Source organism: Ensifer sp. (assembly GCF_031989085.1).
Taxonomy (GTDB): domain Bacteria; phylum Pseudomonadota; class Alphaproteobacteria; order Rhizobiales; family Rhizobiaceae; genus Ensifer.
On the sequence record NZ_DALZXU010000001.1, the window covers coordinates 2,476,488 to 2,591,830 of the forward strand.

97 protein-coding genes, 1 other RNA gene and 1 riboswitch (2 of these 99 cut by a window edge) are annotated in these 115,343 nt (G+C 64.0%); of the genes, 34 read left to right on the plus strand and 64 right to left on the minus strand.

Annotated features, from left to right (window positions below):
* The 4 genes from ftsA to aqpZ form a co-directional block, all read right to left on the minus strand.
* Window positions 1-125 carry the 5' end (the start) of a cell division protein FtsA gene (gene ftsA, locus RTP54_RS12135; protein ID WP_112810266.1) on the minus strand. 1,207 nt of this gene lie to the left of the window's left edge, so only the first 125 of its 1,332 coding nucleotides appear in the window; its start codon is at window positions 123-125; its stop codon lies beyond the left edge, outside the window.
* Window positions 122-1,027, minus strand: coding sequence for a cell division protein FtsQ (ftsQ, locus tag RTP54_RS12140; RefSeq protein WP_312363256.1), 906 nt, complete (start codon window positions 1,025-1,027; stop codon window positions 122-124). The genes ftsA and ftsQ overlap by 4 nt, the downstream gene beginning before the upstream one ends.
* 32 nt (window positions 1,028-1,059) lie before the next feature.
* Window positions 1,060-1,986, minus strand: a complete 927-nt coding sequence (locus tag RTP54_RS12145) for a D-alanine--D-alanine ligase (RefSeq protein WP_112810268.1) — start codon at window positions 1,984-1,986, stop codon at window positions 1,060-1,062.
* A gap of 332 nt (window positions 1,987-2,318) precedes the next feature.
* Window positions 2,319-3,005, minus strand: a complete 687-nt coding sequence (aqpZ, locus tag RTP54_RS12150) for an aquaporin Z (RefSeq protein WP_112810269.1) — start codon at window positions 3,003-3,005, stop codon at window positions 2,319-2,321.
* Between the two features lie 580 nt (window positions 3,006-3,585).
* Between aqpZ and RTP54_RS12155 the strand changes: the two genes are divergently transcribed.
* A complete protein-coding gene (locus RTP54_RS12155) occupies window positions 3,586-4,896 on the plus strand; it encodes an MFS transporter (protein ID WP_112810270.1) in 1,311 nt (436 codons plus the stop codon).
* Window positions 4,897-5,204: 308 nt separating this feature from the next.
* Here RTP54_RS12155 and murB read toward each other — a convergent pair whose 3' ends face one another.
* The 17 genes from murB to RTP54_RS12240 all read right to left on the minus strand — a co-directional run bounded on the left by murB (window position 5,205) and on the right by RTP54_RS12240 (window position 24,078).
* On the minus strand, window positions 5,205-6,179 hold the full coding sequence (gene murB / locus RTP54_RS12160; protein ID WP_112810271.1) for a UDP-N-acetylmuramate dehydrogenase: 975 nt from the start codon (window positions 6,177-6,179) through the stop codon (window positions 5,205-5,207).
* Window positions 6,176-7,591 (minus strand): UDP-N-acetylmuramate--L-alanine ligase, encoded by a 1,416-nt coding sequence (murC, locus tag RTP54_RS12165; RefSeq protein ID WP_312362879.1) that lies wholly within the window; start codon window positions 7,589-7,591, stop codon window positions 6,176-6,178. The genes murB and murC overlap by 4 nt, the downstream gene beginning before the upstream one ends.
* Window positions 7,588-8,712: an undecaprenyldiphospho-muramoylpentapeptide beta-N-acetylglucosaminyltransferase gene (murG, locus tag RTP54_RS12170; RefSeq protein ID WP_312362881.1), complete on the minus strand. Its 1,125-nt coding sequence runs from the start codon at window positions 8,710-8,712 to the stop codon at window positions 7,588-7,590. The genes murC and murG overlap by 4 nt, the downstream gene beginning before the upstream one ends.
* A 3-nt stretch (window positions 8,713-8,715) precedes the next feature.
* On the minus strand, window positions 8,716-9,870 hold the full coding sequence (ftsW, locus tag RTP54_RS12175) for a putative lipid II flippase FtsW (RefSeq protein WP_112810274.1): 1,155 nt from the start codon (window positions 9,868-9,870) through the stop codon (window positions 8,716-8,718).
* Between the two features lie 99 nt (window positions 9,871-9,969).
* Window positions 9,970-11,361, minus strand: a complete 1,392-nt coding sequence (gene murD / locus RTP54_RS12180; RefSeq protein WP_112810275.1) for a UDP-N-acetylmuramoyl-L-alanine--D-glutamate ligase — start codon at window positions 11,359-11,361, stop codon at window positions 9,970-9,972.
* Between the two features lie 7 nt (window positions 11,362-11,368).
* A complete protein-coding gene (gene mraY / locus RTP54_RS12185) occupies window positions 11,369-12,469 on the minus strand; it encodes a phospho-N-acetylmuramoyl-pentapeptide-transferase (RefSeq protein WP_025427730.1) in 1,101 nt (366 codons plus the stop codon).
* A 230-nt stretch (window positions 12,470-12,699) separates the two neighbouring features.
* Window positions 12,700-14,139, minus strand: coding sequence for a UDP-N-acetylmuramoylalanyl-D-glutamyl-2,6-diaminopimelate--D-alanyl-D-alanine ligase (locus RTP54_RS12190; protein WP_112810276.1), 1,440 nt, complete (start codon window positions 14,137-14,139; stop codon window positions 12,700-12,702).
* Window position 14,140: 1 nt separating this feature from the next.
* Window positions 14,141-15,604: a UDP-N-acetylmuramoyl-L-alanyl-D-glutamate--2,6-diaminopimelate ligase gene (locus RTP54_RS12195; RefSeq protein ID WP_112810277.1), complete on the minus strand. Its 1,464-nt coding sequence runs from the start codon at window positions 15,602-15,604 to the stop codon at window positions 14,141-14,143.
* Between the two features lie 67 nt (window positions 15,605-15,671).
* Window positions 15,672-17,420, minus strand: a complete 1,749-nt coding sequence (locus RTP54_RS12200) for a peptidoglycan D,D-transpeptidase FtsI family protein (protein ID WP_112810278.1) — start codon at window positions 17,418-17,420, stop codon at window positions 15,672-15,674.
* The gene (locus RTP54_RS12205) at window positions 17,420-17,803 is read right to left on the minus strand and encodes a hypothetical protein (RefSeq protein WP_112810279.1); all 384 of its coding nucleotides are present in this window, start codon (window positions 17,801-17,803) and stop codon (window positions 17,420-17,422) included. Before RTP54_RS12205 ends, RTP54_RS12200 begins: the two co-directional genes overlap by 1 nt.
* Window positions 17,804-17,810: 7 nt before the next feature.
* Window positions 17,811-18,836 carry a 16S rRNA (cytosine(1402)-N(4))-methyltransferase RsmH gene (gene rsmH / locus RTP54_RS12210; protein ID WP_312362890.1) on the minus strand — a complete coding sequence of 342 codons (1,026 nt, stop codon included), beginning with the start codon at window positions 18,834-18,836 and terminating at the stop codon, window positions 17,811-17,813.
* Window positions 18,837-18,850: 14 nt separating this feature from the next.
* Complete coding sequence (gene mraZ / locus RTP54_RS12215) at window positions 18,851-19,291, minus strand: division/cell wall cluster transcriptional repressor MraZ (protein WP_112810281.1); 441 nt, start codon at window positions 19,289-19,291, stop codon at window positions 18,851-18,853.
* Window positions 19,292-19,782: 491 nt separating this feature from the next.
* Window positions 19,783-20,182: RNase P RNA component class A (gene rnpB / locus RTP54_RS12220), an RNA gene on the minus strand.
* 90 nt (window positions 20,183-20,272) lie between these two features.
* Entirely contained in the window at window positions 20,273-21,463 is a 1,191-nt protein-coding gene (locus RTP54_RS12225; protein WP_312362893.1) for an FAD-binding oxidoreductase, read from the minus strand.
* A 392-nt stretch (window positions 21,464-21,855) separates the two neighbouring features.
* The gene (locus RTP54_RS12230; RefSeq protein WP_112810283.1) at window positions 21,856-22,383 is read right to left on the minus strand and encodes a lytic transglycosylase domain-containing protein; all 528 of its coding nucleotides are present in this window, start codon (window positions 22,381-22,383) and stop codon (window positions 21,856-21,858) included.
* Between the two features lie 226 nt (window positions 22,384-22,609).
* Window positions 22,610-23,374, minus strand: coding sequence for an N-acetylmuramoyl-L-alanine amidase (locus RTP54_RS12235; RefSeq protein WP_112816132.1), 765 nt, complete (start codon window positions 23,372-23,374; stop codon window positions 22,610-22,612).
* Entirely contained in the window at window positions 23,371-24,078 is a 708-nt protein-coding gene (locus tag RTP54_RS12240; protein ID WP_312362897.1) for a DnaJ family molecular chaperone, read from the minus strand. Before RTP54_RS12240 ends, RTP54_RS12235 begins: the two co-directional genes overlap by 4 nt.
* Before the next feature lie 406 nt (window positions 24,079-24,484).
* On the opposite strand from RTP54_RS12240, the gene RTP54_RS12245 reads away from it, so the two are divergent.
* From RTP54_RS12245 to RTP54_RS12255, 3 genes are all read left to right on the plus strand, one after another.
* Entirely contained in the window at window positions 24,485-25,699 is a 1,215-nt protein-coding gene (locus RTP54_RS12245; RefSeq protein WP_312362899.1) for a pyrophosphate--fructose-6-phosphate 1-phosphotransferase, read from the plus strand.
* A 140-nt stretch (window positions 25,700-25,839) separates the two neighbouring features.
* Window positions 25,840-26,475: a LysE family translocator gene (locus tag RTP54_RS12250; RefSeq protein WP_312362901.1), complete on the plus strand. Its 636-nt coding sequence runs from the start codon at window positions 25,840-25,842 to the stop codon at window positions 26,473-26,475.
* Window positions 26,476-26,591: 116 nt separating this feature from the next.
* Window positions 26,592-27,584 carry a lytic transglycosylase domain-containing protein gene (locus RTP54_RS12255; protein ID WP_312362903.1) on the plus strand — a complete coding sequence of 331 codons (993 nt, stop codon included), beginning with the start codon at window positions 26,592-26,594 and terminating at the stop codon, window positions 27,582-27,584.
* A 68-nt stretch (window positions 27,585-27,652) separates the two neighbouring features.
* On the opposite strand, the gene RTP54_RS12260 is transcribed toward RTP54_RS12255, so the two are convergent.
* Together RTP54_RS12260 and RTP54_RS12265 are read right to left on the minus strand one after the other, a co-directional pair.
* Complete coding sequence (locus tag RTP54_RS12260; protein WP_312362905.1) at window positions 27,653-29,014, minus strand: serine hydrolase; 1,362 nt, start codon at window positions 29,012-29,014, stop codon at window positions 27,653-27,655.
* Window positions 29,015-29,202: 188 nt separating this feature from the next.
* Window positions 29,203-30,783 (minus strand): putative bifunctional diguanylate cyclase/phosphodiesterase, encoded by a 1,581-nt coding sequence (locus tag RTP54_RS12265; RefSeq protein WP_312362907.1) that lies wholly within the window; start codon window positions 30,781-30,783, stop codon window positions 29,203-29,205.
* A gap of 177 nt (window positions 30,784-30,960) precedes the next feature.
* Between RTP54_RS12265 and RTP54_RS12270 the strand changes: the two genes are divergently transcribed.
* The 5 genes from RTP54_RS12270 (at window position 30,961) to RTP54_RS12290 (ending at window position 36,466) form a co-directional block, all read left to right on the plus strand.
* A complete protein-coding gene (locus RTP54_RS12270) occupies window positions 30,961-32,211 on the plus strand; it encodes a DUF3419 family protein (RefSeq protein ID WP_312362908.1) in 1,251 nt (416 codons plus the stop codon).
* Window positions 32,208-32,942 carry a class I SAM-dependent methyltransferase gene (locus tag RTP54_RS12275; RefSeq protein ID WP_409517104.1) on the plus strand — a complete coding sequence of 245 codons (735 nt, stop codon included), beginning with the start codon at window positions 32,208-32,210 and terminating at the stop codon, window positions 32,940-32,942. The genes RTP54_RS12270 and RTP54_RS12275 overlap by 4 nt, the downstream gene beginning before the upstream one ends.
* Window positions 32,943-33,061: 119 nt before the next feature.
* Window positions 33,062-33,847: a GH25 family lysozyme gene (locus RTP54_RS12280; RefSeq protein WP_112810293.1), complete on the plus strand. Its 786-nt coding sequence runs from the start codon at window positions 33,062-33,064 to the stop codon at window positions 33,845-33,847.
* 153 nt (window positions 33,848-34,000) lie between these two features.
* Entirely contained in the window at window positions 34,001-35,197 is a 1,197-nt protein-coding gene (locus tag RTP54_RS12285) for a lytic murein transglycosylase (RefSeq protein ID WP_112816126.1), read from the plus strand.
* A gap of 333 nt (window positions 35,198-35,530) precedes the next feature.
* Window positions 35,531-36,466 carry a DMT family transporter gene (locus tag RTP54_RS12290; protein WP_312362910.1) on the plus strand — a complete coding sequence of 312 codons (936 nt, stop codon included), beginning with the start codon at window positions 35,531-35,533 and terminating at the stop codon, window positions 36,464-36,466.
* A 522-nt stretch (window positions 36,467-36,988) separates the two neighbouring features.
* Here the strand turns inward: RTP54_RS12290 and metF are convergent.
* Together metF and RTP54_RS12300 are read right to left on the minus strand one after the other, a co-directional pair.
* Window positions 36,989-37,918 carry a methylenetetrahydrofolate reductase [NAD(P)H] gene (gene metF / locus RTP54_RS12295; protein ID WP_112810297.1) on the minus strand — a complete coding sequence of 310 codons (930 nt, stop codon included), beginning with the start codon at window positions 37,916-37,918 and terminating at the stop codon, window positions 36,989-36,991.
* A 2-nt stretch (window positions 37,919-37,920) separates the two neighbouring features.
* A complete protein-coding gene (locus tag RTP54_RS12300) occupies window positions 37,921-38,940 on the minus strand; it encodes a metalloregulator ArsR/SmtB family transcription factor (protein ID WP_312362912.1) in 1,020 nt (339 codons plus the stop codon).
* 471 nt (window positions 38,941-39,411) lie between these two features.
* Here RTP54_RS12300 and RTP54_RS12305 point away from each other — a divergent pair, with 471 nt between their 5' ends.
* Window positions 39,412-40,344 (plus strand): ribose-phosphate pyrophosphokinase, encoded by a 933-nt coding sequence (locus tag RTP54_RS12305; RefSeq protein WP_312362914.1) that lies wholly within the window; start codon window positions 39,412-39,414, stop codon window positions 40,342-40,344.
* Window positions 40,345-40,445: 101 nt separating this feature from the next.
* On the plus strand, window positions 40,446-40,718 hold the full coding sequence (locus RTP54_RS12310) for a hypothetical protein (protein ID WP_312362916.1): 273 nt from the start codon (window positions 40,446-40,448) through the stop codon (window positions 40,716-40,718).
* 486 nt (window positions 40,719-41,204) lie between these two features.
* Here RTP54_RS12310 and ettA read toward each other — a convergent pair whose 3' ends face one another.
* Entirely contained in the window at window positions 41,205-42,854 is a 1,650-nt protein-coding gene (gene ettA, locus RTP54_RS12315) for an energy-dependent translational throttle protein EttA (RefSeq protein ID WP_312362918.1), read from the minus strand.
* A 118-nt stretch (window positions 42,855-42,972) separates the two neighbouring features.
* Complete coding sequence (locus RTP54_RS12320) at window positions 42,973-43,752, minus strand: ribonuclease T2 family protein (RefSeq protein WP_312362920.1); 780 nt, start codon at window positions 43,750-43,752, stop codon at window positions 42,973-42,975.
* A 182-nt stretch (window positions 43,753-43,934) separates the two neighbouring features.
* Here RTP54_RS12320 and RTP54_RS12325 point away from each other — a divergent pair, with 182 nt between their 5' ends.
* The 3 genes from RTP54_RS12325 to RTP54_RS12335 all read left to right on the plus strand — a co-directional run bounded on the left by RTP54_RS12325 (window position 43,935) and on the right by RTP54_RS12335 (window position 47,589).
* Complete coding sequence (locus RTP54_RS12325; protein ID WP_312362922.1) at window positions 43,935-44,915, plus strand: alpha/beta hydrolase; 981 nt, start codon at window positions 43,935-43,937, stop codon at window positions 44,913-44,915.
* Window positions 44,916-44,927: 12 nt separating this feature from the next.
* Window positions 44,928-45,881, plus strand: coding sequence for a DMT family transporter (locus RTP54_RS12330; protein WP_312362923.1), 954 nt, complete (start codon window positions 44,928-44,930; stop codon window positions 45,879-45,881).
* A gap of 61 nt (window positions 45,882-45,942) precedes the next feature.
* Window positions 45,943-47,589: a thiamine pyrophosphate-binding protein gene (locus RTP54_RS12335; RefSeq protein WP_312362925.1), complete on the plus strand. Its 1,647-nt coding sequence runs from the start codon at window positions 45,943-45,945 to the stop codon at window positions 47,587-47,589.
* A 262-nt stretch (window positions 47,590-47,851) separates the two neighbouring features.
* On the opposite strand, the gene RTP54_RS12340 is transcribed toward RTP54_RS12335, so the two are convergent.
* The 3 genes from RTP54_RS12340 to RTP54_RS12350 form a co-directional block, all read right to left on the minus strand.
* The gene (locus RTP54_RS12340; protein ID WP_112810304.1) at window positions 47,852-48,208 is read right to left on the minus strand and encodes a cupin domain-containing protein; all 357 of its coding nucleotides are present in this window, start codon (window positions 48,206-48,208) and stop codon (window positions 47,852-47,854) included.
* Between the two features lie 120 nt (window positions 48,209-48,328).
* Complete coding sequence (locus RTP54_RS12345) at window positions 48,329-48,667, minus strand: TIGR01244 family sulfur transferase (protein ID WP_025427758.1); 339 nt, start codon at window positions 48,665-48,667, stop codon at window positions 48,329-48,331.
* 79 nt (window positions 48,668-48,746) lie between these two features.
* Window positions 48,747-49,592: a DUF4432 family protein gene (locus RTP54_RS12350; protein WP_312362928.1), complete on the minus strand. Its 846-nt coding sequence runs from the start codon at window positions 49,590-49,592 to the stop codon at window positions 48,747-48,749.
* A 182-nt stretch (window positions 49,593-49,774) separates the two neighbouring features.
* Here RTP54_RS12350 and RTP54_RS12355 point away from each other — a divergent pair, with 182 nt between their 5' ends.
* The 3 genes from RTP54_RS12355 (at window position 49,775) to RTP54_RS12365 (ending at window position 54,049) form a co-directional block, all read left to right on the plus strand.
* Window positions 49,775-51,202 carry a L,D-transpeptidase gene (locus RTP54_RS12355; protein WP_112810306.1) on the plus strand — a complete coding sequence of 476 codons (1,428 nt, stop codon included), beginning with the start codon at window positions 49,775-49,777 and terminating at the stop codon, window positions 51,200-51,202.
* A 737-nt stretch (window positions 51,203-51,939) separates the two neighbouring features.
* Window positions 51,940-53,229: an FAD-binding oxidoreductase gene (locus RTP54_RS12360; RefSeq protein ID WP_312362931.1), complete on the plus strand. Its 1,290-nt coding sequence runs from the start codon at window positions 51,940-51,942 to the stop codon at window positions 53,227-53,229.
* Window positions 53,230-53,686: 457 nt separating this feature from the next.
* A complete protein-coding gene (locus RTP54_RS12365) occupies window positions 53,687-54,049 on the plus strand; it encodes a hypothetical protein (RefSeq protein WP_112816119.1) in 363 nt (120 codons plus the stop codon).
* Between the two features lie 379 nt (window positions 54,050-54,428).
* On the opposite strand, the gene RTP54_RS12370 is transcribed toward RTP54_RS12365, so the two are convergent.
* The 7 genes from RTP54_RS12370 to RTP54_RS12400 form a co-directional block, all read right to left on the minus strand.
* On the minus strand, window positions 54,429-55,949 hold the full coding sequence (locus RTP54_RS12370) for a methyl-accepting chemotaxis protein (protein WP_312362934.1): 1,521 nt from the start codon (window positions 55,947-55,949) through the stop codon (window positions 54,429-54,431).
* A 273-nt stretch (window positions 55,950-56,222) separates the two neighbouring features.
* A complete protein-coding gene (locus RTP54_RS12375) occupies window positions 56,223-56,939 on the minus strand; it encodes a ParA family protein (RefSeq protein ID WP_112810310.1) in 717 nt (238 codons plus the stop codon).
* A gap of 237 nt (window positions 56,940-57,176) precedes the next feature.
* Window positions 57,177-58,322: an iron-containing alcohol dehydrogenase gene (locus RTP54_RS12380; RefSeq protein ID WP_312362937.1), complete on the minus strand. Its 1,146-nt coding sequence runs from the start codon at window positions 58,320-58,322 to the stop codon at window positions 57,177-57,179.
* The gene (locus RTP54_RS12385) at window positions 58,319-59,704 is read right to left on the minus strand and encodes an aldehyde dehydrogenase family protein (protein ID WP_312362938.1); all 1,386 of its coding nucleotides are present in this window, start codon (window positions 59,702-59,704) and stop codon (window positions 58,319-58,321) included. Before RTP54_RS12385 ends, RTP54_RS12380 begins: the two co-directional genes overlap by 4 nt.
* Before the next feature lie 85 nt (window positions 59,705-59,789).
* Entirely contained in the window at window positions 59,790-61,154 is a 1,365-nt protein-coding gene (locus RTP54_RS12390; protein WP_112810313.1) for a glutamine synthetase family protein, read from the minus strand.
* 95 nt (window positions 61,155-61,249) lie between these two features.
* The gene (locus RTP54_RS12395) at window positions 61,250-62,797 is read right to left on the minus strand and encodes an amino acid permease (RefSeq protein ID WP_112816114.1); all 1,548 of its coding nucleotides are present in this window, start codon (window positions 62,795-62,797) and stop codon (window positions 61,250-61,252) included.
* A 111-nt stretch (window positions 62,798-62,908) separates the two neighbouring features.
* Window positions 62,909-63,682 carry an N-formylglutamate amidohydrolase gene (locus RTP54_RS12400; RefSeq protein WP_312362941.1) on the minus strand — a complete coding sequence of 258 codons (774 nt, stop codon included), beginning with the start codon at window positions 63,680-63,682 and terminating at the stop codon, window positions 62,909-62,911.
* Between the two features lie 175 nt (window positions 63,683-63,857).
* On the opposite strand from RTP54_RS12400, the gene RTP54_RS12405 reads away from it, so the two are divergent.
* The 6 genes from RTP54_RS12405 (at window position 63,858) to RTP54_RS12430 (ending at window position 69,934) form a co-directional block, all read left to right on the plus strand.
* The gene (locus RTP54_RS12405) at window positions 63,858-64,736 is read left to right on the plus strand and encodes a MurR/RpiR family transcriptional regulator (RefSeq protein ID WP_112810315.1); all 879 of its coding nucleotides are present in this window, start codon (window positions 63,858-63,860) and stop codon (window positions 64,734-64,736) included.
* Between the two features lie 187 nt (window positions 64,737-64,923).
* Window positions 64,924-66,030, plus strand: a complete 1,107-nt coding sequence (locus RTP54_RS12410; RefSeq protein WP_112810316.1) for an ABC transporter substrate-binding protein — start codon at window positions 64,924-64,926, stop codon at window positions 66,028-66,030.
* A gap of 215 nt (window positions 66,031-66,245) precedes the next feature.
* Entirely contained in the window at window positions 66,246-67,127 is an 882-nt protein-coding gene (locus RTP54_RS12415) for an ABC transporter permease (RefSeq protein WP_112810317.1), read from the plus strand.
* Window positions 67,124-67,906 (plus strand): ABC transporter permease, encoded by a 783-nt coding sequence (locus tag RTP54_RS12420; protein WP_112810318.1) that lies wholly within the window; start codon window positions 67,124-67,126, stop codon window positions 67,904-67,906. The genes RTP54_RS12415 and RTP54_RS12420 overlap by 4 nt, the downstream gene beginning before the upstream one ends.
* 12 nt (window positions 67,907-67,918) lie before the next feature.
* Window positions 67,919-68,980, plus strand: coding sequence for an ABC transporter ATP-binding protein (locus RTP54_RS12425; protein WP_112816112.1), 1,062 nt, complete (start codon window positions 67,919-67,921; stop codon window positions 68,978-68,980).
* Between the two features lie 136 nt (window positions 68,981-69,116).
* A riboswitch (FMN riboswitch) is annotated at window positions 69,117-69,369 on the plus strand.
* Between the two features lie 91 nt (window positions 69,370-69,460).
* The gene (locus tag RTP54_RS12430) at window positions 69,461-69,934 is read left to right on the plus strand and encodes a 6,7-dimethyl-8-ribityllumazine synthase (RefSeq protein ID WP_312362948.1); all 474 of its coding nucleotides are present in this window, start codon (window positions 69,461-69,463) and stop codon (window positions 69,932-69,934) included.
* 364 nt (window positions 69,935-70,298) lie between these two features.
* Here RTP54_RS12430 and RTP54_RS12435 read toward each other — a convergent pair whose 3' ends face one another.
* The 24 genes from RTP54_RS12435 to RTP54_RS12550 all read right to left on the minus strand — a co-directional run bounded on the left by RTP54_RS12435 (window position 70,299) and on the right by RTP54_RS12550 (window position 98,181).
* A complete protein-coding gene (locus RTP54_RS12435; RefSeq protein ID WP_112810321.1) occupies window positions 70,299-71,576 on the minus strand; it encodes a low temperature requirement protein A in 1,278 nt (425 codons plus the stop codon).
* Between the two features lie 283 nt (window positions 71,577-71,859).
* Window positions 71,860-72,297, minus strand: coding sequence for an RpiB/LacA/LacB family sugar-phosphate isomerase (locus RTP54_RS12440; RefSeq protein ID WP_312362951.1), 438 nt, complete (start codon window positions 72,295-72,297; stop codon window positions 71,860-71,862).
* 40 nt (window positions 72,298-72,337) lie between these two features.
* Entirely contained in the window at window positions 72,338-73,105 is a 768-nt protein-coding gene (locus RTP54_RS12445; RefSeq protein WP_312362953.1) for a triose-phosphate isomerase, read from the minus strand.
* The gene (locus tag RTP54_RS12450; RefSeq protein ID WP_312363257.1) at window positions 73,102-73,887 is read right to left on the minus strand and encodes a DeoR/GlpR family DNA-binding transcription regulator; all 786 of its coding nucleotides are present in this window, start codon (window positions 73,885-73,887) and stop codon (window positions 73,102-73,104) included. The genes RTP54_RS12445 and RTP54_RS12450 overlap by 4 nt, the downstream gene beginning before the upstream one ends.
* Window positions 73,888-73,990: 103 nt before the next feature.
* Window positions 73,991-74,929: a sugar phosphate isomerase/epimerase family protein gene (locus tag RTP54_RS12455; protein WP_312362954.1), complete on the minus strand. Its 939-nt coding sequence runs from the start codon at window positions 74,927-74,929 to the stop codon at window positions 73,991-73,993.
* A 14-nt stretch (window positions 74,930-74,943) separates the two neighbouring features.
* Complete coding sequence (locus RTP54_RS12460; RefSeq protein WP_312362956.1) at window positions 74,944-75,783, minus strand: TIGR01459 family HAD-type hydrolase; 840 nt, start codon at window positions 75,781-75,783, stop codon at window positions 74,944-74,946.
* Window positions 75,780-77,066, minus strand: a complete 1,287-nt coding sequence (locus RTP54_RS12465; RefSeq protein WP_312362958.1) for an FGGY-family carbohydrate kinase — start codon at window positions 77,064-77,066, stop codon at window positions 75,780-75,782. The genes RTP54_RS12460 and RTP54_RS12465 overlap by 4 nt, the downstream gene beginning before the upstream one ends.
* On the minus strand, window positions 77,063-78,118 hold the full coding sequence (locus RTP54_RS12470; RefSeq protein ID WP_312362960.1) for a class II aldolase/adducin family protein: 1,056 nt from the start codon (window positions 78,116-78,118) through the stop codon (window positions 77,063-77,065). Before RTP54_RS12470 ends, RTP54_RS12465 begins: the two co-directional genes overlap by 4 nt.
* Before the next feature lie 10 nt (window positions 78,119-78,128).
* Complete coding sequence (locus RTP54_RS12475; RefSeq protein WP_312363259.1) at window positions 78,129-79,661, minus strand: glycerol-3-phosphate dehydrogenase; 1,533 nt, start codon at window positions 79,659-79,661, stop codon at window positions 78,129-78,131.
* Window positions 79,661-80,698: a 2-hydroxyacid dehydrogenase gene (locus RTP54_RS12480; RefSeq protein WP_312362962.1), complete on the minus strand. Its 1,038-nt coding sequence runs from the start codon at window positions 80,696-80,698 to the stop codon at window positions 79,661-79,663. The genes RTP54_RS12475 and RTP54_RS12480 overlap by 1 nt, the downstream gene beginning before the upstream one ends.
* Entirely contained in the window at window positions 80,695-82,272 is a 1,578-nt protein-coding gene (locus tag RTP54_RS12485) for an FGGY-family carbohydrate kinase (RefSeq protein WP_312362964.1), read from the minus strand. Before RTP54_RS12485 ends, RTP54_RS12480 begins: the two co-directional genes overlap by 4 nt.
* Entirely contained in the window at window positions 82,272-83,396 is a 1,125-nt protein-coding gene (locus tag RTP54_RS12490) for an ABC transporter ATP-binding protein (RefSeq protein ID WP_312362966.1), read from the minus strand. Before RTP54_RS12490 ends, RTP54_RS12485 begins: the two co-directional genes overlap by 1 nt.
* Window positions 83,393-84,511 carry an ABC transporter ATP-binding protein gene (locus tag RTP54_RS12495; RefSeq protein WP_312362968.1) on the minus strand — a complete coding sequence of 373 codons (1,119 nt, stop codon included), beginning with the start codon at window positions 84,509-84,511 and terminating at the stop codon, window positions 83,393-83,395. The genes RTP54_RS12490 and RTP54_RS12495 overlap by 4 nt, the downstream gene beginning before the upstream one ends.
* 3 nt (window positions 84,512-84,514) lie before the next feature.
* Entirely contained in the window at window positions 84,515-85,372 is an 858-nt protein-coding gene (locus RTP54_RS12500) for a carbohydrate ABC transporter permease (protein WP_112810333.1), read from the minus strand.
* Between the two features lie 10 nt (window positions 85,373-85,382).
* On the minus strand, window positions 85,383-86,306 hold the full coding sequence (locus tag RTP54_RS12505) for a carbohydrate ABC transporter permease (protein ID WP_112810334.1): 924 nt from the start codon (window positions 86,304-86,306) through the stop codon (window positions 85,383-85,385).
* 194 nt (window positions 86,307-86,500) lie between these two features.
* Window positions 86,501-87,943 (minus strand): extracellular solute-binding protein, encoded by a 1,443-nt coding sequence (locus tag RTP54_RS12510; protein WP_112810335.1) that lies wholly within the window; start codon window positions 87,941-87,943, stop codon window positions 86,501-86,503.
* Between the two features lie 136 nt (window positions 87,944-88,079).
* A complete protein-coding gene (locus RTP54_RS12515; protein WP_112810336.1) occupies window positions 88,080-89,048 on the minus strand; it encodes a sugar-binding transcriptional regulator in 969 nt (322 codons plus the stop codon).
* A gap of 347 nt (window positions 89,049-89,395) precedes the next feature.
* Window positions 89,396-90,202, minus strand: coding sequence for a class I SAM-dependent methyltransferase (locus RTP54_RS12520; protein WP_312362973.1), 807 nt, complete (start codon window positions 90,200-90,202; stop codon window positions 89,396-89,398).
* Window positions 90,203-90,475: 273 nt separating this feature from the next.
* Window positions 90,476-92,134: a urocanate hydratase gene (locus RTP54_RS12525; protein ID WP_312362974.1), complete on the minus strand. Its 1,659-nt coding sequence runs from the start codon at window positions 92,132-92,134 to the stop codon at window positions 90,476-90,478.
* 377 nt (window positions 92,135-92,511) lie between these two features.
* Complete coding sequence (locus RTP54_RS12530; protein ID WP_312362976.1) at window positions 92,512-92,841, minus strand: TfoX/Sxy family protein; 330 nt, start codon at window positions 92,839-92,841, stop codon at window positions 92,512-92,514.
* A gap of 15 nt (window positions 92,842-92,856) precedes the next feature.
* Window positions 92,857-93,951, minus strand: coding sequence for a DUF917 domain-containing protein (locus RTP54_RS12535; protein ID WP_312362977.1), 1,095 nt, complete (start codon window positions 93,949-93,951; stop codon window positions 92,857-92,859).
* Between the two features lies 1 nt (window position 93,952).
* A complete protein-coding gene (locus tag RTP54_RS12540) occupies window positions 93,953-95,224 on the minus strand; it encodes a Zn-dependent hydrolase (protein ID WP_312362978.1) in 1,272 nt (423 codons plus the stop codon).
* Entirely contained in the window at window positions 95,221-96,600 is a 1,380-nt protein-coding gene (locus tag RTP54_RS12545; protein ID WP_312362980.1) for a dihydroorotase, read from the minus strand. The genes RTP54_RS12540 and RTP54_RS12545 overlap by 4 nt, the downstream gene beginning before the upstream one ends.
* Window positions 96,601-96,642: 42 nt before the next feature.
* Entirely contained in the window at window positions 96,643-98,181 is a 1,539-nt protein-coding gene (locus RTP54_RS12550) for an aromatic amino acid lyase (protein ID WP_112810343.1), read from the minus strand.
* A 209-nt stretch (window positions 98,182-98,390) separates the two neighbouring features.
* Here RTP54_RS12550 and RTP54_RS12555 point away from each other — a divergent pair, with 209 nt between their 5' ends.
* Window positions 98,391-99,569 carry a LysR family transcriptional regulator gene (locus RTP54_RS12555; protein ID WP_312362982.1) on the plus strand — a complete coding sequence of 393 codons (1,179 nt, stop codon included), beginning with the start codon at window positions 98,391-98,393 and terminating at the stop codon, window positions 99,567-99,569.
* 317 nt (window positions 99,570-99,886) lie between these two features.
* On the opposite strand, the gene RTP54_RS12560 is transcribed toward RTP54_RS12555, so the two are convergent.
* Window positions 99,887-100,858, minus strand: coding sequence for a GlxA family transcriptional regulator (locus RTP54_RS12560; RefSeq protein WP_312362984.1), 972 nt, complete (start codon window positions 100,856-100,858; stop codon window positions 99,887-99,889).
* A 108-nt stretch (window positions 100,859-100,966) separates the two neighbouring features.
* Here RTP54_RS12560 and RTP54_RS12565 point away from each other — a divergent pair, with 108 nt between their 5' ends.
* The 9 genes from RTP54_RS12565 to RTP54_RS12605 all read left to right on the plus strand — a co-directional run bounded on the left by RTP54_RS12565 (window position 100,967) and on the right by RTP54_RS12605 (window position 113,527).
* Window positions 100,967-101,869, plus strand: coding sequence for a 3-keto-5-aminohexanoate cleavage protein (locus RTP54_RS12565; RefSeq protein ID WP_112833184.1), 903 nt, complete (start codon window positions 100,967-100,969; stop codon window positions 101,867-101,869).
* A gap of 129 nt (window positions 101,870-101,998) precedes the next feature.
* Entirely contained in the window at window positions 101,999-103,489 is a 1,491-nt protein-coding gene (locus RTP54_RS12570) for a carnitine 3-dehydrogenase (protein ID WP_312362985.1), read from the plus strand.
* 287 nt (window positions 103,490-103,776) lie between these two features.
* Window positions 103,777-104,937, plus strand: a complete 1,161-nt coding sequence (locus RTP54_RS12575) for an acyl-CoA dehydrogenase family protein (protein ID WP_312362986.1) — start codon at window positions 103,777-103,779, stop codon at window positions 104,935-104,937.
* A 222-nt stretch (window positions 104,938-105,159) separates the two neighbouring features.
* Window positions 105,160-107,229, plus strand: a complete 2,070-nt coding sequence (locus tag RTP54_RS12580; RefSeq protein ID WP_312362988.1) for an acetate--CoA ligase family protein — start codon at window positions 105,160-105,162, stop codon at window positions 107,227-107,229.
* Window positions 107,230-107,233: 4 nt separating this feature from the next.
* Window positions 107,234-108,016, plus strand: a complete 783-nt coding sequence (locus RTP54_RS12585; RefSeq protein ID WP_112810351.1) for a carnitinyl-CoA dehydratase — start codon at window positions 107,234-107,236, stop codon at window positions 108,014-108,016.
* A gap of 337 nt (window positions 108,017-108,353) precedes the next feature.
* Entirely contained in the window at window positions 108,354-109,943 is a 1,590-nt protein-coding gene (locus RTP54_RS12590; RefSeq protein ID WP_312362990.1) for an ABC transporter substrate-binding protein, read from the plus strand.
* Window positions 109,943-111,058, plus strand: coding sequence for an ABC transporter permease (locus tag RTP54_RS12595; protein WP_112818084.1), 1,116 nt, complete (start codon window positions 109,943-109,945; stop codon window positions 111,056-111,058). Before RTP54_RS12590 ends, RTP54_RS12595 begins: the two co-directional genes overlap by 1 nt.
* On the plus strand, window positions 111,055-111,882 hold the full coding sequence (locus RTP54_RS12600; RefSeq protein WP_112810354.1) for an ABC transporter permease: 828 nt from the start codon (window positions 111,055-111,057) through the stop codon (window positions 111,880-111,882). The genes RTP54_RS12595 and RTP54_RS12600 overlap by 4 nt, the downstream gene beginning before the upstream one ends.
* 19 nt (window positions 111,883-111,901) lie before the next feature.
* Window positions 111,902-113,527 (plus strand): ABC transporter ATP-binding protein, encoded by a 1,626-nt coding sequence (locus RTP54_RS12605; RefSeq protein WP_112810355.1) that lies wholly within the window; start codon window positions 111,902-111,904, stop codon window positions 113,525-113,527.
* Between the two features lie 51 nt (window positions 113,528-113,578).
* Here RTP54_RS12605 and RTP54_RS12610 read toward each other — a convergent pair whose 3' ends face one another.
* Both RTP54_RS12610 and RTP54_RS12615 read right to left on the minus strand, forming a co-directional pair.
* Window positions 113,579-113,920 carry a PAAR domain-containing protein gene (locus RTP54_RS12610; RefSeq protein WP_312362993.1) on the minus strand — a complete coding sequence of 114 codons (342 nt, stop codon included), beginning with the start codon at window positions 113,918-113,920 and terminating at the stop codon, window positions 113,579-113,581.
* Between the two features lie 61 nt (window positions 113,921-113,981).
* Window positions 113,982-114,776, minus strand: a complete 795-nt coding sequence (locus RTP54_RS12615) for a helix-turn-helix domain-containing protein (RefSeq protein ID WP_112810357.1) — start codon at window positions 114,774-114,776, stop codon at window positions 113,982-113,984.
* Between the two features lie 128 nt (window positions 114,777-114,904).
* On the opposite strand from RTP54_RS12615, the gene RTP54_RS12620 reads away from it, so the two are divergent.
* A protein-coding gene (locus tag RTP54_RS12620) for an ABC transporter substrate-binding protein (protein WP_312362995.1) crosses the window boundary here: on the plus strand, window positions 114,905-115,343 show its beginning. It continues 1,154 nt past the right edge of the window; only the first 439 of its 1,593 coding nucleotides appear in the window; its start codon is at window positions 114,905-114,907; its stop codon lies off the right edge, out of view.

Genomic DNA, 115,343 nt, shown 5'->3' on the forward strand with positions numbered 1-115,343 from the left:
AGCCGGCCGATCATGCATACGATCTTGGTCGAGCCGATATCCAGCACCGAGACGACATGAGACCGCTTCGAAGAAAGCGGCTTCAGGCGCGGCAGGCCAAAGCTGGAGGAACCGAACAAACTCATATCCGCCCCTCTTTCTTCTTCTCCGTCTCCTGCGCCTTCAACATCTTGTCCCTCGCCTTCAAGGCAACTTCGCGCCGGCTGACCGCACCCGGCGTCAATTGAACTGTGGTTCGATCTTCCAGCCTGAGATCGACGGCTGCGATGTCGCGCTCGAGCAGCTGGTGCTGGCTTTCCATGTCGGAGAGCACCTGCATCGCGCGGGCAACATCGTGTTCCGGCAGCTTGACGACGATGCCGTTGTCGAGGCGCAGGTCCCAGCGGCGGCCGGCAACGCGCACGAAGGCCTTCACCCGCGAGCGGATCTCCGGCCAGCGGGAAAACTCGTCGTAGAAATCGGCGGCCGCCGTCTCGGCATCACGGCCGACGAACAGCGGAAGGGCCGCAAACTTGTTGTCGCGAAGCGGCGCGATCGCGCTGCCGCTGCGCTCGATCAGCGACAGGTCGGAACCGTGCTGCCAGATGCCGAAGGCCTTGCGCTCGGTCAGCGTCACCTCGATCGTGCTCGGATAGACCTTGCGCACTGTGACGCCCTGCACCCAGGGCAGCTCGGCGATGAGCTTGCGCGCCTCGACGATATCGAGCGCCACCAGCGACGTCGTGCCGTCAAGGCCAAGCTGCTGCAGGATATCGATCTCGGAGGTCTGCTCGTTGCCGGAGACGCGCACGTCCTCGATGGCAAAACCGGCTGCCGTCGTCGACGCCTGCGCGACGTTCTGCGTGTGGCCGCCGAGCGACATGCCGTAAAAGCCGGTGGCGGCGAAAAACGCGATGGCAGCGATCGTGCCGGTGTGGGCCGGGAAGCGGACACGTCCGCTGCCCAGGCTCACCAGAAACCGTACGGCCTTGCGAAGAGGGCGCGGCAGAACGCGCGCGCCATCCGCCTCGGCGGCAACGGCGCCCAGCGGATCACGAACCCTTTTGCCCCTTTTGCCCCTTACCGCAAGCACGAAGCGTCCTCCACCATCCAAGTCAGAAACTCGCCAAAACCAAGGCCCGCATGCTGGGCCATTTCGGGCACCAGGGAGGTCGGGGTCATGCCGGGCTGGGTGTTGATTTCCAGCCAGATCAGTTCGCCTTCACCGGAGGTACGGTCGTCGAAGCGAAAGTCGGATCGGCTGACGCCACGGCAACCGATTGCCTGATGCGCCTTCAGAGCGAGTGTTTGAATTTTTTGGTAAATATTTGGTGAAACCTGTGCCGGAATGACGTGTTGCGAGCCACCTTTTACGTATTTGGAATCATAATCGTAGAAGGCGTGGCCCTGCGGGATGATTTCGGTGACGCCAAGCACCCGGTCGCCCATGACGCCGCAGGTGAGCTCGCGGCCCGCGACATAGCGCTCGACCATGATTCGGTCGCCGTAGCGCCATTCGCCGGAGGTTACGACCTGGGGCGGATGCGACTGATCTTCCTTGACGATAACGACGCCGAAGCTCGAGCCTTCGCAGACCGGCTTGACGACATAGGGCGTCTTCATCGGATGCGCCGGCCCGAAAGCGTGGCGATCCATCACGAGCGCCTCGGCAACCGGGATGCCGGAGGCGGCCGCCACATGCTTTGCCTGCGCCTTGTCCATGGCGAGCGCCGAGGCCAGCACGCCGGAATGGGTGTAGGGAATTTCCAGATATTCGAGAATGCCCTGGATCGTGCCGTCTTCACCGAAGGGGCCATGCAGGGCGTTGAAGGCGACGTCGGGACGCAGCTCGGAAAGTACCGTAGCAACGTCGCGCGCGACATCGACGCGCGTTACGCGAAAGCCTTCCGCTTCCAGGGCATCGGCGCACGCAGCCCCGGACGACAGGCTCACCGGTCGCTCCGAAGAAAATCCGCCCATCAGGACAGCTACATGCCTGCCGTTCATTCCTACCCCCGAAAATACGCCACTATCGCAGCGCTTGCTTGCGTCTGGCTGGTTCCGGCATCGCGAGTCGCCGGTGGCCATCGGGGGCACTAGAGCGTCATTATAGTTAATGAACCGTTTACTTTTATTAACCTTAGTCGGAAAACGATCGCGCCCGGCACGGAATATCGCAGCGATTACAACGCTTTCTCGCGTAAAATCAGGGCGTTGCCAGAGCTCGTTTACGCAAAACACAAACTGCTAAAAAATGAAGACCCCGCACCAATCTGGTGCGGGGCCGCAACGAGGCGCATCCGCTTGCGCCGGCCGATCGACCGGCCGGCGTGAGGAGGTTAATCGTCCTCGCCGACGATTTTCCAGACGATTCCGGCAATCGCCGCGCCGACGATCGGCGCCAGCCAGAAGAGCCAAAGCTGCGACAGCGCCCAGCCGCCGACGAACAGCGCCTGCCCGGTCGAGCGAGCCGGATTGACCGAGGTGTTGGTGACAGGGATCGACACCAGGTGGATGAGCGTCAGCGCCAGGCCGATGGCGATCGGCGCGAAGCCCGAGGGCACGCGGCCATGGGTGGCGCCCAGAATGATGAACAGGAAGAAGAAGGTCATCACCACTTCGATGACCAGCGCCGACGTCAGCGAGTATCCGCCCGGCGAATGCTCGCCATAGCCGTTGGCGGCAAATCCGCCGAGTTCGAAGCCCGCCTTGCCACTGGCAACCACGTAGAGCACGGCCGCCGCAACGATCGCGCCCGCAACCTGTGCAATGACGTAGCCGATCAGGCTGGACGCTGGAAACTTGCCGGCGACCGTCAGGCCCACCGAGACGGCCGGGTTGAAGTGGCCTCCGGAAATGCCGCCGACGGCATAGGCCATGGTGAGCACCGTGAGACCGAAAGCGAAGGAGACACCGAGCAGGCCGATGCCGACCTCAGGAAATGCGGCCGCCAGGACCGCGCTGCCGCAACCGCCGAAAACGAGCCAGAATGTACCGAGAAATTCCGCAGAAAGCTTCTTGAACATGCATTCGCTCCTGAAAAACGAAGCTGATCGCTTCAGTTGCCCAGAGTTTGCCACATTTCGATTCCGGTCAACCCCGGTTGCGCGGCGCGTCGGAGCACCCGCTGTCGACGAAACTTGCCCCGGCCCTCCAAAGGCCCAAACCGCCCGGAGACGCCGGCCGGTCATCGTCTTGGACGTTGCGGCCGAACCTCGCGGCTTCACGGCGTTCAGCGACGCTGCCATACCACACCTGCAATCCGCCACGTTCGAACACCTGGCGTCCGGCTCACGTGCCATCGGCTTGACCCGGTTACCACGCTTGGTCAGTCGCCGGCGGTCATTTGTCGATTTCGTCCGATTGCACCGCTGCGGATCGATGGATCGCGATATCAGGGCTCGATGGAAGCAACGCCATTGCATAAAATGCAGGCAAGGACCGGCCGTCTGCGGGCGAGCCATGCAGCCTCGGAATAATGCTGCGTGTCACGGCGGATTCGTTCGCACTTCTTACGATTTCAGGGTTTCAACAGGCGAAAACTTGCGTTAGAACGCCCCGACCGCCTCCCAAGACGGCATGACAATCATATCAGGAACGACAACCATGACAGACGCGACACACTCCCTGTCGCCGAAGGATAGCGCGTTGCAGACGCCGGCAGTGAACTCCCCTGCCCGGGTGCTGTTTGCCAGCCTCGTCGGCACGACCATCGAATTCTTCGACTTCTACGTATACGCCACCGCAGCCGTGCTGGTCTTCCCGCACCTGTTCTTCCCGACGTCGGACCCGACATCGGCGATGCTGCAGTCCTTCGCCACCTTCTCCATCGCCTTTTTTGCCCGCCCGTTCGGCGCGGTGATCTTCGGCCATTTCGGCGACAAGGTCGGCCGCAAGGCGACACTGGTCGCCGCATTGATGACCATGGGCATTTCCACCGTCGTCATTGGCCTCCTGCCGACCTACGCGTCGATCGGCGTCGCAGCGCCCCTGCTGCTCGCCGTTTGCCGCTTCGGCCAGGGTCTTGGGCTCGGCGGTGAATGGGGCGGCGCCGTGCTGCTTGCCACCGAGAATGCGCCCGAAGGCAAGCGCACCTGGTATGCCATGTTCCCGCAGCTCGGCGCGCCGATCGGCTTCCTCCTGTCGGCCGGCACCTTCCTCATCCTCGGCGAAGTCATGTCCAACGAGGACTTCCTCGCCTGGGGCTGGCGCGTGCCCTTCATCGCCAGCATCCTGCTGGTCGCCGTCGGCCTCTATGTCCGCCTGAAGATCACCGAGACGCCGGAGTTCCAGAAGGCGATCGACAAGCACGAACGCGTCCAGGTCCCGATCGCGCAGATCTTCCGCTTCCACAAGCGGAGCCTCGTGCTCGGCACCTTCGTGGCGCTCGCCACCTTCGTGCTGTTCTACCTGATGACGGTGTTCTCGCTGTCCTGGGGCACGGCCAAGCTCGGCTATTCGCGCGAGCAGTTCCTCGTGGTGCAGATGACCGGCGTCGTCTTCTTCGGCCTGATGATCCCGGTCTCGGGCATCCTGTCGGACCGCTACGGCCGCCGCCTGGTGCTGATCATCACCACCATCGCCATCGGCGCCTTCGGCCTGGTCATGGCCCCGCTGATGGCCGGCGGTCTTGGCGGTGCCTTCCTGTTCTCCATCCTCGGCCTCGGCCTGATGGGGCTCACCTACGGTCCGATCGGTGCAGCACTTGCCGCCCCCTTCCCGACCTCGGTGCGCTACACCGGCGCGTCGATGACCTTCAACCTCGCCGGCATCTTCGGCGCCTCGCTGGCGCCTTACATCGCCACCTGGCTCGCCACCAACTACAGCCTCGACCACGTCGGCTATTACCTGCTGGCAGCCGCCGCGATCACGCTCGTCTGCCTGGTGCTGTCGACCGAGGAAGAGGTCTCGGCCTGACCGGACCAGCCGCGCTTCGGCGCGTCAGAGGCAACAACAAGAAGGGCCGCAGCGTCACCGCTGCGGCCCTTTTGCATTTCACCTGCAGCACGCATCCTCAGGGGACTTCACCTCTCACGCCCGGCGCTAGACTCAGATCTGTGTCATCCCGAGGATCCATTCCCTCGGCATCCCAAGTCGCTGCTGGATGGAGCCTGGATGCTCGGGTCAAGCCCAAGCATGACGCAGCGTGTGAGACGGCGCTGCCCCAAAGAAAAAGGCCGCGGCGTCGCCGCCACGGCCCTTCGTCATGTATCGTTCGCTCAGCCTCAGGCGATACCGCGGCCGAGGAATTCCTTGATCTCGTAGCCCGGCATGAAGGTGCCGATGCGCTTGATTTCCCATTCCAGCCGGACGCCGGAATGTTCGAGCACACGGCTGCGCACGGTCTCGCCGAGATACTCGAGCTCGTAGCCGGTCGCCTGGCCGGTGTTGATCATGAAGTTGCAGTGCAGTGGCGACATCTGCGCGCCGCCGATCATCATGCCGCGGCAACCGGCCTCGTCGATCAGCTTCCAGGCCGAATGTCCCTCAGGGTTCTTGAATGTCGATCCCCCGGTCTTTTCGCGGATCGGCTGCACGGTTTCGCGGTGCTGGCGCACGGCATCCATGTCGGTGCGGATCTTGTTCTTGTCCTCGGGATAGCCCTCGAAGATCGCGTGCGTGAAGATCAGGTCCTTGGCCGCGGCGGAATGGCGATAGCCGTAGCCCATGTCGGCATTCGACAGCACGTGCGTCTTGCCCTGGCGATCGACGGCGTGCACCTCGACGACCCGCTCGCGCGTTTCCGCGCCGTTGGCGCCGGCGTTCATGCGCAGGGCGCCGCCGATGGCGCCGGGAATGCCGTAGTAGAAGTAGAAGCCGCCGATGCCGTTATCGAGCGCCATGGCCGCGATGTTCTTGTCCGGGCAGATCGCGCCGGCCTTGATGCGGTTCTCGCCGACAAGTTCGAGATCGCCAAAACCCTTGGCCGACAGGCGGATGACCACGCCGGGAATGCCGCCGTCGCGCACCAGCAGGTTGGAGCCGACGCCCATGACCATGACAGGCACTTCCGCCGGCACCAGCTTCAGGAAGGTGACGAGATCGTCGGTGTCATGCGGCTGGAACATCAGCTCGGCAAGGCCGCCGGCGCGGAACCAGGTCACCCGATCCATCGGCGCGTCGGGCGTGATGCGGCCGCGAACGGCGCTGACCCCGCTTCCGAGGGCTTCGAGGAGTTTCTGACCGTTGACCTGTTTCATGCGCAATTTCCTGAAATGTCTGCGAGTTCCCGTGGCAAGGCGGCGGCCCAGTAGGTGATGCTGCCAGCCCCCAAGAGAACCACAAAATCACCCGGCTGTGCAATCTTGTTGACAACCGGCGCGATTGTTTCGGGACCGGTCACATACCGGGCGTCGCGATGACCGCCGGCCTTGATCCGGTTGACGAGTTCTTCGGAGTTGATGCCGTCGATCGCCTCTTCGCCGGCCGCATAGACCGGCGCGATCAGGATCGTGTCGGCATCGTTGAAGCAGGCGGAGAAATCTTCAAAAAGGCTCGCAAGCCGCGAATAGCGGTGCGGCTGGTGCACGGCGATGATCCGGCCCTGGCAGGCCTCGCGCGCCGCCCGCAGCACAGCCTTGATCTCGACCGGGTGGTGGCCATAGTCGTCATAGACCCGCACGCCGTTCCAGTCGCCGGTAAAGGTGAAGCGACGCTTGACGCCACCGAAGGACGCGAGCCCCTTGGCGATCGCCTCCGGGCTGACGCCGAGGCGCTGGGCGACCGCGATCGCGGCGGTTGCGTTCGACACATTGTGCCGGCCGGGCATCGGCAGCCGCAGATCCTTCATCGTGATCACCTGGCCGGTGCGGCGGCGGCGGATCTCGACGTCGAAGACGGAGGTGGCCCCATCCATGCGGATATTGCTGAAACGCACGTCGGCCTGCGGGTTTTCGCCGTAGGTGACGACCTTGCGATCCTCGATCTTGCTGACCATCGTCTGCACTTCCGGGTGATCGAGGCAGAGCACGCCGAAACCATAGAACGGCACGTTTTCGACGAACTGCCGGAACGCGGCGCGCACGGCGTCGAAATTGCCGTAGTGGTCGAGATGTTCGGGGTCGATATTGGTGACGACGGCGACGTCGGCCGGCAGCTTCAGGAAGGTGCCGTCGGATTCGTCGGCCTCCACCACCATCCACTCGCCCTCGCCCATGCGGGCATTGGTGCCGTAGGCATTGATGATGCCGCCGTTGATGACGGTCGGGTCGAGGCCGCCGGCATCGAGAAGGGCTGCGACCATCGAGGTCGTCGTCGTCTTGCCGTGGGTACCGCCGATGGCGATGGCGTTGCGGAAGCGCATCAGCTCGGCCAGCATCTCGGCGCGGCGCACGACCGGCAGAAGCTTCTCGCGCGCGGCAATCAGTTCCGGGTTGTCCTTCTTGATCGCCGTCGAGACGACCACGACTTCGGCATCGCCGATGTTCTCGGCCTTGTGCCCGACGAAGACCTCGATGCCCTTGTCGCGCAGGCGCTGGACGTTGGCGCTATCCGATTGGTCGGAACCCTGCACCCGGTGGCCGAGATTGTGCAGCACCTCGGCAATGCCGCTCATGCCGATACCGCCGATACCGATAAAATGGACCAGACCGATCGTTTTCGGCATTTTCATGAGCGTGTTTCCCTGAATTTCTCTACTGTCGAACCGCTGGCAATAGCCTCTACCATGCCTGCAAGCAAGCGCGCGGCGTCCGGCTTTCCGGTTTCGCGCGCATGGGCGGCCATCTGCGCCAGCGACTGCGGATTGGCCATGGCGTCGGCCAGAATGCCGGCCAGGCGCTCGGCGGTAAGCTCGGCCTGCGCGATCACCTTGGCGCCGCCCTTGGCGGCGATGGCCGCGGCATTGGCGGCCTGGTCGTGATCGAGCGCATAGGGATAGGGAACGAGGATCGCCGGCCGGCCGATGACCGCAAGCTCGGACACCGTCGAGGCACCGGAGCGGCAGATGACGAGCTGGGCATCGGCTATGCGCTCGGCCATGTCGGTAAAGAACGGCGAGACGTCGGCGGGAACGCCAAGCTTCTCATAGGTGGCGATGACGCCGTCGCGGTCTTCCGGCCGCGCCTGCTGCGTCACCTTCAGCCGCTGGCGAAGCGCGTCGTCTAGCCTGCAGATCGCCTGCGGGACGGCCTTCGAAAAATACTGCGCGCCCTGGCTGCCGCCGAAGACGACGAGATGGAACGGCTCGGCCCCCGCCGACGCGCGATAGGAAACCTTCGAAGCCTCGAGCACGGCCGGCCGTACCGGATTGCCCGTCGTCACGGTCTTGGCGGCGAAGGCGCCCGTGCCTTCAGGCAGGAAGCCGCCGGCAATTGCCTTGACGCGCGAGGCGAGCGCCTTGTTGGCGCGGCCCATGACCGCGTTCTGCTCGTGGATCATCGAGGGCACGCCCATACCGGTTGCCGCCAGCAGCGGCGGCACGGTCGGATAACCGCCGAAACCGACAACCGCCTTCGGCCGCAGGCGCGCAATCAGCCGGCGCGCGGCGCGCATGCCGGTCCACAGCGTCCACAGCGAGCGCGCGACATGGATGGGGTTCTTCGAGCCGATGGTCGCCGATGGCACCACATGCACCTCGTCGGCCGGAAACTTGCCGGCGAAACGCTCGGCACGGCTATCGGTCACCAGATGCACCGAATAGCCGTTGGCTTTCAGCTCATGGGCCAGCGCCTCGGCTGGAAAGAGATGGCCGCCGGTTCCCCCGGCGGCAAGAAGAATGATGCCTTTGGTCATGTTTTACTCCGCCGGCACGCCGATGCCGGACCGAAACAGGCTGCGCTCCACGGCGCGCTTCTCCGGGCGATGGCGCGTGAGCGCCAGGATGAAGCCGGCGGTGACGCAGATCGCCACCATGGACGAGCCGCCATAGGAGATCAGCGGCAGGGTCATGCCCTTGGCCGGAAGCAGTTCGAGGTTCACGCCGATGTTGATCATCGACTGGATGCCGATCTGAAGCACCAAACCGGCGACGGCAAAGCGGTTGAAGTCGTTGCGTTCGCGGAAGGCGTGGTTGAGGCCGCGCAGCACCAGGAAGGCAAAGATCATCACGATCAGCATGCAGAAGACGATGCCGAATTCTTCGGCCGCCACCGAGAACACGAAGTCGGTGTGGCTGTCGGGGATGATGCGCTTGACGATGCCTTCGCCGGGGCCGCGGCCGAACCAGTCGCCGCGGATGATCGCCTCGCGCGCCGTGTCCATCTGGAAGGTATCGCCCTCGCCGGTGAGGAACTTGTCGATACGGCCGGCCACGTGCGGCAGCATGGTATAGGCGACGAAGAAGCCACCGAAGGCCGCACCCGCAAGCACGATGATCCAGAGCCAGGGCATGCCGGCCATGAAGAACATGCCGCCCCAGACCGCGGTGGTCAGGATCGTCTGGCCAAGGTCTGGCTGGGCGACGAGCAGCGCGCCGACGATGCCGAAGAGAAGGATCGCAAACAGATTGCCGGGGATCTCCGGCTGGCGGGCATGCTCGGAAAACAGCCAGGCGCAAACGACCACGAAGGCCGGTTTCATGAACTCGGAGGGCTGGATCGAAATGCCGGCGATCGAGATCCAGCGCATCGAGCCCTTGACCTCCTGGCCGATGAACAGCACCAGCACCATCATCGAGAGCGACACGCCGAGCAGGATGATCGCCGCGCGGCGCACCTGACGCGGTGAGAGGAAGGATATGGCCACCATCACCACCAGTGACGGCAACAGGAAAACCGCGTGCCGCTTGACGAAGTGGAAGCTGTCGAGGCCGATGCGCTCGGCAACCGCCGGGCTCGCCGCGAAGGACAGCATGAAGCCGACGCCCATCAACAGGATGAAGGTCGCCAGGAAAAACCTGTCGATCGTCCAGAACCAGTCGGCCACAGGGCCACGTTCGGCTCGGCTTACCATCTTGTCAGTCCCCTTTATCAGGCGCGCCTGCGCCAAACGTCCGAAACCCCGGCATCACCGCCACCTGCCGCACGCTACGGGAGCGCCGGCAGGCGAGCGTCAGATCAGCATCGTCACGCCCTGCAGTGCCTTGACGTGGGTCACGAAGGCATCGCCGCGTATTTCAAAGTTCTTATACTGGTCGAAGCTTGCGCAAGCCGGGGAAAGCATCACCGCCGACGCACCCTTGCCGTCGCCTTCTGCATCGGCCGCCGCATGCGCCACGGCCTTCTCCAGCGTGCCCGAAATCTCGTAAGGAACCGCCTCGCCGAGCGTCGCTGCAAAGGCGGGCGCCGCCTCGCCGATCAGGTAGGCCTTGACGATCTTCGGGAAGAACGGCGACAGCGACGTGATGCCGCCCTCCTTCGGCAGACCGCCGGCAATCCAGTAGATGCGCTCGTAGCTCGATAGCGCCGGGGCCGCCGCATCCGCATTGGTCGCCTTGCTGTCGTTGACGAACACGACGGCGCCCTTGCGGCCAACCGGCTGCATGCGATGCTTCAGTCCGGGGAAACTCTTCAGCCCCTGGCGGATCTCGTCCTCGCTGACGCCGACCGCAAGGCAGGCAGCAATGGCTGCCGCCGCGTTCTGGGCATTGTGGCCACCGCGCAGCGTCTGGATGCCGTCGAGGTCGACGAAGAGACGTGACGTACCGCCATGCGCCTGCAGAATGCGCGACCCGTCGGCATGGATCCCGTCGGCGAGCACGTGCCGGCGCGAGATACGGACAACCTTCGTGCCTGCCCGCTCGACGCGGTCGGCAATCAGCGCGCAAAAACTGTCGTCGACGCCGACGATCGCCGTGCCGCTGCCCGCCACCAGCCGCTCCTTGATGTCGGCATAATGCTGCATGGTACCGTGACGATCGAGGTGATCGGGCGTGAGATTGAGCAGGATGCCGGCCGTCGGGTTCAGCGTCGGCGCCAGATCGATCTGGTAGGACGAGCACTCGACCACGTAGAAGCGGCCGGCCTTCGGCGGATCAAGCGTCAAGACGGCCGTGCCGATATTGCCGCCGAGCTGCGTGTCGCGCCCGCTCTCCTTCAGGATATGGGCGATCAGCGCCGTCGTCGTCGATTTGCCGTTGGTGCCGGTGATGGCGATGAACGGGCAATCGGGCGCCTGCGCCCGGCGCTCGCGCACGAAGAGCTCGACATCACCGATGACCTCGACGCCGGCCGCATGCGCCAGATCGACGGTCCAGTGCGGCTTCGGATGGGTCAGCGGCACGCCGGGCGACAGGACGAAGGCGGCGTAGGCGCGCCAGTCGATGCCGCGCAGGTCCGCCGTCGGAACACCCGCCTCGCCAGCCCTTGCGACGCTGTCGGGATTGTCGTCCCAGGCCGTCACTTGCGCTCCGCCGGCAACGAGCGCCTGGGCCGTCGCCAGCCCCGAGCCGCCGAGGCCGAAGAGCGCGACCTTCTTGCCCTTGAATGTGCTGACCGCGATCATCGTCCGATCACCGCAGCTTGAGGGTGGACAGGCCGACCATCGCCAGGATGACGGCGATGATCCAGAAGCGGATCACGACCTGGCTTTCCGTCCAGCCCTTCTTTTCGAAGTGGTGGTGGATCGGCGCCATGAGGAAGACGCGGCGGCCGGTGCGCTTGAACCAGAAAACCTGGATGATCACCGACAGCGTTTCCATGACGAACAGGCCGCCGATGATGATCATGACGAACTCATGCTTGACGGCGACGGCGACGGTGCCGATCAGGCCGCCGAGCGCCAGCGAACCGGTGTCGCCCATGAAAATGGCGGCGGGCGGTGCGTTGAACCAGAGGAAGCCGAGGCCGGCGCCGATGACGGCGCCGAGGATGACGGCCAGTTCGCCCGTGCCCGGCACGAAATGGATCTGCAGATAGTTGGCGAAAACGGCGTTACCGGCGAGATAGGCAATCAGGCCGAAAGCGGCTGCCGCGATCATCACAGGCACGATGGCAAGCCCGTCCAGTCCGTCCGTCAGGTTCACCGCATTGCCGGCGCCGACGATGACGAAACCGCCGAACAGCACGAAGAAATAGCCGAGATTGATCACCAGGTCCTTGAAGAACGGGAACGTGACCGAGGAGCCGAAGGTCGAGCCGGCAGCGCCGCCCGAAAGCGAGGCCTGCATCATGAAGAACACGGCGATGGCGGCGATAATGAACTCGAAACCGAGACGCGCCTTGCCGGAAAAGCCCTTGTCCGACTGCTTCGTAACCTTGAGGTAATCATCGTAGAAGCCAATGGCGCCAAAGCCGAGCGTGACGAGAAGGGTGGAGACCACGTAAACGCTCGAAAGGTCGGCCCACAGAAGCGACGAGACGACGATGCCGGCGAGAATCATCAACCCGCCCATCGTCGGCGTGCCGGCCTTCTTGAAATGCGTCTGCGGCCCGTCGGCGCGGATCGGTTGTCCCTTGCCCTGCCGGATGCGCAGCGAAGCGATCATGCGCGGGCCGAACAGGAAGACGATCAAGGCCGACGTGAAAAGCGCTGCTCCGGTACGGAACGTGATGTAGCGAAAAAGATTGAAAAATTGAAAGTGGTCCGCCAGTTCCACGAGCCAGATGAGCATTAAGGGACCTTTCCCCAAAGGTTTAAAATCGGACACCGTCCAACAGAATCATCTGAAAAACGATACGCGCTTGTATACAAAAGTGTTAGGTCGCGCTGCCTAACCCGAAACTGTTTCCACCGCAGCGGAAGGAAGCCCCCCCGGAGCTTTACGCGCCCTTCGAGCGATGAAGCGCCAAGGTCCTGCTTGCGACAGCATCTCGGCCACCTGACCGCGTGCGGCCGCCACCATCACGCGGTGGCTTCGTTTCCTTCGGCCTCGGGCTCCGGATAGGCCTCGATCAGCGCGTTCACGATCTTGACGCAGCCCGTGCCCTTGGAAGACTTGACCATCACCACATCGCCGGCAGCAACCGCGCCCAGCGCGTATTTCTTCAGTTCGTCGATGGTTTCGCGGTAGACGACGGAGATTTCCGGCGGCAGCGCGTCACGCAGGTGCGCCATCAGCGGACCGGCAAGCCAGACATCGGTGATCTCTGCTTCCACCAGCGGCGTTGTGAGCGCTGCGTGGACGTCGACGGCGTGATCACCCATCTCCAGCATGTCGCCGAGCACGGCGATGCGGCGTCCGCCCGGTGCCGGGGTCGAATCCTTGAGCAGCGAAATCGCGGCGCGCATCGATGTCGGGTTGGCGTTGTAGCTTTCGTCGATCAGTGTCAGCGTGCCCGGGCCGACCAGCAACTGGTGCCTGCGGCCCCTGCCCGTTTCGGCCTGCATGGTCGCGAGCGACACGGCGGCGTGGTCGACATCGGCGCCGACGAGCTTGACGGCGGCCAGCACGGCCAGCGCGTTTTCGGCGATATGACGGCCAGGCGCGCCGATGGTGATCTCCATCGTCCGGCCGCCGAGCGCTGCCCAAAGCACCGATCCGTCGGCAGCACCTGCGAACTCGACGAGACGGAATTCCGCCTTCGGATTGACGCCGAATGAGTGGATGTAGGTGACGCCCGCGGCACCTGCCGCCTTTTCCAGCAGCTTGTACTGGGCACTGTCGTGGTTGATGACCGCGTGGCCGCCCTTGACGACGCCTTCGAAGATCTCGGCCTTGGCCTCGGCGATCTGGTCCAGGCTTTCGAAGTTGCCGAGATGGGCAGCGGCGATGCTGGTGACGATGGCCACATGCGGGCGAACCATCTTCGTCAGCGGCCGGATCTCGTCCGGATGGTTCATGCCGATTTCGAAGACGCCGAAATCCGTGGCCTCGGGCATGCGCGCGAGCGTCAGCGGCACACCCCAGTGATTGTTGAAGGAAGCGACCGACGCGTGCACCCGGCCCTGTGGCACCAGCACATGGCGAAGCATCTCCTTGGTCGTGGTCTTGCCGACCGACCCGGTGACGGCGATGATCTTGGCGGCGCTGCGGTCGCGCGCCGCACATCCGAGCCGGATCATCGCCTCGAGCACGTCGTCGACGACGATCATCGGCGCGCTGAGGCGGCCGAGCGCAGGCAGCTTGCCTTCGCTGACGACGAGCAGGGCTGCGCCATTGGCAAGCGCAAGGCCGGCGTAATCATGGCCATCGACCCGGTCGCCCTTGATCGCGAAAAAGGCCTCGCCCTTGCCGACCGAGCGGCTGTCGATCGAGATGCCGCTGACGCCTTCGGGCAGATTGCCAACCGGACGGCCGTGCATGGCGGCCAGAAGATCGCTGCTTGTCCAGAGCCAGTTCAAATCACAGACCTCCCAATGCCTTGCGGACTTCCGCATGATCGGAGAACGGCAGCGTGACGGAACCGACCGTCTGGCCCTCCTCGTGTCCCTTGCCGGCGACGATCAGCGTGTCGCCGCTCTGAAGCATGCCGACGGCGGCGCGGATTGCTTCGGCGCGGTCGCCGATTTCAGTCGCGCCCGGCGCCGCATCCATGATTTCCGAGCGGATCACGTCTGGCACTTCCGAGCGTGGATTGTCATCGGTGACGATGACCACGTCGGCCAGCCGCGTGGCGATCTCGCCCATGATCGGCCGCTTGCCCTTGTCGCGGTCGCCGCCGCAGCCGAAGACCACGATGACCCGGCCCGTCGTGAACGGCCGCACGGAGGCGAGCACGTTTTCCAGCGCATCGGGCTTGTGGGCATAGTCGACATAGGCAAGCGCGCCATCGCGCGTCTGGCCGACCAGTTCGAGGCGGCCGGAAGCGCCTTGCAGCTTTTCAAGCGCGGAGAATGCCGCCTTGGCGCTGATGCCGGTGGAGATCGCGAGACCCGCGGCGACAAGCGCGTTGGCCACCTGGAAATCGCCGGCCAGCGGAATGTGGATTTCGAAGATGTCGTCGCCGACGTGAACCTCGGCCGATTGCTTGTGGCGGAAATGCTCGACCCGCTTCAGCGCGATGAAATCGCCCTTGCGGCCGACGGTGCGGACGTCGAGCTTGGCCTTGCGGGCAGCCGCGATCGCCTCGCCCGACCACTGGTCGTCGGCAAAGATCACGGCCGGCGCGCCCTTCGGAAGGAGCGCATCGAACAACCGCATCTTCGAGGCCATGTAGTGCTCGACCGTCGGATGATAATCCATGTGGTCGCGACCGAGATTGGTAAAGGCGGCCGCAGAAAGCTTGACGCCGTCGAGCCGGCTCTGGTCGAGGCCGTGGCTGGACGCTTCCATCGCCGCATGGGTGACGCCGGCGTCGGCGAGTTCGGCCAGAAGCTTGTGCAGGGATACAGGATCGGGCGTCGTCAGCGACCCGTAGTCGTTGCGGCCGGGCGCAATCACGCCCGTGGTGCCGATCATCGCGGCGGCGAGGCCCGAATGCGCCCAGATCTGCCGGGTAAAGGAGGCGACCGAGGTCTTGCCGGCAGTGCCTGTCACCGCCACCATCGTCTCGGGCTGGCGGCCGTAAAAGGCGGCAGCGGCACGCGCAAGAAAGGCACGCGGGTTGGAAAGCGACAGAACCGGCGCCGAAGCCCCGTCCGGCTTGACATTGCTTTCGGCAACGACCGCGACCGCGCCGCGCGAAAGCGCGTCGGCGATATAGCTGGTGCCGTTGGCCTTGGTGCCGGAGACGGCGACGAAAAGATCCCCTGGCTGCACCTGCCGGCTATCGGCCGTGATGCCGGCTACCTCGATCCCAGAGGAAGCGTCATCCAGTTGCGCAGAAAGTTCAGGGAAGCTCGTTCCCGCCAGGTCTTTTATCTTCATGAACCGCACGTCTCACATCGCTCTTAATCCGCCGGTTGGCGAATCGTCCCGCATTCTCATTTCATGCCTAATAAGACACAAGCATGGCAGAACCATCTTCTCCGAACTTCGGTTCGACGCCGAGAAGCGGTGCGGAGCGGCTGATGATGTCGCGAACCATGGGTGCGGCATTCGAGCCGGCGGTCCGTCCGCCGCCTTCGCCGGTCTTCGGCGCATCGATGAAGGTCAGCACGATGTACTTCGGATTGTCGATCGGAAAGGCGGCGAGAAAGGCGTTGAAGTTCTGGTCGCTGGCGTAGCGGCCGTTGACGACCTTGTCGGCCGTGCCAGTCTTGCCGCCGACGTTGAAGCCCGGCACCTGCGCGCGCTTGCCGGAGCCGGCGATGCCGTTCCAGCGCAAGAGGAAGCGCATGTCGTCGCTGGTGCTCTTCTTGACCACCGTGGTCGCCAGCTCGTCGGCCTGCGCTTCGGAACGCGGCAGGAAGGTCGGCGGGATCAGCTTGCCGCCGTTGACGAGGGCTGCACCGGCGACGGCCGTCTGCAACGGCGTCGTCGAGACGCCGTGGCCGAAGGAGATGGTGATCGAGTTGATCTTCTTCCATTCGCGCGGCTGGCTCGGGGATTTGACCTCCGGCAGCTCGGTCGGCAGCTTGGAAAGCAGGCCGAGCCGCGTCAGGAATTCCTTGTGGCCGGGAATGCCGATGAGGTCGGCGATCTTGGCCGTGCCGATGTTCGACGAGTACTGGAAGATTTCCGGAACGGTCAGCACCCGGCGCTTGCCGTGGAAGTCCTTGATGGTGAAGCCGCCGATGCGGATCGGCGCCGAGGCGTCAAAACTGTCGTTGAGCGTCACCTTGCCGGAATCGAGGCCCATGGCGATGGTGAACGTCTTGAAGGTGGAGCCCATCTCGAACGTGCCGTTCGACATGCGGTTCATCCAGCCCTCTTCGGCCCCTTCGGCTGGCTTGTTGGGGTCGTAGTCGGGCACGGACGCCATCGCCAGCACTTCGCCGGTATGCACGTCGAGCACGACGGCGCCGGCCGCCAGCGCCTGATAGTTCTTCATGCCGGAATCGATGACGTCGCGCACGATGTTCTGGACCCGCACGTCGATCGAGAGCTTGACCGGCTCCATCTTGGCATCGCTGGTCATGCCGATGGCGGCGAGATCGGCGAGCCCCTGCCCGTCGATGTAGCGCTCCATGCCGGCAACGCCGCGGTTGTCGATGTTGACGTGGCCGACGATATGGGCGGCGGTCGGACCGCCGGGATAGAAGCGGCGCTTTTCCGGCCGGAAACCGACGCCGGGAATGCCGAGCGCCAGGATTTCGCTCTGCTGCTTCGGCGTCAGCTGGCGGCGCAGCCACTGGAAGCGGGATTTCGACTTCAGCTTGTTGTAGATGTCGCGGGCGTTGAGGTCGGGCAGCACCGTCGCCAGCCGCTCGACGGCCTCATCCGCATCGACGATCTTGTGCGGCTCGGCATAGAGCGAGACCGTGCGGATGTCGGTGGCGAGAATCTCGCCGTTGCGGTCGAGGATGTCAGGGCGCGAGGCCATCAGGTTGTCGGCGCGACCGATGCTCGACACCGTTTCCGGCTGGGCCATGCCGTATTGCACCAGCCGGCCTCCGATGACGGCATAGACGATGCCGAAGCTGGCGATGATGATCGCCACGCGGTTCTTCGCCTGGTTGGTGGTTTTCTTGCGCGTGCCCTGGAAGGTGACGTTGAGCTTGGCCTCGGCCGGCAGGTTGTTGCCGCCGGCGGAAAAGTGCGCCTTGCTCTTCAAGACCATGATGCGGGAAAGAAACGACATCAGTGCGCCACCGAACCTGTTGCGATGTTATCGGTCGTCTGCTCGGCGGCCTTGGCGGCCGCGAGCTTCTTTTCTTCTTCCGTCGGCGGCACGTCCGCCTTCAACATCGGCAGTTCCTGCGGACGCACGAGCTGCGTCGACGGCGTCGGCGCCAGCTGCAGGTCGGCGCCGAAGGCGCCCACCAGGCGTTCCAGCCGGTTCGGCTGCGTCAGCAGCGCCCAGTCGGCGCGCAGCAAGTCGATCGTGTCTTCTTCCAGCTTGATGGCGGCATCGAGCTTTCGCACCTGGTCAAGCTTGTTTTCGGCCTGGTGCTTGATCGTGTAGGTGACCGTGGCGGCGGCCGTCATGACGACGATCAGGACTATGTCGAGTGTTCGCAGCATGGATCCCTCAGCCCCCCAACCGTGCAAGGCTCGCCAGTTCCGGCAGATTGAAAATGGACAGATCGTTTCCCGGCGATGGCGCTTCCGTGCGGATACCGGCTCTGAGCTTGGCAGACCGGGCGCGCGGATTGAGGGACGCTTCTTCCTCGCTGGCCGCCACCATAGGCTTGCCAACTGGTGTGAAGGTTGCCGCACGCGCGGTCACCAGCGGCAGATGCCGCGAACCGGCGGCCTTGCCCGAGCGATCCTGGAAGAACGCTTTGACGATCCGGTCTTCGAGCGAATGGAAGGTGACGACCACGAGGCGGCCGCCTGGCTTCAGCGCCCGCTCGGCGGCAAACAGCGCCTGGGCGAGTTCGCCGAGTTCGTCGTTGACGAAGATGCGCAGCGCCTGGAAGACGCGGGTCGCCGGATGGATCTTGTCCTTGGCCTTGCGCGGCGTGACGATTTCGATCAGCCCGGCGAGATCGCGGGTGGTCTCGAACGGCGCTTCGGCCCGACGCTTCTCGATGGCGCGGGCGATGCGGCCCGACTGCTTTTCCTCACCGAGGAAACCGAAGATGCGGATGAGATCGGAAACCTTGGCCCGGTTGACGACATCGGCGGCCGAAACGCCGGCGGCCGACATGCGCATATCGAGCGGGCCCTTCCTCTGGAAGGAGAAGCCGCGCTCGGCCTCGTCGATCTGCATCGACGATACGCCGATGTCGAGCACCAGCCCGTCGAGGCTGCCTTCGGGCGCATGCTCGGCGAGTTCGGAAAAGCGCGAATGGATGAGTTTGAGCTTGCCGCTGGATGCCGCGACCATCGGCTGGCCCGCAGCGATTGCCGTGGGGTCGCGATCGAGCGCGATCACCTCGGCACCGGCATTGAGGATGGCAGAGGCATAACCGCCGGCCCCGAACGTGCCATCGAGGATGACCTTGCCGGGGGCCGGGTCGAGGGCTGCGAGAACCTCGTTCAGGAGGACGGGAATGTGACGGACCGGTCCGCCATCGGCTTCAGAAGCTCCTCCGCCTTGTTCCGTCACCATTCCGCCTCTCCATTCTATTCCGGACGCAGCCCCCGTGACTTGCGCCCCTCCCGGGCCGCCGCCTGCGCCTTTTGAAAGGCCTGCGGCTCCCAGAGCTGAAAATAATCGCCTCGCCCGACGAACATCACATCGGTCGAGATCCCGGTGAAGTCGCGGATGAAATCCGTCACCATCAACCGGCCTTCCGGATCGAGCTTGACGAAGACCCCACCCCCATGAACGAGCAGCGACATCTCGTTGGCAGCCGGAGAAAATGGATCCTCGACCGCCATCTGCCTCTCGAACCGATCCAGGAGTTCCGGCCCGCCGACGCTGATCGCCGGAAAGACGAAGTCCTGAAAACAGTATAGCTCCCGGACGCCCCCATCCGACAGAACGGAACGAAACGCCGAAGGCACGGACACCCGCCCCTTTGCATCGATCCGATTGGTGGCATTTGACAAGAAGCGGTTCATGACGCGAAACGGCCGCCCAAGACTGACGGGCCATAATCATCGACCCGCGAGAACACTCGACTGCACCCGCAAAACGCCCCCGCCGGACACCAACATGTCCGCCCATCTCCCGAAGCCGGGAGACCCTGGAATCTTGCGATGATGGGCCACGAAGCGGCCCTTGCGCAGTACCATTATGGGATATCATGGGACCATATGGGCGTCAATGGGATTGGCTCTTGAACAGCCGGGTAGCTGATCAAATATTGATAGGTTGTTAAGTTTAACGAAGCGTTACGAACAGACCCCCGCTGACCCGGAATGCGACGGTCAAACGGCTTCAAATCGTTGGGAAATCAGAATGTGAGAAAGAATGCAGCAAGCCGGGGGCGCTGATTTTTTCCGGCACGCTTTCGAGGCCCCGCCTGCGCGCTGGCATCGCCAGGGCGCATGGTCGGGCGGCGGCCGTGCGCGCTGCTTCGCGGCCCGCGCACGCATCTTAAAAAGGGAAAATCGCCAGTTGGCCTGTAAGCCGGGTTCTGTATGGCCCCGCTGCCCGAAGACAACGGAACGTGGCAGCCATTCATCTGGGACTACGTTTGCACGCAGCCTCTTGCAACCCACCCGGATGACTGGCCCGGAAACAGGCTGGACGCTTGCGCGTCCGCGTCATCCCTATTCGGTCTTGCTCCCGGTGGGGTTTGCCGTGCCGTCCATGTCGCCATGTCCGCGGTGGGCTCTTACCCCACCCTTTCACCCTTACTCCGCAAGCGGAGCGGTTTGCTTTCTGTGGCACTTTCCCTGAGGTCGCCCTCGCCGGACGTTATCCGGCACCGTACTTCCGTGGAGCCCGGACTTTCCTCCCCCCGCGGCCTTTCGGCACTTGCGGAGCGCGGCTGCCCGGCCAACTGGCAGGCGGTCCTTAAACGACCGGGAAGCCGAGCGCCAGAGAAAAACGGCATGCCCGGCGTTTCACCGGGCCGCCCCGAAGCACTTTCACACTCAGCGGAACGAGACGGCGAAATCCGTTTCATAGGCCGCGTCGTCGATCCGGCCCTCGGCCACCAGCACGGCACCGAGCCGGCCGATCTCGTCGGAACTCTTGGCCGCCTGGCCGTTGCCACCGGTCACCACGGCAATGCGATCGTCGCCGGCAAAGCCGATATAGGGGAAGCCGTGGCGGGTGAAGGACGTGACGCAGGGGCGAAAATGCGTCGAAGCGGGCCGGAAGTCGGGCATCACCCCGGCGAGCAAGCCGCCCATATGCGCCGCCGCCCCGGCGCCGGCGCTGCCACGGAACCAGGCGCGCACATCGGGCTCGGTTTCGAGAACGCGGTCGGTCGGATCGCCGCCGATCTTGATGTAGTGCTTGCCGTCCGCATAGGCGACCGGGGGCAACAGATAGTAGCTATTTTCCTGCTCAGGCGCAGCGCCGATCAGCGACGGCATGTTCTCGTAGCTCGTCAGATCGCCCGCCGCCACTTCGGCGAAAAACACGGTGCGCGCCTTGACCACAAGGTCGATCGGCCGTGGCAGCAGCTGGTCGGAAAGCGAAAACCCGCCGGCCGCGACGATCACCCGCCCGCAGCTCAACACAGCACCATCGACCGTCGTGACGACGACACCATCGGCAGCGCTCGACACCGACGCCACTTCGCTGCGCACGATCCGCGCGCCGGCCTTTTCGGCGCAGATCGTCTGCGCCAGAACCAGCGCGCGCGGATTGATGTAGCCGGCACCTTGCGCCTCGTGGATGCCGGCGAAACCTTCTGGGAAACAGAACCAGGGAAAGCGTTCGGAAAGGATGTCCTGATCGAGCAGCGGCGCTTCGACGCCAAGCGCGTCGCGCGCATAGGCGACCTTTTCGATATAGTCGTAACTGCCACCCGGCGCCGGTCCGGCGATCAGGCAGCCGACTTCGGCATAGAAGTCGATGCCGCTCAAAGCGGCGATCTCGCCATACCGATCGATGGAGCGCTTGGCGAGCCGCGCCCAGACGGGGTCGTCGTCGATCGTGCGGGTGATGCGGGCATTGTCGTAATGACTGGAAAAGACGCCGCCGTGACTGGCCCAGTCGCTGGGTTCGTCCGGCCCGACCAGCGCCACCCGCGCACCCGACAGCGCCAGGTGCCGCGCTGCCGCCGCCCCCATCATGCCCTTGCCGACCACGATGAAATCAAAGCTTTCCGACATGTCCGTCCCCACCATTTCGATCAGGTCGAGATAGCATGCCGGCGCGGATATGACACTGCGGTTGCATCACGTTTGGAGCATTTCCAGGAAAAGTGCGGAGCGGTTTTCCGCCAGGAAATGCGTAAGAGAGAGAGACATAGAGCGTTTCTATGTTTCCGTCTAAATGGGAAACGCGCGAAAGATCGCCGGAACGCGAGACCTGTCCGGCTGGAGCATCCGCCACCCCTTGGGAAAGGGCGGCGAATGATGCTCGGTATTCCATGGAAACACTGCCCCTGGCCGGGGCGCCCTCCCCGGATCGACATCGATCCAACGGGGAGGTCAGGCGACACGCCTCACCGATGAAGCGTGCATTGTGCGCACCATCGGGCGCGCCCTCATATCGGCATCAATCAGTCGATGATGCTCTGGACCTTGCCGCAGTAGCGCTTGGAAACCGGGTTCATGCGCTTGGCGCCATGACCGGCATTGTACTTGAGCACGGTGCCGCAGGTCGTGCCACCGGAAAGCTCATGCGCCATGGCAAGGTACTTCATGCCGAACTTGATGTTGGTTTCCGGATCGTAGAGACCCTTGGAGGAGCCGGAATAGCCCATCATGCGCGCCGTTGCCGGCTTGATCTGCATCAGCCCGATTTCGCCGGCGCTGCCGCGTGCCTTCGGGTTGAAGTTGCTCTCGACCTTGACGATCGCATGGGCAAGATCGATCGGTACACCATACTGCTTGGCATAGGACTGGATCAGGATCGTGTACTGCGTGCCCTGCGCGAGTTGCGGGTTCGGGTAGCCTGTCGTCCGTGAAACTGACTTGAGGGATGAGGTCTTGATGGCCTTGTCGACGTTCCCCGCATACGACGTACCAATCCCGGTGAAGAACATGCCAAGGCATGCCGCCACCGCAGCAACAGACGATATTCTCATGTAGTTTGAAGTCTCCGGTCTGGGGAATGGGCAGCACGGCGCACCCCGCCGTCCGAGCCTCACTTCCCGATCGTTTCATTGACAGGAAGGAGCGTCTTGCCCTTGCGTTTCCTGCAGTTTCAATGAGCGGCAAATGAATGCCGCATCATGGTAAACATGTGGCAACGAAGCAAATTTGTGCGGAAACGACCGAAAAAGCTAATTTAGCACGCAAAAATTTTGCGCGTCAGGCCCCAAACTGAGGCAGCGCCTGGAGCAGTCGGTGCAAGGTATCGAGCGTCGAGATATCGGCGATGCCATCGACCCTCTGCTGGCGAAAATGCCGCTGGAACGCAGCAACCGTGCCCTCGGTGCGTTCGCAGAAATCGCCAGTGACTTCAATGCCGTAACCGTAGAGCGACAGCATCGACTGGATCGCTTCGACCGGCTGGCCGCGATCACCGCGCTGGAAAAAGCGCCCGCCGCCAATCGGCGCCGGTTCCACCCAGTGGCCGACGCCCTCCTGGTGCAGGCGGTGCCACGGAAACTTTTCGCCCGGGTCGACCTTGCGAATGGGGGCGATGTCGCTGTGTGCAAGCACCCGTTCAGGGGCGATCGACCACCGTTCGCCACAGTCCCGACACAATTCGACGACCGCCGCGATCTGTTTTTCCGGAAAGTCGGGCAACCCGCCAGGGTGGCCGGCATTGGCGATCTCGATGCCGATCGAGCTGGAGTTGATGTCCGTCTCGCCCTTCCAGACGCTCTTTCCCGCGTGCCATGCGCGCAGCGCCTCCGGAACGAGCTGGTCGACGCGACCGTCCTCATCGACGAAATAGTGGCTGGAAACCTGGCTTTCTTCGCGACACAGCCATTCGAGCGCCGATTTCGGCGTCGCCATGCCGGTGTAGTGAAGCACGATGATATCGGGAACCCGGCCGTCCGCGCGGTCGCCGAAATTGGGCGACGGCATGAAGCGCGCACCCGCATAATCGCAGTATTTCGACGTCATGCGGCGCGGCGTTCTCTCTCGATCGCCTCATAGGCGGCGTTCAGCGCTGCCATGCGATCGTTGGCGATCGCATGGAATTCCTGCGGCACGCCGCGCGCCACCAGCCGGTCGGGATGGTTCTCCGACACCAGCACACGGTAGTGCTTGCGGATCTTGGCGAAATCGTCCTTCGGCGAAACGCCGAGAACCAGATAGGGGTCGCGGCCGTCTCTGTGCACATGGCGCGCCATGATCTGCTCGAAATGCGCCTCGTCCATCCTGAAGATCTCGGCGACCCGCGTCAGGAACGCCAGTTCCTTCTCGTGCACGGCGCCATCGGATTTGGCGATGTGGAAGAGCCCATCGACGATGTCTTCAAGGATCGGGCAATTGTCTTCGCACGACGAGCACAGCGTCGCCATCTTCTCGGCATAGGCCTCGTAGCCGGCCACGTCCTGGCGCGCGAGATTATAGAGACGGGCGACGTTCTGCGCCTGATCGGCGGGAAATTCGAAGATATCGCGGAAAGCCGAGACCTCCGCCTCCGTCACCACGCCATCGGCCTTGGCCATCTTGGCCGAAAGCGCGATCATCGCCACGGAGAAAGCCACCTTGCGCCGGGTTTCCGGGTCACCTTCAAAAAGCGTGCGCACGGCTTCGACCACACCGGCAAGCGCGTTGCCCGTGGCGGTGACGATCTTGAGGAGGCTATCCCAGAATGACATGCACGATTTTCCTGTCTCTCCAGCCTATAGCATGGACTATGGTGGTGGCAAATTGCAAGCGGTAGCCTGCGGCGAACCACGGGGATGACGAATTTGTGATGGCCCCTCACTATTGTCAATCCGTTGGGGTAACGTTGCGCCAGCGCAAGGGTTCCGACCTGTTCCCTGGGGAACAGTTCGGCCGCGCCCGAAGGCCGCCAAGACCCTGACCGGCACCGGCTTGCGCCGCGTTCGAAGGTGCGCTGCCATCCCCGTTGTGACAGGATGTTCCGAGCAGAGATCGAACCGCATACGGTAAAAACGGCGCGTTTGCCGGCCGGAGATCCACAGACCCGTCATTTAACTTCCATGTGATTTGCGCTAGAGAGGCCCCCACCAGTTGCGTGCCGAATCCCGAGGAGGAAACATGGCCAAGAAGAAAGTCGCAATGCTGACGGCGGGCGGGCTCGCGCCTTGTCTGTCATCCGCCGTTGGCGGCCTGATCGAGCGCTACACCGACATCGCGCCTGATTACGAGCTGGTGGCCTACCGCTCCGGCTACCAGGGCGTGCTGCTTGGCGACCGCATCGACATCACCAGGGACATGCGCGAAAACGCCCATATCCTGCACCGCCACGGCGGCTCGCCGATCGGCAACAGCCGCGTCAAGCTCACCAACGCTGCCGACTGCGTCAAGCGCGGCCTCGTCAAGGAGGGTGAAAACCCGCTGCGCGTCGCAGCCGAACGGCTCGCCGCCGACGGCATCTCGATCCTGCACACGATCGGCGGTGACGACACCAACACCACGGCTGCCGATCTTGCCGCCTATCTCGGCGCCAATGGCTATAACCTCACGGTCGTCGGCCTGCCGAAGACGGTCGACAACGACGTCGTGCCGATCCGCCAGACGCTCGGCGCCTGGACGGCTGCCGAATACGGCGCGCGCTTCTTCGATCATGTCAGCAACGAGCAGAGCGCCGCTCCGCGCACGCTGGTCGTCCATGAGGTCATGGGCCGTCACTGCGGTTGGCTGACGGCGGCAACCGCCCGCTCCTACGTCCAGATGACCGACGACAAGCAGTTCGTCGACGGCTTCATGATGAACCGGCAGCTGAAGAACATCGACGGCCTCTATCTGCCGGAGATCAAGTTCGACCTCGAAGCCGAAGCCGAGCGCCTGCGCGGCGTCATGAACCGCTCGGGTTTCGTCACGCTGTTCGTCAGCGAAGGCGCCTGCCTCGACGCGATCGTCGCCGAACGGGAAGCCGCCGGCGAAACCGTCAAGCGCGATGCCTTCGGCCATGTGAAGATCGACACCATCAATGTCGGCAACTGGTTCACCAAGCAGTTCGCGGCCCTTCTCGGCGCCGAGCGCTCGATGGTGCAGAAATCGGGCTACTACGCCCGCTCGGCGCCGGCAAACAGCGACGACCTGCGCCTGATCCAGAGCATGGTCGACCTCGCGGTCGAAAGCGCGCTCAACAAGGTGTCCGGCGTTACCGGTCACGACGAGGACCAGGGCGGCAAGCTCCGGACCATCGAGTTCCCGCGCATCAAGGGCGGAAAGCGCTTCGACACCTCGACCAAGTGGTTCGGCGACGTCATGGACGTCATCGGCCAGAAGTGGCAGGCCAACGACTGAGACCCAGCGCCCGAAGCGCAACCGCTTCGGGCGACGGCTCCATATCATCGAGCCTCTCAATTGGCAGTTGACGGCTCCGCGTCTTGATGGCTCCCTCCCGAGATCAGTCTCGGAAAGTCCTCAAGCGTGGAGCCTTTTTCATGTCGTTCGAACACTGGTTTGCCTTTGCCGCCGCCTCGGCCGTGCTGCTCGCCATCCCCGGCCCGACCATATTGCTCGTCATTTCCTATGCGCTCGGCCACGGCCGCAAGACCGCGGGCGCGACGGTCGCCGGCGTGGCGCTCGGCGACTTCACGGCCATGACCGCGTCCATGCTCGGGCTCGGCGCGCTGCTTGCGACCTCGGCTGCGGTCTTCACCGTGCTCAAATGGGTGGGCGCCGCCTATCTCGTCTGGCTCGGCATCCAGCTCTGGCGGGCACCGGTTGCGGGCGCAGGAGGAACAGACGAACAGGCGCCGCCCAAGGAGCGACCGCTGCGCATCTTCTTCCACGCCTACGCCGTCACCGCGCTCAACCCCAAGAGCATCGTCTTCTTCGTCGCGTTCCTGCCGCAGTTCCTCGATCTTTCGCAGCCGCTCTTTACCCAGATGGCGATTTTCGAGGTGACGTTCCTGACGCTCGCCATCATCAATGCCAGCCTCTATGCAGCCCTTGCGACGGCCGCCAAAGGCACGATTTCAAAGCCGAATATCCGGCGGATCGTCAACCGCACGGGGGGCTCGCTGCTCATCGGCGCCGGGCTTCTGACGGCAACCATGAAGCGGGTCACCGCCTGAAATTCGCTCGCGCGCTTGCTGCCGGCCGCCCCATGGGTTAATGGAGATTCACGCATGGCGGCTGGCAGCCGTTGATTTGCAGGGGCTGCGGGGCCCAGAAGCACGAAAGTGACAGCATGGCGAAATTCCGTATTTCCCTTTCAAAACAGACGTTTGGCGCGGCAGCTATTCTGTCGGCGACCCTCGTCTCGGGGTGCTCGACCGTCGAGCATACCTCCGTGGAAGAGCTTACGGCCGTGCAGACGGTTACCCCGCTTGCAAAACCCGGCACTGAAATGACCGCCTACGCCCTGCCGACACCGGATGGCGCGGCGACCGCGGCCTCGGCTGCGCTGTCGGCGCAGACGGCGGGCATGGCGACCACCCTGCCCGTCGGCACGGATCTCGCCCAGGCCGCAGGCCCGGCACCATCAGTCGTTGCAGTTCCCGGCGGCAAGCCCGGCGAAGCCCAGGCCGTTGCCATGGCGACACCGGTTGCAGCATCGGCCAATTCCGCGGCCTTGCCGCAAACCGCATCCGCCCTCGTCTCGCCGAAGACGAGCCGCGTTCAGGATCTTCCCGTTTCCACGCTTGCAGTTGCCGCAGCGATGGAATCGGACTTCGACACCGGCGAACCCGTCGGCCTCGAGACGCTTGTCGCCAACCGCATGATCGTGCCGACCGAAAAGCCGAAGATGGGCGTAATCGGTTCGAGCGTGGCAGCCGTTGCCAGCGTCATTCCCGATTCGTTGAAGCTGACGAACGCGCCGACCAGCTCGCGCCCCGAGCTCGACAAGCTGATCAAGCACTACGCCGATCTCAACGGCATCCCCGTCGAGCTCGTGCACCGCGTCGTCAAGCGCGAGAGCAACTACAATCCGCGCGCCTATAGCAAGGGCAATTACGGCCTGATGCAGATCCGCTACAACACTGCCAAGGGTCTCGGCTATGAAGGCCCTGCCGAAGGCCTGTTCGACGCGGAAACCAATCTGATCTACGCGACGAAGTACCTGCACGGCGCCTGGATGGTTGCCGACAACAAGCACGACGGCGCGGTCAAGCTCTATGCCAGCGGCTATTACTACCATGCCAAGCGCAAGGGCCTGCTCGACGACCTCGGCATGAAATAAGCACGACGGTCATTTCGCAGAGACTTCATGAGGCGCTCCATCGGGCGCCTCAATTGTTTGCAGGCGCCTTAATTGTTTGCGAGCGCCTCTATGATCCTGGCGTTGAGCTGCTGCACGTCATAGCCGCCGCGCGATGGCGTCAGCCCCAGCCGCACGACCGCAAGCTTGAGCGAAGGCACGAGCATGATCGCCTGGCCGTCATGCCCGAGCATCCAGAAGGCATCGGCCGGAAAGACCCCGGTGCCGGCGCGCACGCCGTTTTCCTGAAGCCAGACCTGACCGGCGCCATATTCGCCGCCGGAGGCCTTTGTCGGCGTGCGCATGAAGGCGACATAGTCCTTCGGCAGCAGCCCCCTGCCCTTCCAGACACCGTCCTGAAGCAGGAACTGCGCAAAGCGCGCCCAATCGCGCGCCGTCGCATACATGTAGGATGACCCGACGAAGGTGCCGCTGGCATCGGTCTCCATCACCGCGCTCGTCATTCCGATCGGCAGGAACAGGGCATCGCGCGGATAGGCAAGTGCGGCGGCCGGATCGTCGAAGCTTTGCATCCAGAGCCGCGACAACAGCGTGGTCGTGCCGCTCGAGTAACGGAAGGTCTTGCCCGGCTCCGATGCCGCAGGCCGTGATGCGGCAAAGCCCGCCATGTCCCGTTCGAGATAGAGCATTCGCGTGACGTCGCTGACATTGCCGTAGCCCTCGTTGAAGTCGAGCCCGCTTTCCATGCCCATCAGGTCGGCAAGCCTGATCTTGGCGCGCTCGTCGCCGCTCCATTCCGGCAGCAGGCCGGCGCGCGTCACGTCCATGCGCCCTTCGGCAACGCGCATGCCGATCAGGGCCGCCGTCACCGATTTCGTCATCGACCAGCCGAGAAGCGGCGTGGCGCTATCGAAGCCCCGACCATAGGTCTCCGCAATCAGGCGTCCGTCATGCACCACCACGACCGCCCGCATGCCGGGGCCGGCAAGGCCGCCGTCCTCGATCAGCTTTTGAACGGTCGGATCGATATCCGCCCTGTCGCCGTCCGGCCAGGAGACCTCGGCCGAGCGCGTGGGCGGCGGCACAGGCTGCGTCGTCGTCGCCTTCAAACCGGCAATGGCATCCGCGGAAACATTGGCGCAGCCGAGCCCCGGCCGATAGGCCGCGTAGGTCGGCGCGGCAAAGCCGAAGATGCGGGCCGAAACGAATTGCTTTTCGCGGTCGACCGAGACGCCGATGAATTTCAACAGCGGATGCCCCGGCGCCTGGACGTCATCGGAAAGCACCGCCTGCCCGTCCCGCCCGGCGATGAAGACATTCGAACAGACGATCTTGGCGGCGTAGCCATCGCCGACCTCAAGCAGTTCGGGCGGCGCCAGCGCCAGCCAGCCGGCAACGCCGGCAAGGGCGACGGCGATCGTTGCACCGACAGTTTTCAAGATGCGTCCCATCATATCCTCCGCCTGATGCCGCAGAGAGAAGCAGCATTCGCACGAAAGGAAAAGCCCTGCCGTCTTTGCCCGATGAGGACTGAGGGTATCCAGCCACAATAAATCGCCGTCGCCCGGGTTGCGCGACGTGGCGCCCCAGAGGGAACCGTTTTGTTCGAGCTTGATGGAGTTGCGACGCGGCTTGCGGATCAGGCCTGACGCACGGCCTCGGGCAGGACGGCGCCCGCCTGCGGCTCCCGCGCCGACAGCAGGTCTGCAAGTTCGCGCGCGGGCAAGGCCGGTGACAGCCACAGACCCCAGGCCTCCGAAGCGCCGGCGGTGCGGGCGCAATCCATCTCGCTTTCGCGGGCAATGCCGCGCACTGCCATCGGCAGACGCAGGACCTGGCCGGTCTTGACCAGGCAGGCGAGCAGGGCGACGCTACGCTCGCTGCCATGCGCGTTGCGGATCGCCGGCAGGTCCACCGTCAGCTGGTCCGGTTGCAGCGCGCCGATCAGGCTGAGCGGCAACGAGGCGGAAACCCCGCCGCTGAGCGCGATGCGCACGCCGAGCGCACGCAATCCGTCGATGTTTTCACTGACTAGCGCCATGTCTTCGGCCGAGAATGCGTCCGGCACCTCGATCGTCAGCCGCCCCGGCGCCAGGTGGGCGTCGTCAAGGCAGGCCCTGACCTGGCCGACGAATTCACGATCGCGCAATTGCAGCGCGAAGGGTGCGAGCGTCAACCCGACCGGGGATGGCCAGCTCGCGGCCTGCCGACACGCCTGCCGCAACACCCAGTTGCCGAGCGGCAGCGCCAGCGCTCCCTGCTCCAGCGGCTGGCCGAACGCCTCCGTCCCGATCACGCCGCGCGTCGGGTGCATCCAGCGCAGCAGCGCCTCGAAGCCGCGGATGGCGCCGCTGGCAGCGCCCGCTATCGGCATGTATTCCAGGAAGAATTCCCGTTGGGCGACGGCGCGGGCGAGATCGCGCTCGGCCTCCGCGCGTGTTTCGGCGGCCTCAGCGAGATGAGGCGCATAGAAGACATGATTGTTGCCGCGCGTATCCTTGGCTTCATAAAGCGCCAGATCCGCCCGCTTCAACACGGCGCCCGTCGACAGATCGCTTTGCTCCAGAAAAGTCACGCCAATGCTGCAGCCCGATGCCACCTGGCCTTCCGCAAGATCGAAGGGCGCGTCGAACAGCGCTTCGACGCGCCTCGCAAGCTCTGCAACCTCGCCGTCCGACGGGGATCCCGGACCAAAGAGCACGAATTCGTCCCCGCCCAGCCGGTAGACAGTCGCTTGGCCGGCAAAGGCGCGCCGCAACCGGGTGGCGATGCCGCTCAGCAGCAGGTCGCCGGCGTCGTGGCCCATCGTGTCGTTGACCGCCTTGAACCGGTCGAGGTCGATCAGAAGCAGCGGCCGGCGCTCGAAGGCCGGACCGACCGAACGCAGCGCGCGCAGCACATCGGCCTCCAGCGCTGCCCGGTTCTCGAGCCCGGTCAACCCGTCGCGGTGAACCGCGTTGCGCAGCAGCCGTTCGGCACGCCGCGCAGCCCTCAGTTCACGCTCCAGCCGTCGTGAATAGGACCAGCGGTAGAAGGATGCTCCGACCACGAAGGGCATGACGCCCGCCGCAAGTGCTCCCGAATAGTTTGAATGCGTGACGACCCCATCCGTCAACAGCGTTTCCGTGGTCAGCCAGATGGCCGGAAACAATGCGCCCAGTGCCGTGCCGGCAGCTGCAAATCGCTGCTCGGGCTTCGGCAGAAACGTTCTTAACATCATGTCGACGCCCCCCGAATATAAGAAGGAGCTAGCACGCCAGGGTTTAATGAATTCTTATGGATGAAAAATCGTAGTCGGCTATTTTGTGCAGTGCGGCAGTTGTCCGGAAAGCCCGTCATCAAAGTGTAGCCGAACCACTTTAGAAGCGGCTAAGTTTCAACTGGATGCGCGGCAGCGATGACCGAATTTGCCCCTGACGTCGGCTTTGGCAGAAAAAATCCGAAGCTGAAAAACGCCCTCCTGCAACACAACACATTCTCGCTTGCCGGCCTATCCGAGCGCCTGTTCGGCCTGCTCTTTTCGGGCCTGGTCTATCCGCAGATCTGGGAAGATCCCATCGTCGACATGGAGGCGATGCAGCTTCGCCCAGGCCATCGCATCGTCACGATCGGCTCCGGCGGCTGCAACATGCTGACCTATCTCTCGGCCGGCCCCGGCCGCATCGACGTGGTCGACCTCAATCCGCACCACATCGCCCTCAACCGGCTGAAACTCGGCGCATTCCGCCACCTGCCCGGCCATAAGGACGTCGTCCGGTTTCTGGCGACGCAGGGCACGCCATCGAACGTCCAGGCCTTCGACCTGTTCATCGCCCCGAAGATCGACCGGACGACCCGCAGCTACTGGAACGGTCGCGACATGACGGCACGCCGTCGCATCGGCGTCTTTAACCGCAACATCTACCGCACCGGCCTTCTCGGCCGGTTCATCGCGGCAAGCCACATCCTCGCCCGCCTGCACGGCGTCAACCCGCAAGAGTTCGTCGAGGCGCGCTCCATGCGCGAGCAGCGCCAGTTCTTCGATACGCGCCTGGCCCCTCTGTTCGAGCGCCCGTTCATTCGCTGGATCACCAGCCAGAAGAGTTCGCTCTTCGGCCTCGGCATCCCGCCGCAACAGTTCGACGAGCTGGCGAGCCTCAGCGCCGACAAATCGCTTGCCTGTGTGCTCCGCCACCGGCTGGAAAAGCTGACCTGCCACTTCCCGTTGAAAGACAACTACTTTGCCTGGCAGGCCTTTGCCCGCCGCTATCCGGAGCCGCACGAAGGCTCACTGCCGGCCTATCTGCACGCGGACCGCTACGAGACCATTCGCAACGGCACCGACAATGTCGAAGTCCACCATGCCAGCTTCACCGAGCTTCTGGCAAAGAAGCCGGCGGCGTCGGTCGACCGCTACGTGCTGCTCGATGCACAGGACTGGATGAACGACCAGCAGCTGAACGATCTGTGGAGCGAGATCACCCGAACGGCCGATACCGGCGCCATGGTGATCTTCCGCACGGCCGCCGAAGACAGCATCCTTCCCGGGCGCCTGTCGCCTGTGCTGATGGAGCAGTGGCATTACGATGCCGAAACATCGCTGGCGCTCGGCAATGCCGACCGGTCGGCCATCTACGGCGGCTTCCACATCTACCGGAAGAAGCCATGAGCGAGCTTCACGCGGCCGAGACCAGCCACCAGAGACGCATGGACCACATGTACCGCTACCAGCGGCATGTCTACGATCTGACGCGCAAGTACTATCTCTTCGGCCGCGACACGCTGATCGGCGAACTGAATGCGGGGCCAGGCATCTCCGTGCTGGAGGTCGGATGCGGAACGGGGCGCAATCTCGCGCTCATCGGCAAGCACTTCCCAAGGGCCCGGCTTTTCGGCCTCGACATCTCCGCCGAGATGCTGGCCTCGGCCGGCGCCAAGCTCAGCCGCCGGGGCAGATCGCCCGCCATGCTGCGGGTCGCCGATGCCACCGACTTCGATCCCCGGCTCTTCGGCGAAACGGGATTCGACCGGATCGTCATCTCCTATTCCCTGTCGATGATACCGGACTGGCAAGGCGCGATCGACGCGGCCATTGCCGCGCTCAACCCCGGCGGCTCGCTGCATATCGCCGATTTCGGCCAGCAGGAGCGGCTGCCGGCGAGCTTTCGCCGCCTGCTGCGCGGCTGGCTCACACGCTTCCATGTGACGCCGCGCGAGACGCTGTTCGAAGTGCTGGCAGAGCGGGCAAGGCGCAACGGCGCACAGCTCGAGCGCCGGGCCATCGGCCGGGGTTATGCCTGGCTCGCGGTCTATTACCGCCCGGCGGCGACTGCGGCATCAGCCACCAATCCGACCGTCGCGAGGGTTCACGGTCCGGTGGCCGCCGTAATTCCCGCTTGAGCTAACTCAATTTTTACGATGATATGGTGAAAATGAGGTTCACGCCTCGCGGGGGATATCACCATCATGGAAGCCATCGTGTGAGGCAGGCTCGTCGTTCGTTTCGAAACAGGACCTCCATGCGCCGGCTTCTTCTGGCTCTGCTGCCTATTGCCACCCTCCTTTCGGCCTGTTCGTCGACCGACTACGATCTGATGCAGACCGCATCGATCCCGCCGCGCTTCAATGACACCGATCCGCAGAATTTCGGTGACCGGACGCCGCAGCACCACAACATCCACGGCATCGACGTCTCCAAGTGGAACGGCGATATCGACTGGGTAAAGGTGCGCAACTCCGGCGTGTCGTTCGCCTTCATCAAGGCGACCGAGGGCAAGGACCGCGTCGACGCGCGCTTCAACGAATACTGGCAGCGCGCCCGCGCCGCCGGCATTCCCTACGCGCCCTACCATTTCTATTATTTCTGCTCGACCGCGGACGCGCAGGCCGACTGGTTCATCGCCAACGTGCCGAAGAGCGCAGTCTACCTGCCGCCGGTGCTCGACGTCGAATGGAACGGCGAATCCAAAACCTGCCGCACCCGCCCCGGTCCGGACGAAGTCCGCGTCGAGATGAAGCGCTTCATGGACAGGCTTGAGGCCCATTACGGCAAGCGGCCGATCATCTATACCTCGGTCGATTTCCACCGCGACAATCTGGTCGATCAGTTCAAGGAGCACCACTTCTGGGTCCGCTCCGTCGCCAAGCATCCGGGCGAAGTCTATGTCGAACGCCGCTGGGCCTTCTGGCAATACACCAGCACCGGCGTGATCCCGGGCATCGACGGCGCCACCGATATCAACGTCTTTGCCGGCTCGGCGAAGAATTGGAAGAACTGGGTCGCCGCCGTCTCCAAACCGAAGTGACGACGGCCACGGTTCTGTTGAGAAGCGCGGCAAACCGGCCGTTTTTCTTCTTTCCGTCATAATGCTCTGAGAGACGAGCAGCAGATTGCATCTTTGGTACATTGACCGCCAGCGGCGGCGCATCGCGCCGTGCGGCGACAGAAAGGAATTGTCATGATCCTCAAAGCCCGGCATGCGCTTGCATCCGTTGCCCTCCTCGCGCTGACCGCCTCCCCAGTTCTCGCGCAGCAGGCGCCGGCGTGCGGCGGCGATCTCGGCACCTTCCTGCAGGGCGTCAAGGCAGAAGCCGTGGCCAAGGGCGTTCCGGCCGATGTCGTCGACCGGGCCCTTGCCGGCGCCGCGATCAACGAGAAGGTCTTGAGCCGTGACCGCGCCCAGGGCGTGTTCAAGCAGACCTTCACCGAGTTTTCCAAGCGCACCGTCAGCAAGTCGCGGCTCGATATCGGCGCGCAGAAGATGAAGGAATTTGCCGCCGTCTTCGCCCGTGCCGAAAAGGAATATGGCGTTCCGGCCCCCGTCATCACCGCCTTCTGGGCGATGGAAACCGACTTCGGCGCCGTTCAGGGTGATTTCAACACCCGCGACGCACTGGTGACGCTTGCCCATGACTGCCGTCGTCCGGAAATGTTCCGTCCGCAGCTGATTGCCGCCATCGAGATGGTCCAGCACGGCGACCTCGACCCGGCAACGACGACGGGCGCCTGGGCCGGCGAGATCGGCCAGGTGCAGATGCTGCCTGAGGACATCATTGCCTATGGCGTCGATGGCGACGGCGACAACCACGTCAACCTGAAGAAGAGCTCGCCCGACGCGATCCTGACCGCTGCGAAGTTCATCCAGAGCCTCGGCTACAAGGCCGGCCAGCCGGTGATCCAGGAAGTCAGCGTTCCCGAGCAGCTCCCCTGGGAAAAGACCGGCCTGCAGCCGGGCATGAAGGCCAGCGACTGGTTCGCGCTCGGCGTCAAGCCGCGCAACGGCGACACCGCCTTCGGCAATCTCGAAGCATCGCTGGTGCTGCCGCAGGGCCGCAAGGGCGCTGCCTTCCTGACCTATCCCAACTTCAACGTCTATCTCGAGTGGAACCAGTCGTTCATCTACACGACGTCGGCTGCCTATTTCGCAACCCGCCTCGGCGGCGCGCCGACCTATGAGGGCGGCAACCCGGAGCCGGGCCTCGACGACACCGGCATGAAGGCGCTGCAGACCAAGCTGCAGACGCTCGGCCACGACGTCGGCAAGGTCGACGGCATCCTGGGCTCGGGCACGCGCGCAGCGCTCCAGAAGGAACAGCTGCGTCTCGGCCGTCCCGCGGACGGCTGGGCGACGCTCGACCTGCTGAACGCGCTCTAAAACCGCTTTCCGGCCACGATCCTGGCCGGTCGCACCTCCCCCGGCTGCTGCGCTCAACCGTTTGCAGCAGCCGGGCGGACGTCCATTCCCTCCCCTGACATCGCAACCGGCACGCCGCCATCGCCGCCGCAGCTCGCCCATGGCAGCCGCGCAATGTGTAGCCATGCAAGAAGTGGGTGGTGCCCGTCGCCACCCCGCGCTAGATCTCTGTGACGCAACGCTCTTGCCTGCCGGCTGCCGTCGGCACGGGGGAAGACGCGGCCTCTTTTCGATGGCGCATCCGCACCGGCCGATTGCATCGGCAGCGGCGGCGCACAAAGCGCGAGCAGCATCATGACCGCAGCACCGACCGGCAACCAGCAGATGACCACGCGGACCTGGGCGCTTCTTGCCCTGCTCGGCCTCATCTGGGGCGGCTCGTTCTTCTTTGCCCGCGTCGCCGTCGCCCACGTGCCGCCGTTCACGCTGGTGTTCCTGCGGCTCGGCCTCGCCGCTCTGGCGCTGCACATCTACATTCGCGGACGCTTCGGCATCTACCCCGCACTTGCCGGGCGCTGGCGCGAGTTCCTGCTGCTCGGCCTGATCAACAACGCCATCCCGCACGCCTTCATCTTTCTCGGACAAACCCAGGTCGGCGCCGGCCTTGCGGCGATCCTCAACGCGACCACGCCCGTCTGGACCGTGATCATCGCCAATATGGCAACCGAGGACGAGAAGCTGAGCGCCGGCAAGATCGGCGGCTGCCTGCTGGGGCTTGCGGGCACGGTGGTGCTGATCGGCCCGAGCGCGATCGCCGGGCTGTTCGGCACGTCCAACAGCGTGCCGCTCTGGGCGCTGCTGTTACCGGTGCTGGCCGCCGTCAGCTACGGCCTGGCGGCAACCTACGGCAAGCGCTTCCGCGGCCTCGCGCCACCGGTGACCGCCGCCGGGCAACTGACCGCTTCGTCGCTGATCATGCTGCCGGTCGCATGCCTTGTCGACACACCGTGGGCGCTGCCGGTGCCGCCGATCGAGGCGATCCTCGCCATCCTGGGGCTCGCACTCGTCTCGACCGCCTATGGATACATCCTGTTCTTCCGCATCATGGGCGAGGTCGGCGCCACCAACACGTCGCTGGTCACGCTGCTCGTACCGCCAAGCGCGATCCTGCTCGGCTACCTCTTTCTCGGCGAAACGCTGCAGCCGGCGGACGTGGGCGGCATGGCGCTGATCGCAGCCGGACTTGTAGTGCTCGATGGCCGCGTGCTCAGGCGAAAACACGCCGCCTGAGCGGGGAATCGCCTCGCATCGGCGGCCGAAAACCGTGTCCTTCCGGTCCACTCACGCCCGGTTACATCCGTTTACATTAACCTTCCGGCAGCGATTGTGAAAAAAATGTGGCGGGGCAAAAACCACCGCAAATTCATCAATTTAGCCCTGTTGATAAGACGCCGTCGATCACGACCTTTCGCACTGCAGCACAAGTTTCCCTTTCAAGCGCCGTGAATTCGCCCTATGTTTTAACGGTCAGCGCAAGGAGGGTCTTCGATGGGACTTACACATTCGTTGAATGTCCTCATGATTAGTGCAGCGTTCGTATTCGTGGCCACAATGCTCTTCATCTGAAGTCAGGCCGCTGAGAGTCCAAACCGAAATAGGGACTTTAATTTTCCGGAAATCCAATTTGCAGCAGAGATCTCTGAGGTAGCTGAAAAGCAAATCGCCTCGTTGCTGCAGGAAAAAAGAAAGCGCATGAAGGCCACCTTCATGCGCTTTCGCTTTTTTGCTGCGTTCTCGACGGGCGCGGGTGCCTTACGCAGCCGCCCCTGCCAGGACCGCCTGGTTCTGCGGCAACTGATCGGCGCGCTCGAACCCGACGAGATCGCACACCGCCGTGACCAGCGGCGACCGGTTCATCGTATAGAGATGGAAATCGCGGATGCCGCGCCGGGCAAGGTCGACGATCTGCTCGGCGGCGATATGCGTCGCTTCCTTGAAGCGCTCGGCAGGCTGGTCTTCCAGGTGCGCCAGGCGGGTGACGATGACCTCCGGCACGCTGGCGCCGCAAAGGCCGGCAAATTTCTGCACCTGACCCAGATTGTTGATCGGCAGGATGCCCGGCACGATCGGGATATCGATGCCCGCCCGGCGGACGCGCTCGAGGTAACGCTCGAAATCGTCATTGTCGAAGAAGAACTGGGTCAGCGCCCGCGTAGCACCGGCGTCGACCTTGCGCTTCAGCATGTCGATATCGGCATCGACATCGGGGCTTTCCGGATGCTTTTCCGGGTAGGACGACACCGAGATCTCGACGTCGCCGCGATCTCTGAGCGCGCGCACCAGGTCGGAGCTGCTCTCGTAGCCGCCGGGAAAGGGCGCATAGGCGCTACCGATGCCGCCCTGCGGATCGCCGCGCAGCGCCACGAAGTGCCGCACGCCGAAAGAGAGATACTCGTCGATGACCGCATCCACCTCCGCCTTCGGCGCGCCGACGCAGGTCAGGTGCGCCGCCGTGTTGGCAAAGCCCTTTTCCTCGATCATCCTTCTGACCGTCGTCAGCGACCGCGCCTTGGTCGAGCCGCCGGCGCCGTAGGTGACAGTGACGAAGGCGGGACAAAAGACGGACAGATCTTCCGCCGTCTGGAAGAGCTGCGCTTCCATCTCATCGGACTTCGGCGGGAAATATTCGAAGGATAGCCGCAGATTGCCGCGCTCGGCGGGATAAAGCGTCTGTGCGGTCATTCTCAAATTCCCCCTGCTTGCATGCGCTGATGTGGCGCTTCGCTCTCCTCGACGACGCGCTGATCGCGCGCCAGCCAGATCGTCACCGTCAGTTTTCCTTCGTCCGCGCCCTCCGGCGACAGATCGGTCGTCTTTTCGAGCGCGAGTCCGGCCTTTGCCAGCCAGTCGGTCATCGCCTGATGCGAGAAGCCAAGCCGGGCATGGGCATGTTCGTCGCGCAGGTGCTCCAGCCCGTGCGGGGCAAAATCGATGATCACCAGCCGGCCGCCCGGCGCCAGCATGCGCGCTGCCTCGGCAATCGCCGCTTCCGGCTGTTCGAGGAAGTGCAGCACCTGATGGATGGTGACGAGATCGAACACCTGGCCATCGAGCGGCAGATTGAAGATATCGCCGTGGCGGATCGACGCCTTGGTGATGCCGGCGCGGTCGAGATTGGAGCGGGCAACGGCCAGCATGTCGCGGCTGGCATCGATGCCGATACCGCGCTTGTAGAGCCCTTCGAACAGTTGCAGGATGCGGCCGGTGCCGGTGCCGAGATCGAGCAGGCTTTCCACCGGCTCGTCGCCGACCATGGCGCGCAGCGCCGTCTCCACGTCGCGCTCGCTGACATGCAGGCGCCGCAGTTCATCCCAGCCGGCAGCGTTGCGGCTGAAATAGGCCTGCGCCTTTTCCGACCGCGCCTTTTTCAAGGTCACGAGCCGCGAGGCGTCCCGCGACAGGACCGCATCGTCGGAGGTCGCCGAAGCGAGCATGGCTCTCACCATCGACACGCGGGCCCCCTCCTGGCGCAGGCGAAAATAGGCCCAGGCGCCCTCCTGATAGCGGTCGACGAGTTCGACCTCGGCGAGCAGCTTCAGGTGCCGCGAAATGCGGGGCTGCGATTGCCCGAGAATTTCTGTAAGATCGGTGACGGTGAGGTCTCCGGCGGCAAGGAGCGCGAGAAGGCGCATACGGGTCGGTTCGCCCGCAGCCTTCAGCACATCCACCAGCGCGTCGAGACCAAGCTCTCTCAGTTCCGCCATACCAATCCCCATCAACACATAAAGATATGTTTATGTGATTTGAGCGTGCGGCGCAAGCGGATTTGCGCGCACAGAGCAAACTATGCCGCTCAAGGAACAGCCCTTTCCGCCACCCCGACTGGCAAACGCACCGTGCCGGGCGCCTGGCCTTGCGGCCACGGCAACTTATGACGGTGTCGTCGTGCCCCCGCTCCGGCTCCGGCCTTACGGTGACGCCTGCGAAGGGAGCGTGTGCATCACCTTCAAGGTTATGCGACAGAAGCGTTGCTGCGCTCTCATAGCCCCCTCGTCCGATCGGCGCGATAAGGAAGGCGTACACCGGCTCATTGTCGGCGATCCGGCAAGCCATCCCGTCGAACCAGACGGCCTTTACGCGAAGAATGCGAAACGCCCGGTTGTGAAACGCGGCGCAAGTCACTAGAGGTGCCTCATGCGTCTCATCCCGAAGGCTCCTGAAACAGGATCGTGCCTATGAAGCTGGTGACCGGTAACTCCAATCGCGCCCTTGCCGATGCCATTGCCAGCCACCTGGGCCTTGCCCTGACCGATTGCACGGTCAAGCGCTTCGCCGACCAGGAAGTCAACGTTCAGCTTCACGAGAATGTCCGCGGCGAGGACGTCTACATTCTCCAGTCGACAAGCGCGCCGGCCGACGGCAACCTGATGGAGCTGCTGATCCTCACGGATACGCTGCGCCGCTCATCGGCGCGCCGTATCACCGCCGTGATCCCCTATTTCGGCTATGCCCGCCAGGATCGCCGCGCGACCGGCCGCACGCCGATCTCAGCCAAACTGGTCGCCAACATGATCGCTGGCGCGGGCGTCCACCGCGTCATGACCGTCGATCTGCACACCGATCAGATCCAGGGCTTCTTCGATATCCCGACCGACAACCTCTATTCGGCGCCCGTGATGACGCGCGACATCAAACAGCGCTACGATGTGAGCAACCTGATGGTCGTTTCGCCTGATGTCGGCGGCGTGGCGCGCGCTCGCGCGATCGCCAAGCGCATCGGCACCGATCTTGCAATCGCCGACAAGCGGCGCCCGCGCGCGGGCGTATCGGAAGTGATGAACATCATCGGCGATGTGTCGGGGAAACGCTGCCTGCTCGTCGACGACATCGTCGACAGCGGCGGCACGTTGATCAATGCCGCCGAGGCTCTGTTGAAATCGGGGGCCAGAGACGTTTCGGCCTATATCACCCACGGCGTTCTGTCCGAAGGCGCCTGCGCACGCATTGGCGCAAGCCCCCTCAAGGAATTGGTCGTCACCGACAGCATCGTTGAAACCGAGGCGCAGCGTCAAACCCGCAATATCAGGCGCATCAGTATTGCGCCCCTGATCGGCGAAGCCCTTTCCCGTACCGCGAGCGAGCAAAGCGTCTCGAGCCTTTTCGACTAGCGCGCTTCATTCCTGATCCGAAACTTTCATCCGCGGAAATTTGGCCAGGCCCAAGGCAGCTGGCAAAGAGCGAGACGGCAGCCGTGGTCGAGACGGCGGCGATGGCCGAATTCATCGGACCCTTCGGCTTGGCCGAAACCGTCCCCGCACAGTATCGGTCGGCGCTCCCGATGGATCCGTATCGCTCAGCGCCATCCCCCGTGTGGAACAGCCGTCGCGAGCCAACAGGATCGCTTCCGTTCAAAGATCAAGCGCTGGAGGCCGAAGACCCGGAAAACGATCAGATGCTGGGCGGGACGCCCGGCCTGCGATCCGACCGCGCTTGCCCTTCGATCAGCAGATCAAGCATCATGTCGAACGTGTCGGTGCGGTGAAGGTGTTCACGAACGGCAGGAAGATACTCCGCCCGACTTCTTATGGCAGCGACAGCCGATCGGAGGCGGATCAGAACCTGCCTGGAGATTGTTGCCTCACTGCGGAGCCCTTCGGCCTTTTGCCAGAGAGGATTTTCCGATGCGTCAAGTGTGGCTCATCAAAGGCATCCGCCCTCAGCAATTTGCCGGCAGAGCGATCCGTCAACGCGTGCAATACAGTATCGAAGTGACCTTCCGACATGCACGCCGGTTTGCCAGGGAGCCGGACTCCCTTTCAAAATTCTGCGCAGGAGATCGGGCTTGCCCGCTTCCTCACATCATCTCGGGTCCGAAGCCCCGCCGCACCGCGCGTCAGCCTGACGCGCCATGGCCGCCGTGACGTTTCGGCGTTCGTGCATTTTTCAGGGCCGCGCTACGCCGGAGGCAAGCGTGCCGCAGGAAATGGGCACGTCGCGCAGACCTCGACCCGCGCGACGTGCCGGAACATCAACGCGTCAGGCGCTTGTAGGTGACGCGCTTCGGGTTGACCGAATCCGGGCCGAGGCGACGGATCTTGTCCTTTTCGTAGTCTTCGAAGTTGCCTTCGAACCATTCGACCTGGCTGTCGCCTTCAAAGGCGAGGATATGGGTCGCCAGGCGGTCGAGGAACATGCGATCGTGGCTGATGATGACGGCGCAGCCGGCAAAGTTTTCGAGCGCGATTTCGAGGGCTGCGAGCGTCTCGGTGTCGAGGTCGTTGGTCGGTTCGTCGAGCAGCAGCACGTTGCCACCGTCCTTCAGCATCTTTGCGAGGTGGACGCGGTTGCGCTGACCACCCGAGAGGTTGCCGACCTTCTGCTGCTGGTCGCCGCCCTTGAAGTTGAAGGTCGAGCAATAGGCGCGCGAGTTCATCTCGTACTTGCCGAGCTTGATGACTTCGGCACCGCCCGAAATTTCTTCCCAGACGGTCTTGTTGCCGTCGAGCGCATCGCGGCTCTGATCGACATAGCCCAGATGCACCGTCTCGCCGATACGGATAGAACCGCTATCGGGCTTCTCCTGGCCGGTGATCATGCGGAACAGCGTGGTCTTGCCGGCGCCGTTCGGGCCGATGATGCCGACGATGCCGCCCGGCGGCAGCTTCAGCGAAAGACCGTCGATCAGCAGGCGATCGCCATAGCCCTTGGTGACGCCGTCCATCTCGATGACCACCTGGCCGAGACGTTCGCCGACCGGGATGATGATCTGGGCGTCGCCAGGACGCTGGTTTTCTGCGGCATCGACCAGTTCGTCATAGGAGCGGATACGCGCCTTGGACTTGGCCTGGCGCGCCTTCGGGCTGGATGCGATCCATTCCTGTTCGCGCGCGATCGCCTTCTGGCGGGAGGCCTCTTCGCGGCCTTCCTGCTGCATGCGCTTGGCCTTGGCGATGAGGTAGGCCGAGTAGTTGCCTTCGTAGGGAATGCTGCGGCCGCGGTCGAGCTCGAGGATCCAGCCGGTAACGTTGTCGAGGAAGTAGCGGTCGTGGGTGATCATCAGCACGGCGCCCGGATATTCGCGCAGGTGCTTTTCGAGCCAGGCGATCGTCTCGGCGTCGAGATGGTTGGTCGGTTCGTCGAGCAGCAGCAGGTCGGGCTGCGACAGGAGCAGCTTGCAGAGCGCGATACGGCGCTTTTCACCGCCCGAGAGGCTGGTCACGTCGGCATCACCCGGCGGGCAGCGCAGCGCTTCCATAGCCATTTCGACCTGGCTTTCCAGGTCCCACAGGTTCTGGCTGTCGATGATGTCCTGGAGCCTTGCGCCCTCTTCCGCCGTCTCGTCGGAATAGTTCATCATCAGTTCGTTGTAGCGCTCGACGATGGCGGTCTTGGCGGCAACGCCTTCCATGGCGTTTTCAAGCACGGTCTTGGTCGGGTCGAGCTGCGGCTCCTGCGGCAGGTAGCCGATGGTCGCACCGTCGGCGATCCAGGCCTCGCCGGTATATTCCTTGTCGAGGCCGGCCATGATGCGCAGCACCGTCGACTTACCGGCGCCGTTCGGGCCGAGGATACCGATCTTGGCGTCCGGGTAGAACGACAGATGAACGTTGTCCAGGACCTTCTTTGCGCCGTAGGACTTGTTCAGCCCGGCCATGTGATAGATGAATTGACGTGCCATAAAGGAAAGCTCCGCATGGGAAGGAAATTTGCCCGCTATGTAGGCGAATTAGTGCAAAGGGGCAATCGCCAAAGGCGCTTGCCCCCGCCTATCCCATGCCGGCAGCCCTCGTCCGCCGCTATCCGCGCCCTGCCGCGTCGGCAATGCCCCTGGCGCATTTGAACTCGGTCGGCCCGGCTGCCTGGATCAGCGATGCAAGACCTGTTTTGCCCGAGACGTCGCCGGTGAGCCCGATCGTGAGCCCGGTGATCACGCTGCGGCCTGCCACCGTCTGGCAGCGCATGCGCACCCGGTCGCCCGCGCCCGCTCCGAAGCTCTGGTCGAAGGCCTGCTTGATCGACGTCTCGTCGAGTTCGGAACCAATGCGCCCTCGAAAGAGCGTGCCGACGGCGGACCGGTTGAGCTCATCAAGCATGCGCAATTGCGCCGCAAAATAGTCGTCGACCGTGCCGCCCTGGCAGGTGCCGCTGCGCAGCCATTGGTGGCGGTCGAGGCCCGATTGCACACCCGGCATGGCGACCAGCAGCCTCGCGGCGGTATCGTCGGTCAGGCCGAGCTTCGGCAGGTCGAGCCAGTTGCCTGTGCGGTCCTGGCTGCGCATCTCGGCCGCGACCCCGCAATAGCTCTTGCGCAGAGGCCAGAGCCCGTGCAGCGACAGGTTGGTGGCATCGAACCGGTCCGCCGTCTGGCTCACGCATTCCTTGCGATCCGGCCGCGTCTCGCAGAAGCCCGGTTGCCAGCTGACCGCCAGCACATAGTCCGTCCGTCCCGCGCCTGTTTGCCCCGCGCTACCTGCCGCCTCCTGCGCCAGAGCCGGGGTCGACGGTGCAAGCAACATCGCCAGCGCCACCGCAGCACCTGCCAGTGAACGTGATATCGCATTTCTCCAAGATGCCATGACACTCTCCCGAAAAACAAAACGAGAACAAATATCGCCCATAACGGGAAAATTGCAACTGGAAATTACAGGTGCGGGAAATCGCTTGTGACCTCATGCGCAGAGATCACCAAGCCGCGATTGCCTTTCCCTCCCAAATCGATTTGATATCGCCAAAGCTGACGATTGGTCCGGGAGAAGGCATGTTCGGGCAGGTGAGGACGCATCAAAGCCCGACCGGCGCTCTTTTGAGCTGGCGCCATTTTCCGGCGACCACCGACGCGCGTGGCATTCTGCTCGTCAGCCATGGCCTTGCCGAACATTCCGGCCGCTACGCCCGCTTCGCGGAAGTGATGGCCGGCCACGGCTTTCACGTCTATGCTCATGATCACCGCGGGCACGGGGCGACGCGCGCGCCGGATGCGCCGCTTGCGATGTTTTCGAACAGCAATGGCCTCGGCAAGGTGTTTGCCGACATCAAGGCCATGCGCGCGCTTGCCCTTGAGGCGCATCCGGGCCTGCCGGTCATTCTCTTCGGCCACTCCATGGGTGGTCTCATCGCACTCAATGCCGCAGAGACCGATCCCGGCCTCTATGACGCGCTCGCCGTCTGGAACTCCAACTTCCGTCCTGGCATCGCCGGCCGCGGCGGCCAGTTGATCCTGAAGATCGAAAAGGCGCTCAAGGGCTCCGATGTGCCGAGCCCGCTGTTGTCGAAGCTCACCTTCGGCGCCTGGGGCCAGGCGATCAAGGACCGCAAGACCGGTTCCGACTGGCTGTCGCGCGACGCGGAGGAAGTGGCGAAATACATCGCAGACCCCCTCTGTGGTTTCGATGCGACGGTATCGCTCTGGCTGGACCTGATGCGGCTTGCCTTTGCCGGCGCCCGCACCGACCGTCTGGCGCGCCTTCCCGCCAATCTGCCTGTCCATCTCGTCGGCGGCAGCGCCGATCCCTCGACCGAAAACGGCAACGCCGTTCGGTGGCTCGGCGAGCGCATGAAGGCACGCGGCATGACGAACGTGTCGGTGACCATCCATGAGGGCATGCGCCACGAGACGCTCAACGAGATCGGCCGCGAAAAGGCGGCAGCGGACTTTGCCGCCTGGTGCCAACAGGCCGTCGCAACCTCCGTTACCGGCACGCCTGCCGCCGCCGGGGCCGCGGCCGGCCAGAGGCGCTGAACCGAAATCACCATGGCAGACATGTCCCTTCCCACGGCCAAGAACGCAAACGACCGCATTTCCTTCGGCCTGACGCTGATGGTCCTTTCGGTGCTCCTGTCGCCGCTGATCGACATCTTCGCCAAGCTCGCGATCGCAACCGTTCCCTCGGCGCAGATCACCGCGGTGCGCTTCATCCTGCAGGTCGTGTTCATCCTGCCCATCGTGCTGGTGCGCGGCAGCCTTTTCGATCTCACCTGGCGCAAGACCGGGCTGCACGCGTTGCGCGGCGGCCTGCTCGTCATCACCATGCTCTCTTTCATCACCACGCTGAAGGTGATGGAGGTGGCCGACGCCATCGCCATCTTCTTCGTCGAACCGATCATCCTCACCATCCTCGGTAGCATCTTCCTGAAGGAAACCATCGGCTGGCGGCGCTACACCGCCTGTGGTGTGGGGTTTTTCGGCGCGCTGCTCGTCATCCAGCCGAGCATGCAGGAGGTCGGGCTGATCGCGCTGCTGCCGATCGTCGCCGCCTTCGGCCTTGCGGTGTTCCTGCTGGTGACGCGCATGGTCGCGCAGAACGAGGACCCCTGGTCGATGCAGTTCCACGCCGGCATCTGGGGCGGGCTTTTCTGTCTCGTTCTACTTTGGCTGGGCGAAGGCAGCGGGTCCAGCATCTTCGATCCGGTCTGGCCAGAGGGCAACACCTGGTTCTACCTGCTCGGCGTCGGCGTTACCGCCACCATATCGGGCGTGCTCGGGGTCTATGCCTATCGCTCGGCTCCGGCCTCGGTGCTGGCGCCGCTGCAGTATCTCGAAATCGTTTCGGCGACGATCTTCGGCTGGCTGGTCTTCGACCACCTGCCCGACGCGCTGAAATGGCTGGGCATTGCCATCATCATCGGCTCCGGCCTCTACATCATCTGGCGGGAACGCCGGGTCGACAAGACTGCGAGCATCGCTCCGGTTTCGCCAGCGATCTGAAAACGAGCAATCTGAAAACTGGCGATCTGAAAACAAAAGAAAGACTATCGGGAGGAAGAACATGAAAACTGGAGGTCAGCTGGTCGTCGACGCACTCGTCGCCAACGGCGTCAAGCGCATCGCCTGCGTACCGGGGGAAAGCTATCTGGCGGTGCTGGATGCGCTCTATGACACCGACATCGACGTCGTCGTCTGCCGCCAGGAGGGGGGCGCTGCGATGATGGCCGATGCCTGGGGCCGCCTTTCGGGCGAACCGGGCATCTGCATGGTCACGCGCGGCCCCGGCGCCACCAACGCATCGGCAGGCCTTCATGTCGCAAGGCAGGATTCGATCCCGATGATCCTCTTCATCGGCCAGGTGCAGAGCGATGCGCGCGAGCGCGAAGCCTTCCAGGAGATCGAATACCGCCGCGCCTTCACCGAAGTCGCCAAATGGGTTGGCGAGATCGACGATCCCGCCCGCATCCCGGAATTCGTCACCCGTGCCTTTGCCGTTGCAACGTCGGGCCGGCCGGGCCCTGTCGTGCTGACGCTGCCTGAAGACATGCTGACGCGCAGCGCCGATGCGCCGGCGGCAAAGCCCTACCAGCCGGTCGAAGGCCATCCCGGCCCCTCCCAGCTTAAAAAGCTCGGCGCGCTGCTTGCGGACGCAAAGCGCCCGATCGCCATCCTCGGCGGCACCCGCTGGACGGCCGACAGCGTCGCCGGATTCCAGCGTTTCGCCGAACGCTTCAGCCTGCCGGTCGGCTGCTCCTTCCGCCGCCAGATGCTGTTTGATCACCTGCATGCCAATTATGCCGGCGACGTCGGCATCGGCATCAACCCCGCGCTGGCCAAGGAGATCAAGGAAGCCGATCTGGTGCTTCTGATCGGTGGGCGTTTCTCCGAAATGCCTTCGTCCGGCTATACCCTGATGGATAGTCCCTACCCGCGCCAGACGCTGGTGCATGTGCACCCGGATGCCGCCGAGCTCGGCCGCGTCTACCGTCCGGAATTGCCGATCGCCGCAAGTCCGCGCGATTTCGTCGAAGCGCTCGAAGGGCTTCGACCTGCGGCCGAGCCGGTGTGGTCGGCGCGCACACGGGCGATGCACGAAGCCTATCTCAAGTGGTCGACACCGCCGCAGACAGGCCCCGGCGCCGTGCAGATGGGTCCGATCATGAACTGGATCGAAGCCAATACGCCTGAGGACACCATCTTCACCAACGGCGCCGGCAACTATGCCACCTGGGTCCACCGCTTCCACCGCTTCCGCCGATATGCGACGCAGGCGGCGCCCGCATCGGGATCCATGGGCTACGGCCTGCCGGCCGCCGTTGCGGCCAAGCACCTGCACCCGGAGCGCGAAGTCATCTGCTTTGCCGGCGACGGCTGCTTCCTGATGCATGGCCAGGAGTTTGCGACCGCGGTGCGCTACCGCCTGCCGATCATCACCGTCGTCGTCAACAACGGCATCTACGGCACGATCCGCATGCACCAGGAGCGAGACTACCCCGGCCGCGTCAGCGCCACGGACCTGACCAATCCTGACTTTGCCGCTCTTGCCCGCGCCTATGGCGGCCACGGCGAGACCGTGGAAAGGACCGAAGATTTCGCCGATGCGTTCCTGCGCGCCCGCGCCAGCGGCAAGCCGGCGATCATCGAGATCAAGCTCGACCCGGAAGCGATCACCCCGACGCGCACGCTGAGCGAAATCAGGGCGGGCTGAGCGGGCTTTTACGCTTGGACGATTCGATCACGGCGCCGACGCGCCGTGACTGGATTCCTGTGACAGGCACAGGAATGAGGGCGTCGGAGATATGATTGGTGAACAAGCGGACTGTTCCGCATGCAGCCGCGATCAATGAGGGGTTGCTGTCCGCGTCCTTACCTCATTCCTGTGCCTGTCACAGGAATCCATCAGCGCCGCGTCGGCGGCGCGGATATCGCCCCGTTTAGCCTAGCTGACCGAGAAACCGCGAACCGTCGGCTTACGCGTCCTCCAGCCACTCGGTGGCAAATGCGCCGGCCACGTGCAGGTCGGTGGTCTCCAGGCGTCCAGGTCCCAGGTTCTCGAACTTGTGCGGCACGTTGGCCGGCGCAACGACGATCTGCCCGGCTTCAGCCTCGATCTTGCGATCGCCGACGGTAAAGAGCGCCCGGCCGGTGCGGATGATGAAGGTTTCGGCATAGGGATGGCGGTGCAGCTTTGGCCCACCGCCGATCCTGTCGGTGGTGAAGAACATCACCGAGACGTCGGCGCCATAGGCGCCGCCCTGGAATTCGCCCTGCCAGACATCGGGCTCTTCCGCCCACTGCTCGCGCTCGATCAGGTGTATTCCGCTCATGCCGTCTCCTCCGTCATTGGCGTGTTTGCACCACGGTTGAGCCGGCATCAGCTGCACTGCGAATGACGCAACGCACGCCGAGGGCGCGCGTTGCGCACCCAGCTGTCGCGAAGGGCCGGCTCAGCCGCGAATATGCTGTGTCTGCTGAAAGACCGCCGTCGATCGGGCGCCGGAGCGGCAATAGCCGAGCATCGGGCGCTGGAACTCGTCGAGCGCGTCGACCATCTTTTGAACCGCGTCCGCCGTCACGCCCATCGGGCCGACAGGGATATGCATGGTCTCGATGCCCAGTTCCTGCGCGCGCGCTGCGATGGAATCAAAAGTCGGCTGGTCCGGCGCCTCGAAATCGGGGCGGTGGCAGACGATGGACTTGAAGCCGAGCGCCTTGATCTGGTCGAGGTCCTCGACCGTGATCTGGCCGGAAACCGAGTATTCATCGTTGATCGGGCGGATGTCCATGGCAGCTTAACCCCTGCAAAAAATCTGAGGCCCTTGATGTAGGCGCGCCGTCTGCCGGCGTCAATTCCAAAGGCTTGCCTCAGACGACGCCGAAGCCAAGCGCATAGGTCTGCGTCTGGCCGGGCTCGAGCAGTGTCAGTTCCTCGGCGGCATGGAGCTCCGGCCGTTTGGCGAGCCGGTGCGAAGCCGGCTCGATGCTGATGACGTCAGCGGCCCCGCGCTGGCAGCGCCACATCTGCAGAAAGGGCAGCGTGTCGGCGCGGAAGCGTACCGTCAGCCGCCTGCCGCCGACGCCGGCAAGCGGCGACAGCGAGACCTCTGACCACCCGTCCGCTCCCATATGTGCCGGAATGCAGAAATGCGCGCTCTCGCCCTCGCCGAAGCGCCAGTCGCGTGCCCCCTCGGCAAGGGAGGGGCTGACGATGCGGGTCTCGTTGCCTGCGAGCCGGCCGGCAATGTTGAGGTGATACATCATCATCGGCGGGAACGCCCGGGCGCCGGTGTTGGTCAGCCGGTCTTCGAGCATCACCTGGTGGCGGTCTGCATCCACCTGCCAGCGCCGCTCGAGCAACGCATGGCCGCCATCGGCCAGAGCGATCTCGACCGTGGCAATGCAAAGCGTGGCGTCGGCCGACATGTGCGTATGCTTGACCGGCGTGCCGGCCAACGATCCGTGCAAGGGATAGCGCGCGCCCGCCTCGCTGCCGTCGATCGGCTCGGGGTGGCGGATGTGATCGGGGCCGCAGGTGAAGAGAAAGCCTTGAAGCGCCCGGTCTATGCGCGGGTCGCCATCGCTCGGGATCGCCGCCCCCGGCGACAGGTCGACGCCATCGACGACGAAAGCGGCAATGTCGAGCGCCGACAAGCGGTCGAAGAGAATGTGATTCTCCTGCTCGTCCTCCGGCGCATCAAATCTTGTTCGCATGCACCGGCCCTCCAGCCCAAACCACTCCAGCCCAACCCACGGGAATCACAGCGATCACAAAGACATGATAGCCGATGGGGGCTGTTTTTCATCGGTTGAAAGCTGCTAACGCTGCGCCTAGATAGAATTTAACCGCTTATTCATGATGAATTCATTTTTTTCACATTAACGTCGAAATCCGAATGTACCGCGCCACATCAACCACCATGAGAACAGGTTTTAACGTGACGTCAGCGACCCGCACCGGCCTCTCGCTCCTCGCCGCAGCCGGCTTCCTCGCCGTGGATCTTGCATCCGCCTTCGCTCAGGAAGGCTACGGCCGCAACCGCCGGGGCAATGGCGACGTGATGCTGGTGACGCCGGACGGCGAAATTCTCGACTATATGCCGGGAGCCGACGAAGTGCGCACCATGCGCGACCGTCGCGGCCGCACCGTGCTCGTCGACAACTGGGGCAATCTGGTCGCCACCGTCGTGCCGTCGGAAGGCTATGGCGCCTACCGCCGCCAGCAGGAAGCGGACTATTATTCCAACCGGCGCACCCGCGATCGCGGCTACGGCTATTCCGAGCCGGGCGACGTCACCGGATCCATTCCAGACTACCGCGACCAGGCCTATCGCGACGTGGTGCCGCCTTCGGTCGAACGCAACGAACTGCCCAACAGCCTGCCCGGCCTGATCGACGGCGGTGAACAGGCGGCGATCGATCCGCAATATGATGAGCCGCCGCGCCAGTCCATGCCGCCGGCGATCTCGGTCAAGTCGAAGTCACGCGCCGAAATCACCGCATTGCAGGTCTTCCTCGACCGCGAAGGCTTTTCGCCCGGCGTCATCGACGGCAAGATGGGCTCCAACGTCACCAAAGCCATCGAGGCCTACCAGCAGTCGACCGGCGAAACGCTCGATCCGAACAACACCGAGGACATTCTCGAGCGGCTGCGCATGAACGGCGGCCTGCCGATCACCAGCTACACGATCACGGCTGCCGATGCCGCGGGGCCCTATGTCGCCTCGATCCCCGACGATTACGCCCACAAGGCGATGCTGCCGCACATGTCGTTCACCGCGACGAGCGAAATGCTCGGCGAGAAATTCCACATGGACGAGGCCTATCTGCGCGAACTGAACCCGGGCGTCGACTTCACCATCCCCGGCACGATCATCAAGGTCATCAACCCCGGCGAAAACCGCAAGGAAAAGGTCGCGCGCATCGTCGCCGACAAGGCTCGCAAGCAGGTTCTGGCCTACGACGCAGCCGGCAAGCTCGTCGCCGCCTACCCGGCGACGATCGGCTCGTCCGACACGCCCTCGCCGTCCGGCACCGTCAATGTCGAGCGCATCGCGCTCAATCCCGGCTACACCTACAATCCGAAGATCAACTTCAAGCAGGGCAACAACGACAAGATCCTGACGTTGCAGCCGGGCCCGAACGGTCCGGTCGGAACCGTCTGGATCGCGCTGTCGAAGCCAACCTACGGCATTCACGGCACGCCTGAGCCCTCCAAGATCGGCAAGACCCAGAGCCACGGCTGCGTGCGCCTGACCAACTGGGACGCGACCGAGCTTGCCAAGATGGTCAGCGTCGGCGTCACGGTCGAATTCGTCGACTGATGCGCCGCGTTTGCACGGCAGCGCATGTCGAGCGCTTGAGCCGATCGTGGCCTCCAGCCGTTGGAAGCGCTGAAGGCGCTTGCTTCTCGAGCGCTGCGCCCATTTTCCCTCATTCCGGCCTTGGGCTGGAATCCGGAGACCTGACGGACGTCAGGTGAAAAGCTATTCATCCCAAAGACTTGGGATCGCTCGATTCCTGTGACAAGCACAGGAATGAGGTGCCTTGACCCTTAGCAAGGGCTTGCGTGGTATCGGACAACGAGAATGAACGACCCTGTCCGACGTGCCAAGGTTCTTGCACGGACAATCGCTGCCCCCTTCGGCATCGCGGCAAGGCCCCCAACGCCCCGAAATTCCTCCGAATCCCTTGAAATCGCAGCTTTTTGTTTGCGCCTTCACCCAATTGGGGGAGTGACACCGGCAGGCCTCCATTGAAAATGCCCCTGTCTGACCAAGGACATCCGCGGTCAGGCTATTTTCATCGGAACCCATAGGGCCGGTGCGGCGGACCACCGACCCGGCAAAGACATTTAACCCGACTACTCCATCGACACGACCCAGACCGCGGCCGCCCACGAAGCGGCTGCGGTCATTTTTTTTGCCAGGCCCGCACGAGCCCTTTCAGGCGCACCCGGCCTGCATGACCTCATGAAACATTGTCATGAGAATTTTCGAGGCGTTGGTCCTATCACTTAGCCACCTCTAAATTTCAGGCCCTTACCGAAGGAATGTCCGCGATGGCGACCGAGCGCACCCTGCCCAACCTTTGGCATGCGACCGCGCCGGCAGCGCCGGAGACGCGGCCACTTTCCCGCGACATCACCACCGATGTCGCCATCATCGGCGGCGGCTTCACCGGCCTGTCGGCCGCCCTTCACCTCGCAGAAACGGGCGTGAAGGCGACCGTCATCGAGGCGAAGATGATCGGCTTCGGCGGCTCCGGCCGCAATGTCGGCCTCGTCAACGCCGGCATGTGGGTGAAGCCCGATGACCTGATCGCGACGCTCGGCGCCGACGCCGGCAACCGCCTGCTCTGTGAGCTCGGCGACGGCCCGGCCATGGTGTATTCGCTGGTCGAAAAGCACGGCATCGCCTGCGAAGCCGTGCGCAACGGCACACTGCACATGGCGGTCGGCGCCGAGGGCCTGAAGGACATCAGCGACCGCGAAGCCCAGTGGAAGAAGCGCGGCGCGCCGGTCGAGGTCCTCTCGGCCGAGCGGGCGGCAACACTCTCGGGTGCACAAGGTTTCTCCGGCGCGCTGCTCGATCGCCGCGCCGGCACGATCCAGCCGCTTGCCTATGCCCGCGGCCTCGCGCGCGCAGCCCTTGCCGGCGGCGCCGAGATCTACACCGACACGCCGCTTGTGGGCGCCGAACGCCAGGGCGATGCCTGGCTGTTGCAGGCGGGCGAAAACACCGTCAGGGCCAAGCAAGTGATCCTCGCCACCAACGCCTATGGCGGCATGTTTGCGCAGACGCCCTGGCAGCAGCACACCCAGGAACTGACGATCCTGCCCTATTTCCAGTTCGCCACCAATCCGTTGCCGGAAAAGGTCGCAGCCCGCATCCTGCCGGAGCGCCAGGGCACCTGGGACACCGGCCTCGTCATGACCTCGTTCCGGATGGACCAGCAGAACCGCCTCATCTTCGGCTCGATCGGCCGGCTGGATGCGATGGCGCAAGGCACGCACCGCGCCTTCGCCGCCCGTTCCGTGCGCAAACTCTTCCCTTACATCGGCGATTTCCGCTTCGAATACTGGTGGGACGGCCGCATCGGCATGACGACCAACAACCTGCCGGCCATGCACACGCTGGCGCCGAACGTGTTTTCCGTCAGCGGCTACAACGGCCGCGGCATCGCACCCGGCACCGTCTTCGGCAAGGCGCTCGCAAGCCACGTCACCGGCCAGACCTCGGCAATCCCGCTTGCCGAAACGCCCGTGACCCCCGACAGCCTGCGCACCGTCAAGTCCGCCTTCTACCATGCCGGCGCGCAGGCCAAGCACCTGGTCGATCATCGTTTCTAAGCCCTCAGTGCCCGCCAATGGGCTGATCACCGCTTTTCTCCTCATTCCGGCCCTGTGCGGGAATCCGGCGATCTGACGTCCGTCAGATCAAGAGCCTTTCAGCCAAGGACTTGGCTGCCTGGATTCCTGTGACAAGCACAGGAATGAGGTCGATTGTGGCTATCACTGAGCCATTGCGGTTCTCGGCAGCCCTCCGAAGCAGGTCTTGTGCACGCAACACGGACGACCGACGAGCGGCGATCCGCATCGCAAGGTGTCGACACGGGTTAATGACAGCCGCCCGCAGATCACCCGGCGCCAGTCTTGAATGTTGAATTTTCGACGTGTAGCTTCCTCTGCGGAAGCCTCTCCAAACCTGCTGCCGGGTTGAAGGGCCGCTGACCTATCACCCGACGATGATGTTCACCAACGTCGAAGCGTAATCGGCAGACTTCGGCCAAGAGCATCGGATCGTCATATGCTGAACCCGCAGCTTAGGTTCTCGTCTGCCAACATTGCTACCCTGAAGAAATCTCTCCGAGATCATTACCCTCAGATCAAATCATCGCACCTGGACGAGGCGATCGCCTCATCCATTGGCTTCAAGTCATACGCAGCGATGCGGCCAGCGCTCCTTCAAGTCGGCAGCCACGCGCGGTTGATCGTCGTGACCGATCACATGTTGCTTCTGCTTCGACTGGAAGAACTGGGATACCGGGACATCGACGCGGGGCACCTGCGCCGCCTCATGTGGGATATTAATTTTCCGGATCGCGAGTACGATAATCAACTCGATGAAGCTGTCTCGAAACGCAGAAGGCCGACGGCCGCGAACTCGTGATAACGGTACAGGCCGTCGGGGACTGTCTGTTCGCTGGCGCGCAGGTGGTCACGTCACCGGCCAGACCTCGGCAGTCCCGCTTGCCGAGACGCCTGTACCGCCCCTGTCCCTTTATGCGATGGTCACAGCTTTTTCCTCATTCCGGCCTTGTGCCGGAATCCAGCGATCTGACGTCCGTCCGATCAAAAGCCTTTCAGCCAAGGACTTGGCTGCCTGGATTCCTGTGACAAGCACAGGAATGAGGTTGATTGTGCGCTGAGCCTTCCGTTGATCCGCACAGCAAGTCGGTCTCGGCGCTCCCAGACGGATCTCCGAAACACGTCTGATGTACGCATTGCGGACAGCCGACATGCGGCGATCCGCAATGCGGTGTGCTGCCTCAGGCCACGCGGCGATAGCCGGGTGCGGTGCCGACGTGGACCTGGGTCGATGTCTGGAATGCCTTCAGCTTCAGTGCGATCTGTTCGGATTCCACCGTCAGCGCCTGGCTTGCGGCATTGGCCTCTTCGACCATGGCGGCGTTCTGCTGGGTGATCTGGTCCATCTGGCCGATGGCCGTGTTGACCGCCTGCAGGCCCTGCGCCTGTTCGGCGGTGCTGGCGCGGATATTGCCGAAGACCGAGCTGACCTCGACCACCTGCGAAACGATCTGCTGCAGCGACTGGGCAACCTGGTTGACCGAGTTGACGCCGTCATCGACCTGGCCGCGCGACTTGGCGATCAGGCCCTGGATGTCCTTGGCCGCATCGGCGCAGCGCTGGGCAAGCGCGCGCACTTCGGAGGCGACAACGGCAAAGCCCCTGCCCGCCTCGCCGGCACGCGCCGCCTCGATGCCGGCGTTGAGCGCCAGCAGATTGGTCTGGAAGGCGATCTCGTCGATGACGTCGACGATGCGGGCAATGCTCGCCGACGACGTCTGGATTTCCTGCATCACCTCGATCGCGTGGGTAACGATCTCGCCGCTCTGCTCGGCATTGGCGCGGGCGGCGATCACGGTCGAATTCGCCTGATCGGCGCCTTCGGCCGTCTGCTTGACCGTGCGCGTCACCTGCTCGACGGCGGCAGCCGTCTCCTCGAGGTTGGCCGCCTGGCGCTCCGTGCGCTTGGCGAGGTCGTCGGCAGCCGCCGCAATCTCCTTGGCGCTCAGATGGATCTGGCTGGCGCCGGCCTCTATGCCGCCGATCGCGCGGGCAAGCTCGCTGATCGCATGGTTGAAGTTCTCGCCGAGCTCCTCGTAGGCGACCGGAAGATCGGCCGCGATGCGCGCCGTCAGATCGCCGTCGGAAATCTTCTTCAGCGCCACGCCGAAGGTCTGGCTGACGAGCTTGCGCTCGGTTGCCAGCACCTCTTCCTGGACCGCGCGCTGCTTGGTCACGTCGGAGGCGTCCATATAGACCGAGATCGACAGATCCATGTCGAGGAACATGCCCTTGACGAGGCTCGACAGCATTGCGCTCATCTCTTCGGCCGACGTTGCCTGGCGCGAGAACATGCCGCCCTTCGGCCAGTGCGCCTTGACGATCTCGGTGATCAGGTGCTCGGCGATCAGCGCGTAGCCGCCGATGTACCAGCGCGGCTCGAGCCCGATGCGGGCATGCACCTGGCCGATGGTGCGAACCTTCGCACCGTATTCGTCGTTGAAATTGGCGTCCGCGATATTGGCCCAGTGGCCAACCTGCGCGCCCTTGGCGCGGTTGATATGCGCATCCGACGAGAAGAAGCGGTTGGTCTCCGGCGTCTTCCTGACCCGGGCGTAGAACTTGTCGAGCGCCGGCGCCAGCTCCTTTTCGAGGATCGGCTTCAGGGCCTTCAGGCTAGCCTTGGCGGCATCGTCGAGCGCCATGAAATTGAGACGACCGGCGATGTCTTCCTTGCCGGCAGCGACGTGTTCCGTTTTCATGCGCGACTTCCCTGCATGCTCTTGCTGGATCATGGAAGCTGGACGGGAGACCATGGGGTCGGATCCGCAATCCTTGCCGCAATCATGGCGGCTATCTGCACCCCGGCGAACCGCCTTCAGGTACAATCACTTTCCATCGGCACTCGTATAAGCCCATGGTAAAGGAAGCCTTACGGGAAACAGCCATTTCGGGTAACCGCAACGCGTTTCAACCGGAATTGACGTCCGTCAATTCCGGTTGAAGTCAATGTCCTGAATGCGTGTGCAGCCAGTTCAGGCCGCGCGCCGCGCCCAGGCCGGGGCGCGCGAAGCCCAGGAACGGCGGGCTTTTACAGGCATCAGCGCCTGCACTTCCCTGGCAAGGGCCAAGGCGTTTTCACGTGCCTTGTCGAGATTGCTGACCCGGGTTTCGTCCATGGACTGCAGCGTTCCGCCGCAGTCGAAGATTTCGCGATAGGCGACGCGTTCGACGATCGGCGTATCGAGCACGCTGACGCCGCGCGAGGCAAGCAGTGTCTTGATCGTCTGCAACGCCCGCGTCGTCACCAGCGAATTGACGCGGGTAAGCACGACGGAATGGTTGATGCGCACGCGGGCTCTTTCCTCGATCTGGCGGATGAGCTCGAGGATCTGCACGGCGCCGCGCGCATCCATGGCACAGCCCTGCACCGGTATCAGCACCTGGTCGGAAAGGGCGAGCGCCAGCGCGACGATCTGGTCCTTGGCGCCGGCGAGGTCGATGATGATGTAGTCGGCCTCGTCCTTCATCTCCCGGATATGACATTCGAGAGAGGCCGGCGTGATGTGGGAGATGACCGAGAGATTGGCGATCTGGCCGGAGTTTTCCGCCCAGCTGGTGATCCAACGCTGCGGATCGGCATCGAGGACGACAACGCGGTGTCCCTGCCTTGCCAGTTCCGTCGACAGGATCAGCGCCGCCGTCGTCTTGCCCGCGCCGCCCTTTGCATTGGCGAAAGTGATGACCGCCATCTTATTCCTCATTTTCTGCTCTGTTCCCGCGCCCTGCCCGACCGAAGCGTCGAACAAGCAGTGCCGCTTAATAGAACCTTTCAGAACATGGTTAACGAAACGGAAATTTTCGCGGGCGAAGATTAACACCCGCCCGCGCGGGGGCGCGGGCGGAAACACGAAAAAGCCCGGAAAACCATGGGCTTCCGGGCTTTGAGAAAAATTAACGCTCAGAGGCATCCGGCAAGCCACCGGGGCTCAGATGCACTCCCTGAACAGCGTCTTGGCCGCATCGAGCGTCAGTTCGACCGGGTTGCCGCCGGCGGTCGGGTCGACGATCGCCATTTCCGACATTTCGTCGATGCGGTCGGTGCCGACGCCGAGTGCGGCAAGCTTGTCGGGAACGCCAAGCTCCTCGCGCAGCTTCAGCACGTAGTCGTAGAAGCCGTCGAAGCCGCCGGAGATGCCGAGGTAGGCGGCAGCCCGCACGATCTTGTCCTCGATCGCCGAACGGTTGAAGCGCAGCACTGGCGGCATCACCACGGCATTCGTCATGCCATGGTGAGTGTTGTAGATCGCGCCGACAGGGTGCGAGAGCGAATGGATGGCGCCAAGACCCTTCTGGAAGGCCACGGCCCCCATGGCGGCAGCACTCATCATGTTGGCGCGGGCCTCGATATCGCTGCCGTCCTTGTAGGCGCGCGGCAGATATTCTTTCACCAGGCGCATGCCCTCGAGCGCGATGCCGGCCGACATCGGGTGGTAGAACGGCGAGGAATAGGCTTCCAGGCAATGGGCAAAGGCGTCCATGCCGGTGCCGGCGGTGATGACCTTCGGCATCCCGACCGTCAGTTCCGGATCGCAGATGGTGACGGCGGGCAGGAACTTCGGATGGAAGATCACTTTCTTCACATGGCTTGCCGAATTGGTGATGACGCTGGCGCGGCCGACTTCCGAGCCGGTGCCGGCGGTCGTCGGCACGGCGACGATCGGCGCGATGCCCTCGACGCTCGCACGCGTCCACCAGTCGCCCACATCCTCGAAGTCCCAGACGGGCCGCGTCTGCCCGGCCATGAAGGCCACGCACTTGCCGAGGTCGAGGCCGGAGCCGCCGCCGAAGGCGACGACGCCGTCATGGCCGCCATCCTTGAAGGCCTTGACGCCGGCCGCCAGGTTCACATCGTTCGGGTTCGGGTCGACATCGGCGAAGATCGCCCGGCCGAGGCCGTTGGCCTCGAGGATATCGAGCGCATTCTGCGTGATCGCCATCGGCGCCAGGCCACGGTCGGTGATCAGAAGCGGCTTCTTCATGCCGGCCGCCTTGCAATGGTCGGCAAGCTCCTTGATCCGGCCGGCGCCAAACTTGATGGCGGTCGGATAGCTCCAGTTCGCGGTGATCGTCATGCTGTGACTTTCTTCAGATGGTAGGATTTCGGACGGGTAAGGTTCTGGAAGCCGATGACCGAAAGCGAGCCGCCGCGGCCCGTTTCCTTGACGCCGGTCCAGCAAAGCGCCGGATCGAGATAGTCGGCGCGGTTCATGAACACGGTGCCGGTCTCAAGGTCGCGGCCAAGGCGCGAGGCGCGGCCCGCATCCTTGGTCCACAGCGACACCGTCAGGCCGTACTGGCAATCGTTCATCAGCTCGATCGCCTGGCTGTCGCTCTTCACCTTCATGATGCCGACTGCCGGGCCGAAGGTTTCCTCGCGCATGAAGGCCATGGAGTGGTCGACATCGACCAGCACCTGCGGCGCGAGATAGGCGCCGCCGTCGTCCTGCGGGAACAGTTTCGGATCGACCAGCGCCTTGGCGCCCTTGGCGATTGCGTCGGCGATCTGCTCGCGCACCGTCGCGGCAAAGCGCTTGTGCGCCATCGGGCCGAGCGTCGTGTCCGGATCGAGCGGATTGCCGAGCTTGTAGTTCGAAACCCAGGCGACCGACTTCTCGACGAAGGCGTCATAGAGCGTCTCGTGCACATAGATGCGCTCGATGCCGCAGCAGCACTGGCCGGAGTTGAAGGTGGCGCCATCCATCAGGGTGTCGACCGCAGCGTCAAGGTCGGCATCCTCCATGACATAGCCCGGATCCTTGCCGCCGAGTTCGAGGCCGAGACCGGTAAAGGTGCCGGCCGCCGCGCGCTCGATCGACCGGCCGCCCTCGACCGAACCGGTGAAGTTGATGAAATCGAAGCTTTTCGCCGCAATCAGCGCCGCCGTCGTCTCGTGGTCGAGGAAGACGTTCTGGAACACGTCGGCCGGAACGCCCGCCTCGACGAAGGCGCGCACCATGCGCTCGCCGACGAGGATGGTCTGGCTCGCATGCTTGATGATGACGGTGTTGCCGGCCATCAGCGCCGGCGCGACCGTGTTGATCGCGGTCATATAAGGGTAGTTCCACGGCGCGATGACGAAGACGACACCATGCGGCTCGCGCTCGATGCGACGGCCGAAGCGGTCGCTGTCCTCGACGAGGATCGGCTTCAGCGCGTCGGCGGCAATCGAGGCGACATAGTTCGAACGCTCGTTGAAGCCCTTGAATTCGCCGCCGTAGCGCACCGGCCGGCCCATCTGCCACGCCAGCTCCGGCACGACCTCGTCGACCATCTCGTTGAGGCGGGTGACACCGGCCAGCACCAGATTGACGCGCTCGTCCAGCGGACGGCGGGCCCAGGCCTTCTGCGCCTGGCGGGCGTGGGCAACCACCTGCTTTGCCATGTCCAGCGGCAGCGCCGGGCGTTCGGCATAAACCTCTCCGTTCACCGGAGAAATGCACTTGATCATGCTCATGATCGTCTTCCTGCTTCCATTTCGAATGACGGGTGGCCGGCCCTGGCTTTGGACCGGCCACTGAAAACGTGACTAACAGGCCGCCTCAGGCCCGTTCGAAACCGCGCGCCACTTCCCAGTCGGTGACGCGGCGGTCGTATTCTTCCTGTTCCCACTCGGCGGCGCGCACATAGTGGTCGATGACGTCGTCGCCGAAGGCCGCGCGCAGCATCTTCGAGCCGGTCAGCGCTTCGGTCGCAGCGCGCAGGGTGCGCGGGATTTCGCGTACATTCTTGCCGCCATAGGCGTCGCCGACAAACGGCGCCTCCAGTTCCATCTTGCCTTCGATACCGGAAATGCCGGCCGCGAGCAAAGCCGCGAAAGCGAGATAGGGGTTGAGGTCGGAGCCGCCGACGCGGCACTCGATGCGGATCGCCTTGGTATCCTCGCCGCACAGGCGATAGCCGGCCGTGCGGTTGTCCTTGCTCCACACCGCCTTGGTCGGCGCAAACGTGCCGGCCATGAAGCGCTTGTAGGAGTTGATGTAGGGCGCGAGGAAATAGGTGATCTCGCTGGCGTGGCTGAGGAGCCCGGCCACATAGTGCCGCATCTGCTCCGACATGCCGTGCTTGCCGTCCTTGTCGAAGAATTTCGGCGTCTTGCCGTCGGCGCTCCACAGCGACTGATGGATGTGCGAGGACGAGCCGGCGGCCTGATAGTTCCACTTGGCAAGGAAGGTGATCGCCTTGCCGCGCGACCAGGCGATTTCCTTGCAGCCGTTCTTGATGATCGCATGGCGGTCGGCCATCGTCAGCGCGTCGGCGTAGCGCACGTTGATCTCTTCCTGGCCGGCCGACGCTTCACCCTTGGAATTCTCGACCGGAATGTCGGCGCCCTGCAGGCCGTTGCGGATCGCCCGCATCACGTCTTCTTCCTTGGTGGTCTGGAAGATGTGGTAATCCTCGTTGTAGCCGCTGACGAGCTGCAGGTCGCGGTAGCCGGACTGGCGGGCGTCGTCATAGGTCTGGTCGAACAGGAAGAATTCGAGTTCGCTCGCCATGAAGGCCTTGAGGCCCATCGCCTCCAGCCGCGCGACCTGTTTCTTCAGGATCGCGCGCGGCGAATGCGGCACTTCCTCGTGGGTGTGGTGGTCGAGCATGTCGCAGAGCACAAGCGCGGTGCCCTCGAGCCACGGAATACGGCGCAGCGTCGAAAGGTCCGGCTTCATCGTATAGTCGCCGTAGCCCTTCTCCCAGCTCGTCGCCTTGTAGCCGGAGACCGTCTCCATCTCCATATCGGTCGCCAGCAGGTAGTTGCAGCTATGCGTTTCCTGCCAGGCGCTGTCGACGAAATACTGCGCGTGGAAGCGCTTGCCCATCAGCCGGCCCTGCATGTCGACCTGGCAGGCGAGAACCGTATCGATGCGGCCGGCGGCAACATCCTCTTTCAATTGCTCAAACGAATAGCTCATCAAAATTCATCCCATGTTTCGGCAAGCGGCCGTTCCCGTGGCCGCAAAAAGAAAGGCGGAAGCTGCAGATGCGCTCCCGCCCATTTTGTTGTTGCTTAGACTTGGCCGACGGCCTTTTCGGCAGCGGCGATTTCGGCCTGGCGACGGGCGACTTCTTCGCCGATCGGCGGGCCGCGGAAGCGGCGGCTTTCAAGGCCGAACCAGATGATCGCGGTCAGGACCAGGAAGCCGACGGTGATGTAGAGCGCCCAGTCGTTCGGCGGCTGGATGCCGAGGATGAAGATCAGCGCCATGGCGATGATCGACAGCACCGCGAAGAGCTTGAACATGCCCTCGCCGAGGTTCCACGGACCCATCTTGTCCCACTTCGAGGTGCCCCAGGCGAAGAGACCGAGCGTGATCGGGATCGCGAAGGAGAAGAACAGGAAGATGACCGTGCACGACACGACGATGGTGTAGACCGGCGTTTCGCCGATCGCGACCAGCGACGAGCCCCACACGAACAGCACGGCGAGGATCGAACCGGTCCAGATCGCCGCAACCGGCGTGCGGTAGGTCGGGCTGACCTTGGCCAGAGCCTTGGATGCCGGCAGGCCGCCGTCACGCGAGAAGGCGAAGATCATGCGCGAGACCGAGGTCACGGTCGCCAGGCCGCACAGCCACTGGCTGACGAGGATGGCGAGGTAGAGCACGTCCTTGATGACAGGGTGAACCTGCGCGTCCATCGCCCAGAAGAACACGTTCCAGCCCTGCTTGGCGGCCTCGTCCATGTTCGGCAGCATCAGCACGAAGGAGCAAAGCATGATGTAGCCGAACAGCGCCGACCACAGCACCGACGAGACCATGCCGCGCGGCACGGATTCGGCGGCCTTGACGGTCTCTTCCGAAGTGTGCGCCGAGGCATCGTAGCCGGTGATTGTGTAGATCGGCAGAAGCAGGCCGAGCAGGAAGACCCAGGAGCCCGAGGTCGTCGGCCAGACGTTGCCGCCGGCTTCACCGGAATAGTTGGAGAAGGTGAAGAGGCGCGCGATATCGTAGCTGTCGGCGGCAACCAGGCAGACGAGCGCAAGCAGGATCGACGTCGCGAAGATCAGGTAGCCCGAGAAGTCGGTGAGCTTGGCCGTCAGCCCGATGCCCATGTGGTTGACCAGCGCCTGCGCGCCGGTGATGACGGCCAGGAAGACGATCCGGGTCAGCGTCGTATCGGCAAGGCCGAAATACGGCGTGCCGAACGAGCCCATGAAGAAGTAGTAGGTGCCGACATTGATGGCACCGAGAACGGTGACGAGACCGAGCAGGTTGAACCAGGCGGTCAGCCAGCCGGTGAAGCGGTTGCCGAGGATCGAGCCCCAGTGATAAAGCCCGCCGGCGGTCGGATAGGCGGAGCTGATCTGCGCCATGGCGACGGCAAAGACGAGCGAGATGAAGCAGCCGAGCGGCCAGCCGATGCCGATTGCGGCCCCACCCGCACCCGACGTCGCCTGGGCCAGCGAATTGATGCCGCCGGAGAGAATGCAGATGATCGAGAACGAGACCGCGAAGTTCGAGAACTGGCTCATGCGCCGCTCGAGCTCCTGGGCATAGCCCATCGAGTGCAGGACCTGCATGTCCTGCTTTTTGTCGTGATCACTGTAGTCTGACATATTTCTTCCCCTGATTTCTCCGACCCCGCCACCCCATTGCGGCAGGATCCCATCACTACCCGCCCCGGCTGGCCGGAACAGGACCGCGGCTATGCCGCTCCCCAGGGTCTTTTATTGTGCTGAAAGTGCTGCCACGCCTTTGCTGAGCAGCCCTTCCAGATAATCGGCCATGACCCTCTGGCCGATCTCGTTTCGAATGAGATCGTTGCGGATCTCGATCATCACATTCGCCAATCCGTTGTGGACGCCGTACTCGATCAGACTGTGCGTCACGCCGTCGGCCGGCCCGTAGGGCTCGTTGCGGCGGATGTCGTAGGCGACCTTGCCCCTGGTGGCGAAGGTCAGCATCTGGTCGGCGAGCCGGCTGTCGGCGTCGTGCAGGATGCCGACCTCCACGGAGCGCGGCTTGCCGAAATAGATGGGCGTGAACGAATGCATGGTGACGACCACGGGCGGGCGACCATTGTCCTTGCGCTCGGTGACGAACCGGCTGATGGCGTCGTGGAACGGCAGGTAGATCTCGTCGACCCGCGCCTGTCGCTCATCCCCAGCCATGTCGCGATTTCCCGGAACCTCGTAGACTTCGCTGACGACAGGCATCGCGCCCTCCGCCTCCGGCGGACGGTTGCAGTCATAGGCAAGGCGCGAGAAGCGCTGATAGATGAGAGCGGCATCAAGCTTGCGCGAGAGAAGTTCGGCCACCGCGAGTGCGCCCGGGTCCCAGGCGATGTGGCTTTCGAGCGCCTGCTGCGAAAGGCCAAGCGAGCCGAGGCGCTCCGGTACCCGGCGCGAGGCATGTTCGCACACGAGAACGATATCGCCTTTTGCGGCGGCGTTCTCGATTGCAACCGGTTCGCCATCTGTATCGGTCAAAAGTCGCGTCAACACCGGCATCCCCTCTTGCCCCGTTAGACGTTCGTTAATGAAAAGATTTGTTCAGAGATCGACCAGTGTCAATCGAAATCTGAAACGATCTCTTCAAAATTGCGATTGACTCCAATTGTGACAGCGATGTTTAATCTGTCACAAACTGGCGTTAGACCAGTTCAGGGGAGACAGCGTGACCAGCAAGGCGACATCCACGACGGTGTCGGATGTGATCAATGCCCACTTCGCCGCGCTGACCCGCGCGGAGCGACAGTTGGCAGAGACGCTTCTCGACAATTATCCGGTCTCCGGGCTCGGTTCGATCACCACGGTCGCCGAGAATGCCGGCGTGTCGACGCCAACCGTCGCACGCATGGTGCAAAAGCTTGGTTTCAAAGGCTTTCCCGATTTCCAGTCGCGGCTGCACCAGGAGCTGGAAGCGACGATTTCCAACCCGATCACCAAGCATGACCGCTGGGCGGCGAGCGCGCCGGGCACCCATACGCTCAACCGCTTTGCCGATGCCGCCATGAACAACATGCGCGAGACACTGTCGCAGATCGAGCCGCAGGAATTCGACGAAGCGGTGGCGCTCATCGCCGATCGCAAGCGCAACGTCTATCTGCTCGGCGGCCGCATCACCCGCGCCGTTGCCGATTATCTCTTCACCCACCTGCAGGTGATCCGTCCCGGCGTCACCGAAATCGCCTCCAATGCCAGCGCCTGGCCGCATTACGTGCTCGACATGCGCCATGGCGACGTACTGATTCTCTTCGACATCCGCCGCTACGAACAGGAAATGGAGACGCTGGCGAAGTCGGCGCGCGAACGCGGCGTCGAGATCGTGCTCTTCACCGATCGCTGGAGCTCGCCGGTGGCGAAATCCGCCTCCAAGGTTTTTCGCTCGCAGATCGAGATCCCCTCCGCCTGGGACAGCTCGGTGGTGATCCTGTTTCTGGTCGAAGCGTTGATCGAAGCCGTTCAGAGCTCCAACTGGGACGCGACCCGCGACCGTATGAAGACGCTCGAGGGGCTGTTCGATTCGACCCGCATCTTTCGCAAACCGGTTTAGGAGGGACAGCCGGAACGTTCACGAAGTTTTATGCACATGTGTTTCAGTGAAGGCGCCGTGTCGGAAAAAGATTTGTTCTTCCAACGACATGCGCGGCGCGATCAGACGGATCGCTGTCACACAAGTTTCATAGCATCTCTTTAACAGCATCGCCGAAATTGACTGAAAACCCATAAGGAGAACACCAGTGATTTCAACGACTCAACGACTGCTCTCGCTTTCCACCGCCATTCTCTTGGCAACGACGGCCATTGCCGCTGCCGAGCCGAGCGCAGAGCTCATCGAAGCTGCCAAGAAGGAAGGCATGCTGACCACGATCGCCCTGCCCCACGACTGGTGCGGCTATGGCGACGTGATCGCCGCCTTCAAGGCCAAGTATCCGGAAATCCAGGTCAACGAACTGAACCCCGACGCCGGCTCTGCCGACGAAGTCGAGGCAGTCAAGGCCAACAAGGACAACAAGGGCCCGCAGGCTCCTGACGTCATCGACGTCGGCCTCGCCTTCGGCCCGCAGATGAAGGCCGAAGGCCTGCTGCAGCCCTACAAGGTCTCGACCTGGGACGAAATTCCCGACAGCGTCAAGGACGCCGAAGGCTACTGGTACGGCGACTACTACGGCGTCATGTCGTTCCTGGTGAACAAGGACCTCGTCAAGGAAGCGCCGAAGGACTGGGCCGACCTCCTGAAGCCGGAATATGCCGGTCAGGTCGCTCTTGCCGGTGACCCGCGCGCTTCCAACCAGGCGATCCTCGGCGTTCTCGCCGCTGGTCTTGCCAAGGGCGCAAAGTCGGGCAAGGAAGCCGGCGAAGCCGGTCTCGGCTACTTCGCCGAGCTCAACAAGGCCGGCAACTTCGTTCCTGTCATCGGCAAGTCCGGCACGCTCGCCCAGGGCTCGACCCCGATCATCGTTGCCTGGGACTACAACGCACTCGGTTGGGCAAAGACGCTCAACGGCAACCCGCCGACCGAAGTCGTCGTTCCGGCCAGCGGCGTTCTCGCCGGCGTCTACGTTCAGGGCATCTCGGCCTATGCGCCGCACCCGAACGCAGCAAAGCTGTGGATGGAGCACCTCTATTCGGACGAAGGTCAGCTCGGCTGGCTCAAGGGCTTCTGCCACCCGACCCGCTTCAACGCCATGGTCAAGGCCGGCAAGGTTCCGCAGGAACTGATCGACGCCCTGCCGCCGGCAGCAGCCTATGAGAAGGCCTACTTCCCGACGCTCGAGGAAGTCGACGCCAACAAGGCAGCCGTCACCGGCGCATGGGATTCCGTCGTCGGCGCCAACGTTCAGTAAGCGTTTCCACAACCATGCTGCCCCGGCCGGTTTTCCGGCCGGGGCAGATGCGATATCGCTCGCATCTTTCCTCGTCCTCCTCGACATGAGGACGAAAACATGCAGCAATTCAATGTGCTACAGCGACCTTTGCGCGTCGGGAGGACGCGCAAAGGTCGCTGTAGAAAATTCAATGAACGACCGCGTCCGTAGCGCGGCATCTCGGGGCGAACGGAATGTCATCTGCTCACACCGGCGCCAGGCCACCTGCGCGCCGCCTTCCGCTTCACTGGCTCGGCGTCCTGCCCTTTGCGGCGTTCGTGTTGCTGTTTCTCATTCTGCCGACGATGAAGATCGTGGTCGGCGCCTTCCAGACGCCTGAGGGCGGCTTCACCTTCGACAACATCATCGGCCTGTTCACGCCCTCGATCCTCTCGGCCTACTGGATCTCCATCAAGATCAGCATCGCCTCGGCGCTTCTCGGCTGCCTGATCGGCTTTGCGATTGCGTCCGCAGTCGTCTTCGGCGGATTGCCGAAATGGATCCGCGGGCCGCTGCTGACCTTTTCCGGCGTCGCCTCGAACTTCGCCGGCGTGCCGCTCGCCTTCGCCTTTCTGGCGACGCTCGGCCCCGTCGGCATCCTGACCGTCTTCCTGCGCTCCAACTTCGGCCTCGACCTGAGGCTGCTCGGCTTCAACCTCCTGTCCTTCTGGGGGCTGACCGTCACCTATCTGTTCTTCCAGATCCCGCTGATGATCCTGATCATCACCCCGGCGCTCGACGGCTTGAAGCGCGAATGGCGCGAGGCGGCCGAAATTCTCGGCGCCACCGGCCTGCAATACTGGCGCATGGTCGCCTTTCCGATCCTTCTGCCCTCGCTGCTCGGCACGCTGGCACTCCTGTTCGCCAATGCCTTCGGCGCGGTTGCGACCGCGATCGCGCTCACCGGCTCGTCGCTGTCGATCGTGCCGATCCTGCTCTTCGCCCAGATCCGCGGCGACGTTCTCGGCAATCCGCATCTCGGCTACGCGCTCGCCTTCGGCATGATCGTCGTGACCGGCATCGCCAACGCGATCTACATCTGGCTTCGCGCCCGCAGCGAGAGGTGGCTGAAATGAAGAAGATCTGGGCCTGGGGGGCCCTCGTTTTCGGCCTCCTCTATTTCACCCTGCCGCTGATCGGCATGACGAACTTCTCCTTGAAGATGCGTCGCGGCGAGTATTCCTTCGACGCCTATGGCAAGGTCTTCAGCGATCCGCGCTTTCAGGAGACCTTCACCTATTCGATCATGCAGGCGCTGTTCACGATCCTGTTCGGCGTTCTGCTGGTGGTGCCCACGGCCTACTGGGTTCGCCTGAAGCTGCCGCGGCTGCGGCCCTACATCGAGTTCATCACGCTTCTGCCGCTCGTCATCCCGGCGATCGTGATCGTTTTCGGCTACATCCGTCTCTACAACACCTCGAGCTGGCTGCCTTTGACCGGATCGATCTTCGGCACCAACGTGCTTTTGATGTTCGGCTACGCCATCCTCGCCCTGCCCTACATGTACCGGGCGGTGGATACCGGGCTCCGCACGATCGACATCGCGACGCTCACCGAAGCCGCCCAGAGCCTCGGGGCAGGCTGGGCGACCATTCTCGGGCGGATCATTCTGCCGAACGTCCTGGTCGCGGTGCTCTCCGGTGCCTTCCTGACATTTGCCATCGTCATCGGCGAATTCACCATGGCAGCACTTCTGAACCGGCCGGCCTTCGGTCCGTACATGCAGCTTCTCGGCGCCAACCGCGCCTATGAGCCAGCCGCTCTCGCCGTCATCGCGTTCGGCATCACCTGGGGCTGCCTCGGCCTCATCCAGCTCGTCTCGCGCTTTCAAAAAAGCGCGCCTCCCAAGGCCTGAGGATCGGTCCATATGAGTTTCCTGACACTGACCAACATCCAGAAATCCTTCGGCCCCGTGCAGGTCGTGCATGGCTTCGACATGTCGATCGAGAAGGGCGAATTCGTCTCGTTCCTCGGCCCGTCGGGCTGCGGCAAGACGACCGTGCTGCGCATGATCGCCGGCTTCGAGATGCCGTCCAGCGGATCCATCGTCATCAACGGCAAGGACCAGGGCACGCTGAAGCCGAACCAGCGCAACATCGGCATGGTATTCCAGGCCTATGCGCTGTTCCCGAACATGAACGTCGCCGACAACGTCGCCTTCGGCCTGAAGGTTGCCGGCGCGCCTAAGGCGGAGATCGACGCGCGCGTCAAGCAGATGCTCAGCCTGATCAAGCTCGAGCACCTGGCCGATCGTTTTCCCTATCAGCTCTCCGGCGGCCAACAGCAGCGCGTGGCGCTTGCCCGCGCGCTTGCCGCCAAGCCGCAGGTGCTGTTGCTCGACGAGCCGCTGTCGGCCCTCGACGCCAAGATCCGCGTGTCGCTGCGCGAGGAAATCCGCCAGATCCAGCAGCAGCTCGGCATCACCACCGTCTTCGTCACCCATGACCAGGAAGAGGCACTGTCGATCTCCGACCGCATCGTAGTGATGAATTCGGGCCGCGCCGACCAGATCGGCACGCCCTTCGAGATCTACAACACGCCCGCCACCCGCTTCGTCGCCTCCTTCGTCGGCACGCTCAACATCATCGAGGCCAAGGTGGCAGATCCGGCCACGGGCACCGTTGCCATCGGCGACCAAAAGGTATCGCTGAAGGAGCCGATTTCCGGCATGAAGGGCGGCGACCCCATTTCGCTGGCGCTGCGCCCGGAGGCGGGCTCGATCGCCGACAGCGCCAAGGGTGATACCGCGCTCACCGGCGAGGTGGTTTCGACCAGCTTCCTCGGCTCGGTCATCCGCACAAAGCTGCGCATTGGCGGCGACGTCATCTCCTTCGACATGTTCAACGATCCCGGCCTGACGCCGCCCGCCTACGGCGACAACGTCACGCTGCGCTTCGCCGCCAAGGATCTGCTCGTCATTCGCGAGTAAGATCGGACGTGCAAAGACCGAGCGCTGCCGGAACCATTTCGCCCGGCAGCGCCCGGTCTTGGAAAAATCTGTCGTAATTTCCAGGATTTTCGTCGCGCCACGCGTTTGACCCCGCGTGGCCGTTCTATATAGTCGGCCCTGTTCTCAGGGCGGGGTGAAACTCCCCACCGGCGGTAGCGATCACTACAGCGCCGCGCGTTATACAGACGCGCAAAGGTCGCTGTAGAACTTAACGTGCTGCATGTTTTGTCCTTAAATCAGTGAGGTTTAAGGAAACATGCAGGGATCGAAGCCCGCGAGCGCCTTGGAGTCGGCAACGGTTCCAGGGGTCAGCAGATCCGGTCAGATTCCGGAGCCGACGGTTAAAGTCCGGATGGAAGAGAGCAAGCAGGAACGTGAACCCCGCGCACGGGGTTTCGCGCGCATGCATGTTCGCCCGACGGGAAAATTGGAAACGCCAAACCCTGGAAGGCCGAGACCATGACTATTCTTTCCCACCCCACCGCCAAGATCGCGATTGTCCGTGCCCGCTGGCATGCAGACATCGTCGACCGTTGCGTCGATGCCTTCATCGCGCAGTGGACGAAGCTCGGCGGTTCTGCCGCCGACGTCGAGATCTTCGACGTGCCGGGCGCGCTCGAAATCCCGCTGCACGCTCAGAAGCTCGCAAGGACCGGCCGCTACGCCGCGATCCTCGGCACCGCCTTCGTCGTCGACGGCGGCATCTACCGGCATGATTTTGTTGCCGGCACGGTGCTCGACGGCATGATGCGCGTCCAGCTCGACACCGACGTGCCGGTGCTGTCCGCCGTGCTCACGCCGCACAATTTCCAGGAAAGCGCGCCGCTGATCGCCTTCTTCCGCGAACATTTCGTGACGAAGGGCGAAGAGGCCGCCAATGCCTGCGCCCAGATCCTCGACGCCCGCGCCAAACTGGCGCTGGTCAACGCCTGATCTCAAGACAGCGACACCGTGACCGGCAGCCCCTCATCCGGCCTGCCGGCCACCTTCTCCCCGGCTGGCGGGGAGAAGGACATGCGTGGCACGCGCTCGCGTCCAGCATCGTCATCCGATAACCCTGACCGACGGAATGGATTTCAAGGCGCGCGGCGCGTGAAAGCGTACGCCGCATGCTCGACAGTTCCCTCTCCCCGTTTACGGGGAGAGGGCTAGGGTCAGGGGCAACGCTGCGCCAAACGAGTGAAACACCGACGCGGGCGAAAGCGATGCCCTTCTTGAATCAACCTCTGAAGCACCTGAATCGACCTGCAAGCACCGACGCTTAGGCCGCTGTTTCGACTCGACAATTCCCCGACGCTCAATGCGCCGGCTCGGCCTCTGCAAGGCACCGTTCCAGCGCCGCCATGCGGTGGCGGTGACCAACCGCCTCGAACCCGACGACGGTGACGAACGGCGCGAACATCAGGATAACAAGGCAGACCGCCATGTCGACGCCGGCGATCGCAGCCGCGATCGACGTCGCCAGCAACAGGGCGGTTCCCGCGAGCAACCACGCGTGCAGCGCCTCTGCCTGCCTGAGCAGATAGGCATACATGCCGTAGACCAGGCCGATATAGGCCCCGACCGGAACGGCGACGGTGAGCACCGTTGCCAGCGAGCCGATATGCGCCTTATGCTCGATGTAATAGGCGGCGACATGCAGGCCGGCGCCGGTCGCCACGATCGCCGCAAAGATGAACATGTGGCCATAGCCCCAGACGAAGGAGCGCCGGCGGTGCGCATGCAGCACCTCCGCACTCGGCAACAGGAAGTAGATCCACCACATGCCGAAGGTGAGCCCGGTGCCGGCGAGGCAGACGAGCGCGACGTCGAGGTTCCACCCCTCCCCGTCGACGACGGCGGTAATCGAGGCGACTGTGCCGACGACGCCCTCGCCAAGCGCGATGATCGCAAGAAGCCCGTAGCGTTCGGCGATGTGGTGCGCATGCCAGGGCGTGCCGCCATGCCGCGTCTCGGCGATATAGGGCCCGAGCATCTCGATCGCCGTCAGCACCACCACCATGGCAATGGACACCGTGAGCGAGAAATCGAAGAAGATCAGAACGATCCAGCCAAGCTGGGCAATGCCGATGGCGATCACATAGGTCATGCAGGCCTCGCGCCTGAGCGGATCCTGGCGGGTGGCGCGCAGCCACTGGAAGATCATCGCCACGCGCATCACCACATAGCCGAGCACCATCACGCCATTGTCGAGATGCCCGCCCACGTCGATCGAGTGGAACATGGCCGGAAGCCCGATCGCCAGGATCAGCACGCCGACCATCTGCACCATGGTGACGCAGCGAAACACCCAGTCGTCGGTGTCATAGGCGGACGCAAACCAGGTAAAATTGATCCAGGCCCAGCAGATGGCGAAGATCGCGAGCGTAAAGCCGATCAACCCCGCCTTGAAATGTCCTTCGGCCATCAGATGCGCAAGCTGCGACGCCGCAAGGCTGAAGGCGATGACGAAGGTCAGGTCGAACAGAAGCTCGAGCGTCGTTGCGGTGCGATGATGTTCGTGGGTATCGCGGCCGCTCATGCGGGCCAGCCGATGGGCTGCTGGATGGGACGATGTCGTGGTGGCGTCGGACATGGGGCAGCATTCCTCGTTGACGGAATGCAAGAATATTCAAATATTTGCAGAAGCCTCGTCAAGCGCGCAGCGCCGGATCACCCAGTATTGGCTGGAGATGAAAACGCCCGGCATCTCTGCCGGGCGTCTCGCCGCAATGCGCGAGGGAGGATCAACGTGCATTGCGGTATCAGCGTATCTCCAGCAAACGCGCTAGACGGTTTGCGCTGGACATGTCTGAAGCAGGCAGATGGAGCGTCTCCCGGGCCGGATCGGGCCGGAAACGCTCCGTTGCTCGATCGAATTACTTCGCCGCGTCGAGACGATCGATCGCGTCGACATTGCCGGCCGAAGGGCCGTTCGGGTCGAACTCGGAGGCGAGCCACGCGTCGACGATCGACTTGGCCAGCTCGGGTCCGATGACGCGGGCGCCCATGGTGATGATCTGGGCGTTGTTCGACTTGGCCGCCCGCTCGGCGGAATAGGTGTCGTGGGTCAGCGCGGCGCGGATGCCCGGCACCTTGTTGGCCGAGATGCAGACGCCGATCCCGGTGCCGCAGAACAGGATGCCGCGCTCGTTCTCGCCGTCGACGATGGTCTGCGCCAGCTTCTGCGACAGGTCGGCGTAAAAGCCGGACTGGCTGAGGTCGCTGACCTCGAGGCCGGTTTTGCTCTTCAGGTGCGCGGCGATGACGTCGAGCAAGGGCTTGCCGGCGCTGTCTGCTCCGATTGCGATCTTCATGATGGTTCCTTTCCGTCGTTTTGGTTGGCGTGCGGGGGACTCAGATCGCCCCGGAGACACGCTTGAGAATGTCGAGATAGCCGTTGACGTCCCAGGCCGAGCGGCCGATGAACAGGCCGTCGATATGCTTCTGGGCAATCAGTTCCTCGCAATTGCCGGGATTGACGCTGCCGCCGTAGAGCACGGGCACGCGCACGCCGAGTGCGGCTTCAGCCACATCGGCGATGCGCTTGTGGCGCTCGTCGGCATAATCGGATGTTGCCGGGATGCCGTTGACGCCGATCGCCCAGACCGGCTCATAGGCAAGCAGGACAGTCGCTTTGCGGGCATCGCCTTCCAGCAGTTCCAGCGCCCCTTCCACCTGCCGCTTCAACACGGCATCCGCCTCGCCCGCTTCGCGCTCGGCAAGCGTCTCGCCGATGCAGATCAGCGGCACCAGGCCATGGCGCACGGCTGCCGCCGTCTTCAGGCCGACGGTCCGGTCGGTCTCGCCGAAATGCTCGCGGCGTTCGCTGTGACCGAGTTCGACGACGTCGAGATTGCAATCCCGCAGCATCACCGGCGACACTTCGCCGGTCCAGGCACCGGCATCGTCCCAGTGCATGTTCTGCGCGCCGACCTTGACGCTGGTTGCGGCCAGCCGCTCCTTGACCTGGCGAACGGCGGTAAAAGGCGGGATGACGAAACGCTGGATGCGCTCATCGCGCGTAGCGTCGGCGGCGGCCAGCCCATCGGCAAAGACCATGGCCTCCGTCAGCGTCTTGTTCATCTTCCAGCTTGTGCCCACCCAGAGCTGCGGCTTGGTCATGTTTTCTCCGATATTTTTCGTGTGTCGACCTGGACCAGGCGAATACCGGCTTCGCCGAGCGCCTCGGCATGCTCGTCCGCCACCTCGGCGCCGGTCAGCACCGCGTCGAAGGCGTCGAGCCCGGTCAGGAAATGAAGGGCGGACCGGCCGAACTTGTCGTGATCCACCATGAGATATTTGCGCGCGGCCGACTTCACCATCAGGCGCTTGGCCTGCACGACCTCCTGGTCCTGGTGGAAGGCTGCCGTTCCCGCGACCGCGGAACTGGAAAGGAAGGCGATGTCGACGCGCAGCGAACGTAGCGCCTCTTCGGTGACTATGCCGAAGAAACCATTGAATTTCTTACTGTACTGGCCGCCGAGCGCGATCACGTTGATGCCGGGCGCGCCCGACAGGCTGGCGATGACGCCAAGATTGTTCGTGATGACGGTGAGCGGCCTGATGTCCCGGATGAAGGCCGCGATCGCTCCGGCCGTCGAGCTGTCGTCGATGAGGATGCTCTGTCCCGGCTCGATCAGACCGGCTGCATATTCGGCGATGCGGCTCTTCTCGGCGGCGGCAATCTTCTCGCGATAGCGGAAATCACTTTCGAACTGCGGGCTCGACTGGATCGACGCGCCACCATGCACCTTGCGCAACAGACCGGCCTGCTCGAGGTCGTCGAGGTCGCGATGAACGGTCATCTTGCTGACGCCAAAGCGCAGCGCCAGATCCTCGACGGACGCCGTGCCGGCCTCCATCAAAACATCCATGACCGCCTGTCGCCTGTCTTCCGGCTTCATCGCCATCCGCCTCGATCCGAAGGCGCGGGAGCACGCCATCATGCCTGGGAAGATAACACTTGAATGTTATATTTCAATATCAAGAATGATACTTTGTGATCTTTCAGTGTGATTTTGACGGTCGATTGAACCCGGTGTCAATGTAGGGCTCCCAGAAAGCCACGGATTCGCGGATCATATCGACGACGTTGTGATCGGTCGGCTCGCGCTCGCGGAAGGACAGCTCCAGGCAGATCTCGTTGTCCGTGCCGCCGCCAGCCCTGACCGCGTCGATCAGCTTTTCCGGCGTGATGCGCCCGTCCCTGTTGTAGGCGGCGGTGAACGGCCAGTGGCCGCCCTTGTTCATCGACGACTGCTTGATGTGGATGATCGGCGAGCGCTGGGGGAACGCGCCAGCCCAGGCATAGGGGTCGATATCATCAGGGTCGGAGGACGTGACGTCGCCGTGGTCGATATCGACCATCATCTTCATAGGGATCGCCAGCTCCGCCTCGGCAAGCCGCTGGTCGAGCGCGCGGCATTCGGCGATCGTGTGGCCGAACTCGCGGCCAACCGACATCGGCTCCCAGAACACATAGGAAAGGCCGGCAGCCTTGCCGTGCTCCGCCACCTCGCGCCAGCAATCGATGGCGATCTTCATCAGCGCCTCGCGCCGGGCCGGATCGTCATAATCCCTGAGCGTGAAGATCGCGAACTGCGTGCCCATGCCGGACGCGCCCAACTCGGCGGATATGTCGGCGAAGGTCTTGAACCAGTCGACGTAGTAACGCCGCACATCCGGATCCGGATGGCCGAAATGATTGAGCCTGCCATAGGGCCCGGTCATGCCCGAGGTGATCTTCACGCCGGTGCGGCCAAGCGCTGCCCGGAATTGGCGTATGGTCTTGGAGATCGTCGCCGCCGGCCAACCCGGATTGACGAACTCGTGCGTCAACTGCACGTGGCCGATGCGGATTTCCTCGCCGATCGTCTCGATCAGGTCATCGGGCTCGGCAAAGCGGTTGACCAGCGGATTGGTGTTGAGCGACAGCGTGAAAGCCAAGGCGATACTCCTGACTACCAGAGGAATTTCGGAAGGATGAAATCAGGTGTCGCGCCGTGCTCGGCAAAGAGCTTTTGCCGTTCCGCGCCGGTGGCGTGCTCCAGGATGCCCGTGGTCACCAGCACCGAGCCAAGGCCGGCACCCGCGGCACCGGCGATATCGTGCTCGATGCTGTCGCCGATGGCGCAGACGCGCGACGGATCGGGACGACCGAGGAAATCGAGCGCGAAATCGTAGATGTCGCCGAAGGGCTTGCCGATCCAGCGCACCGTGCCGCCGAGTTCCTCATAGAGTTCCGCAATCCGTCCGGCTGCGAAGGCCGTTCCGGTTCCGGTCAGCATCACCTTGTCGGGATTGGTGCAGAGGCACGGCACGCCGCGCCGCGCAGCTGGCGCCAGCAGCGCCTCGTAATGCGAAAGCGGCAGCACATCGCCCTCGCTGCCGGCGAGCAGCACGACGTCCGCATCCGCGCCGCTTTCGGTGCGCTCTAGGTCGAGCCCTTTCACCGGCGAAAGATCGTTGTCGCGGCTGATCAACAGGCACTTCTTCACGAGCCCGCCGGCCTCGGTACCCTCTTTCTTCAGCATCTGCCAGGCGACCTCGCCCGAGGTCAAAAACCAGTCCCAGCTGCCGGCGACGAAGCCGAGATCGACGAGGCGACGATCGTTTTCCGCCGAACGCTTGCCGGAATTGGAGAGAATGATGAGGCGCTTGCCATGGTCCTTCAGCCGCACCAGCGTCTCGGCTGCCCCCGCATAGGGCCCGCGCCCGTCGCGCAGCACGCCGAACTGGTCGATGAGGAAGGCATCGTAGCGATCGGCGATATCGGCAAGGCCGGCGATCTCGGTCGTCATAATACACCTGCCTGTCTTGCGCCCATCAGCGCCAGCCGCGCCGTGCCGGCTGCCGCCTCTTCGGAACGCACCGTCAGGAACGGCACGCCGAGCTTGCGCGCCCGGATCGCCGACCACGCCGCATTTTTTGCTCCGCCACCGACGGTGCGGATGGAGCCGAGCTTCGGGCCGCCGAGCGCCGTCAGCCTGCCGTAGGCAAGACTTTCGATGCCGGCAATGCCCTCGAAGATCGCCTTCAGGAAGATCGCATCATCCTGCGGTCGCGGTGTCAGGCGCGGCTCCAAATTCGGGTCGGCGATGGGAAAACGCTCACCCGGCTTCGTCAGCGGATAGTAGTCGAGCCCGGTATCGCCAGCCGGATCGATGCGCGCGGAAAGCGCCTCGATCTCTTCGGCGGAGAAATGTTCAGCCAGCACGACGCCGCCGGTGTTGGACGCGCCGCCGGCCAGCCACATGTCGCCGATGCGGTGGCTGTAGAGCCCATATTCCGGAGCAAACAGCGGCCGGTCGGACAGCAGCTTCACCGTCAAGGTCGTCCCGAGCGCGGTCACGCCATCGCCCGGCCGATCGGCACCGGTGGCCAGAAACGAGGCGCAGCCGTCGGTGGTGCCGGCAACGACGACCACCTCGCGCGAAAGGCCGAGTGCTTCGGCAGCCGCCGCCGAGATCGTCGCGACCGGCTCGCCGGCCGGCAGCACCTCCGGCAGAAATCCGGTCCGCGCACCGGTCTTTTCGATCCACTCCGGCCAGCACCGGGCGACCGGATCGTAGCCGGTTTTCAAGGCATTGTTCTCGTCGGACACGTCGTAGAGTCCGGTAAAATGTCCGGCCAGCCAATCGGCCTGGTGGATGATCCGAAAGACACCGGGCAGCGACTGGAATGTCAGCACCTTGGCAAGACCGGATGTGGCGCCGTGCGCGGCACTTTCCTTGGGCGCGTGGGCGGCAATCGCCGCAAGGATTGCGGTATCGCCAACCGGATCGTTGTACATCATCGGACGAGCCAGCGGCGCGCCGTCGGCGGCGACCGGCAGCATGGTGCCCGAGGTGCCATCGACGCTGATCGCCCGGATGGCTCCGCGTTCGACCGCCGCGAGCACGCCGCCGAGTGCCGCCTGCACCGCCTTCCACCAGCCGACAGGATCGCGGTGATCGTCCGAGAAGGCTGAAAGTCTGGCAGCGTCAGACGCGACGATCGCGCCGTCGGGCGTCATGGCGACGGCGCGCGCCCCCGATGTGCCGATGTCGATGCCGACGACGAGCGCGTCGTTTCTTCCGCTCATTGCAGCGCCTGCCCTGCCCGGTTGAGCTTCTGGCGATATTTTTCGGCATCCCAGCCCAGCAGTTCGGCATTCTCCGCGTCGCTCAGGTAGCGCAGCCGTCCGCTCGCCGGGATACGGGCCGTAACGTCGGCAAGGCAGCGCGCCATGGCAAGCGCGCCGGCCGAGATGCCCTTCTCGACGAGCACCCCCTTGCCGGGAAAGAGCAGGAGCGGCGGCAGACTTTCGCCCCGGTCTCGCCGTGTGGTCTCGATTGATACCGCCGTCTCGTCCGGTGCGGCGATGACGCAGCCCTTGCCGAGGAAGATGACATGGTCGGGGTAAAGGCTGCCGCCGGCGGCGATACGGCAGCTCTCAAGGTCGGTGGCAACCGCATGCAGCCTGATATCGTCGGGCAGGCTGTAGCCACTGTTGACCGCAAGCCGCGACAGGGCCGCAAGATCCGCTGCGGGTGCGGCCCGGCGCTGCACCGTCAGCCGCCGCGAGACGTCGGTCAGAAGGATCGCCGCATCGGCGACCGTCTCGGCGGCAACGGCAAGACCGTGATTGCCAAGCACCAGAACGGCGGTCTTCTCCTGCATGCGCTCGGCAATCGCCCGGGCGAGCGGCAGGCCCGGCCGGGCATAGGGCACGAACACATGGGAGATGCCGGCGAGACGCTCGGCGGCGATGGCGGCGCCGTTTGTCTGCACAGCGGTCGCGATGGTCTCGACGCAATGGACGTGGATCACCACCTTCTGCGGCATCAGCGCGTGCACGGTGGTCTCGATCGAGGGCCGCAGACCCGAAGGGTTCATCTCAGATATGACGAAGTCCTGCGCCTTCTCGCAGGCCGGATCGTTACGGTCCAGTGCGTCGAGCAGCGGGTCGAGCGCCACCGGCACCATGACGTCGCGCTGCCGCGCCTGGGCGAGCCAGAGGCCGGAAGCCTTGATCCAGAGCGTGCCAAGCTCCTTGATCGACGTGTTGCCACCCGCCCCCTGAACGAGCAGAGGATCGGCGCCGACACGCGCCGAGATATCCAGCAAGGCCTCGAATTCCAGACTGCGCATCAAATGCTCTCCTTCAGGCCGCCGCCTGCTGGCGTTCCAGCCAGCCGGTGAAAGCCTGCCGTTCGGCCGGCGTCATGTGCAGGCCATGTTTCGTCCGACGCTCAAGAAGATCGTCCGACGTCATCGCCCATTCGGTGTCGATCAGGAAGCGCGCCTCACGCTCGTAGAACAACGGACTGAAGGCGGCGCCGAGATCGCTGAGCGACCGGGCATTGCCGATCAGCTCATGCGTACGCGTGCCATAAAGCCGCGCATAGTGCTTGGCGAGATCGGCCGGAAGCCAGCGGTAACGTGCCCTGAGATCCCCGAGAAACTGCTCGAAATCGGCATTGACCATATCACCACCCGGCAGATGCGCCTTGGCGGTCCAGGCAGCGCCCATCTCAGGAAAGAACGGCTTCAGCCGCTCGAGCGCATGCTCCGACAGCTTGCGGAACGTGGTGATCTTGCCGCCGAAGACCGACAGAAGCGGCGCCTGGCCATTTTGCGCATCGACCTCGAAGATGTAGTCGCGGGTGACCGCCGAGGGGTTTTCGGCGTTGTCATCATAGAGCGGGCGCACGCCGGAGAAGGAGTGGACGATATCGTCCTCGGTCAGCTGCTGCTTGAAATAGCGGTTCACCGACTTCAGGAGATAGTCGATCTCGTTGCCGTCGGCCGACACATCCTCCGGTCGCCCTTCATAGGGAATGTCGGTGGTCCCGATCAGCGCCAGGTCGTTCTGGTAGGGATTGATGAAAATCACCCGCTTGTCCGGGTTCTGCACGAGATAGGCCTGCCGCCCCTCCCAGAATTTCGGCACGACGATATGGCTGCCCTTGACCAGCCGCACGCTGCGGCTGGAATTGAGCCCGGCGATCCGCCCGATAACGTCGTTGACCCAGGGGCCGGCGGTGTTGACGACCGCGCGGGCCCTCGCCTCGGATTTCGCGCCGGTGCGCAGGTCCGTCATCTCCACCTGCCAGAGCCCGTCGACCCGACGGATCGCGCTGCAGGCGGTGCGCGTCAGCACCCGCGCGCCCTTCGTCTGCGCGTCGAGCGCGTTCAGCACGACGAGCCGGGCGTCATCGACCCAACAGTCGGAATATTCGAAAGCCTTGCGGTAGTCCCGCTTGATCGGCGCGCCCTCGGGCGCGGTGCCAAGATCCAGGCTGCGCGTACCCGGCAGGCGCTTGCGACCGCCAAGATGATCGTAGAGGAAGAGCCCGAGCCGGACGAGCCAGGCGGGCCGGTCGGCCGGATTGTGCGGCAACACGAAGCGCATCGGCCAGATGATGTGCGGCGCCGAGGAAAGCAGCACCTCGCGCTCGATCAGCGCCTCGCGCACCAGCCGGAACTCATAATACTCAAGATAGCGAAGCCCGCCATGCACGAGCTTGCCCGAGCGCGAACTCGTGCCCTGCGCCAGATCGTCCTTTTCGCAGAGCAGGACCGAGAGCCCTCGCCCGGCGGCATCGCGGGCGATGCCGGCACCGTTGACGCCGCCGCCGACGACGAAGAGATCGTATATTCCCGTCTCGGAACCCACGTTCTTGCCCCCTGTCATCAGCACGGATTGACCGGCGGCAAGCCGGCGATGTAGCGGCGCACTTCCTCCGCCGCCATCTCGGCGGCATAGGTGACTGTCCGCACCGATGCGCCGGCGATATGCGGCGTCAGCGTCACGTTCGGAAGCTGCAACAGTGGCCAGTCCTCCGGCACCGGCTCCACTGAAAATGTCTCGAGCATGGCCGCCGAAAGATGCCCGCTCACCAGGTTTTCGTAGAGCGCGTCATAGTCGCAGAGCGGTCCGCGTGCCGTGTTGACGAAGATCGCACCGGGTTTCATCTTCGCGAAGGTCTCGGCATTCATCATGTTGCGGGTTTCTTCGGTGACGCGCGGATGCAGCGTCACGAGGTCGGAGCGCGACAGGAGGCTGTCGAGCGAGACCTGCTCGACACCGGCATTGAGATCGTCGGCCGACAGCTGCACATAGGGGTCGTATACCAGGACCTTGGTGCCGAAGGCCCTGAGCAGCCGGACCACCTTGGTGCCGATATTGCCGTAACCAATCACGCCGACGGTCATCTCGCAGAGTTCCCGGCCGGTGCGGTCGGCGCGGTAGAGATCGCCGCGCCACTCGCCCCTGCGCAGCGCCTCGTGGCCGGTGCGGATCAGCCGCGTCTCGGCGAGGATCGCGCCAAGCGTGAATTCGGCAACGGCGCTGGCATTGCGGCCGGGCGTGTTGACGACGCTGACGCCGGCGTCACGCGCCGCCGCCATGTCGATGTTGACAGGCCCGCCGCGAGAGACGGCAACGAGCTTCAATCCGGGAAGCGAGGTCAGCATGCCGCGCGAAAGCGGCGCCAGTTGCGTCACCAGGATTTCGGCGTCGCCGATGAAGTCGATGATGTCGTCGGCCTTGCCCAGATACTCCTTCAGGCCGTCCATGCCTTCGACGGCGTAGCCATGCTCCATCGGCACGTCGGGCCAGGGCAGTTCGAGGGTACGGATGTCATGGCCGTCGCCGCTTGCTTCGACGATCTTGTCGCGAAACACGTCCGGCAACATGAACCGGTCGCCGATGATGGCTATCTTCTTCATTTCAGTCTTTCCTGTTGTGGTTCCGAGGCATCGCCTTGGGAAAGGGCGTGCCAGACGGGGCGAAGCGCGATGCGCGACTGCTGGTAGGAGGGGAAAAGGCCGTCGTAGCGGCGCGCGAGCGCCGCGTCGGCCGGCTCGGCTGCACGCTGGTGCGGCAACACCCAGTCGCGCACGCAGTCCGCCATCGAGGGGTAGATGCCGAGAGACACGGCGGCGATCATGGCAGCACCTGCCGCCCCCGCCTCCTCGCGTTCGCTGGTCTGGACGCTGGCGCCAAGGGCGCCACCGAGAATGCGCCGGAGCGAAGCGCTGCGCGCAGCACCGCCCGTCAGCCGGATGCGGCCGGGAAGCGGCCCCATCTCGGCGTAGCAATCGCGCGCGGCCATGGCGAGCCCGTCGAACACCGCCTTCACCATGTCGCCGAAGCCGTGGGTGATCGACAGCCCGACGAAAGAAGCGCGCGCCGAAGCGTCGACGAAGGGCCCGCGCTCGCCGGCTTCCGAAATGTAGGGCTGGAACATCAGCGAGCTATCCTTGGCTTCCGCCAGCCAGCCGTCGACATGGGAGAGCAGTTCGCTCTTGGTCTTCTCGACGCCCATGCCCTTGAGGAGCCCGCCGGCAACCGAGAGGATCCAGTCGATGTTGAGCGTCGCCGCCATGTTCGACTGCATCTGCGCATAGGTGCCGGCGATCGGCATGCACATGGTGTAGCCCGTGAGGTCGCGGTTGAGCCTGACATCGTCGGCGCTGGTCGCGAGCCGCATATGCATGCCGGTCGAGCCGATGATCGAGCAACCGGTGTCGGTGCCCGGATCATAGAGCCCGGCGCCAAGGGCGGTGCACACCACGTCGACATAACCGAGCACGACAGGCGTCCCCTGGGGAAGACCGGTTGCGTGAGCCGCCTGCGTCGAAAGGAGGTGATGCGACGTCGCGCCGTCGACGATCTCCGGCAGGAAATGCTTGAGCTTCTGCAAGCCCAGAAAGCGGATGACGTCGTCGTTGTAGTTCCGTGTGCGAAAGTTGCCGAAGGTGAAATTGGCTTCGGACGGGTCCGTCGCGCGCATCTGCGTCAGCTTGAAATAGAGCCAGTCCTTGCAGTGGAACGTGGTGGCGACGCCGGAGAGCATTTCCGGCGCGTTGTCGCTCATCCAGCGCAGCTGCGCGCCCTGCTGGCAGGCGGCAAGCCCGGAGCCGGTGCTGGCGAAGCGCTCGACGTCGCCGCTATCGCCACGCAGCCGCTCGACCGTGTCACCGGCACGCGCGTCGAGCCAGAGCCAGCCCTTGCCGATCGGCTCGCCGACCTTGTCGATCATCCAGGTGCCATCGCCCTGGCCGGTCACCGCGATCGCGGCAACACGGTCGGCGAGACCGTCGATCTTGGCCGAAAGCTCCGTCAGGGTGGTGACCGTATCGGCCCAGGTGCGGTCGAGATCCTGCACGCTGCCGGTCCTGCCGACGGCCTCGTAGGCGTTCGCCACCGCGGCCATGGCGAGCTGCCGCCCGCCAAGGTCGAAGGCCACCGACTTGATGACCGACGTTCCCGCATCGATGCCGATGAGGATGTCGCGCATCAGGCAAGCTCCACGCCATGGCTGATCGCCTTGCCGCTTTCGCCGTCGAAGACGTGCAGGCTCGACGGATCGAGGCGGATGCCGATCGGCTGGCCGACGGCAAGCTCGGTGCGGTCATGCTCGACCAGCACCATGGTGCCACCGGCGAAATCTGCAGCAATATGCGTCTGGTCGCCGAGCCACTGGTTGACGGCCACCCGGCCAGCCACCCCGTCGGCGCTGCGGCGCACCGCATAGGGCCGGATGCCGAGCACCACCTTCTGCCGCTTCACCAGCGCGTCGCGCACCGCATGGGAGAAATCGGATGCCGGGTATTCGAGGCGTACCCCGTCCTTGAGCCCGAAAGAAACCTTCGCTTCCGATCCGGTGACGCTCGCCTCGAACACGTTCATCGGCGGCTCGCCGACGAAGGTGCCGGTGAAGAGATTGGCCGGGCGCTCCTTGATCTTCTGCGGCGTGTCGAACTGCTGCAGCACCCCGCCTTCCATGACGGCGATACGGTCGGCAAGGGCGTTCGCCTCCGTCTGGTCATGGGTGACGAGGATCGCCGTCAGCCCGCGCTCCTTGATGTAGTGCTTGATGCGGCCGCGCAGCACGGCGCGCAGCTGCGGCTCGAGCTGGCCCATCGGCTCGTCGAGCAGGTGCAGGTTGGCGTCGCGGATCAGTGCCCGCCCGAGCGAGGCGCGCTGCTGCTGGCCGCCCGAGATCGAGCTCGGATAACGACCGAGAATGTCCTCGATCTCCAGAAGCTTGGCGATGCTTGCCACCTTCTCGTCGACGACGCTTTGCGACAACTTGGAAGCCTTCAGCGCAAAGGCGATGTTCTCGCGCACCGTCAGCGGCGGGTAGAGCGAATAGCCCTCGAACGCCATGGCGACGTTGCGGCGCACCGGCGCGAAGGTCTGCACCTCGCGTCCGCCAAGCGAGATCGTGCCGCGCGAAACGGCCTCGAAGCCGGCGATCATGCGCAGGGTCGAGGTCTTGCCGCAGCCGGATGAGCCGAGAAGCGCGATGATCTCACCCTTCCTGACGTCCATGTTGAGCTTCTTGACGGCATGGACGCCGTAGTCGACGGGCCCATAGAACTTGTCGACGTCCCGGATCAAAAGAGCGGTGTCGGTCATGCCGCTTCTCCATTGCGCTTGGATTCCATGTCGGCGCGCGGCAACAGCCGGCCGCTCGCCTTGTCGAAGAGGAAGGCCTGGGCGCCGTTGACGGCGATATGGGCGGGGCCGGCCGTTGGGCCCGGCGTGCCGGCCGGGCGCGACACCAGGATTTCCCGGCCGCGCGCGGTCATCGCCAAAGTCACGGTCTTTTCATTGAGCGGCGTTTCCGCCTCGACCGTCACGGGAATGGCGCCCGGCGCCGATGCATCGACAAAGACGATGGCCTCGGGGCGAAGACCGAGAACGCAGGCCTTGCCCGAGACATCGCCGTCATAATCGGAAAGGCGCACCCGGACGTTGGAAAGCTCGACGAAGACGCCGTCGCCGCTCTTTTGCGGCACCACGTCCAAAAGATTGATCGTGGGGTCGCCGAAGAGGCGGGCAATCTCGATATCGGCCGGCGCGTTGTAGATCTGTTGCGGCGTGCCGATCTGACGGATGCGGCCCTGCGACATCACGGCGATCCGGTCGCCGAGCGCCATCGCTTCCTTGTAGTCCTGTGTGACGTAGACGACCGTTGCACCCTGGGCGGCCAGGAGGCGCGGCAGTTCCAGCCGCATCTCGAAGCGCAGCTTGGCGTCGACGTTGCGCAAGGGATCGTCGAGCAGCAAGAGCGGCGGCGAACCGACAAGCGCGCGGGCAAGCGCCGTGCGCTGCTTCTGGCCGTTGGAAAGCGCCTTCGGGTGGTGGCTGAGCACGTGGTCGATCTTCAGGAGCTTCGCCACCTTCTGCACACCAGCCGTGATTGCATCCTTCGAAGACCGGGTCGCCGTCAGCGGGCTCGCGATATTGTCGAAGGCGCTCATGTGCGGGAAGAGCGCGAAGTTCTGGAAGGCCATTCCGACGCCGCGATGTTCGGCGTCGACATCGGTCATGTCCTCGCCGCCGATCAGCACCCTGCCCTCGTCCGGCTCGATGACGCCGGCGACGAGACGCAGAAGCACCGTCTTGCCGGCACCGGAGGGGCCGAACAGCACCAGGCGTTCGCCGTTGGCGACGTCGAGCGACAGGTCGTCGAGAACCGTCTGGCTCTTGTAGCGCTTGACGATGTTTTGCAAGTGAAGCGTCGTCATGTCTTACCCTTTCACCGCGCCGAGCGACAGGCCTTCGACCAGGTAACGCTGGGCGTAGAGTGCAAGCGCGAGCGTCGGCGTAACCGAGAGAACGATGGCCGAGGCGATCTGCCCGTATTGGATGCCTGAAGAGGTGATGAAGGCAAGAGCGCCCACGGTCACCGGTTGCTTGTCGGCGGACGCCAGCACCAGCGCGAAGACGAAATTGTTCCAGGCGAAGATGAAGGCGAGCAGGCCGGCGGCGGCAATGCCCGGGCCGGCAAGCGGCAGGGCGATCTTGCGGAACGTCGCAAACCAGGAATGGCCGGCAATGCGATAGGCATATTCGACGTCGGCCGAGATATCCTCGAAGTAGCCGCGCACGATCCACAGGATGAGCGGCAGGCAGATCAGCTGGTAGACCCAGATCAGGCCGAAATAGGTGTTGGAAAGCCCGAGCCACTGGAAGTACTGGGTCAGCGGCAGGAGCACCAAAAGCGGCGGCGCGAAGCGGAACGACAGAAGCGTGAACGCGATGTCCTCCGATCCCTTGAACTTGTGCCGGGCGAAGGCATAGGCGGCGGGAACGCCCAGCACCAGCGCCACGGCAACGGAGGTCACCGACAGGAAGATCGAGTTGCCGAGGTTGCGCATGAAGGCGATGTCGAGCGTGCCGGCCGCCGTCTGCAGCTTGCCGGTGATCAGCGCCGCATAATTCGACAGCGTCGGCGAGAAGACGATCGATGGCGGGATCGACAGGATCGTCTCGTTCGTCTGGAACGACATCAGGAAGATCCAGAAGATCGGGAACATGAAGAAGACCACGACGAGCGTCAGGGCGACGGCACGCAAGGCCCGTTCGATGGGAGACATGGTGTCCATTGGAACCTCCTTACGCTTCGCCGCGAGCGCGTTCGCGCAGGCGCAGCCAGTTTTTGATGAAGACGTTGGAGAGCGTGTAGGTAATCGCCCACAGGATGATCAGAAGCGCCGCCGAACGGCCGACATTGGTCGACTGGAAGAAGTTGAGATAGGCCTCGACCTGGAAGACGGTCAGCGTGTTGCCGGGTCCGCCTTGGGTCATCGCATAGATGATGTCGAACTGCTGGATGCTGTCGAGCAGGCGGAACAGGGTCGCCGTCAGGATATAGGGCGTCAGCATCGGCAGGGTGATGCGGAAGAACACGAAGCTGCGGGGCACGCCGTCAAGGGCTGCCGCCTCGAATGGCTGCGTCGGCAGCGACCGCAGGCCCGCAAGCAACAGGATCATGATGAAGGGCGTGTAGACCCAGATATCGACGAGGATGACGGTGAGAAGAGCCGTGTCCGGCGACGAGGCCCAGCGGAAATCATGCAGGCCGACAAGGCTTGCGAGATAGCTGAGAATGCCGAAGCTCGGATTGGTCATCAGCTTCCACATCAGCGCGGCCAGCGCCGGCGCAATCATCAATGGCAGAAGCAGCATGATCGAGATGAAGTTGTTGATGGTGGAGCGGCGCTGCAGGAGCAGCGCGATGCCGAGACCGAGCAGCAGTTCCAGCGTCACGGTGATCCCCGCATAAAGCAGCGACACCTTGAGCGTGTTCCAGAAGGCCGGGTCGGTGACGAAGTTGAGGTAGTTTTCGCCCCAGTTGAACTGGCGCGCCCAGGGCTGGCTCAGCCGGTAGCGCTGGAACGAGTAGATGACGGCCGTGAAGAAGGGGATGAGAATGCCGATGCACACCAGAAGCGCCGGCAGGCTCAGCACGTAGGGAAGCATCTTCCGGCTGATCCTGAAGCCTGACGCGGGCTTGCGGAGGGTTGCTGTTGAAGCCATGTCGAGCTCCGTTCTCTAACTCTTGAAGAAAGCACGCGGCACGCGAGGCGTCTCGCGCCCGCGCCAGTCCATCGGCATCTCAGGTTGCTTTGGGCGGCCACCGGCCGGTCGCGGGACGCCCGACGCTCAAGTGCCTGTTTGCGTTCGCCAGAACGCGCGGCCCTCAAGTCGCCGGGCATCGCTTGGGAGGCCTATCAGCCGAGACCAGCTTCCTTCAGCTGGCGATTGATGCTTTCGACGAGCTGGTCGAGGCCTTCATCGACCGGCACCTGCTTGGCGACCATCTTCTGCAGCGTCGCCGCCCACTCGGTGGTGACGTCGAAGAACAGCGGTTGCGGCGTGAACTTGATCGAGGCGCCGGCGGCCGAGGCGTCGAACATCTCGACATATCCAGGATACTTGCCGTTCAGCTTCTCGCGGAACATCTCGTCCTTCCAGATCGACTGGCGAACCGGGTCGACGAAGTCCATCTTGGTGGCGCCGAACAGCGCATGCTCCGGACCGGAAGCCCATTGCAGGAAGTACCAGGTGGCGTCCTTGTCCTTGGAGAAGTTGGACATGGCGAGCGACCAGATCCAGATGTTCGGTGTCGAGGCGGTGGCTTCCGGATTGGCGGCAAAGGCGGCATAGCCGAGCTTGCCGGCCATCTTGTTGTCGCCGCCATTCATGAAGTAGCCCAGGCAATCGGCGTCGAAGATCATCGCCGATGCGCCGGCACCAAGGTCGGCCCCGACCTGATACCAGGTGTAGGTCGACCAGTCCTTCGGGCCGCTTTCCTGGATCATCTGCACGAACTTGGCGTGGTAGGCCTTGGACTCGGCCGTACCCATTGCCGCCGACAGCTTGCCGTCGGCAGACACGTTCAGGTCCTTCTGATTGAAGTTGGCGTAGCCCGACAGGAAGCCCGGGTGGATCGTCGCCCAGGAGCGCGAACCGCGCACGCCGATACCGTAGATGCCGCCGATGTCCTTCTGCAGCTTGGCGGCAACGGCGATCATGTCGTCGAGGTTCTTCGGCAGCTCGACGCCGGCCTTGTCGAACATCTCGCGGTTATAGGTGATGTTGTTCTGCTCGAACGCCCACGGAATGCACCATTGCTTGGCGTCTTCCGAACCGAGCGCTCCACCCGGCTGGCCGTTCCAGGCGCAGGAGTTCTTCACGCCGGCAAGGAAGTCGTCCCAGTTGTAGTTCGGGTTGGTCTTGGCCGGATCCTTGATCCATTCGTTGAGATCGGCGATCCAGCCGGCCGGACCATAGGTCCAGGTCATGTAGGCGCCGGTCATGAAGGCGTCGTATTCGGTCGAGCCCGAGGACAGCGCTGCCGTCACCTTGTCGAAATAGACGTCTTCCGGGAACACGTCATAGGTGACTTCGATGCCGGTCAGGTCCTTGAAGGCCTGAAGGTTGGCAATCATCGCATCGGCATAGGGATGCTTGTTGAGCAAGAGCTTCAGCGACTTGCCGGAATGTGCCTTCCAGTCGAAATCGGCAGCCAGCGCCTGGGTCGACATCATGTTGAAGAGCGTGCCGGCCGAGCCGGCGGCAATACCTGCAGCCCCGAGACCCTTGAGCATGCCGCGACGATCTACCTCTCCGCGCAGAAACGCACTGATGAGGTCTTTCTCCTTCTCGTACATAAGTCTTCTCCTCCGTTGCGGGTATGATTGCTTCATGCGATCACCGGCTACCCGACCGGTATTCCTCCCTGAAGCCCTGACGGCGAAACCTCCTCGCCGCCCTCTCCGGGCTTCACTCGATCTTGTCAGTCACTCCTCATTTGCCGTCGGCGGCGAGCGCCCGGGCCGTCTTCTCGTCAGTGATCAGCCCGCTCAAAAGGCCGCTGCCCAGCACGGCGCGGATGGCGGGCGTCTTGATCTTGCCGCCGGCGACCGCCACCGTGCGGCGGTCCTTCAGGTCGTCGCGGCTCAAGGTGAAGGTGCGGTTCGACAGCGTCGTCTCGATCGGCCGGCCATCGTCGTCGAAGAAGTGGCCGAGCAACTCGCCCTTGCCCCCGCCTCTCTGGATTTCCTCGATCTCGCTCATCTCGATCATGCCGGTCGACACCAGCGACGCCTCGCGCTCCGCCGTGCCGATGCCGACCATCAGGAGGTCTGCGGTCTTGGCGAGATCGAACACCTCGCGCACGCCGCGCTGGCTGAAGAGCACATCGCGGTCCTCGACCGTGTTGGCGAAGAACGGCACGGGCATGACATAGGCTTCAGCACCGGTGCGCTCGGCCAGCCGGTGGATCACGTCATGGGGGTTGGCCGAGAACTTGCGAGTGAGCCCGCCGAGCAGCGAGACGAAGCGGGTATTGTTGCTGGTCGTGCGCGGCAGATATTCGACGCAGGCCGCAAGCGTGCGGCCATGACCGACGCCCACGAGCGCCGTGTCGCCGCGCTCGATCTCGCGCTTGAGGAACTGTGCGCCGGAAATGCCGAGCGCCTTCAGCGGCAGGTCGTCAGCATCGAAATCCGGAACGACCTCGCAGTAATCGAGGCCGTAACGTGCCGAGAGCTTCTGCTCCAGCTCGACGCATTCCGACACTTCACCGTCGATATAAACCTTCACCAGGCCTTCCTGGTTGGCCTTCATGATCAGGCGATGCGCTTTCAGCGACGTCAGCCCCAGCCGCTTGGCAACCTCCGCCTGGGTCAGGCCGCCGGCATAGTGCAGCCAGGCCGCCCGCGTCGCCATGCTGGTTTCGTCGTCGCGAAGGTTTGCACCGCCGATGATAGCCATCGTTTCCACCCGGATCTTTTATGTTGCGGTGCATGATAAATTTTGCACCGCATGATATTTTTTTCTCTCTAATGAAAGAAATTTCATGTGGTGAAAAAAATGTCAAGCAAGAACATGCGGACCGCGGTCACGGTTTGCGGATCGATGCGAATGAAAGGGGGAAAAGACCGTCGCTGCGCCCATCTCTTCGGACAAGCACTCTGGTCCTGCACGGCCATGAACGGCGGACAAGCGGCATCGACAGACCAATTGCGAGTGATGCTGCCGCCAGAAAAACCGGCGACGCCGCACCGGCTTCGTCAGCCAGGCCGTTCGTCAGCATGGGTGCGTGGGGCGCCGAACATCCATCACGCCGAGGGCACGACCCCGCGACAGGCCCAGGCGACCGCGGCAAAGGAGCGAGGGCCATCGGCCTCGCCCGCTTCAAAGGCGGCCCTTACCGCCGCCTCGGTCCTTGCCCGCTGGTCCTGTGGCAGCGAGGCGACATATTTGCCCAGTGGCCCCTCGCCAGCGGCAATAGGTTCCCAGAAGTCCGAAAACGATCGATAGTCCATCCGGATCGTCAGCGATGTTTCCTCGACATTCGTGAGACCGTTCGCCATGAAACTGCGTTTCATTTCGCCCGGCCGGGTCATCGGCTGGAAGCAGTAATGGCTGCGGATCCGGGCAGCATTTTCATCAAGCATGGCCGCGGTATCCAGGACCATGCGCATGCCAGACATTCCGCCGAGGTGATCCCACACGGCAGCCGCGACCACGCCGCCGGGCCGCACTACCCGACACATTTCGGCAACCGCCTTGTCCGCCTCGGGTACGAAATGCAGAACCAGAAGCGCCAGCGCCCGATCGAAGGAACCGTCGGCGAAGGCAAGCGCACAGGCATCGCCCTGCTGGATACTGATCTTCTTATCCGTGTTGCGCTGGCTCGCCGCCTCGACGAAAACGGGCGAAAAATCGATCGCGACGATTTCGCCGAGATTGGCAGCCTGCGGCAGTGCGAAGGTGAGACTGCCGGTACCGCAGCCGACATCGAGGACCCGCTCGCCATCGGCAATGCCGGCGAAATCGATGAAAGGCGGCGCAAGCTGCTTGCTCCAGCGGCCCATCAACTGCTCGTAGCCGTCAGCGTTCTGCACAGTGAAGCTCGACGTCATGATCGCCTCCAGGCAGTGAAAGACCGTATTGTATCGCGGAGAGATCGGCGTACCAAGGCGCTCGGGATAACCCCCAATCAGTTTCTTCCCCTCCCTCATTTCTGTGCTTGTCACAGAAATCCAACAGCGCCGCGTCGGCGGCGCAAGGGACCCTTCGTCCTATGGACAGGGATCATTCACGGCGCGGACGCGCCGTGGCTGGATCCCTGTGACAAGCACAGGGATGAGGTCGGGGTGCAAGTCGCCTGCCAAAAGCCAGGTCGGATCCGCGCGCTAAACCTTCACATGCCCGATGCCCTTGGCGGCGATCTCCTCGAAGCTCTCCTCATAGCCGGCATCCGCATAGCGGATGACGCCGAGCGCGGTGTCGTTGGTCAGCGCATGGTCGAGCCGCTCGTCGGCCTCCGCCGTGCCATCGGCGACCACGGTCACGCCGCAGCTTGTCATGTAGCCGGCATAACCGCCGCCGCCGGAGTGCACGACGACGAGATCCGCCATGGACGAGCAGAGCAGCATGGCATCGAGAAGCGGCCAGTCGGCGATCGCGTCGGATCCGTCCTTCATCCGCTCGGTCATGATGTTGGGGTGCGCCATGGCGCCCGCATCCAGATGGTCGCGCGAAAAGGCGATCGGGCCTTTCAGTTCGCCGGAAGCGACCAATTCGTTGACGCGCCGCGCCAGCTGAGTGCGCTCGCCATGCCCGAGCCAGGCGATGCGGGCCGGCAGGCCCTCGAACGGGATATGCTCGCGCGCAAGCCGGATCCAGTTGGTGACGATCCTGTTGTCCGGGAACATTTCGAGCAGCAGATCGTCGATGCGGGCGATGTCGCTCTCCTCGCCCGAAAGCGCCATCCAGCGGAAGGGGCCGATGGCGCGGGCAAAGAGCGGGCGCAGATAGGCCTCGGTGAAGATCGGGATGTCGAAGGCGTTGGCGACGCCGCCCTCGCGTGCCTGGGTGCGGATGAGGTTGCCGTTGTCGAAGACTTCGGCGCCCTTTTTCTGGAAATCGAGCATCGCCGTCACATGCTCGACGATCGAGGCGCGGCTCGCCGCCATCAGCTGCCCCTGGCCGTCGTCGCGCAGCGACTTGACCTGATCGAGGCTCATGCCCTTCGGCACATAGCCGTAGACGAGATCGTGCGCCGAGGTCTGGTCGGTCACCACATCGGGCACGATGCCGCGCCGCGCGATCTCGGGATAGATCTCGGCGGCGTTGCCGACGAGGCCGACGGAGAGCGCGCGCCTGTCCTTCACTGCCGCATCGATCATCGACAGGGCCGTGTCGAGATCCGGCGCGATCTCCTGGAGATAGCCGATCTCCCGGCGCTTCCTCGCCCGGTCCGCATCGATGTCGACGCAGAGGATCGCAGCCCCCGCCATGCGGCCGGCGAGCGGCTGCGCGCCGCCCATGCCACCGAGGCCTGCGGTCAGAACGAAGCGACCCAGGAGATCGCCGCCGAAACGGCGCTCGGCAATGCGCATGAAGATCTCGTAAGTGCCCTGGATCACGCCTTGGCTGCCGATATATTGCCAGGCACCGGCCGTCAGCCCGCCCCAGCAGATCAGCCCTTTGCGCTGTAGCTCGTAGAAGACCTCGGCCTTTGCCCATTGGCCGACGATGTTGCAATTGGCCATGATGACGAGCGGCGCCTTGGCATGGGTCTTGAGCAACCCCACCGGCTTGCCGGACTGAATTATGAGCGTCTGGTCCTCGTCCATTTCGGTCAGCGCCTTGACGATGGCGCGATGCGCCGGCCAACTGCGCGCCGCCTTGCCGAGCGCTGCATAGACGATAAGATTGTCCGGATCCTCGCCGACGGAAAGCACGTTTTCGAGCAGCCGCAACAGCGCTTCTTGCCGCCAGCCCCTGGCGCGCAGCTCCGGCCCGCCGGGGATGGGAAAAGCAGGATGGCGGGGATTGGCCTTGGGCATGGTGTCGTTCCTCGTTGTTGCGTCCGTGGGGCGGTGTGGGCGGCCTCTCACCGACGGATGCCGGATGGTTGCGCCCCTCATTCATGACGGCGCGGCGGCTACCCCATTCATTCTCGGCGGCGACAGGTCACTGCTTCCATTCATCGTGCGGAGAAAGCCTGCCCCTCACCCTAACCCTCTCCCCGCTTGCGGGGAGAGGGGATTGCGTTGTGCTTGCTGCGCTGGCCTAAACCACGGCGACATTGCTTCGTCCCACGCTGGGCGGGAGAATGGTTCGGCGCTTGCCACACTCTCGGCGGCTACCCGTCGATCTCGTCCCCTCTCCCCGCTTGCGGGGAGAGGGTTAGGGTGAGGGGCAAACCACGCCCTCTTAGGATTCACTTCGGCGGCAACGTCTCCACGAACGCAATCGCGCCACCGAGCAGCCGCCTGCGCAAACCATCGTCGCCATGGGCATCCGCCCCGGCGCGCACCCAGCCATGCATCGCCCGACCGTTCATCACCATCAGCTCGATATCCGGCAGATCAAGCGCCCAGCCGTCATTGCCCTTGCCGAGCCTCACGAGCAGCGAGCCTTCGCGCGCACCCAGGAGCAGGTTGCCGTTCAGCAGAAACGCCCAGCCGCCGAACATCGCCTTTTCCGAAAGCCCGGCGCGAACGACGAGGTCTTCGCGGATCAGTTCTTCCAGCCCCGCATCGCGCGCCATGATCCTCTCCCGTGATTACCGTCCGGCCAGCGCGTAGCGGGCAAGCTCGATGCCCATTGCCTTTTCGACCGATGGATAGACCGTCGGGTCGAGCACGCTCGACGACAGCGGGATCACCGTCTTCGGCACATGCAGCACCAAGATCGTCATACCCACCTGCAGCTGCCCGACGCTCAAGGGTTCGCCCTCCGGCGACAGCGTGGTGATGACGTCGGGGAAGGTCGCAAGCCGCGTGCCTTCCGCAGAGTCAACCGCCATGTATTCGTTCATCACGTGAAGGGTCGTAGAGTCAGATCCCTTCCCCAGCGTCACCGTGCCGATGTCGAAAGCTTCCTTGGTGTAAACCACGGATTTGTCTGTGATCACGCCTTCAGCAAGGATCACGCCATTGGTCGTCTTGACGATCGCGTCGATGACGGCACTGCCACCCCTGGCTTCGGCCGCGATGATCGCCTCGCCCAAAGCCAGCGCCAACGAGATGCCACCAAGTGCTGCATTGTCCCGGACATAGGATGCCCTGACCGGATTTCGGCAGGACGCAATGAAGCCGCCGGACATGTCCGACGCGGTGCGCAGGATCGGCGACACCTTGGCGGTCGCCCCGCGCACCACCAGCTCGATATAGCGGTTGTCGTCGCGATTTCCGCCGACCGCCGTCTGGATCATCGGCTCGGGCGACCCGGCAAGGCCGATCGAGCCCATGTCGCCGGTCGGGTGCGCGCGGATGTCGCCGACCGCATCGACCACCTTGGTTCCGAGGATCGCCGAAGGCAACCAGCCGTTCAGCGTCGAGGACTTGCCGTTCTGGCCGATGATCAGGCCCGCAACTTTCTCGCCGAGCGCCTCCTGCAGCAATTGCACCGCCTTGACGTAATCGACGCCGCGCATTTCCCAGGGCGTCGTCGAGGCGGGCGCGCCGATGGCAGCCGCCGTCGCCACCCAGTCGTTGGCGTCGAGTTCGTCGATCGACACCAACTCGGGCTTGCCGATGGAGACTGCGGCATAGCCGAGCATGCGGCCGTGATCGGCCCAGCCGCCGCCGCCGGCGGCATAAACGGAGCCGCCCTTGACGGCTGCTTCCACGTCCTTTTCCTTGAGTATCCGGCCCATCTCAAACCTTCTCCTGCAATCTCTTGTCGAGCGCCTTCACCGTCTCGAGAAGGACGGCCGCACCAAGCGCGATGTCGTCATTGTCAGCCCATTCGTCGGGCGCGTGCGATCGGCCGCCGCGGCAAGGGATGAAAATCATCGCCGAGCGGGTGATCCGCCCCATCCAGGCGGTGTCGTGGCCGGCACCCGACGCCATGCGCCGGTGGCGCGCGCCGATCTGGCCACAGCTTTCTTCCAGCGTCGAAAGCAGAAGGGGATCGCCGGGTGTAGGCGGGTTGTCGGAAATCACATTGGCGGGCGCGATCGTCACACCGGCCTCGCCAGCAACGCCGAGACAAAGCGGCCCAAGCGCTTGAAGAAACCGCTCCATCTGCGGGCGCAACTCGGCACGCGCATCGATCAGCAACCGTGCGCGCGACGGCACGACATTGGCGACGTTCGGCTCGATCGAGAATTCGCCGACCGTCGCCGTGAAATGCCCCTCGCCCCTGGAAAACTCCGTCGCCAGCCGTTCGATCGCGAGCACCAGACGCGAGGCCGCGACAAGGGCGTCTCGGCGGTGCCCCATCGGCGTGGTGCCGGCATGATCCGCCTGGCCCTCGACGATGATCTCGATGCGGGTGATGCCGGAAATGGCCGTGACCACGCCGATATCGAGCCGCCCTGTCTCCAGTACCGGGCCCTGCTCGATATGCAGCTCCAGAAACGCCTTGATGTCGGAGCGCTTCGAGCCGGACAGACGCGACGGATCGCCGCCGACCTCGACGATGCCCTGCCTGAGGCTGAGTTCCCCCTGCATCCGGCTCAGCCAGCCATCCGGCAGGATGCCGGCCATGCCGCGGCTGCCGACGCAGGAGACGCCGAAGATCGACACTTCCTCGGCCAGGAAGTCGACGATCTCCAGATCGTGATCGAGTTCGATGCCGGCATCCGAAAGCGCGCGCGCCACTTCAAGCGCCGCCGCCACGCCGGCAATGCCGTCGAAACGACCGCCCTCGGGCACCGTGTCGGAATGGGAGCCGAGCATCAGCGTGCCCAATGCCGACTTGCGACCCTTGCGCCGGCCAATGAGATTGCCGGCCGCATCGATGCGGGTTTCGAGGCCGGCCGCCCGGAAGCGGCGTTCGAGAAACGCGCGGCCCTCCAGGAAAAGCGGCGTGAAGGCGCGCCGCGTATAGGGCCGGTCCGGCTCGGTGATGCCTGCAAGCCCGTTGACGATGCCGGCGATCCGGCCGGCATCCACCGGCAGATTGGTCTTTGTGCTGGTCGTCATCGGGCCTCCTGCAGGGCCAGGGTCTGAAGTGGGCGAACGAATGCGCCGGTGCCTGGCTTGGCAACGACAATGCGGCCATCGAAGGCAAGCGCTCCGCGCAGATAGGTGGCAGACACCCGCCAGGGCAGCCGGATGCCGTTATAGGGCGACCATCCGACGACGTTGTTGCCGCTTGTCGCGGCGTCATAAACATAGGGCTCAGGCGTCATCACGATGATGTCGGCGTCCTTGCCGGGCTCCAGCGCGCCCTTTTGGTGATCGAGCCGGAAATGTCGCGCCGGGTTCAGCGACATCAGCTCGGCCGCCCGCGTCAGGGAAATGCCGCGTTCGAGCAAACCCTTGACGAACAGCGGCACCATGACCTCAAGCCCCGGCACGCCGGAGGCATTGGCGAGCATGTCCGGGTTGGTCTTTCGATCCTCCGACCAGCTGACATGATCAGTCGAAACCATCGTCACCGTGCCGTCGGCCACATGCCGCCATAGCTTTTCCACCTCGGCGCGCGGGCGGATCGGCGGATTGATCTTGGCCTTGCCGCCGAGCCGGCGCACGTCGTTTTCCTCGTCGAGCGTCAGGTAATGGATGCAGCATTCGATCGTCGCGGCATGGCCCTGCGCCCGATAGGCGGCGGCGATCTCGTAGCCGCGCCCGAGCGAACAATGCACCACATGCGCCGGACATCCGGTCGCAGCTCCGGTCTCGTAGATCTGGTTGGTCGCAAGCAGCTCCGTCAGCGGCGGGCGCGACAGGCCGTGCGCCCGGTAGTCGGCAACGCCCGCGGCCTTGACCTTTTCGATCGCCGCGCGCACCGCCTCGTCGTCCTCGTTGTGCACGCCGGCTGTCAGTCCCGTCGGCGCGATGGCGCGAAAGCAATCCTCGAGCAGGGCTGCCGGAATGCGCGGAAAGCGCTTGGGATCGGTGCCGAAGGTGGAGAACTTGAAAGCGGCGACGCCGGCCTCGACCATTTCGAGAATGCGGGCCGGCCCCTCCTCCGGATCGACAGTGCCGTAGAGCGCAAAGTCGACGCGTGCCTGCGGGCGCGCATGCTCGACCTTGTAGGCGACGGCCTCGGCCGAGCAGACGAGATTGCCCTCGTCATAGGGCATGTCGACGATGGTGGTGACGCCACCGGCGGCCGCCGACCGCGTCGACCAGACGAAATCCTCCTGGTTCTTCTGTGACAGCGAATGCACCTGCGCATCGACGGCGCCCGGCAGGATCATCGCGGTACCGAGATCGTGGCGCTCGCGCGCAGACGGCGCGGCGCCCTGCCCGACATGCACGACCTTGCCGTCGCGCACCGCCACATGTCCGCCCTCGACGATCCGGTGCGGAAGAACCACGGTGCCTTTCAGGACAAGATCGAAATCGGACATGGTGTTCTCCCCTCTGATCGGTCTTGCTGGATCGGTTTCAGGTCATTTGCCGAGCGCGAAGAAGTCGTCGAACTCCGGCATCGGCGCCATCGAAACGAATGTGCGCAGGAGGTCATGGCAGGTGAAGGCCTGCTGCAGCGCCTCGATCTCCTTCGAAAGCGGCCGGTCCTTGATATACATCGGGCTGATCGAGCGGGTGCGCTCATGCGCGAGCTTGACGATCCCCTGCGGCGCGTCGCCGACGAGGTCTATCGCCTGTGACGACAGGATCGCCTCGATCGCCGCCAGCTGCCGGAGATCGCGCACCTGCGTTTCCATGCGCTCGACGATCAGCGGCAGGAAGGTTGCTTCCTCCTCCAGCCCGCCGGCAACGACGATCGACTGCGCCGAAAGCGGCACCGCCATCGACTGCACGCGCATGTAGAGTTCGACGGCGAGCTTCATCAGCGGACCGAGACCGGTCGCGACTTCGCCCGGCGCCACCAGATTGACCGACAGGTTGCGGCGTCCGCCATTCGACAGGAGGATGCAGCGATTGAGCACGTTGCGCGCCACATGCGAAAAGGCGATCTGCGCGGTTTCGACATAGAGCGTCGTCGTCAGGGGCAGCGAAGCGCCCGAGGCATGCACCTGGCCGCCGAGCACCACCGGATTGTCGTCTGAGAGATAGGTCGCCTCGACCAGCCGGCCGGCGGCCACCAGCAACGTATCGACCACGGCGCCGAACACCTGGGCGGTCATGCGCAGGCTCAAGGGGTCATGGATCGCCGTCGGCAGCGGCCAGTCGGCCACGCCGGACTGGCCGTAGAGCCAGGAGCCAACCAGCGCCTCGCCGCGCGTTGACAGCGTTGCTGCCACCCGCCAGGGATCGGCAGAGGCGCCGAGCGCCTGGGAAGACATGACGCCGGTGACAAGCAATACGCGGATGGCGGCTGCGGCCTCACGCAGCACGTCGGCTGCCGCCGAATAGGCGATCGCATTGACGCTGAGGGCGGCCAGCGCATCGCGCGGCCGCATAACCAGGGGCTCAAGCCCGGCATCGGCAAGCGCGGTCTCTGCGGGCACCAGCCGGCCACGATGATAGGCCTCGCCGACCCCGGTCAGGACGGCGGCGATCTGGCCCATCAGGCCGATATCGGCGCAGCCCATCGAGCCGTGCCGGCGCACGGCCGGAATGATGTCGTGCTCGATGAGAGCAAGAAACGCGGTGATCAGCTCGGGGCTGCAGCCGGTGTGTCCGCGCATGGCGGTGTTGCAGCGGATAGCGATCGCCTTGCGCACGATCGGCACCGCGAAGAATTCGCCAGTGCCGAAATGGTGCGCGCGCACCAGCGACGTGTTGAACTCCGCCAGGTCGTCGGCCGTCCACAGCCGGTCCTTCATCGAGCCGACGCCGGTGTTGGAGCCGTAGACCGGCAGGCCAAGCGCGATACGGTCGGCGATCACCTTGTGGGCGGCGGCCACCCGTTCCATGCCACCCTCGTCCGCGACCGGCCTCGCCGCCCCCGAGCCGATTTCCTCGAGCGTCGCGAAGTCGAGCGGTTTCCCGCACAGAACGATGGACTTGACCTGTTGCAGCATGCCTGGGGTACCTTACCACGCACTCCGCCTCGATGCCGAAACGATGCGTGGATGCAAAGACTTGGACGCGATCGGCCCTTGAGAAAGAGGGATCGTCCAGCCGCATGCTATGCGTTTTGTTCGCCACCATGATATATCCCAAATCCGGAACAGTCGATGCCGATTGCCGAACATGGCAATCACGACGCTGCCGGCGGAGAACTCTTGTCATGGACATTGCCACGATCCTGCTCGTCGAGGCCGTGATGAACGAAGGCGGCATCAGGCGCGCTGCCGCCGCGACAGGTCGCGCACCATCGAGCGTCAGCGCCGCCGTGCGCCGCTTCGAGCAGGCCGTTTCGATCCCCCTCTTTCGCCGCGATGGCAACCTCATGGCGCTGACGCTGGAGGCCCGCGCACGCCAGGCCGATGTCGCCACGGCGAGCGCCACCATTCGATCCTTGCTTGCGACCGCCAACACCGAACCGATGGCGACAATCCCGCCTGTCGGGCTGGTGGCGCTCGATCGGTTCGTGCGCATCGCCCGCGCCGGCAGCGTGCGCGCCGCCGCCCGCACGCTCAGCCTCGGCCAGCCGCAACTGACGCGACAGGTCGGCGCCTTGGAGCGTCATTTCGGATGCCGGCTGTTCGAACGCTCCCATGGCGGCATCGTCTGCACGCAGACCGCCCTCGACATCCTGCCGGATATCGAACGCCTGCTCGACATCTGGGCGCGGCTGACGCGCGCATCGGCCGACCGCTTCCGAAGAGACGTCACCACCTGGCGCCTCGGCGCCGTCATGCCGCTCGGGCCGGAAAGCGAGATAGCCCGCATGCTGGCGGCACTGACCGCGACCTGGCATCGCGCCCGCCCTCGGCAGCCCCTCTTCATTTCCAGCACGACCGCCGACGAGCTTCTGGCCGGCCTGAAGAGCCGGCGCTTCGACGCAGCCCTCCTCGACATCGCCGGCATTCCCCCGGATTTCGATGGTCGCCTGGTGACCGAGACGCCGCTGGTGCTGGCCGGCCCGGCGCCCGCCTTGTCGGAAATGGGTGGCGATCTCCCGCAGCTTCTCGCCACCTGCCCGATCGCCGTGCCCAGCGTGCGAAGCGGCCTGCGCCGTGAGGTCACCCGCTTTCTCGAAGACACGCTCAGCGATGTCGAGCGCCGCCGGGTGACGCTGGTCGAGGTCGATTCCATCCCCGTCATCATCAACCTGGTCAGCCACCACGGCTACCTCTCGGTGCTGCCGGAAACATCCCTGTCGCGCATCCACCGCCCACCCGCGATGATCAGGCTCGGGGCGCACTACCGGCAGTCGCTTACCCTCGTCTGGCCACGCGGCGCCTTTTCCAGCGATGTCGGCGAGTTGATGATTTCGATGATGCGGACAAGCGCTCAGACTTGAGGCCGCGCGGTGTCATGCGGTGTAGCTGGCACATAATTTCGCGAGCTCGGGTTTGCCATTGTCCTCATTCCTGTGCTTGTCACAGGAATCCAGTCGACGTGCGACGACGCGGCCGAAAGACTCTTTACCAGCCCAAGGACTTGGGCCGGCTAGATCCCTGTGACATGCACAGGAATGAGGGAGGGAGAAACGGTCGCGAACGAAAGCAGGCTCCATACCTGAAGCAACGGCTTCGGACTCAATTGCTGAGCACTCGCGGCCAACCCTCAGAAACGACTCCCAAATTCACCCCTTGAATCAAAACTTGAAGTGCGCTCTCAGCCCTTCAGCTTCAGCCGCCTGCGCGTCTCGCTCGGGCTTTCGCGATAATGCGCGCGATAGCTGCGCGAGAACGATGATGACGAGTTGAAGCCGGAGATCGCGGCGATATCGGCAAATTCCATGCGCGTCTCGATCACCTTGCGCCGTGCCGCATTCAGCCGCAGTGCCAGATAATGTTCGTGCGGCCCCACCCCCATCGTGTCGCGAAACAGGTCCTGCAGGTGGCGCACGCTGACACCGATGCGGCGGGCAAGGCGCGCGAGCGTCAGCGGCGCTTCCACCGTCTCCTCCATCAACTTGACGGCAGCGCCGACGCGGGGATCGAGGATGCGCATGTTGCCGATCGCCGGCATCTGCAGGAGGTCGCCGCGGGTGCGCTCCTGCTCGTAGATGAACAGCCTGGACACCTCGAGCGCCAGCGAATAGCCGTGCGCCCGGCGGATCAGCTCCAGCATCAGGTCGAGTGTCGGCAGAGAGCCGCCCGTGGTGATGCGTTTGCCGTCGATGACGAAGCGCTCCCGCACCATCGTCACCTGCGGATAGGCCGCGGAGAAATCCTCGAAATCCTCCCAGTGGGTGGTGGCTCTGGATGTGTCGAGCAGGCTGGTTTCGGCGAGCAGCCACGAGCCGGATTCGATGCCCGCCATCAGTTGGCGATGGCGGGCGGTCTGCGACAGCATCATCTTCAGCTGCGAGGTGGCGCTGCGTTGCCAGTTGTAGCTTGAGAGAATGAACAGCGGCGCCGTCTCGCGCTGTGGCCGGAAGGTGCCCGAAACCGGGATGGGAATGCCGCTTTTGGTTTCGATCGGCTGTCCGTCGGGGCTGTACAGCGTCCAGCTGTAGAGCGGCCGCCCGGCGATGCGGTTGGCGGCGCGCATCGGCTCGATCACCGAGGCAACGAGGATCAGATTGGTCTCCGGCAGCACGAGGATATCGGCGTGCTGCACCTGCGAAACGACCTGATCCATATGCAAACTTCTCCGCCCCGTTGCCGATAATGTACAATCTGGAACCGATTATGAAAAGCAGCGCTGTCGTTCTTGGCTCGTAATGGCCGCAATAAAAGGGAGACAGCAATGCCGCTCAGCATGAACCGCGAGGTATTCATCACCTGTGCCGTCACCGGCTCGGGAGACACCGTTTCGAAGTCCAGCCACGTTCCGATCACGCCCAAGCAGATCGCCGAAGCGGCGGTCGAGGCGGCCAAGGCGGGTGCGGCCGTCATCCACTGCCACGTTCGCGATCCGGAGACCGGCGCGCCCTCCCGCAGGCTCGATCTCTACCGGGAAGTGACCGACCGGATCCGCTCCGCCGATATCGACATCGTCTTGAACCTCACCGCCGGCATGGGCGGCGACCTGGTGTTCGGCAATGTCGAGAGCCCCTTGCCCGTCAACGAGAAGTTCACCGACATGGCCGGCGCCACCGAGCGTGTCGCCCATGTGGCCGAGTGTCTGCCGGAGATCTGCACGCTCGATTGCGGCACGATGAATTTTTCGCTCGGCGACTATGTCATGACCAACACGCCGTCGATGCTGCGCGAAATGGCGCGCCAGATGACCGCGCTCGGCGTGCGCCCCGAGATCGAGGCCTTCGACACCGGCCATCTCTGGTTTGCCAAGCAGCTCGCAGAGGAAGGCCTGATCGAGGATCCGGTGCTGATCCAGCTTTGCATGGGCATTCCCTGGGGCGCGCCTGACGACCTCAACACCTTCATGGCGATGGTCAACAACGTGCCTGCCAACTGGACCTTCTCGGCCTTCTCCATCGGCCGCAACGCGCTCGCCTATCCGGCAGCGGCAGTCCTTGCCGGCGGCAACGTTCGCGTCGGCCTCGAAGACAACCTCTATATCGGCAAGGGCCAGCTCGCGACCAACGGCCAGCTCGTCGAAAAGGCTGTCGGTGTCATCGAGGGCATGGGCGCCAAGATCATCGGGCCGGATGAAGTCCGCAAGAAACTGAAGCTGACGAAACGCTGAATGAGAAGGTGTCCGGCAGCCCCTCATCCGGCCTGCCGGCCACCTTCTCCCCGCAGGCGGGGAGAGGGCTAGGGTGAGGGGCAAACCCACGCAAGGGGTAGTCTGCAATTTTAGAAGTCGAGGTGAGGAATGACCGAAATCAAGAATGCAGCCTGCGTCGGTGGCGGCGTCATCGGCGGCGCCTGGGTGGCGCGTTTCGCGCTCGCCGGTATCGATGTGAAGATCTTCGACCCGCATCCCGAAGCCGAGCGCATCATCGGCGAAGTCATGGCGAATGCCGAACGCGCCTATGCCATGCTGACCATGGCGCCGCTGCCGCCGAAGGGAAAACTCACCTTCTGCAAAAGCATCGAGGAAACCGTCAAGGACGCTGATTGGATTCAGGAAAGCGTGCCCGAGCGGCTGGAGCTGAAGCGCGGCGTGATCACGCAGATCGATGCCGCGGCACGACCGGACGCGCTGATCGGCTCGTCCACCTCCGGCCTGCTGCCGTCCGACCTGCAGGCGGAGATGAAACATCCCGAGCGCATGTTCGTGGCGCATCCCTATAACCCCGTCTACCTCTTGCCGCTGGTCGAACTCGTCGGCGGCAAAAAGACCTCGAAGGCGACGATCGAACGCGCCATGCGGGGCGTCGAGCAGATCGGCATGAAGGGCGTCGTCATCGCCAAGGAGATCGAGGCCTTCGTCGGCGACCGCCTGCTGGAGGCGCTGTGGCGCGAGGCGCTGTGGCTGATCCAGGACGATATCTGCGATACCGAGACGCTCGACAACGTCATGCGCTATTCCTTCGGCATGCGCTGGGCGCAGATGGGCCTGTTCGAAACCTATCGCATCGCCGGCGGCGAAGCCGGCATGCGCCACTTCCTCGCCCAGTTCGGCCCGTGCCTCAAATGGCCCTGGACCAAGTTCACCGACGTCGTCGACCTCGACGATGCGCTGGTGGAAAAGATCGGCGCCCAGTCTGACGCGCAGGCCGCCGGCCGCTCGATCCGCGAGCTTGAGCGCATCCGCGACGAAAATCTCGTCGGCATCATGCATGCGCTGAAATCGGGCAATGGCGGCGAAGGCTGGGGAGCCGGCAAGCTGCTCGCCGATTTCGAGGCCAAGCTCTGGGCCAACGCCAAGAAGCCTGAAGCCGATCTCGGCGACGTCAAGCCGCTGCACATTCTCGATACCAAGGTGAGCGCCGCCTGGGTAGACTACAACGGCCACATGACCGAACACCGCTATCTCCAGGTGTTCGGCGATACTTCCGACGGCCTGTTGCGCCTGATCGGCGTCGACCTCGAATATGTCCGCGACGGCCACAGCTACTATACGGTCGAGACCCATATCCGCAATCTCGGCGAGGCCAAGCTCGGCGATGCGCTCTATTCGACCTGCCAGCTCCTGTCCTCGGACGAAAAGCGCCTGCATCTCTTCTCGACGATCTACAATGCCGCAACGAAGGAAGCGGTCGCCACCGCCGAGCAGATGATGCTGCATGTCGACAGCAAGGCCGGCAAGGCGGTCGCCGCCCCTGCCAAGGTCCTCGACAAGCTGAAGGCGATCACCGAGGCGCATGCCGGCCTGCCGACGCCCGAAGGCGCCGGCCGGTTCGTCGGCCAGAAGCGCTGACTGCGCCGAAGCGGGCAATGTCGGGCGAAGGCCCCTCATCCCGCTGCCGCGACCGTCTCCCCGTGCACGGGGAGACGGGACATGCCGCAACCGCTCGCTCCTCACAATGGTCGCAGCGGTTCTGGTGGCCGCAGCGATGAGCTGCGCGAGAGGCGTCCCCTCTCCCCGCCTGCGGGGAGAGGGTTAGTCCTCGGGTTCAACCCGAGGAGAGCGGCAGGATAAGCACGCCTGCGGTCGATGGGGAGATTGACCGCAGGACGCGCAAAACGAATTGCGAGGGAGAACACATGAATTTCGCACTGACCGAAGAGCAGCAGATGATCGTCGACACGGTCAGGAGCTTTGTCGAAACCGAAATCTATCCGCATGAGGATGAAGTCGAGCGCACCGGCATCGTGCCGCGCGAGCTCGGGCAGGATATCGCCCGCAAGTGCAAGGAACTCGGCTTCTTCGGCTGCAATTTTCCCGAAGAAGTCGGCGGCGCCGGGCTCGATCACGCCTCCTTCACGCTCGTCGAGCGCGAGCTTGGCCGCGGCTCTATGGGCCTCACCGTGTTCTTCGGCCGCCCCTCCGGCATCCTGATGGCCTGCAACGATGAACAGCGCGAGAAGTACCTGCTGCCGGCCGTCAAAGGTGACAAGTTCGACGCGCTTGCGATGACCGAGCCGGATGCCGGCTCCGACGTGCGCGGCATGAAGTGTTTTGCCCGCAAGGACGGCGACGACTGGATCGTCAACGGCACCAAGCATTTCATCAGCCACGCTGACATCGCCGATTTCGTCATCGTCTTCATCGCCACCGGCGAAGAGGACACGCCGCGCGGCCCGAAGAAGAAGATCACCTGCTTCCTCGTCGACCGCGGCACGCCGGGCTTCGAGATCCGCAAGGGCTACAATTCGGTCTCGCACCGCGGCTACAACAACTGCGTCCTGACCTTCGACGATTGCCGCCTGCCCTCCGCCCAGATCCTCGGTGAAGTGCACAAGGGCTTCGACGTCGCCAACGACTGGCTGTTTGCAACCCGGCTGACGGTGGCGGCGACCTCGGTCGGCCGTGCCCGCCGCGCCTTCGACTATGCGCTCAACTATGCCGCCGAGCGCAAGCAGTTCGGCAAGCCGATCGGCGCCAACCAGGGCGTCTCTTTCAAGCTCGCCGACATGATCACCGAGATCGACGCCGCCGACCTCCTGACACTGTCGGCCGCCTGGCGCCTCGACAACGGCCTGCCCTCCAACCGCGAGATCGCGTCCGCCAAGGTCTACGCTACCGAGATGCTCGCCCGCGTCACCGACGAGGCGATCCAGATTTTCGGCGGCATGGGCCTGATGGACGACCTGCCACTCGCCCGCTTCTGGCGCGACGCCCGCGTCGAGCGCATCTGGGACGGCACCTCCGAAATCCAGCGCCACATCATCAGCCGCGACCTGCTCCGGCCGCTGGGAGCGTGAGGGGATGATCGAGCAAGCCTCCTCTCCCACCCTCATTCCCGCGCTTGTTACGGGAATCCAGGTGCGGCATGTCCGTGCCGTGCAAGACCAGAACACGGCCGGCATTGGCGCCGTGAAAAAGAAAGCTTCTATCGGCTTGCCGACGCAAGCCGGCTGGATTCCTGTGACAAGCACAGGAATGAGGATGCCAGCGGACATGCGAGTAACGGAGTGCAAGACAGCATGATCCACGCTCCCCGTTCCCTCGACCGTCTGATCCGACCGAAATCCATCGCCGTCTTCGGCGGCAAGGAGGCGCGGCGGGTCATCGAACAATGCGACAAGATGGGCTTTGCCGGCGATATCTGGCCGGTGCATCCGCGCGAAGAGCAGATCCTCGGGCGCAAATGCTACCGCTCGGTGGCCGAATTGCCGGGTGCGCCGGATGCCTCCTTCGTCGGCGTCAACCGGCAGCTGACCATCGACATCATTGCCGCCCTTTCGGCACGCGGCGCCGGTGGCGCCGTCTGCTATGCCTCGGGCTTCCGCGAGGCGGCAAGCGAGCTCGACGACGGCAACGATATGCAGGACGCGCTGGTCAAGGCGGCCGGCACCATGCCGATCGTCGGCCCCAATTGCTACGGCTTCATCAACATGCTCGACGGCGCCCTGCTCTGGCCCGACCAGCATGGCATGCAGCGCGTCGACAAGGGCGTCGCCGTGCTGACGCAATCCTCAAACATCGCCTGCAACATCTCGATGCAGACCCGCGGCCTGCCGCTCGCCTACCTGATGACCGCCGGCAACCAGGCGCAGACCGGCCTTTCCGACATCGCCTGCGCTGTGCTCGAAGATCCGCGCGTGACCGCCGTTGGCCTGCATATCGAGGGTTTCGACAGCATTGCGAGCCTCGAGCGGCTGGCAAAGCGCGCCCGCGAGCTCGGCAAACCGGTGGTGACGCTCAAGGTCGGCAAGTCGGAGGCGGCCCAGCTTGCCACCGTCTCGCACACCGCCTCGCTTGCCGGCAACGACCGGGTCTCCTCGGCGCTGCTTGCCCGCCTCGGCATCGGCCGCGTCGACACGCTGCCGGCGCTCTTGGAAACGCTGAAGCTTTTGCATGTGGCCGGCCCCCTCGACAGCAACGAGATCTCCTCGATGAGCTGCTCGGGCGGCGAGGCCTCGCTGATGGCCGATGCCGGCGTACGCTACCGGGTGAACTATCGCGCGCTGCGCGACGAGCAGAAGAAGCCCCTCAAGGAAGCGCTCGGCGAGATGGTGACGATCGCCAACCCGCTCGACTACCACACCTTCGTCTGGGGCAACCGCGAGAAACAGACCGTAGCCTTCAGCGCCATGATGAAGGGCGGCTATGCGCTGAACCTCATCGTGCTCGATTTTCCCCGCCAGGACCGCTGCGACGCCGCCGACTGGGTGACGACCTGCGACGCGGTGATCGACGCGGCGAAGGCGACCGGCGCGCGCGCCGGCATCGTCGCGAGCCTCGGCGAAAACATGCCGGAACAGACGGCGCTGTCGCTGATGGCGGCCGGCGTCATCCCCTTCTTCGGGATAGACGAGGCGCTGGCGGCGGTCGAAACCGCGGCAGGCATCGGTGCCGCCTGGGCGAAACCAGCACCGCCGACACTGCTGAACGGCGGCGTTTCGGGCGGTGGCGGCAATTCGGTCACGCTCAGCGAACACGAAGCCAAGGCAGAGCTTGCGGCTTCCGGCCTGCGCATCCCGGCAGGCAGAACTGCATCGACGCCGCAGGACGCCGCCGCGGTTGCCGAAGGCCTCGGCTTTCCGGTCGTTCTGAAGGGTCTGGGCGTTGCCCACAAGACCGAGGCCGGCGCCGTCAAGCTGAACCTCGACAGCCGCGAGGCGGTGCTTGCGGCGGCGCAGGAAATGGCTTCCGTGGCGTCGGGCTATCTCGTCGAGAAGATGGTGGCAAAGCCGGTTGCCGAACTGATCATCGGCGCCATGCGCGACCCGGTGGCAGGTCCTGTGCTGACCATCGGGGCCGGCGGCATCCTCGTGGAACTGCTGGATGATTCCGCCATCCTGACGCTACCGACGACGCCGGAGCTTATCCGCGAGGCGATCGACGGCCTGAAGATCCGCAAGCTTCTCGACGGCTATCGTGGCGCACCGAAGGGCGATTTCGCAGCCCTTGCCGACGCTGTCGCCGCTGCAGCATCCTATGTCGTTTCAAACGCTTCAATGATCGAAGAACTCGATATCAATCCTTTGATGGTGTTACCGGAAGGCCATGGAGCCATTGCCGCCGACGCCCTGATCCGCCGGAGGAACTGACGCCATGACCGGACCGATCCTGACACGCCGCGAAGGCGGCATTCTGGAAGTGACGATCGACCGGCCGAAGGCAAACGCCATCGACCTGAAGACCAGCCGGATCATGGGCGAAATCTTCGCCGGCTTTCGCGATGACGACACGTTGCGTGTCGCCATCATCACCGGCGCCGGCGAGAAATTCTTCTGTCCGGGTTGGGATCTGAAGGCGGCAGCAGCCGGTGACGCGGTCGACGGCGACTACGGCATCGGCGGTTTCGGCGGCCTGCAGGAGCTGCGCGACCTTAACAAGCCGGTGATCGCCGCCGTCAACGGCATCTGCTGCGGCGGCGGCCTCGAAATCGCGCTGTCGACCGACCTTATCCTGGCGGCCGAGCACGCAACTTTCGCGTTGCCGGAAATCCGCTCCGGCACCGTTGCCGACGCCGCCTCGATCAAGCTGCCGAAGCGCATCCCCTATCACATCGCCATGGACATGCTTCTGACCGGCCGCTGGCTCGACGTCGTCGAGGCCAACCGCTGGGGTTTCGTCAACGAGATCCTGCCGGCCGACAAGCTGATGGCGCGCGCCTGGGAGCTCGCCCGGCTGCTCGAGAGCGGACCGCCGCTGGTTTACGCCGCCATCAAGGAAGTGGTGCGCGCAGCCGAAGGCGAGACCTTCCAGACGACGATGAACAAGATCACCCGCCGGCAGTTCAAGACCGTCGACATTCTCTATTCGAGCGAGGACCAGCTGGAGGGCGCAAAGGCTTTCGCCGAGAAGCGCGATCCGGTCTGGAAGGGGCGCTGACAGCAGCTGCGCCGGGCAGCGCAGGACCGACAACCGGCCGGTGAACCGGCAAAACGACGTGACGGAACGCGCGGGATCGTTTGCGTGCCGCCGAAGGCATTCCATAAGCCAGACTTATGGAAACAAATGATAATTTAGGACGTTACAAGGATCATCCAAGCGATTAGGCTTATCGATCTGAACCAGATGCGTCCGCCCGGGAAAGGAGAAACACCGCAATCGACGACGACGAATGGCCAAAACGGCCGATCCGAAAGCCACCCACCCGGTGGCGGTACGCAGCAATCTCTACCAACCACAACGAACGGCGAATGCCGACAAAGAAGGGAACAGGGGAATGAGCGATTACAAGGATTACCTCACGCGACAGGTCATGCTCGGCAAGATGAACCGGCGCGAATTTCTCGGACGCGCGGCTGCAGCCGGCATCCTCGCATCGACCGCAGGCACGCTGTTTGCCACGAGCGCTCAGGCACAGGAGCCCAAGCGCGGCGGCCATCTGAAACTCGGCCTCGAAGGCGCTGCCGCAACCGACAGCAAGGATCCGGCCAAGGCCCTGTCGCAGTTCATGTTCGTCGTCGGCCGCAACTGGGGCGACATGCTGGTCGAAAGCCACCCGACCACCGGCGCACCGGTGCCGGCGCTTGCCGAATCCTGGGAGCCATCGGCCGACGCTGCAACCTGGACCTTTGCCATCCGCAAGGGCGTGAAGTTCCATGACGGCAAGGAACTGACCCTCGACGACGTCATCAAGACACTGCAGCGCCACACCGACGAAAAATCGGAGTCCGGCGCGCTCGGCGTGATGAAGTCGATCAAGGAAATCAAGGCCGACGGCGACAAGCTGGTGCTGGTGCTGACGGAAGGCAACGCCGACCTGCCGCTGCTGTTGACCGACTACCACCTGATCATCCAGCCGAATGGCGGCCTCGATGCCCCCGATGCCATGATCGGCACCGGCCCCTTCAAGGTCGCGAGCTTCGAGGCAGGCGTTCGCGCCACCTTCGAGCGCAACGCCGACGACTGGCGCACGGATCGCGGCTTCGTCGATTCGGTCGAACTGATCGCGATGAACGATGCCACCGCCCGCATCGCCGCCCTTTCCTCCGGCCAGGTCCACTACATCAACCGCGTCGACCCGAAGACCGTCAACCTCCTGAAGAAGGCGCCGACCGTCGAGATCCTGAACACGTCGGGTCGCGGCCACTACGTCTTCATCATGCATTGCAATACGGCGCCGTTCGACAACAACGACCTGCGCATGGCGCTGAAATACGCCATGGACCGCGAGACCATGGTCCAGCGCATCCTCGGCGGCTACGGCAAGGTCGGCAACGACTTCCCGATCAACGACACCTATGCCCTCTTCCCCGAAGGCATCGAGCAGCGCGCCTACGACCCCGACAAGGCTGCCTTCCACTACAAGAAGTCGGGCCATAGCGGCTCGGTGCTCCTGCGCACATCCGACGTCGCCTTCCCCGGTGCCGTCGATGCGGCCGTTCTCTACCAGGAGAGCGCCAAGAAGGCCGGCATCGAGATCGAGGTCAAGCGCGAGCCGGGCGACGGCTACTGGACGAACGTGTGGAACGTCCAGCCCTTCTCGACATCCTACTGGGGCGGTCGCCCGACCCAGGACCAGATGTATTCGACGGCCTATCTGTCGACCGCCGACTGGAACGACACCCGTTTCCTGCGGCCCGACTTCGACAAGATCCTGCTCGAAGCCCGCGCCGAACTGGATGAGACCAAGCGCAAGGATATGTATCGCACCATGGCGATGACCGTGCGCGACGAAGGCGGCCTGATCCTGCCGATGTTCAACGACTTCGTGAACGCCTCCACCAAGCAGGTGAAGGGCTACGTCCACGATATCGGCAACGACATGTCGAACGGCTACGTTGCCACCCGCGTGTGGCTCGACGCCTGATGATGGAAAGCGGACCGCTGACTGGTCCGGTTCCGACGGATGGGACCGCGGATGGAGCACATCCGCGGTCTGCCGATCTTTCCGGTGTACCAGCAAAACCCAACCCCGCCGACGCCATGGGCGAAATCGGCGGCACCTTCTGGCGGCGTTTCACCTTTCGCCGTCCGCTCGCGGCGCTGATCCTGCAGCGCCTGGGCCTGAGCGTCGGCCTGCTTTTTGCGGTGTCGCTGATGATCTTTGGCGGCATCGAGGCGCTGCCCGGAGATTTCGCCACCACCTATCTCGGCCAGTCTGCAACGCCGCAGGCCGTCGAAAACATCCGTAAGGATCTCGGCCTCGACCGCCCCTGGAGCGAGCGTTATCTCTCCTGGCTCGGCGGCGCCGTCCAGGGCGATTTCGGCACCTCCTGGGCCAGCAAGAATTCGGTCGGCGAACAGATCGGCAAGCGCCTCGGCAATTCGCTGTTTCTCGCCTTCTTCGCGGCGATCGTCTCGGTGCCGCTTGCCGTCGGTCTCGGCATGCTCGCGGTACAGTTCCGCAACCGGCTGCCCGACAAGATCATCAACGTCGTCTCGCTCGCGGCCATCTCGCTGCCGGAGTTCTTCGTCGGTTACCTCCTGATCATGTTCTTCGCCGTCAAGTTCGGCGTCGCTACCTTCCCGGCAACCGTCTATGACAGCATGAGCTTCACCGAGCGTCTCTCGGCGATCGCCCTTCCCGTCGCGACCCTCGTGCTCGTCGTGCTCGCCCACATGATGCGCATGACGAGGGCGGCCATCCTCAATGTCATGTCGTCGGCCTATGTCGAGACGGCCGAGCTCAAGGGGCTCGGCATGTTCCGCATCATCGCCCGCCACGCAGCACCCAATGCCGTGGCGCCGGTCATCAACGTCATTGCGCTCAACCTTGCCTATCTCGTGGTCGGCGTCGTCGTCGTCGAGGTGGTGTTCGTCTATCCCGGCATGGGGCAATACATGGTGGATGCGGTGACCGTTCGAGACATGCCCGTGGTCCAGGCCTGCGGCCTGATCTTTGCGGCCTTCTACATCTTCCTCAACATGGCGGCCGACATCATCGCCATTCTCGCCAACCCGAGACTGAGGCATCCGCGATGAACCTGAGAGCCATCCCCTTGAGCGCCTGGATCGGCATTGCCGGCATCGCGATCGCGATCTTCTGCGCACTCTTTGCACCCGTCATCGCCCCCTTCGGCGAGCGCGACGTCGTCGGCGACGTCTGGCTTCCCGCCGGTGGCGACTTCCTGCTCGGCACCGACAATCTCGGTCGCGACCTGCTCTCGCGGCTCATCTATGGCGCCCGCACCACCATCTTCGTGGCGCTGGCGGCAACCGTTCTGTCCTTCTCGCTCGGCATGATCCTGTCGTTCACTGCGGCCGTCATGGGCGGTTTCGTCGATCAGGCCTTCTCGCGCTTCAACGACCTGATGATGGCGATCCCGACCTTGATCTTCGCCCTCGTCGTGCTCGCGGTGCTGCCGCAGCATCTGTGGATCCTGATCCTGGTCATGGCGGTGCTCGACAGTACCCGCGTCTTCCGCATCGGCCGGGCCGTCGCGCTCGACGTCGCGGTGATGGAGTTCGTCGAGGCGGCACGGTTGCGCGGCGAAGGCTCGCTCTGGATCATCTTCCGCGAGATCCTGCCCAACACGCTGTCGCCGCTCTTGGCCGAGTTCGGCCTGCGTTTCGCCTTCTCGATCCTCTTTCTCTCCACCCTCTCCTTCCTCGGCCTCGGCATACAGCCGCCGGCCGCCGACTGGGGCGGAATGGTCAAGGACAACAAGGACGGCATCATCTTCGGCATCTCGGCGGCCCTGATCCCGGGTGCGGCGATCGCGACGCTGGCAATCTGCGTCAATCTCGTGGTCGACTGGCTGATGAAGCGAACCTCCAGCCTGAAGGGAGGGCGCGGCGATGCCTGAAGCTCCATCTGCAAGAAAAATGCTCCTTTCCGTCCGGAACCTGAAGATCGAGGCGACCAGCTATCCCCCGGGTGAACCACCCAAAACCGTGACGCTGGTCGAGGGTGTGTCCTTCGACCTCGAAAAGGGCAAGGTGCTCGGCCTGATCGGCGAATCCGGCGCCGGCAAGTCGACCATCGGACTTTCCGCATTGGCCTATGGCCGCGGCGGCGTGCGCATCACCGGCGGCCAGGCCCTGCTCGACGGCAAGGACATCCTGACGCTCGACAAGACCGGCATCCGCTCGATCCGCGGCGCCCGCGTCTGCTATGTCGCGCAATCGGCAGCAGCAGCCTTCAACCCGGCCCACAAGCTCGGCGACCAGGTGATCGAGGCATCGCTGCGCCACGGCATCATGAACCGGGAAGAGGCAAAGAAACGCGCGCTCTATCTGTTCCGGGTGCTGGGGCTGCCCAATCCGGAAACCTTTGGCGACCGCTACCCGCACCAGGTCTCCGGCGGCCAGCTTCAGCGGGCGATGACCGCGATGGCACTCTGCCCCAATCCGGAGCTGATCGTCTTCGACGAGCCGACGACCGCGCTCGACGTTACCACCCAGATCGACGTGCTTGCCGCCATCAAGCACGCGATCGAGGAAACGCACACGGCCGCACTCTACATCACCCACGATCTCGCGGTGGTCGCCCAGATCTCCGACGACATCATGGTGCTGCGCCATGGCAAGACGGTCGAATATGGCACCACCCAGCAGATCATCGAAGCGCCGAAAGAAGACTATACCCGGGCGCTGGTCAGCGTGCGCCAGACCAAGCGCGACGAGGCACCGGATCAGACCGGAACGCAACTGAAGATCGAGCATGTCAGCGCCGGCTACGCCAATGGCTTCAAGGTGCTGCACGACGTCTCCATGCATCTGCCCAAGGGCCAGACGCTGGCGATCGTCGGCGAAAGCGGCTCGGGCAAGTCGACGCTGGCGCGCGTCATCACCGGGCTCCTGCCGCCGACCGAAGGCCGTATCACCTTCGAAGGCAAGGAACTGCCACGGGCGCTGAAGGGCCGCAGCAATGACGAGCTGCGCCGGATCCAGATGATCTACCAGATGGCCGATACCGCGATGAACCCGCGCCAGACGGTGCGCGACATCGTCGGCCGACCGCTGTCCTTCTATTTCGGCATGCATGGCGCCAAGAAGACGGCGCGGGTGAAGGAACTGCTCGACCAGATCGAGATGGGAACGCGCTTCCTCGATCGCTATCCGGCCGAGCTTTCCGGCGGCCAGAAGCAGCGCGTCGCCATTGCCCGGGCGCTCGCCGCAGAGCCGGACCTGATCCTGTGCGACGAGCCGACCTCGGCGCTCGACCCGCTGGTGGCCGAAGGCATCTTGAATCTGCTTTTGAAGCTTCAGGAGGAAACCGCTGTTTCCTATGTCTTTATCACCCACGACATCGCCATCGTCCGGGCGATCGCCGACAGCGTTGCGGTGATGCATCGCGGCAAGCTCGTGCGCTTCGGGCCGAAGTCGAAGGTGCTGGCGCCGCCCTTTGACGACTATACCGACCTGTTGCTGAAATCCGTGCCGGAGATGGAAATCGGCTGGCTGGAGCGGGTGCTGAAGACGCGCCGCATGGAAAGTGCTGGCAACTGAGGACCGACACCGTTTCCCCTCCCGGCTCGCCGGGAGGGGAGATACCGGCGATCATTTCGCCTTGCAGGCGACATCGCCCAGCCGCTGCGCCGCCTGGCCTTCGAAGGTCACCGTCGGTTCCCCCTTGGCGGTGCAATCTCCCGCCGCACCACTGCCGGCACGAAAATGCACGACCGGCTGCCCCTCGATCATGATGCTCGGCACCACCTCGTAAAGCTCCGGCGGGCAGTTGGCGACATCGGAAAGCCTGAGCGCCGGCTGGCCGCCGATCATGACGCTGGTGGATCCTGACAGCGCGCAGGCCGGAATGGGCGGGCGCGCGTCCTCTGCACCAGACGGCACGGCCGAGGCTGCAAACAGACATGCTGACAGGGCGATAGCGGCAATTTTCATCGGCGTCCCTTCTCTCGAAGCACTCGGGCAATGTTAGGGCGACGACACCGATGCCGCCACCTCAATAATCGGTCGGCACGCTCAAAATATTCGCCTCCGGCGTCTCGAAAAAGGCCCTGACCGTGGCAGGCAACTGCCGCGATCCGGCAGCCACGACGCCGCAGCGCGACAGCATCTGCCGCAGATCCGGCTCCTGTCCGAGCGTGCGCCAGATCATCCGCGAGGCATAGGGCAGGTTCTCCTTGCGCCAGGACACGCCCATGGTTGTGCCTCGCAGATAGACGCGCTGGTGCACCTCGAACGGCATCAGGATCGTCTGCGACAGCATCGGCTGCCGGCCGACGCTGCGCTCGGCGATGAAGATCCGGTTGCGCCACAGGGTAACGAGGCCGACATATTTGGAGAACTGCTGGATCTCGTTGGTGGCATCGCGGATGCGCTCGATCGATTTCACCCGGATCGAGCCGCTCTCTTCATGAATGCGGGCGCAGGAGCAGACGACGCGCCCCGGCCAGGACGGCGATTGGTGATAGGTCTGGTAGTAGCCGACATGGCGGCGAAGGCCCGCGAGATCGCCGGGAAAACCTTCCAGCAGCAGCCCCGCTTCCGATCGATCGCGGCCGGGCCGCACCAGGCGGGCCTCGAACAGTTTCGACGACAGCGAAAAATCCTGTGCCTGCAGCCCGAAGAAGCCGGCGATGCGCGCGACATTGTGCGCCGAGGGCCGCGCCTCGCCGCTGATATAGCGGTTGAACTGCTGGCGGTTGATGCCGATTTCGCGGCAGATCTGGGAGATCGAGCGCCGCGTCGCGCAGGCAAAACGAAGATTGGCGGCAAACAGGTCGGCGTCGTGCACGATGGTTCTCCAGAACGGAATGCCAGATAGCGTAAAGTCGCGTAAGATAGCGTCAAGTCGCGAAATTGTGTGACCTGTGTCAGGCGTTAGGTTTTCTCAGGAAACAACACTTCAGAGGGAACCTGCACATGAGCGATTTCACCAAGCGTCCCGACGGCCTGATCGTGCCCGCCGGCATCAACCGCCGCGGCTTTCTCGCGGGCACCGCAGCGCTCGGTCTGGCGGCGGGTTTTGGCGGTACGTTGCTGGCAGCGGGCGATGCGCGCGCAGAGGAGCCGAACCGCGGCGGTCATTTGAAGCTCGGCCTGAAAGGCGGCGCCACCACCGACACGCTCGATCCCGCCGGCTACAGCGGTTCGGTCTCCTTCGTCATCGGCCATCTCTGGGGCGACACGCTGGTCGAGTCCGATCCGAAGACCGGCGCGCCGCTGCCGGCATTGGCCGAATCCTGGGAGCCCTCGGCGGACGCATCGCAGTGGACCTTCAAGATCCGTAGCGACGTCAGCTTCCACGACGGCAGCAAGATGACGATCGCCGATGTCATCGCCACGCTGAAGCGGCATTCGG

Coding starts and splice junctions, on each gene's coding strand:
- RTP54_RS12145 (WP_112810268.1), bottom strand. CDS start 1,986: ATGAACGGCAGGCATGTAGCTGTCCTGATGGGCGGATTTTCTTCGGAG.
- aqpZ (WP_112810269.1), bottom strand. CDS start 3,005: ATGTTCAAGAAGCTTTCTGCGGAATTTCTCGGTACATTCTGGCTCGTT.
- RTP54_RS12155 (WP_112810270.1), top strand. CDS start 3,586: ATGACAGACGCGACACACTCCCTGTCGCCGAAGGATAGCGCGTTGCAG.
- murB (WP_112810271.1), bottom strand. CDS start 6,179: ATGAAACAGGTCAACGGTCAGAAACTCCTCGAAGCCCTCGGAAGCGGG.
- murC (WP_312362879.1), bottom strand. CDS start 7,591: ATGAAAATGCCGAAAACGATCGGTCTGGTCCATTTTATCGGTATCGGC.
- murG (WP_312362881.1), bottom strand. CDS start 8,712: ATGACCAAAGGCATCATTCTTCTTGCCGCCGGGGGAACCGGCGGCCAT.
- ftsW (WP_112810274.1), bottom strand. CDS start 9,870: ATGGTAAGCCGAGCCGAACGTGGCCCTGTGGCCGACTGGTTCTGGACG.
- murD (WP_112810275.1), bottom strand. CDS start 11,361: ATGATCGCGGTCAGCACATTCAAGGGCAAGAAGGTCGCGCTCTTCGGC.
- mraY (WP_025427730.1), bottom strand. CDS start 12,469: ATGCTCATCTGGCTCGTGGAACTGGCGGACCACTTTCAATTTTTCAAT.
- RTP54_RS12195 (WP_112810277.1), bottom strand. CDS start 15,604: ATGAAGATAAAAGACCTGGCGGGAACGAGCTTCCCTGAACTTTCTGCG.
- RTP54_RS12200 (WP_112810278.1), bottom strand. CDS start 17,420: ATGTCGTTTCTTTCCCGCATCATGGTCTTGAAGAGCAAGGCGCACTTT.
- RTP54_RS12205 (WP_112810279.1), bottom strand. CDS start 17,803: ATGCTGCGAACACTCGACATAGTCCTGATCGTCGTCATGACGGCCGCC.
- rsmH (WP_312362890.1), bottom strand. CDS start 18,836: ATGGTGACGGAACAAGGCGGAGGAGCTTCTGAAGCCGATGGCGGACCG.
- mraZ (WP_112810281.1), bottom strand. CDS start 19,291: ATGAACCGCTTCTTGTCAAATGCCACCAATCGGATCGATGCAAAGGGG.
- RTP54_RS12225 (WP_312362893.1), bottom strand. CDS start 21,463: ATGTCGGAAAGCTTTGATTTCATCGTGGTCGGCAAGGGCATGATGGGG.
- RTP54_RS12230 (WP_112810283.1), bottom strand. CDS start 22,383: ATGAGAATATCGTCTGTTGCTGCGGTGGCGGCATGCCTTGGCATGTTC.
- RTP54_RS12235 (WP_112816132.1), bottom strand. CDS start 23,374: ATGACGTCGAAATACTGCGATTATGCGGGTGCGCGCTTCATGCCGTCG.
- RTP54_RS12240 (WP_312362897.1), bottom strand. CDS start 24,078: ATGTCATTCTGGGATAGCCTCCTCAAGATCGTCACCGCCACGGGCAAC.
- RTP54_RS12245 (WP_312362899.1), top strand. CDS start 24,485: ATGGCCAAGAAGAAAGTCGCAATGCTGACGGCGGGCGGGCTCGCGCCT.
- RTP54_RS12250 (WP_312362901.1), top strand. CDS start 25,840: ATGTCGTTCGAACACTGGTTTGCCTTTGCCGCCGCCTCGGCCGTGCTG.
- RTP54_RS12255 (WP_312362903.1), top strand. CDS start 26,592: ATGGCGAAATTCCGTATTTCCCTTTCAAAACAGACGTTTGGCGCGGCA.
- RTP54_RS12260 (WP_312362905.1), bottom strand. CDS start 29,014: ATGGGACGCATCTTGAAAACTGTCGGTGCAACGATCGCCGTCGCCCTT.
- RTP54_RS12265 (WP_312362907.1), bottom strand. CDS start 30,783: ATGATGTTAAGAACGTTTCTGCCGAAGCCCGAGCAGCGATTTGCAGCT.
- RTP54_RS12270 (WP_312362908.1), top strand. CDS start 30,961: ATGACCGAATTTGCCCCTGACGTCGGCTTTGGCAGAAAAAATCCGAAG.
- RTP54_RS12275 (WP_409517104.1), top strand. CDS start 32,208: ATGAGCGAGCTTCACGCGGCCGAGACCAGCCACCAGAGACGCATGGAC.
- RTP54_RS12280 (WP_112810293.1), top strand. CDS start 33,062: ATGCGCCGGCTTCTTCTGGCTCTGCTGCCTATTGCCACCCTCCTTTCG.
- RTP54_RS12285 (WP_112816126.1), top strand. CDS start 34,001: ATGATCCTCAAAGCCCGGCATGCGCTTGCATCCGTTGCCCTCCTCGCG.
- RTP54_RS12290 (WP_312362910.1), top strand. CDS start 35,531: ATGACCGCAGCACCGACCGGCAACCAGCAGATGACCACGCGGACCTGG.
- metF (WP_112810297.1), bottom strand. CDS start 37,918: ATGACCGCACAGACGCTTTATCCCGCCGAGCGCGGCAATCTGCGGCTA.
- RTP54_RS12300 (WP_312362912.1), bottom strand. CDS start 38,940: ATGGCGGAACTGAGAGAGCTTGGTCTCGACGCGCTGGTGGATGTGCTG.
- RTP54_RS12305 (WP_312362914.1), top strand. CDS start 39,412: ATGAAGCTGGTGACCGGTAACTCCAATCGCGCCCTTGCCGATGCCATT.
- RTP54_RS12310 (WP_312362916.1), top strand. CDS start 40,446: ATGGCCGAATTCATCGGACCCTTCGGCTTGGCCGAAACCGTCCCCGCA.
- ettA (WP_312362918.1), bottom strand. CDS start 42,854: ATGGCACGTCAATTCATCTATCACATGGCCGGGCTGAACAAGTCCTAC.
- RTP54_RS12320 (WP_312362920.1), bottom strand. CDS start 43,752: ATGGCATCTTGGAGAAATGCGATATCACGTTCACTGGCAGGTGCTGCG.
- RTP54_RS12325 (WP_312362922.1), top strand. CDS start 43,935: ATGTTCGGGCAGGTGAGGACGCATCAAAGCCCGACCGGCGCTCTTTTG.
- RTP54_RS12330 (WP_312362923.1), top strand. CDS start 44,928: ATGGCAGACATGTCCCTTCCCACGGCCAAGAACGCAAACGACCGCATT.
- RTP54_RS12335 (WP_312362925.1), top strand. CDS start 45,943: ATGAAAACTGGAGGTCAGCTGGTCGTCGACGCACTCGTCGCCAACGGC.
- RTP54_RS12340 (WP_112810304.1), bottom strand. CDS start 48,208: ATGAGCGGAATACACCTGATCGAGCGCGAGCAGTGGGCGGAAGAGCCC.
- RTP54_RS12345 (WP_025427758.1), bottom strand. CDS start 48,667: ATGGACATCCGCCCGATCAACGATGAATACTCGGTTTCCGGCCAGATC.
- RTP54_RS12350 (WP_312362928.1), bottom strand. CDS start 49,592: ATGCGAACAAGATTTGATGCGCCGGAGGACGAGCAGGAGAATCACATT.
- RTP54_RS12355 (WP_112810306.1), top strand. CDS start 49,775: ATGTACCGCGCCACATCAACCACCATGAGAACAGGTTTTAACGTGACG.
- RTP54_RS12360 (WP_312362931.1), top strand. CDS start 51,940: ATGGCGACCGAGCGCACCCTGCCCAACCTTTGGCATGCGACCGCGCCG.
- RTP54_RS12365 (WP_112816119.1), top strand. CDS start 53,687: ATGCTGAACCCGCAGCTTAGGTTCTCGTCTGCCAACATTGCTACCCTG.
- RTP54_RS12370 (WP_312362934.1), bottom strand. CDS start 55,949: ATGAAAACGGAACACGTCGCTGCCGGCAAGGAAGACATCGCCGGTCGT.
- RTP54_RS12375 (WP_112810310.1), bottom strand. CDS start 56,939: ATGGCGGTCATCACTTTCGCCAATGCAAAGGGCGGCGCGGGCAAGACG.
- RTP54_RS12380 (WP_312362937.1), bottom strand. CDS start 58,322: ATGACGATCACCGCGAACTGGAGCTATCCGACCGCCATCAAGTTTGGC.
- RTP54_RS12385 (WP_312362938.1), bottom strand. CDS start 59,704: ATGAGCATGATCAAGTGCATTTCTCCGGTGAACGGAGAGGTTTATGCC.
- RTP54_RS12390 (WP_112810313.1), bottom strand. CDS start 61,154: ATGAGCTATTCGTTTGAGCAATTGAAAGAGGATGTTGCCGCCGGCCGC.
- RTP54_RS12395 (WP_112816114.1), bottom strand. CDS start 62,797: ATGTCAGACTACAGTGATCACGACAAAAAGCAGGACATGCAGGTCCTG.
- RTP54_RS12415 (WP_112810317.1), top strand. CDS start 66,246: ATGTCATCTGCTCACACCGGCGCCAGGCCACCTGCGCGCCGCCTTCCG.
- RTP54_RS12420 (WP_112810318.1), top strand. CDS start 67,124: ATGAAGAAGATCTGGGCCTGGGGGGCCCTCGTTTTCGGCCTCCTCTAT.
- RTP54_RS12425 (WP_112816112.1), top strand. CDS start 67,919: ATGAGTTTCCTGACACTGACCAACATCCAGAAATCCTTCGGCCCCGTG.
- RTP54_RS12430 (WP_312362948.1), top strand. CDS start 69,461: ATGACTATTCTTTCCCACCCCACCGCCAAGATCGCGATTGTCCGTGCC.
- RTP54_RS12435 (WP_112810321.1), bottom strand. CDS start 71,576: ATGTCCGACGCCACCACGACATCGTCCCATCCAGCAGCCCATCGGCTG.
- RTP54_RS12440 (WP_312362951.1), bottom strand. CDS start 72,297: ATGAAGATCGCAATCGGAGCAGACAGCGCCGGCAAGCCCTTGCTCGAC.
- RTP54_RS12445 (WP_312362953.1), bottom strand. CDS start 73,105: ATGACCAAGCCGCAGCTCTGGGTGGGCACAAGCTGGAAGATGAACAAG.
- RTP54_RS12450 (WP_312363257.1), bottom strand. CDS start 73,887: ATGAAGCCGGAAGACAGGCGACAGGCGGTCATGGATGTTTTGATGGAG.
- RTP54_RS12460 (WP_312362956.1), bottom strand. CDS start 75,783: ATGACGACCGAGATCGCCGGCCTTGCCGATATCGCCGATCGCTACGAT.
- RTP54_RS12465 (WP_312362958.1), bottom strand. CDS start 77,066: ATGAGCGGAAGAAACGACGCGCTCGTCGTCGGCATCGACATCGGCACA.
- RTP54_RS12475 (WP_312363259.1), bottom strand. CDS start 79,661: ATGACAGGGGGCAAGAACGTGGGTTCCGAGACGGGAATATACGATCTC.
- RTP54_RS12480 (WP_312362962.1), bottom strand. CDS start 80,698: ATGAAGAAGATAGCCATCATCGGCGACCGGTTCATGTTGCCGGACGTG.
- RTP54_RS12485 (WP_312362964.1), bottom strand. CDS start 82,272: ATGCGCGACATCCTCATCGGCATCGATGCGGGAACGTCGGTCATCAAG.
- RTP54_RS12490 (WP_312362966.1), bottom strand. CDS start 83,396: ATGACCGACACCGCTCTTTTGATCCGGGACGTCGACAAGTTCTATGGG.
- RTP54_RS12495 (WP_312362968.1), bottom strand. CDS start 84,511: ATGACGACGCTTCACTTGCAAAACATCGTCAAGCGCTACAAGAGCCAG.
- RTP54_RS12500 (WP_112810333.1), bottom strand. CDS start 85,372: ATGGACACCATGTCTCCCATCGAACGGGCCTTGCGTGCCGTCGCCCTG.
- RTP54_RS12505 (WP_112810334.1), bottom strand. CDS start 86,306: ATGGCTTCAACAGCAACCCTCCGCAAGCCCGCGTCAGGCTTCAGGATC.
- RTP54_RS12510 (WP_112810335.1), bottom strand. CDS start 87,943: ATGTACGAGAAGGAGAAAGACCTCATCAGTGCGTTTCTGCGCGGAGAG.
- RTP54_RS12515 (WP_112810336.1), bottom strand. CDS start 89,048: ATGGCTATCATCGGCGGTGCAAACCTTCGCGACGACGAAACCAGCATG.
- RTP54_RS12520 (WP_312362973.1), bottom strand. CDS start 90,202: ATGACGTCGAGCTTCACTGTGCAGAACGCTGACGGCTACGAGCAGTTG.
- RTP54_RS12525 (WP_312362974.1), bottom strand. CDS start 92,134: ATGCCCAAGGCCAATCCCCGCCATCCTGCTTTTCCCATCCCCGGCGGG.
- RTP54_RS12530 (WP_312362976.1), bottom strand. CDS start 92,841: ATGGCGCGCGATGCGGGGCTGGAAGAACTGATCCGCGAAGACCTCGTC.
- RTP54_RS12535 (WP_312362977.1), bottom strand. CDS start 93,951: ATGGGCCGGATACTCAAGGAAAAGGACGTGGAAGCAGCCGTCAAGGGC.
- RTP54_RS12540 (WP_312362978.1), bottom strand. CDS start 95,224: ATGACGACCAGCACAAAGACCAATCTGCCGGTGGATGCCGGCCGGATC.
- RTP54_RS12545 (WP_312362980.1), bottom strand. CDS start 96,600: ATGTCCGATTTCGATCTTGTCCTGAAAGGCACCGTGGTTCTTCCGCAC.
- RTP54_RS12550 (WP_112810343.1), bottom strand. CDS start 98,181: ATGCTGCAACAGGTCAAGTCCATCGTTCTGTGCGGGAAACCGCTCGAC.
- RTP54_RS12555 (WP_312362982.1), top strand. CDS start 98,391: ATGGACATTGCCACGATCCTGCTCGTCGAGGCCGTGATGAACGAAGGC.
- RTP54_RS12560 (WP_312362984.1), bottom strand. CDS start 100,858: ATGGATCAGGTCGTTTCGCAGGTGCAGCACGCCGATATCCTCGTGCTG.
- RTP54_RS12565 (WP_112833184.1), top strand. CDS start 100,967: ATGCCGCTCAGCATGAACCGCGAGGTATTCATCACCTGTGCCGTCACC.
- RTP54_RS12570 (WP_312362985.1), top strand. CDS start 101,999: ATGACCGAAATCAAGAATGCAGCCTGCGTCGGTGGCGGCGTCATCGGC.
- RTP54_RS12575 (WP_312362986.1), top strand. CDS start 103,777: ATGAATTTCGCACTGACCGAAGAGCAGCAGATGATCGTCGACACGGTC.
- RTP54_RS12580 (WP_312362988.1), top strand. CDS start 105,160: ATGATCCACGCTCCCCGTTCCCTCGACCGTCTGATCCGACCGAAATCC.
- RTP54_RS12585 (WP_112810351.1), top strand. CDS start 107,234: ATGACCGGACCGATCCTGACACGCCGCGAAGGCGGCATTCTGGAAGTG.
- RTP54_RS12590 (WP_312362990.1), top strand. CDS start 108,354: ATGAGCGATTACAAGGATTACCTCACGCGACAGGTCATGCTCGGCAAG.
- RTP54_RS12595 (WP_112818084.1), top strand. CDS start 109,943: ATGATGGAAAGCGGACCGCTGACTGGTCCGGTTCCGACGGATGGGACC.
- RTP54_RS12600 (WP_112810354.1), top strand. CDS start 111,055: ATGAACCTGAGAGCCATCCCCTTGAGCGCCTGGATCGGCATTGCCGGC.
- RTP54_RS12605 (WP_112810355.1), top strand. CDS start 111,902: ATGCTCCTTTCCGTCCGGAACCTGAAGATCGAGGCGACCAGCTATCCC.
- RTP54_RS12610 (WP_312362993.1), bottom strand. CDS start 113,920: ATGAAAATTGCCGCTATCGCCCTGTCAGCATGTCTGTTTGCAGCCTCG.